This is a genomic window from Niallia sp. NCCP-28 (assembly GCF_023168165.1).
In the GTDB taxonomy this organism is placed as follows: domain Bacteria; phylum Bacillota; class Bacilli; order Bacillales; family Cytobacillaceae; genus Niallia.
Window position 1 is genome coordinate 461,372 of the sequence record NZ_BQYJ01000001.1, and the last position, 115,343, is coordinate 576,714.

Genomic DNA, 115,343 nt, shown 5'->3' on the forward strand with positions numbered 1-115,343 from the left:
ATAAGCTGCCCGGTCATTTTTATATTGCAGATAATAGGCGTGTTCCCAGACATCTAGTGCCAGCAAAGGAATAGTGTCCCATTGCGTAAGAAGCATATGCCTTTCTGATTGAAGAATTTCTAAATGCCTGCTTCTAGGAGACCAAACAAGAATTGCCCATCCTACTCCTTCGACTGCTTTTGCCGCTTCTGTAAAATGTTTTCGAAAGGCTTGAAAACTGCCGAAGTATTTTTTTATTTCTTCTAATAATGCTCCCTTTGGCTCTCCGCCGCCTTTTGGACTCATATTATGCCAGAATATTGTATGCAAATAATGACCAGAACCATGAAAGGCAAGTTCTCTTGACCAGTGTTTTACCAGTTGAAAGTCTCCATCTTTTCTGGCTTTTGCAAGCATATTCTCTGCTTTATTTAAACCATCAACATATGATTGATGATGTTTTTTATGATGAAGCTCCATAATTTCTTTTTCAATATATGGCTCTAATGCATTATAAGCATACGGCAAATTAGGCAATACATGGCCTCCGGCAGGTACAATCGGTTCATTTATATAAATAGTCCCTAGATTTTGGCGGCTAGAAAAATATCCTTCCATTGCTCCATGAAGCTCTTCTGCTTCATGCTGGATTTTAATCAATTCTTCTGTATGGAGCTGCTTGCGCTGAACTCCCTCCATCAATTGAGAGAAATTATCCAGCTTCCGCCAAATGCTTTCATCTTTTCGAACCTCTTCTGATTCTAGCAGCTTCTTTAATTGTTCATTCCAGATCAATACTTCCTTTACATATTCATTATAGCTTGCCATTCTATGTTAACCCCTTTTCGCTTTTAGAATCACTCACTAAAAGATATGATAAAGGAAAAGGGAACATGCTTGTGAAAGTGAAACGATAAAAAACCCCATCATAAAAACACCGAAAATTCATCTATCCATCAACTAAAAAAATCTGTTTTGACAAAGAAAAAGTGACAGGCACCCGATATGAACAAATGTCTTTTTCGGGTGCCTGTCCCCCGGCACACTACGGCACACTAAAGTATCACCATAGCAGAGGTCAGGTTCTAGAATTAATAAAAAAAGCTATCCAATCGCCCAAAAATCAACTGATTGGATAGCTCTTTTTTTATTCCTCCATTTGCTGCTGAAAAGTTTCAAAAAAAAGATCTGCTTCTTCTTGATTAAACAAATCTTCCTCTTTCTCTGCAAGAGGGGGCAGCTCTTTTAAATCTTTTAAACCAAAATGATCTAAAAATTCTTTTGTGGTGCCATATAATATCGCTCGGCCTGCACCTTCTGCTCGGCCTACTTCTTTAATCAATGCTTTTGCTGCTAACGTATGAAGAGGCCTTTCTGTTTTGACCCCTCTGATTTCTTCGATTTCAGCACGAGTAATTGGCTGCTTATAGGCTATAATCGCCAATGTTTCAAGAGCTGCTTGCGAAAGAGTGGAGGCATGTGGAGATTCCACCAGCTTTTTCAAATAGCTGGAATGCTCCTTTTTAGTACCCAGTTGGAAGGTTCCTGCAATCTCTATAATCGTAATGCCTCGTTCCTTGTTTTCATACTCTTTTTTTAACTGGTCAATAATCTCTTCTGCTTCTTTTTGTTCAATGGATAATACATGTGTTATTTGCTTTAAGGTTAACCCCTCATCACCTGCTGCAAATAACAGACTTTCCATAATTCCCTTCCATTTACTTGCTTTCAATGTTTGTTCCTACTTCCTTTCCAATCACAAAAATATTTGCAAAATTTTTTTCTTGTTCTACAAATACTTGCTGGCGTTTTATTAATTCTAAAACCGCTAAAAAAGTTACCACGATATGGGTTTTATCCGGTATCGGAAAAAGATCTTCAAATGATACTCGTCCTGTTTTATGTTTAACAAATTGAAGAATCTCTTTCATTCTATTTTCAATCGGTATTTCTTGCCTGGTTATTTTTGTGGAAAGAGGCGCCTGAAGTTTTTTTCTTTTTAGTAATTTTTGAAAAGCTGAAAGCATATCATATAAAGTTACATCTAGATTTTTTTTCGCTATATCTTCTTCTTTGTCCACATAGCCAGATAAATCACTCGGAGGTTTTGTATAGATAAGCCCTCTTTCTTGCTCTCTTGCTTTCAGATCATCTGCTGCTTCTTTAAATTTCCGATACTCTACTAATCTTTCAATTAATTCTTCTTTAGAATCTTCAACTGGTTCCATCATTAAATCTTCATCAAATAAATCATCCTCATGTTTTGGCAACAACATTTTACTTTTAATGGCAAGAAGGGTTGCCGCCATCACAAGAAATTCACTGGCAATATCCAGTTGAAGCTCTGTCATCGTATGAATGTACTCTAAATATTGCTCTGTTATGTCTGCAACATTTATATCGTATATATCAATCTCTAATTTATTAATTAAATGAAGAAGCAAGTCCAGTGGACCTTCAAAACTATCAATTTTCACATTATATTGCATTTCATTCACCAAATCCTGTGTTAATCGCATTATTTTTTTGCAATGCTAGTAATAGTATAGATGATTTAATACCTTTATCCAACAGAAAAATAATCCAATCACTGCTTTCAAGACAAATCACTGACTATCCTTCTTAATTATTTTGTATAATAAAGAACATATTATAAAAAAGGACAAAACAATGGAGGGGAATTCTTGATGTATCCAAATGAATATATCCTTTTTCTAGTGCATTTTCATGGAGATCGGGATTATTTTGAATGCCATGAAATACTAGAAGATTATTGGAAACAAGTGGATAAAGCGAATAAGCAATCAATATGGGTAGCCTTTATTCTATTGGCCGTTTCTTGTTACCACTTTCGGCGCGGAAATTATGCTGGCGCATTAAAAACGATTCGCAAAAGTTTATATATCTTCCAAATAGAAAATGAAAATATCAGCAAATATGGCCTTAACAAGGACAAACTATTCTTCAGCATAGAGGCATTAGAAAAACAGATTGGCCAACTAAGCGCTTTTCCAGGATTTTCTTTGCCGATAGATGATAAACAGTTAGAAGAAATCTGCAAAAATAAAGCAGCAGAACTTGGATTATTATGGAAAGATCAAACGCCTGTAGATCCAATCTTCATTAATCGGCATCTAACAAGAGACCGTACAACTGTTCTTAAAGAAAGAGCAGAAGCCCTTTTTATGCGCCAGCAAAAAAAATAAAAAACATCTATTTGTTTCTCCTTTAAAAAAGAGACAAACCGATAGATGTTTTTTACACCATAAATCAGAACAAGAGACGCAGAATGAAAATCCCCGTCTCCTCTGAACACTTTATTATAAATTCATATTTTCTTTTTCAACGATATCTTTACATTTGGAATAAAATTCAAGAACCAATTCATTTGCTTGAATATCCTTATTTGGATATAAGCTTCTGATTCCTTGCACCATCGCTTTTCCTACTCCTTGCTGCCTATGTGATGGATTAACAGATATATGCTGAATACTAATCGTATTTTCATCTACAATGTATATTCCAATTAAACCGATTATATCTTCTTCATCTTTCCATAAAAACAGCTGCCAACTGTCCTCTGTTTCATATTGCTTAATCGTCGCTTGAAGAACTTTTAAATTTTTTTCAGCTGGCATAAATGAAAGCAATCCCATGGCAATTTTTTCAAATGTTTTTTTATATCGAATAATCATTTATATCCCTCATTATTATAAAACATATTTACCTATTATTTTCCCCATCTTCCCATACTTCCAAACAATGTTCCCAAAACAATATGCAGATAATATCTTACTTTGACGAAATATGTTATTTCTTTTATCATACATAAAATACGGTGATTCTTCAATGATAAATCTTCTAAACCTTTGGATTTATCCTGTATTCCCAAGAAAAATCATTAAAAAATGGCGATTATAGACAATTTGGCCCTTGCTAATTTGATTGCATTCTTTATATAAGTATGCCGCTTCCATAAATAAGCTACCTTTTCCTCCATTATTTTTTTAATGTAAGCACCTATTTTCAATATATTAAAATAACAATAAAATCAGTTATAGAAAAGGAAACTTTTTTCTCTTCTTTTACGTCTAGTAATTAGGAAACTTTTTTTTGAAACATTAGGAGGACTTAAAACAATGAAACTAAAAAAGCAAATAATTGCTCTGCTAACATTATTGTTATTGCTGCCAATTCCTGCATACGCTGATGTTACAACAGGAGATATGATTATTACCCTTGGCAAAAATCTAACAGAAGAGCAAAAAAAATTAGTATTGACCGAGATGAATGCGCCAGATGATGCACAAATCATCACGATATCAAATGAAGAAGAACATCAATATTTAGGAAACTATATTGCTAAATCTTTAATTGGCACAAAGGCCATTTCTTCTTCAGCTATTACAATTGCCGAAAAAAATGCTGGCATTACAGTAAAAACAAAAAATATTACATGGGTTACTGATGAAATGTATATAAATGCCCTTATTACTGCTGGAGTAAAAGATGCGAACATTTTCATAACAGCTCCAATTCCGGTTTCTGGAACTGCAGCATTAACAGGAATTGTAAAAGCATACGAAGTTTCGACAGATACCAAAATTCCTGAAGAGGTAAAACAAGCTGCCAATGAGGAAATGGTAAAAACAGCAAACTTAGGCGATGATATCGGTACAGAAAATGCGACAGCACTTATGGCAAAAATTAAGGAAAAAGTAGCCGAAACAAAACCAGAAACAGATCAAGAACTAAAAACAATTATTGATGATGCTGCTAAAGATTTAAACTTAACTTTAACTGAACAGCAGACAAACAGTTTAATCGAGTTCTTTAATAAATTAAAAGAATTAAATATTGATTGGAATCAAGTAGGCGACCAGCTGCAAAATGCAAAAGATAAACTCACAAACTATCTTGAAAGCGAAGAAGGCCAAGGCTTTTTAGATAAAGTAAAAGAATTTTTTGTCAGTCTAGTTGATGCCATTAAAAATTTTTTTAGCTGATCAATCCAATGATGCAAAAAAACTAAGTGCGATAATCGCACTTAGTTTTTTAATGTAACCGTCTCTTTTAATGGCAAATCTAATTTAATTAAATCTTCATAGGATTCTCTTTTTACAACAAGCGTAGCTTTTTGATTTTCTACAAAAACCACTGGAGGTCTTGGAATTCTGTTATAGTTATTTGCCATGGAATAACCATATGCTCCTGTACAAAATACCGCTAAAATATCTTCATCATCTGTTTTTGGCAGCGGCAAATCCCAAATAAGCATGTCGCCGGATTCACAGCATTTTCCTGCAATAGACACTACTTCATCCGCTTTTTGCAATGGTTTATTCGCTAAAACAGCCTCATATTTTGCTTGATATAGGGATGGACGGATATTATCGCTCATTCCTCCATCAATCGCCAAATAATTGCGGACATTCGGTACATTTTTGCGGGAACCAATTTTATACAGGGTAGTGCCTGCATCTCCAACTAAAGATCTGCCTGGTTCAATCCAAATTTCCGGCATTTCCAGATTGTATTGCGCTGCTTTATTTTGCACTTCTTTAATAATAACTTCTACATATTCAGAAGGCTGAATCGGCTGATCTTCACTTGTATAGCGAATTCCAAATCCTCCTCCAAGGTTTAGCACTTTTGTTGCAAACTGATGGCGCTTCTTCCAGTCATTCAGGCGCTCGATGATTTTTTGGGCAGCAAGAACAAACCCTGTTGTATCAAATATTTGCGAACCAATATGACAATGAAGTCCTAACACCTCAAGATAAGAAGAATCCATTCCTTTAAGAAGAGCTTCTTCTGCTTGACCATTTTGCAAATCAAACCCAAATTTAGAATCTTCTTGTCCTGTTAAAATATAGTCATGGGTATGTGCCTCAATGCCAGGCGTTACCCTTAACAAAATCTTCATTTTCGTTTGTTTTTTTTCGCAAAGTTCTTGCAATAATCCCAATTCATAAAAATTATCGACTACAATGCAGCCAATATTATATTCAATGGCCATTTCTAGTTCTTCTTTTGACTTATTATTGCCATGAAAATGAATACGCTCCATTGGAAAATTAGCAGCTATTGCTGTATACAATTCTCCTCCTGAAACAACATCTAATGATAATCCTTCTTCATTTGCAAGCTGAACCATCGCGATTGTTGAAAACGCTTTGCTTGCATAAGCAACTTGTGCGGTGACACCCATTCTCTCAAATGTTTCTTTAAAGCCTTTCGCTCTCTCCCGAATCAATGCGACATCATACACATACACTGGGGTTCCAAATTTCTCCACCAATTGCAGTGTATCCACTCCGCCAATTTCCAAATGACCAGCTTCATTAACAGCCGATGTTCCATAATAATGCATCTTTTCCCCTCAATTCTTTCCCAATATAAAATCGTATAAGAAAAACCCCTAAAATCTTACCATTTAAAAGAGGGGACTCCTATCCTGATTATGCCATTAAAAAACACAAAAGACTTGCTCGCTAAAAACGGCGTGCTGTCTTTTGTGTTTTTTTCTTAACAGCCCACTTAATTAAACAAATGTATCATAAATTCCGTTAATTCACAATCCTCTTTTTATTCACTTGGCTGCTTATAGCGATCTTGAGGATGAAGGTGTGTTGGTCTCACTTTGCTTCCAGGAACCGTACGGCGCAATATTATATGCGTAAGCGCTTTTGGATAGAAAGGAATAAGCGGCCATAAGTAAGGAACATTCAGCGTTCTTAAATTAACTAAATATAAAATATAAAGAGTAGATCCAATGATAAAACCAGGTGTGTGGAAAATCGCCACTAGAATCAGCATCAATAGACGCACTAATTTATTTGCTATCCCAAGTTCATAACTAGGCGTGGCAAAATTGCCGATTGCTGCAACAGATACGTACAGAATAACTTCTGGTACAAATAATCCAACATCAATCGCAATTTGCCCAATCATAACGGCAGCGACTAAGCCCATTGCCGTTGATAATGGCGTCGGTGTATGAATGGCTGCTATTCTTAAAAACTCTAATCCTAAATCTGCAATAAACAGCTGCACGACAATTGGAATATTGGTTCTTTCATTTGGACCTATAAATGCAAGATTTTCAGGTAAAAGAGAAGGCTCCATCGTCACTAAAAACCATAAAGGCAAAAAAAACAGGGAAGCAAATACCCCAAAAAAGCGCATCCATCTTATAAATGTACCAACAACAGGAGCCTGTCTATATTCCTCCGCATGCTGGAGATGATGAAAAAAGGTTGCTGGTGTAATAATGACACTTGGCGATGTATCGACATATATAATAACATGCCCTTCCATTATATGTGTTGCGGCCACATCGGCTCTTTCTGTATATCGTACAAGTGGATATGGATTGTAGCTTTGCTTTAAAAGAAATTCCTCAATCGTTTTGTCCGCCATCGTAATGCCGTCCGCTTCAATTGCCTTTAATTCTTTTTTGATAATATCCACTAAATCAGGGTCGGCAACATCTTCTAAATAGCCAATAGCAATATCTGTTTTGGAGCGTTCTCCTACTTTCATTATTTCAAAACGCAAACGTTCATCTCTTATTCTTCTTCTTGTAATGGCTGTATTGACAATAATATTCTCAACAAATCCATCCCTGGCACCTCTTACAACTTTTTCTGTATCCGGCTCTTGTGGCATTCTTCCTGGATAGCTTCTGACATCAATGGCAAGACCTGTATCATAGCCATTTACAACAGCAACCATTAAACCTGACAAAACTTGATCGACCAATTCATCCATTTTGCTGATTGGCTGAACCGATTGATGAACAAATTGGTTTTCGACAACCTCAAAAATATTTTTCCCCTGCAGTTCTCTGTCTGTATCATTGAGAAACAGTAAATGTTCAATCAATTGAACAATCAAAGCACTGTCACATAATCCATTAACATAATAAAAATTAACTTCATGATGCAAAACCTTGATTTTCCTTATTCCTAAATCAAAGCTTTTTCCTAAGCCAACTCTATTTTTCATGTATTGTTCAATTTCTTTTAAATCTTTATAAATCGTCACCATGTTTGCTGTCTCGCTGCTCATTAAAACCACTTCTTTCTAAAATAAATTCCACTGCTTTTTTTGTAATGGGTGCACCTTTTTCATAAGAATCTTTTTTGCCCATTTTTCCAATATCCCCAATGCCTACAATAAGAGGCAAGTGCAATTCATCTAAGTTATAGACTGTATCCCCACTCATACGGCCAATTTCGGTTTCTGGTATTCCGAATTTATCGACCCCATACGGAGTCAATTCGCCAAACTGATCAATGGCCACATCAATTCTTGTCCATTCCTCCCTTCTGGTTCTGCTGGCCACAGCTATCACCCCTAATATTTCTAGCTCTTTATGTGTTGCTATGTATCGAAGCGCTCTTTCTCCTGCTCCTTCTCCTACAAATCCACTATCATCAAACATAACTAAAACAGGATCATTTTTTGCCTTTTTAATCATTTTAATAATTTCTGGGCCGCTGAGTTTACTTGGATTCCCAAATGACATAGAGATGCATCTTCCCCCAATCTCCTTTGCTACTATTTCAACTGCCCGCCTTGCATATTCATCTCCATCTGTAATTAATATAACTTTTCTCCTTTTTTCCATTTTTTATACTTCCTTTCTTTTTTCACCATGTTTTTCCTATGATTATGGAACAAAGTACATCCAATGAAATAAGGAGCCGCAGATTTTTCCTAATACAATTGCCATCATTAATATAAGTAATCGATCATCAATGCCTACCCTTTTAGCAAGCAAAGGAAATACATTTAAGACTTCTGTTAAAGCAGCTGCAATCATGCCAACATAAACGCCTCCAGCCAATCCAAAAAACAGCAGCAGAATTGCTGGCAGAGAAAAAACTGGTTCTCTTAAAAAAGCAAGAGTTCCACAAACAGCACCGCAAACAACAGACCATTCATATGCATAAATTTTATTTCCTGTTTTGGTTAGCTGGGTTAATCGAGGGATAATGCCAAAAACCGTTAAAAAAGCGACATATCCAGCACCAACCGTTGTTCCCCAAGCTAAGCCAATAAAAATAACAAAAAGAATATTAATGATCATCTAACTTTTTCATGCTTTCTTTATTTTCATTCATAATGACATATTGATCGATAGACTGCTGGTAATTGAATACTTCTACTTCTAACGGGCTTGGCTCCTCGTTTAAGCGTTTTTTGAAGACATGGTTAAAAAAGATAATCATGCCGAGGCCCAGTCCAATTGAATAGGGAATCTGAAAAATGAGCGGCTTGTCTACATCCTTGCCCGTGATCATCTTATATAGACGCTGATGAACATATTGCATGCTGACATCCTCATGAAAATTCATAATCGTTAAAGCAGAACCGGTAAATAACAGCAGCCAAACAATAATAAACAACGGAATGGACATTATTTTCCGTTTAAAAATCACTTCTATAATTGTTTGAGCTGGACCAATCAACTGAATTTCAATATTTTCATTCATTTTTCTTATTTTTCTTAACAACTGTATACTATCAATCACAATAATATTTCGATCTTGTTCAGAAATTTTATAAACACATATTTCTTGTAATATGGCAGTTAAAGAAGGATCGGCGACTATTTGAGCAAGATCTTTTAGCAGTACTTTATCATGAAGTTTTTTTTGAATTCGGTTTCTCATTCGTAAATACACAATCTCTGCCAAATGTATCACTTCCTAACATATGAATTCCTTTTAAGGTAGTATTTGCTATAAAAAAAAATTTATGATGATTTATTGCTTGAAATTTTCCCTTCCAAAACTTTTTCCTGCTGCACAAAAAAGAAGCTGACTCAAAACGTCGTTATAATCGACTTTTGAGCCAGCTTCTTCTTGTATTTTAAACTAATCCATCTGTTCTTTCATCTGCTGCAGTATTTTCTTCTCTAGCCTAGACACCTGCACTTGGGAAATGCCAAGCCTTGCTGCCACTTCCGACTGAGTTTGATCTTTGTAATAACGCAAATAAACAATGAGACGCTCTCGTTCATCCAATTCTCGGATCGCTTCCTGAAGGGCGATTTTGTCAAACCACTTCCCTTCATTGCCATCATCTATTTGATCTAAAAGCGTGATTGGATCTCCATCATTTTCATATACTGTTTCATGAATGGAAGATGGAGTTCTTGCAGCTTCTTGTGCTAAGACAATATCTTCTGGAGGTAGTTCTAAGAATTCTGCAAGTTCACCAACTGTTGGCGTTCTTCCATATTGTTTTGATAATTCATCTTTCGCTTTGCGTATTTTATTGCTTAATTCTTTTAAAGATCTGCTGACCTTTACCGTACCATCATCCCGAATAAATCGCTGAATTTCACCGATAATCATCGGCACGGCATATGTAGAAAATTTGACATCATAGCTAAGATCAAATTTATCTACAGACTTAAGCAAACCAATACAGCCAATTTGAAATAAATCATCTGGATCATAGCCCCTATTTAGAAACCTTTGGACAACAGACCAGACAAGGCGCATATTTTTCTGGACAATTGTATCTCGAGCTGCCTGATCTCCATCTTGGCTCTGTTTAATCAGTGCTTTTACTTCATGATCCTTTAAATACGTATCTTTTTTATCTTTTTTTACCTCCACATCCATAGACAATTCTCCTTAATTGCTTAGCATTTTGCTCTTTATTAAATGCTTGCGCAGACGGATCTCTGTTCCATTCTCGGGGCTAGATTGCACTTCTATTTCATCCATAAAATTTTCCATAATGGTAAATCCCATACCTGATCTTTCTAGTTCAGGCTTTGTCGTAAATAACGGCTGTCTTGCTTCCTCCACATCCATTATTCCCTTTCCTTCATCGCGAATGGTTAAATCGATATAAGCATCTTCCAATATAACCGAAATATAGACGATACCATTTGGATCATTTTCATAACCATGGATAATACAATTTGTCACTGCTTCAGATACTACTGTTTTTAATTCTGTCAATTCATCCATCGTTGGATCCAGCTGTGTAATAAACGCAGCAACTGTTACACGGGCAAAAGATTCATTTTGGCTCAATGCGCTGAATTGTAGATGCATTTCATTTCTCATGTTATGCTACCCCCAATCGCTGAAGTGCAAATTCCTCATTCGACTCCAACCGCATGATTTTAAATAACCCCGACATGTCAAAAAGCCTTTGCACACTTGGCGAAATGGCGCATATCACCATTTCTCCTCCCAATTGTTTAATTTGTTTATACCTTCCTAGAATAACGCCTAATCCTGAACTATCCATAAAAGATAGATTTTCAAGATTTAATACTATATGGCGAATATCATAATTTCCAATTGCATCTGTGGCTTTTGTACGCAGTTCTTCTGCATAGTGATGGTCTAATTCACCAGATAATCGAATACATAAAACATTATTTTTCACTTCTAATTCAATATTAAGACTCACTATCCATAGCCTCCTTAATTTGGTTTAGTGAGTCAATTCTATATATTTATGATTATTTCCTTCCCCAAAGACAAAACTAGTGATAATTCGCTAAAAAAAACGATTTAAACAACCATTCGACATAGTCCCTTTTCGCTTATTTTAATAAAGGGATGTTTTCTAAAAGGTTGGTGCTTTTTGGAATACAATGAAAACCTTTTAGAATTCTGAACAGGTTAAACAGCAACAATCTATACAAAAACAGCCTCATAAAAAATCAATTGGTTTTTGTAAACATGCCAACAGAGCGCTTAAATAATTTCCACCAGCCAGCCTCTTTAATTTCTTTTTGGGCTACAAGAGGGCTTTCAATCAACGTTTTTCCATCTTTTGTATATTTTATTGTGCCAATTTCTTGTCCTTTTGCAATTGGCGCTTTTAAGTTTTTCTTCATGTTTATTTCTTTTTTCACTTTATCCACTTGTTCCCCTTTTTTTGTCAACAATGAAAGAGGCTCGCTTGTTACTGCCGTTACTTGCTTTTCAGAACCTTTGCTTACATGGACTTTGCCAATTGCTTCATCCCTTTTATACAGTGGATGTGTTTCATATTGGCTAAATGCATAATCTAGCATTTTTGTTACTTGTGCATTCCGTTCTTTAGATGATGGCGCACCAAAAACGACAGCTATTACACGCATGCCATTTTTTTCAGCAGTTGCCGTTAAACAGTATTTCGCTTCATTTGTAAATCCAGTTTTAAGCCCATCTACCCCTGGATAGAACTTTACAAGACGATTTGTATTAACAAGCCAGAATTTCTTATCAGTGTTTTCACGCAAATATGCTTCGTAAGTACCCGTGAATTTGGTGATATCCTGATATTTCAAAAGCTCTTTTGCCATCAATGCCATATCATTTGCTGTACTGTAATGATCATTCACTGGCAGCCCTGTTACATTTTTAAACTCTGTGTTTTTTAAACCTAATTCTTTTGCTTTATTATTCATCATTTCAACAAAAGCTTCTTCAGATCCTGCCAATCTCTCCGCAACGGCAACAGCAGCATCATTTCCTGAACCAATCGCAATTCCTTTTAGCATTTGCTCAGTTGTCATTTCTTCGCCAGGCTCTAAAAAGATTTGAGAACCACCCATGGACGCCGCATATTCACTTGTGCGGATTTTTTCATCCATTTTTAGTTTTCCCTGATCTAATGCTTCCATTATTAACAGCATCGTCATTACTTTTGTCATACTAGCTGGGGGGAGCTTTTCATTGCTGTTTTTCTCATACAATATTGTACCTGTGTCTCTATCAATTAGAATAGCTGACTTTACATTATTGACTAGCTCTCCCTTTTTTTCAGCTGCAAAAGTAGGAGACACTATCATTAAGGCTAAAACTACTGTTGTGATGACTATTGATATGATGCGTTTCATGTATAAAACCCTCCATTCTATATAGATTCCATTTTTTCCAAAAGAGTTCATTTTATACAATGTTATCCATATTATTTTTCACAATAAAACTTTATCTATATCCATATAATTTGACATTATGAATATAGTCAGCTATGTTAAAAGTTGATTTTTAATTCGTAAATAGAAACATTTTACAGGTAAAGGATAGAGATAAGGAGGCAAAAGATGATTATTATCAAAACACCGGAACAAATCCATAAAATGAAAAAAGCGGGCGAGATTTTAGCGGATTGCCACAAAGAAATAGCAAAATTAATTAAACCTGGGATAACAACAGCAGAAATTGATGCTTTTGCAGAAAATTATATGTTAAAAAGGGGAGCGACTCCTGAACAAAAAGGATATCATGGCTATCCATTTGCAACATGCGCCTCTGTCAATGATGTAATCTGCCACGGATTCCCTACGAAAACGCCATTAAAAAATGGAGATATTGTTACCATTGATATGGTTGTCAATTTAGATGGCTGGCTAGCAGACTCTGCATGGAGCTATGCTGTCGGTACAGTAAGTGATGAAGCTAAAAAATTACTGGAAATAACAGAAAAAGCACTCTATAAAGGAATTGAACAGGCTGTTGTCGGAAATCGGGTCGGCGATATTTCCCATGCTATTCAAACATTTGCTGAACAAGAAGGATTATCTGTTGTTCGTGATTTTGTCGGACACGCGATTGGCAGCAATATGCATGAAGAACCCCAAATCCCTCACTTTGGTCCGCCAAATACAGGAAAACGCTTAAAAGAAGGCATGGTTATTACCATTGAACCAATGCTGAATTTAGGCATGTATCATGCAAAAGTCGATATGGACGGCTGGACGGCCAGAACGGTGGACGAATCTCTTTCTGCACAATACGAACACACTTTAGCCATCACTGCAAATGGCCCAGAAATTTTGACAATGCAAAAATAAGATTGTCAGGCTGATGAAAAACATTCGTTTTCTTCATCACTCTCCCTTTTTTGCAGCAATATAAAACTTACAAAAAACATAAATATCTCCTTAGACCAAGATAAAGGCTAGGCGCCATGATGGCGCCTAGCCTTTATCTTACTTTTTTCATTCCCCAGTAATCACTTCATAAATCAACGCTGGAGATTTCACCTCTGCAGATGAAATTTTGATATGCTCATATAATCGTTTTTTTACATCTTCTACTTTTTCTGTATTACTGTAAATCGTTACAAGGGACTCGCCAGCTTCTATTCTGTCTCCAATTTTTTTACGAAGAACTAAACCGACAGCAAGATCAATTTCTGAATCTTTTGTTGCTCTTCCCGCTCCAAGGATCATGGCTGCTGTTCCAATGCTGTCTGCCGTAATTTCTGATATATAGCCAGATTCTTTGGCAGCAACTTCAATAGCATATTTGGCAGCAGGCAACAATTCTGGATTGTCGACAACAGCTGCGTCTCCCCCTTGTGAACTTAAGAATAGCTTAAATGTTTCCAATGCTTTACCGCTTTTTATTACTTCTTCCAGCATGTTTCGTGCTTCTTCAATCGAATCCGCTTTTTCTGCCAAAAATACCATATGGCTGCCAAGTGTCAGGCATAATTCGGTCAAATCTTTTGGGCCATTTCCTTTTAGCGTATCAATGGCTTCTTTTACTTCCAGCGCATTGCCTATCGCAAATCCAAGAGGCTGACTCATATCGGAAATAACCGCCATTGTTTTTCTGCCAACATTGTTTCCGATAGAAACCATGGCGCTGGCAAGTTCTCTGGAGTCTTCCAATGTTTTCATAAATGCGCCAGCGCCTGTTTTTACATCTAAACAAATCGCATCTGCGCCTGCGGCAATTTTTTTGCTCATAATGCTACTGGCGATTAACGGAATGCTGTTTACAGTTGCGGTAACATCACGAAGTGCATAAAGCTTTTTATCTGCTGGCGTTAAGTTTCCGCTTTGGCCAATAACGGCTACCTTGTTTTTATTAACAAGGCCGATAAACTCTTCCTTATCTATTTCCACATGAAATCCCTTAACAGACTCCAGCTTATCAATGGTCCCACCAGTATGCCCCAATCCTCGGCCTGACATTTTGGCAACTGGTACACCAAGCGATGCGACGAGCGGGCCTAATACTAATGTTGTTGTATCACCAACGCCTCCTGTAGAATGCTTATCGACTTTTACACCTTCAATTTCCGATAAATCAATGATATCGCCAGAGTGAACCATTGCCATCGTTAATTCCGCTCTTTCTTTCTCTGTCATTCCTTGAAAAAAAACAGCCATTGTAAAAGCACTCATTTGATAGTCAGGAATGGATCCATCTGTATAGCCGTTTACGATAAAAGAAATTTCTTGCTCTGTCAGTTCATTACCGTCTCTTTTCTTTTCGATTAAATCGACCATTCGAAAACTCATCCCAGCATCCCCTTTTATAAAGACTACTTCCCTATTTCTTTAATCAGTTCTTTCACATAGGAAAGAAAATCGGCTTTTACTTTTTCCGTTGTCTCAATTACTTCCTCATGATTTAATGGCTGATCAAGAATTCCTGCCGCCATATTGGAAATGCAGGAAATCCCCAACACTTTCATGCCAGAATGTCTAGCTACAATCACTTCTGGAACGGTTGACATGCCGACCGCATCGCCGCCTAAAACTCGAAGCATTTTTACTTCGGCAGGTGTTTCATAAGATGGGCCTGTATTGCCGACATATACTCCTTCTTGAATAGTCAAACCGATTTTGTCTGCTACATTTCGAGCCATCGATCTTAAATTTTTGCAGTATGCTTCTGACATATCTGGGAAACGTGCACCTAATTTATTATCATTTGGACCAATTAGAGGATTCGTCCCCATGTTATTGATATGATCTGATATTAGCATTAAATTTCCAGGGGAGAATGTTTCATTAACACCGCCAGCAGCATTTGTGACGATTAGCGTTTCCACCCCTAACTCCTTCATTACACGCACAGGGAATGTCACCTTTTCAAAAGAATATCCTTCATAATAATGAAAACGTCCTTGCATGGCAACTACTTCTACTCCATCAATTGTGCCAAACACTAATTGCCCAGCATGTCCTTCAACAGTAGAAACAGGGAATTCAGGTATGTCGCTGTACGGTATTTTCACTGCATTTTCTATTTCTTCTGCTAATACTCCTAATCCTGAACCTAAAATCAGCCCTATTTTAGGAAGATTTTCGTATTTTTGTTTTAGAAAATCTGCTGATTGCTTTATTGTTGTATAGTTCATTCTCATCTCTCCTTAATTTATCTCTTGTAAAAAACTTTTCCCGAACTTTGGCATACCAACAGAAAAATTCTCTGCCACAGTCGCTCCGATATCTGCAAATGTCTGTCTTACTGGAAGTTCTTGTCCTTCCTCCATCTTCTTATTATAAACAATTAGCGGTACATATTCTCTTGTATGGTCTGTTCCATGATGAATGGGATCATTTCCATGGTCTGCTGTAATAATCAATAAATCATCTTCTTGCAAAAGATCAAAAACCTCTGGAAGTCTTGCATCAAACTCTTCTAATGCTTTTCCGTATCCTAAAGGATCTCTTCGATGACCAAAAAGGGCATCAAAATCTACTAAATTCAAAAAGCTTAAACCTGTAAAATCCATTTTTAGTGTTTCTACAAGCTTATCCATGCCATCCATATTTGAGACAGTGCGTAAAGATTGGGTTACCCCTTCCCCGTCATATATATCAGAAATTTTGCCAATCGCAATACAGTCAAGTTTATTATCTTTTAACTCATTCATCACCGTGCGGTCAAATGGCTTTAATGCATAATCATGTCTATTTGCTGTACGTTTAAAGTTTCCTGCTTCTCCAACAAAAGGTCTTGCGATAATTCTGCCTACCATATATTTTTCATCAAGAGTTAATTCTCTTGCAAGTTCACATATTTTATATAGTTCTTCTAATGGGACAATTTCTTCATGTGCTGCTATTTGCAATACCGAATCAGCGGATGTATAGACAATAAGTGCACCTGTTTTTATATGTTCTTCCCCTAATTCATCAAGAATTTCTGTACCGCTTGCAGGTTTGTTGCCAATAATTTTTCTGCCCGTTTTTTCTTCAATCGTTTGCAGAAGTTCATCTGGAAATCCATCTGGGAATACTTTAAATGGCGTCTCAATATTCAAACCCATTATTTCCCAGTGGCCTGTCATAGTATCTTTTCCATTTGAAGCTTCTTGCATTTTTGTATAATAAGCAAGTGGCTTTTCTGCTTTTTCGATTCCTTGAATTTTTTCGATATTGCTTAATCCTAATCTGCCCATATTCGGCATATGAAGACCATTCATTTTTTCCCCAATATGCCCTAATGTATGAGAACCTAAATCACCAAATTTTTCTGCATCAGGCGCTTCGCCAATCCCAACTGAATCCATTACAATCAGGAATATTCGTTTATATGTATATGATGACATTCATCTAACCTCCTAGTATATATCTTACCCTTTACCTCGCATTAACGGGCAGTAACCCTACACCTCAAAATCAGGTGAGGGCCAGAGAAATCTGGATGGGTAGAAACTTGCCCATAAAGCCCGATTAGTGCAACTAACAATCAGCTGGATGGGGCTCCCACTGATTAAAGTTTCACTTTATCTTGCCCTGCCATCGCTGCTTTTAACAAAAAAATTATAGCACATTGTCAGAAGTCTGACATCTTTTTATTAAAAAGCTTCTTCTCTTATCAATTACAGCAGCTTTTCTGATGAAATTTGCTGTTCTTATGCATTCTTATTCATAAAGCAATCGAGAAGCTGCCACTTTTTTATTGACGCTTTTCGTTTATTGCCCATCCACTCTCTTTTTCTTTCTATAGTAAAAAAACCTGCCATTAGACAGGTTATGCTCGAGGATGAAACTTTGTATAAACATCCTTTAATCTTGTTTTTGTTAAATGTGTATAGATTTGTGTCGTGGATATATCTGCATGTCCTAACATTTCTTGAACTGCTCGCAAATCTGCACCATTTTCCAGCAAATGAGTCGCAAAGGAATGCCTTAATGTATGTGGGGTAATTTCTTTTTCTATATTTGCATCGCAGGAGAGACGCTTTAATATTTTCCAAAAGCCTTGCCTTGTCAGCCTTTTGCCATGATGGTTTAAAAAGAGACTGTCATCCTGATAGTTTTTATTTACAAATAAAGCACGGCCCTCTTCTAAATATGAAGTTAGAGCGCGTGTTGCCGCCCCTCCAATAGGAATAATCCTCTCCTTATTCCCTTTGCCAATACAGCGAACAAACCCCATTGTTAAGTGCACATCTTCTCGATTTAAATTAATCAATTCACTAACCCTTATTCCCGTCGCATATAAAAGCTCTAGCATCGCTTTATCTCTTTTTCCATAATGATCAGCCATTTGCGGCGCCTCAAGCAAACGTTCTACATCTTCCATAGATAAGACTTTAGGCAATGTCCGTTCTTTTTGCGGTGTTTCAATATGTACAGTCGGATCGTTCTCTAACACCCGATCTCTTAATAAAAATTGATGAAACGCTCTTATGGAGGCGATATGTCTTGCAATGGTTTTTGAAGATTTTCCTTGATCCTTCAAAAAAGCCAAAAAACGGACAATATGCAAACGAGTAATTTCCTGCAGTGTACATTTTTCTGCCTTTTGAATATATTTGCCGTATGCCTTTAAATCTCTTTCATATGATATTAGCGTATTTTTTGCCAGTCCTTTTTCCACCAACAAAAAATGCATAAAATCTTTTATTTGATCTTCCATTGCCATTACTCCCCATTTAAATAAAACAATAATATTCGATCCTTCCAAGATAAATCTTCTTCGTTCCCTACCGAACTATTTACTTTGACTGCCGTGCCTTCTGGTTCATCATAACGATGAAGTTCTTGATATTCTTCATTAAACCACAAAAGTGCATAATAAAAAACAATCGTGCATCCCGTAAATAAAAGAAATACTTTAATGGTTCGAAATACCATCTTTGACCATTGTACCATCTATATTTCCTCCAAACTAACATCTTTATAAAAGCTATGCCAGTTTGGACATGTTTTATACCTATCAAAGAGATTTTTCTTCCTAAAAATGCAAAAAACCTTCTCTAAAAAGAAAAGGTTTATTCATCTGCCGCTTCTTCACTTTTTTCTGTACAGCGATGACATATTCCATGAAATGTTAAACGATGATCTTTTATTTTGAAATTCCAATCACGTTCTACTACTTTTTCTACATCACCTAATAAATCCTCTTGAATTTCATCCACAGCTCCACACTCTATACACACTAAATGATGGTGAAAGTGTGCTGCACCTTCTTGTCGCAAATCGTATCTTGAAACACCATCTCCGAAATTTATTTTATCTACTATTTTAAGTTCAGTCAGTAATTCTAATGTTCGATAAACGGTTGCTAATCCAATTTCTGGAGATTTCTCTTTTACAAGGAGGTATACATCTTCTGCACTTAAGTGGTCTTCTTCATTCTCTAGCAGCACTCTTACTGTTGCTTCCCTTTGGGGAGTCAATTTATAGCTCGATGAGTGCAACAGCTTTTTTATTCTATCAATTCTACTTTCCATTCCGAAAGTCCCTCCCTAGCCACTGTCCTTCCCATTATAACAGAAGTAGGAAAAGAATCCTAATAAAAATAATTATAAACAAGAATTAAAAATTATTTTTACATTGAAATAATTATAATCAATGATTCTTTCTCTTTCTTCCTTTGCATTTACTAAATGAATGCAGGCAGAATAAAAGCTTCTACCGTTTTTATAATAGACTTCATTAATACTGGCGAAACATATGCTTCCACTCCAGCAGAGATTGCTAAAAATAAAAAAGCAATAATTAATAAAAATGTATATCTTGCAAATAACGGCAAAATCGGTTCTCCCATTCTTTTAATAAACTGCTGTCTAATCATTTTAAAAGAGAACGCTACTGATAGTGTAGCAGAAATAATAAAAATTGGAATAACAATTATATTTTGTGGCAAAACCGACACAAATGACAATAAAAATCCATGCCACCCCATTTGATTTACTAAAAAACCAACAGTAAAGCCAACTACCATGCCTTTAATAAATAATAGAATCAATATAACTGGCAATCCAATAATCGATATTCCCAAAAGCCACATTAAACCAATAAATTTGCTGTTGTGAGAAAAACTTTGAATAAATAAATCTTTGCTGTCTGCCACTTTTCCATTTGAAACTTGGCTAAAAAACTGGGACAGATAATAATATAGATCTTCTTTTTGCGTCAATGTTAAACTATTTACGACGACAGCGCCAAAAATAACCCCCATAAGAAACAAAACGATGATAAATAAATAGATTGAGGAATGTTCTCGAAAATGATTAGCTATCATATTCTGATATTTTTTTTTCCTATTTTTCATTGCCCTTCCTCCTACTAAATCAGTTAGTCTATTCTATGCGAAACCCAAAAGCATATGACAGATAATCTAGTATTTTTTCTATTAAATTTATTCCTAAAATACTTTTTTCAGAAATGCTCGCAAAAGCAAAAAAAGCGCTAATCCTTTCATCAAATAAGGATTAGCACTTTACATTCACTTGCTATTTTCACCTACAACACGCTTTTCTATTTTCCCATATTTTCCACCGCCGCCAACAGAAAATAATAGTTTTCCTATTCTTGCAGCGACAATATAATCCGCTACTTTTCCAGGTATAACAGTTTTCAGCTTTTCTTCTGGCACTTCATGAATGATTTGCATCTCTGTGGAAAAATAAGATAACAGCTTTTCTAGCGTTTTTTTGCCAAGACCTGGTATAAATTCAAGAGGGACTTGATGAATATAAGGAGGCCTTGCTGTTTCCGTTTTGCTGTTAGACAATTCCTTTATTCGAGAAAAAACACCTTTAATTCCTTTTTTGCTTCCGCAAACCGGACATATTTCTCCTATTTTGTTTAAAGGATGAAAACATTTTGCACAAACAGTTTCATGGTATTTTCCTAAAACTGGATCAAGCCCGTAATTGGCAACAATACGTCTGCCATCTTGATTTTTCAGCACTTTTTTAAACTCATCAAAAGAAGCTTCTTCCATTTCGATGATTTGGTACTCTCTCGCCATTTTGGCAAGGGAATGAGCATCTGAATTCGTCAAATAGGAATAGCGGTGAAGTTCTTCTATGGAATCGGCCATATAAGTATTTGCACTTAGACCAATTTCTACAGCATCTATTAAATCAGGTTGAAATATTTCAGTTAGAGACCTATTTACACCACTTCCATAAAGGCTTTTAAATGGAGTAAAAATATGTGCTGGTATAAATAAACCACCCATGCCTTTTACCTTTTGCTGAAGCTCTATTCCTGTTACATACACTCTTTGAGAGCTTAAGGTAATATTTTTCAAAAAGCGAGAAAGCCAGCTAGAAAACTCTTTCATCTTTTCAAGCGTAGGAAAAAAAACTAATACATGAACAGGCCCTTGACAATTCTCATCATATATTTCCAATTCAGATCCCAATAGAATCGTTAATCCATCCATATCTAAGCCGCCGCCGAATTTTGGAGCAAGATGCCCTTCCATTATTTTTTCTTCTATTTCAGCTATTACTTCCGGTGAATGGGAATCGATAATGCCTATCATATCTAAGCCTTTTTGAAATTTTGCATATTGAATAATATGCTCAAAAGTTAAACTCTTGGCTCCTGTGATTTTTACCGGCTTTCCACTTTTCGTACGGCCAATATGGATATGCAAATCTGCAAAAAAGTGCTTCATTATTTTGTACGGCCTAAAGCAAGCTGCAAATATTGAATAGCATAAATGGTTTTCGCATCATAAATGCGTTGGTTTTGGATAAATTCTAACGCCTCTTCTAAAGTAACTTCCATTAGATTTACAAATTCATCTTCATCCAATCCTGCCGCATCTTCTAATTTTTCCAGCCCTTTTGCCACATAAATATGAATAATTTCATCTGCAAAACCAGGAGATGTATAAAAAGAGGCAACTAATTCTATGGAATCGCAGCCATAGCCAGTTTCTTCTTCCAGCTCTCTTTTTGCACAAAGTTCTGGATCTTCTCCTTTTTCCAGCTTGCCTGCGGGAATTTCAATAATTTCTTTTTCCAATGGTTTGCGGTACTGCTCCACAAGCACTATTTTCTCTTCATCCGTCACAGCGATAATAGCTACAGCCCCAGGATGTTTGACTAATTCTCTTGTTGAGGTTTTGCCATTTGGCAGTTCTACTTCATCTACTTGAACACTAATTATTCTGCCATCAAAGATTTTTTTTGTACTGATTGTTTTTTCTTGCAAGTTCATTTGGACACACTCCTAGTCAGTTCTATTTGCATTATGTAATTACATATACTGTATTATACTTTTTTTCTTCCCATAAAGACAAAGAAAGGGGCAGCGTGTGAAAATTTATTTGCATAATAAAGGAATCGTTTATTCCGGCAAAGCTTGGCAAATTAAATATCTTCTTAAACAGTATGGCAAGCAATATACATATGTAAAAGAATGGATTGACCTTGAAAACACCAAAAATATAAAAACTAAAAAAAACAAATGATCGCTATTATGCTATTGTATAAAGCGATTTTTTTGTCTTCTTTCCTTATCCTCGGTACAATAAGAAATAAATGATAAAAAAGAGGTGCTTTTTTTGAAAAAAACACAGTTAGGATCTTCTGAACTTTATGTTTCCCAATTAGGATTAGGCTGCATGAGCCTTGGAACAGACGAGCGCACAGCATTTCCCATTTTAGAAGCTGCGATGGAACAAGGAGTGAATTATTTTGATACAGCCGATTTATATGATATGGGGCAAAATGAAAAGCTTCTAGGAACCTTTTTCAAACAAAATCGGGAAGATATTATTATCGCTTCTAAAGTTGGGAATAAATGGAATGACAAAAAGGATGGCTGGACGTGGGATGCAAGCAAAAGCTACATAAAAGAAGCCGTCAAACAAAGCTTAAAACGTTTAAATACGGACTATATTGATCTGTATCAGCTTCACGGAGGAACATTGGAAGATAATATAAAAGAAACCATTGAGGCTTTTGAAGATTTAAAAGAGGAAGGAATTATTCGCTATTACGGCATCTCTTCCATTCGCCCAAATGTGATTAGAGAATATGTCAAATATTCTTCCATCGTTTCTGTTATGATGCAGTACAGTATGTTAGACAGACGCCCTGAAGAAGAGGCACTTCCCTTACTTGCAGAAAATGGGATTAGCGCAGTGACAAGAGGACCTGTTGCTAAAGGTTTGTTAAGTGAAAACTATCAAAAAAAACTCGTTAAAGGCTATTTAGATTACTCTTTAGAAGAACTGCAGACAATTTTGCCAAAATTAAAAGAAATAGTGGCAGATAAGCATACCTTAACAGAAGCAGCACTGCAATATAATTTAGCAAACTCTGCCGTTGCATCCGTGATTGCTGGAGCAAGCAGCATCGAACAGCTAGTGGAAAATGCAAAAGCAGTAAATAGTGAGCCGTTATCATCTGGAGAGATGGAAACCATTAAAAAGATGACAAAAGCCAATCTATATGATCAGCATCGATAGATTCACCTGTTAGACTTTACTATTTCTAATAAAAGAGGGAGAAACCAATTAGCATGTTTCCCCTCTTTTTCCTTTTCATTTATACTCTTTCCAATTTAAGGGGTTTTCATTTAATAGTTCTTCAAATGATTTATTTTTTTCCCTTAGACGTTTTTCTTCTTTTCTTTTTTCTTCTTCCGCTTTTAATTTTTCCTCTTCTTTTGTCTTCAACTCATGTTTGACATCTTTTAATTGTTTTGCTAATTGCTCATTAAGCAAATCACCTAATGTAACAGGTTTATCTTGCTTATCATTTTTTACTTGTTTTCGTTTATTTTTCATTTCATTTCCTCCTCGCGCCTTGCAAAAATAATGGTATTTCTATTTTATCATAGCCTGCAATTAAGCAGCGTCGTTCCTTCGCGTTATTCTCCTTCTATTAAAATCATTTCTTCTAATGCTATTTCAACATTTCCTTTTAAAGCTCTTGTAATCATGCATGAAGCTTCTGCTTTATTGGCAAGACGGCTTGCTAGAGTGCGTTCTTGTTCCGTTGCATGTTTTGGCAACACGATTTTAGGGCGATGGATAATTTTTTTGTAGGTGAATACTCCATTTGTCACATCAACGATGCCTTCTGATTGCAGCGTTAAGCTTATCTTCTCCAGCTTGCTTCTTTCCATCATGGCAGCAAGTGTGATAATAAAACAAGTTGCAGCAGCTCCTAACAGCATTTCATCAGGATTTGTCCCGACTCCAGGTCCATCCATCGCTTGTGGAATAGATATTTCTGTTTGTAAATTCCCGCAAGAAATTGTGCCAACATCATTCCTTAACCCTTTCCAATCTGCCTGCAAATAAAAATGGTGGTTACCCAAAAGAGATCACTTCCTTCCTTAACATGGTAATGATTTTTATTAATCAAAAACTAATAGGTAGAATGTGCTTTGCATAAATAATGAGATTATGACTTATGTTATAGTAGTAACTTTTATCCGCATTAACGGGCAGAGGCCCGTTAATGCTTGAAGTTTCACTTTATTAACGAAAGGAGCATACAGTTCATGAGTCAAAAACGAGAAAAGGGCTATAGTCAAGCAGGTAACCCCAATGCCGATACTATTAAATCAAAAATCGCAGCAGAAGATGTAGAAAAAGTGATTCATCCAACAAAACGCGAAAATTCAAAACAATAGCAAACTTGTTACAGAGAGGAGAGACACTGACATTCCCTCCTCTCTTTCTCCAAAGAAAAATAAACCTATGCATTTATTCTAACATGCAGGCAAAAAGATGGTCACCTTCTCTGCTTTTTTCAATAGCATATATTATCCATAAATAATTGTTTTGAATGACTGGGCCAATTTTCTGTATTCACTAAGTTTTGGTACAACTTGTTTATGAAACCTACTTAGAAAGGGGACAATAATGAAAAAAATTCTCCGCTATCTTTTCTCTTGTGTGCTTTTTTTCACCTCTGTTGGCGTTTATTGCACAAACCGCCTGATGTATATGAAAAAAAAAGAAGAAAACTTTATCTATAATCGAGAATTAGAAGCAGGACGCATCAACCCAGCCAATTATGAGGCAATTCATAAACAAGAGCTGAAAATTCTTTCTCCATATGGCTATTATTTAACTGCCATTATCGTCGAACCTAAAAAAAGCGATCGCTACATCATTATTTCCCATGGTGTAACAGAAAACAAAATAAATTCTATAAAATATATGAATTTATTTCTGGAAAGAGGGTTTAATGTTCTTATTTATGATCATCGCCGTCATGGTCAATCTGGGGGGAAAACAACAAGCTTTGGCTACTATGAAAAAAATGATTTAAAAGCTGTCGTAGATTGGGTTCGCAAAAAAAAAGGAGAGGATATCCTACTTGGAATTCATGGGGAATCAATGGGTGCTGCCACCATGATTTTATATGCAGGCATGCTAGAAGATGGGGCAGACTTTTATATTGCAGATTGTCCGTTTTCCGATTTTTCAGAAGAGATCAGCTACCTCATTTCTTCTGAAATAAAACTGCCGGCAAAAATGATTTTGCCCATTGCAGATCTTTTTTTAAAAATAAGAGAAAAATATTCTATTCGTGATGTATCCCCTATTCGTGTTATTGACAAAATTACTAAGCCCATGCTTTTTATTCATAGTGAAAAAGATGATTTTATTTTGCCAGAGATGACAAAAAAATTATTTGAAAAGAAAAAAGGACCAAAAAAATTATTGATTACTGCAAATGGGATGCATGCTCAGTCCTATAATGAAAACAAAGAAGCTTATGAAAAAGCTGTTGATGAATTTTTTGCTGAATATGTATTTAAAATTATTGGCTAATCCGATTTGGACAGCATATAAAAGCGTGCTGCCCCATCTGTTTTTTAGGGACAGCCCTAATCATTTACTTCCAATTTTGTTGAATAAATTCATCCCTGCCTGATTGTTTTCGATCTTCTTTATAATGTTTTTCATTTTTTTTATGATAATTCTGATGATAATCTTCTGCTTCATAAAATAAACTCGCAGGCTCAATTGCTGTTACAATCGGCTTTTTAAAACGCCCACTGGCAATAATTGTTTGTTTCGATTCTTCTGCCAATTGTTTTTGTTTGTCATTATGATAAAAAATAACAGGGCGATATTGAGAACCCCTATCTTGAAATTGACCATCTGCATCTGTTGGATCAATCTGCGGCCAATATAACTCTAATAACTTTGTATATGGAAAAACATCTGGATCAAAAGTAATCTGCACTACTTCAGCATGCCCAGACTTTCCTGTTTTTACTTGTTCATATGTAGGGTTTTCAAGCGCTCCCCCCATGTATCCTGAAATAATTCCATGTATGCCAGGCAATTCTTCAAATGGTGTGACCATACACCAAAAACATCCACCTGCAAAAGTTGCTTTTTCCATTCGACATCTTCCTTTTTTCTTTCTAATGATAGAAGCATTTATTCTTTTACAGAATAAACTACCTTCCCATCATTGACTATATCAACTTGATTGTATAATAGTATATAATACTTTAGACATCGTTACTATTATTTAATTTCTACTGATGCTATTGCGATGGAAACTGTATATGAACTACAAATATTGATGCAAAGCAGGTAATTCGTTTTGAATAAAAATCTTATTATTAAAATGATCGATAATGCCTTAAAACAATATCATGCAGACAACACCATTCTAAATGAACAAGATTATGAATATTTATATCAAAAGATTAGCAGCAGCATAAAAGAAGGTCCTGATCATGTTCTTTACAATCTTGTTCAAGATGCTGTTTATGGATATATTACAGACTCTCCTTATTTTTAGGGAAATCTGTATTATATCCATCTACTGTTTCATTTTTGTCCATCTATTTAGATCATTTATTTTCCAACTATCATTTGCAGTTAATTGCCTATTTTTTCGAAAGTATTTTCCCCATCAGCTTATCGGCAACACTCGGAAATAGATGATAAAGGGTGCTTCCCCAATTCATCCATATTGGCAAGTTTAATTCCCGTTTTTTTGTCAGCATTAGCTTTGTAATCTTATTTGCTACTTCATTAGATGAAAGCATATATTTTTGGACATTTTGAACATAGCTGCCTGATTTATCGGCAATCGCAAAAAAGTTTGTTTCAATTGGTCCAGGATTCACAGCAGATACCGTAATATTTGTGTTTGCCAGTTCCATTCTTAAACTATTGGTAAAACCTAAAACTGCATGTTTTGTGGCAGAATAAACACTTGATTTTGCAGTTGCAAGTTTGCCCGCAATTGATGCAATATTAATAATATGCCCTTTATTCTGCTCCATCATGGATGACAGCACTTCTTGTGTGCATGCAATAAGTCCTATAACATTTACATCAAACATTCCTTCAATATCTGTCATATTTGCCTCATGCAAATAATCAAATACACCAAATCCCGCATTATTAATCAACACATCAATAAAGCCGACTTCGTTATAAATTTTTGCAAATACCTCTTTAATCTGTTGTTGATCGCTTACATCTAGAGAATAATAAATCGCTTGCCTACCTGTAGTATGCTGAATTTGCACACAGATTTCTTGAAGCTTTTTTTCTGAGCGTGCCAACAGAATAGGTCTTCCTCCTAATTGTGCTACATTATGTGCCAGCTTTTCCCCAATGCCTGACGATGCTCCTGTTATAACAATCGTTTTATTTTGCAAATATTGCATCTATCTATCACCTCGACTAATTATTTTTTTCTGGATAAAATTTACCACTTCAAAGACTCTGCCATCAAAAATAAATTGGCCTAAGATTAGTTTTATCACACAATAGCTTTTTTGAATATTTTTTCCTTAGCATTTCACCCATTTGCAAGTGGTTCCTTTCCATTTATGCCCCCATTCCTTACTACTGTTGCCTTTTTTTCTCTTTATCGCTTGACAGACAAGCATATTTTTTTGCATAATCAAAGCAATTTAATAATAAATATACGATGACTAAGATTAGTAGATGATGGACACGCAAAGAGAATGGAGTTCTTAGGCTGAAAAACTTCATCGTCCCTCTTTCATTGAACCTGCCTTATGAGTTGTTAGGAAAACCTAAACGTATTCCGTCGTTATCCGGACCAAAGCGGTAAACAATCAATGATGATCATCATTGATTGTTTGCTGAAAATAAGGTGGTACCACGAAAAAAACCTTTCGTCCTTTACTTGGATGAAAGGTTTTTTATTCACTATATTTACTTTTAATATTGGAGGACAACAAATGACAAAAATTGTTTTTATTGGTGCAGGCTCCATGAGCGAAGCATTAATCTCAGGAATTATAAGCAGCAAAATGATTGATAATGAAAACATCTTTGTGACAAATAGCTCAAATAAAAAACGGTTAAACTATTTGCACAGCCAATATGGCGTAAACTTTACGTATAAATTAGATGAACTTGTGCAAGATGCAGATGTTGTAATCCTTGCCATGAAACCAAAAGATGTCAAACAAGGGATAGGGAATATTCAAGCATACCTTTCTGAAAAAACATTGCTCATATCTGTACTTGCTGGCGTAAGCATTAAAAGTCTAGAACTTTTAGCAGGCAAAAAATTGCCCGTTGCTCGCGCTATGCCAAACACCTCTGCTGCTGTCGGCAAATCGGCAACTGGCATTGCAGTAAATGAAACGGTCACAGATACACAAATGGAACTAATATTAAATATTTTTCAAACAGTTGGATTAACAGCTGTTGTGGAAGAAACAAAAATTGATGCAGTAACAGGCCTTTCTGGGAGCGGACCTGCATATTTTTACTATATTGTCGAAGCCATGGAAAAAGGCGCCTCAGAAATTGGTTTAGACCCTGATATAGCTAATGATTTTATTGTACAAACACTAAAAGGGGCAGCAGAAATGATTGCAACATCAAAAAAATCACCTTTAGAACTGCGGCAAAACGTTACTAGCCCTGGAGGAACAACAGAAGCAGGAATTAAAGTCCTTGAGTCGTTTGATGTGCAAACTGCCTTTATAAATTGTATGAAAGAGGCTGTGGAGCGATCCAAAACAATGGGAAAGACTATAAGCGAAGAGCTGAAAGTCTCAAATTGATAAGTAAAAAAGAGACTGGGACGTAAGTATTCCATCTAAAGATAAACAAGAATGATTATACGTAAATTACGTATAATCATTCTTGTTTATCGAAATTTTAAAGGGGCGGTTTCAGTAAAGTTTGTTGTTATTACCCGCAGCCTGAATAATTAATTTTTTCTATTTTTTTAAATGGTTTTAGATAACAACCTTTAAAAAGGAAATCAAACAAGTAGGCTTTTTAAGGGGCAATTCCCCCTAACATGCTATTTTTCGCTTCTAACCATGAGGTGCCTTCTATAATGGCCTACTCTCTATTAGCAAGGGACAAAGGGATTGGAAATACTTTAAAATCTTCTGCCAAATAACTTTCCATAAAGATTTCCTTTGCTTCTTCCACTAACTGATTTCCTTGTATGCTATCATATCTTGCACTAATATGCGTTAGAATCAATTGTTCAGCTTTTGCTTTTTTTGCCGTATTGGCAGCTTGGATAGTTGTTGAATGAAAATACTCTTTTGCAAGCACAGACTCTCTTCCCGCAAATGTAGCTTCATGCACAAGAACCGTAGCATTTTCAGCTAATTTTATTGCAGCCTCGCATTCCTTTGTATCTCCTAAGATTGTCACAATTCTCCCTTTTACTGGAGGTCCGACAAAATCACTGCTTTGAAGAATGGTGCCATCCGCTAAAATAACCTCTTCTCCATTTTTAATTTTTTTAAAATTCGGTCCGGGTTTTACTCCTCTTTCTTGAAGTTTTTCTACAAGAAGTTTCCCTGGAAGATCTTTTTCTGTAATGCGGTAGCCATAGCTTGCAATCCCGTGTTCTAGCATTAAAGCTTCCACTTTAAACGTATCATCTTCAAAAATGACTCCTTCTGCCACTTCTTCAATATGCAAGTCATACTTAAGGTATGTTTGGCTAATAGACAAGCTTGTTTCTATATATTCTTTAATTCCCTTGGGTCCATATAAAGTAACTTGCCCTTCACCACCTTGAAAAGATCTGCTCGCAAGCAAACCTGGCAGCCCATATAAATGATCCCCGTGCAAATGGGTAATAAAAATTTTTTCGATTCGTTTCGGTTTAATGCTTGTGTGCAAAATTTGGTGCTGTGTCCCTTCTCCTGCGTCAAAAAGCCAAATGCTTCCTCTTTCTTCTAACAACTTTAATGCAATTGATGTAACATTTCTTAATTTCGCCGGTATTCCTGCACCGGTGCCTAAAAACTGCAGTTCCATTTAAACACTTCTTTCTTCATCATTCTGTATACGATTTTATACTAGTTATTGCATCTATACAAAGTTTAAAATCATCTACTATAAAACATACTATACTTAGTGCAGTTGCAAAAATTCAGCAGTAGTGCAGTAATGCTCAACTGAAATGAAATTTAATGCTTACTATTGTGAATTATTAGAAAAACTAATAGTAACAATCATAAAAAAAGATGGAACTAATTGATTTTTTTTCTAGTATCTTTTCCTGTTATCATGTAATATCAACATTAAAGCATACCAAAAAACATTTTGTTCAGGAAATTAGAATTATCATCTGCTCATCTTTTTAACTGAAAAATTAAATTTATCTAAAATTTCTGTTAAAATTATGGTATTATCAAAACATAATGTTTGCTTAATTAAAAAGAAACAGCTAAAATTTTATATTTGTACAGATACTTTTCAAAAGATAAGCATCATAAATGAAGCATAAATGTTTTCATCTCGTAAAATTACTGGTATTATTTTATAAAGTTTCCGAATGATAAAGTATCATAGCTAAAAATAGTATTCAAAGCCATTTGAATCTTTTATACATATTTAATGAAAAGAGGTCCATGCACGTGAATCATAATCAACAATCAGCACTAATAATGATTTTTGGAGCAACAGGAGATTTAGCCAACCGTAAATTATTCCCATCCCTTTACCGTTTATATAAAAAAGGCAGATTGTCTCAATTTGCAGTCGTCGGTGTTGGCAGAAGAACATTAACAAACGAACAGTTCCAGCAAAATGTTGTAAATTCTGTAGCGGAGGCAATTCCCAATTCATCTGATTTGGAGACATTTGCATCTTACTTCTGCTACCATTCTCATGATGTAACTGATTCTAGTTCTTATCTTACATTAAAGAACATTGCAGATGAGTTGGATGAAAAACATAATTTAGGCGGAAACAGAGTATTTTATTTAGCAATGGCTCCAGAATTTTTCGGCCCAATTGCTATCCACCTAAAAGAAGATGGCTTAACAGATGTAACTGGTTTTAAACGACTAATTATTGAAAAGCCATTTGGTCATGATCTTAAATCTGCTCAAGAATTAAACGATCAAATCCGTACAGCTTTTTCTGAAGACGAAGTGTATCGCATCGACCATTATTTAGGAAAAGCAATGGTGCAAAATATCGAAACAATCCGTTTCTCCAATGCCATTTTTGAAAATCTATGGAATAATCGTTATATCAGCAATATCCAAGTTACATCAAGTGAAATTCTTGGTGTAGAGGAGCGCGGCAGATATTATGAAACAAGCGGCGCTTTAAGAGATATGGTGCAAAACCATATGCTGCAAATGGTGGCATTACTTGCAATGGAACCGCCAATTCGATTGACGCCTGATGAAATACGTTCTGAGAAAGTAAAAGTTTTCCGTGCAATGCGTCCGATTGAACTCGATGAAGTAAATGAATATTTTGTACGGGGCCAATATGGAAAAGGCGTGATCGAGGATATCGATGTTCCAGAATACCGTTCAGAACAAATGGTGAATCCAAATTCTAATACAGAAACATTTGTGGCAGGTAAAGTTATGATTGATAACTTCCGCTGGGCAGGTGTTCCATTTTATATCCGCACAGGGAAAAGATTAGAAACAAAATCAACAAAAATCGTTGTTCAATTTAAAGATATTCCAATGAATCTTTATGATCGTCCAGATCAGGAGATTACACCAAACCTTCTTGTTATTCATATTCAACCAGAAGAAGGAATCACTTTGCATTTAAATGCTAAAAAAGCTGGTCAAAATATGGAAGCAACGCCTATTAAACTTAGCTATGCAAATACAGGTATCGCAAGCATCAATACACCTGAAGCATATGAAAAATTAATTGATGACAGCATTAAAGGGGATGCTACTAACTTTACTCATTGGGATGAAGTAGCACTTTCTTGGAGCTATGTCGATAAAATTTCACAAGCTTGGGAAAAAACACCTGCTGCAAACTATCCTAACTATGCTTCAGGTACAATGGGGCCTAAGGAAGCAGATCAACTATTGGAAAAAGACGGTTTCTTCTGGTGGCCAATTAATCAATTCGAAGTAGATGTTTGCTAAAGCAAAAAGACGTGAGATCTTTATAGGTTTCACGTTTTTTCTTTTCCAAATAACATCCAACTCTTTTGTAAAGACGAAAATTTGCCAACTAATAGTTTTTTAAACAAATATTTAAAAATATTATTTTAAAATACAAATATATTAATTATTATTTTAGGAGCATAAAATGAAAAATATGAAGTTTCTTTTGGTTATCCCCTTTTTTTTGCTTTATAATTTGCTTATTTATTATATAGGCTGGAACAGCTATATTTTTTTGCACGCTGCCTATTCAAGCATTTCAAGTACACTGCTAATTATTGGGCTGCTTATATGCGCCTATTCCTTTCTTTTTAGCCACTTTTTTAAAAAAATTACTATCTTTAAAATTATTTCCGCATACTGGTTTGCCATTCTACAGTATGCCATTCTTATCTTTCCAGCTGCCAATTTGGCATGCTACCTTCTTTTCTTTTATCTGGATGAGTCACGCAGCATCTTGCTTGTAGGAAGCATCACGTTTTTTCTTTTTTTGTGCATCTTTTTTTATGGCACATATAATGCTTATTCCCCAATTGTTAGAGAATATAACCTTATTTTGCCGAAAAAACATGGAAAAAGAGAACAATTGACCATCGCTATTGCTTCTGATATGCATTTTGGGACACTTTCAGGCAATGCCCATTTAGCAAAACTAGTAACAATGATAAATAGCTTAAAGGCAGATCTTATTCTGTTGCCAGGTGATATTATTGATGACGATCCTAATCCATTTTTGCAAAAACAAATGGGAGAGAAAATGAAAGAATTGCAAGCGCCCCTAGGCATCTATGGAGTACTCGGAAACCATGAATATTACGGCAAAAAAATCCCGGAATTTCTTCAAGAAATGGAACGAATTGGCATTGGCATATTAATGGATGAATCTATTATTATTGACGCTAGTTTTGAGCTGATTGGCAGAAAAGATAAAACAGATAAAAACCGATTATCCATCTCTCAATTAACAGCTAATAGCGCAAATCATCTTCCTCTTATTATGATGGATCATCAGCCTGCAGAATTAGCACAAGCAATGGAAAATGGCATTGATTTAATTGTATCAGGCCATACTCACCGAGGACAGATGGCTCCAAATCATTTCATTACGAAAAGGGTTTTCGAACTGGATTGGGGCTATAAACAAAAGGAGCAGCTGCATGCGATTGTTTCCTCCGGCTATGGTTTCTGGGGCCCTCCACTCCGCCTAGGAAGCCGTTCTGAAGTAGTCTATATAAAAATTGATTTTATAAATCAATGAAAACAAAAAAGTCATTTTAAAAGCAATTCTACTGCTTTTAAAATGACTTTTTTTCTGTTGTTGCATACCTATCCCTCAAACCGCAGAAATATAAAGTAATACTCTACACAGCGGGAGATTTCCACGTGTTAATTGAGGACTATAGGATAGGATATAACGCAGAACCCTTGGCAAAATAATAGTAGTCTAGTAGTCTGTGTTCTTTTATATTAGACTTTTACGGGCAAGTTTCTTTTTATCTAAATTTTTCATTTTCTCTTATAATCCCTCAAGGAAGGGAGGCCAATACACATTAATATGCGGTAAAAAAAATCATTCTAGAGAACACTCTCTAGAATGATTTTTTTTGGATTATCGTCTCCAGCCAACTAATCAGACAGTTTCACTAAACTAATATTCAAAAGTGATTACTTCATCCAGTTTGTATGGAATGTGCCTTCTTTGTCAATGCGATTATACGTATGTGCGCCAAAATAGTCGCGTTGTGCTTGAAGAAGGTTTGCTGGCAATGTTTCTGTACGGTAGCTGTCATAATAAGATAATGCAGCAGCAAAACTTGGTACAGGAATACCGTTCATTACAGCACCAGAAATTACTTCACGAAGTGCTGCTTGGTAGTTTTCAGCAATTTCACTGAAATAAGGATCTAATAATAAATTCTTTAACTCAGGGTCACGGTCATAGGCGTCTTTGATTTTTTGCAGGAATTGCGCACGGATAATGCAGCCTCCACGGAAAATCATCGCGATTTCTCCATAGTTTAAATCCCAGTTATATTCATCTGAAGCTTCTCGCATTTGCGCAAATCCTTGTGCATAAGAAACAATTTTGCTTAAATAAAGCGCTTTGCGAACAGATTCGATGTATGCTGCTTTATCGCCAGTAAATGCTTTAATTTCAGGACCTGATAATACTTTGCTTGCTTTTACACGCTCTTCTTTCATTGCAGAAATGAAGCGAGCAAATACTGATTCTGTAATCATTGGAAGCGGTACGCCTAAGTCTAGTGCACTTTGGCTTGTCCATTTCCCAGTACCTTTTTGGCCAGCAGTGTCTAAAATTAAATCCACTAATGGTTTGCCAGTTTCTTCATCTACTTTTGTAAAGATATCTGCAGTAATTTCAATTAAATAGCTGTCTAGCTCGCCTTTATTCCATTCTGAGAATACTTCATGAAGCTCTTGAGCTTCTAATCCAAGAACGTTTTTCATAATAAAATATGCTTCACAAATAAGCTGCATATCACCATATTCTATTCCATTGTGAACCATTTTTACATAATGTCCTGCACCATCTGGACCGATGTATGTTGTACAAGGCTCATCGTTTACTTTTGCAGAAATATCTCTAAAGATTGGCGCAACAAGTTCGTACGCTTCTTTTTGGCCTCCAGGCATAATAGAAGGGCCTTTTAATGCTCCCTCTTCCCCACCAGATACACCTGTACCGATAAAGTGGATGCCAAGTTCGCTTAATTCTTTATTTCTTCTTTGTGTATCAACAAAAAAAGTATTTCCGCCATCTATTACAATATCCCCTTTATCAAGCAAAGGTTTTAATTGTTCAATTGTTGCATCTGTTGCCGGACCAGCTTTAACCATTAGCATAATTTTGCGAGGAACTTCCAAAGATTGAACAAACTCTTCTAAAGTATAAGTTCCCACGATGTTTTTTCCTTCTGTTTCTTGAAGCATTTCTTCTGTTTTTTCTTTTGAACGGTTAAATACAGAAACCGTGTAGCCTCTGCTTTCAATGTTCATTGCAAGGTTTTTTCCCATTACCGCTAAACCAATAACACCAAACTGCTGTTTTGTCATTATTTTTACGCCCTTTCTAAACACTATGTATGGTTTCATATAGTAGAATTCACTTTACTTTAGCAAGATTCTGATATATATGCAACTATTCTAACTGAAGATGTATGCCTTTTCCATAGATTTCGCAAAATTTTTTTCTTCTTTTATTTTTATTTAAAAAAATTTCTTTCTTTGCAGAAAATCTTTATTGAAACTTGTGGACGTCCCAATATTCTCTTCTTCTTTCCAATCACTACGATCTCCAGCATTTTCTATAATGGATGCACCATATTTCTCTTTCAGTGCCGAAATCGTTTTTAACAGCGGTTCTTTTTCCGCTTCTTTTTCATAGGAAAACAAATCTAATTGTTTTGCCACAATATTATTGTCCACTAATTCTGTTGCTGTTACTCCTAATAATCTTACAGCATCGCCACTCCAAGCTTTTAAAAATAGCTGTTTGCTCATCTCAAAAATCTCTGATTGTGTTTTAATCGGATTAATTAATTTCATGCTTTTAGAGTTGTTTTTTCGATTTTCATATCTTATCGTAACAGCAATGGCTAATGTATGCACATGTTTAATTTTCATCCTTGTAGCTACTTTAAATGCCAAAGAGTCAAGAATGGAAAAAAGTTCTTGTTGATTAGCTATATCCTTAGGCAAGGTAGTAGAGTTGCCGATACTTTTAAACTCATTCGCAGCCTCTGGATCAACCATTCGCTTATCTTCCCCATTTGCTCGCTCTTTCAATCGTTTTCCATTTATGCCAAGTACTGCTTTTAATTGAACAGAATCTCCCATTGCCAAGTCTTTAATTGTAGTAATGCCAATCGCTCTTAGTTTCTCCCCTGTTTTTTTTCCTATTCCATGCATTTCTTCCACTTCCATTGGCCAAAGAATAGCCGGAACATCTCTTTTCCGTAAAACAGTAATGCCCATTGGCTTTTTTAAATCGGATGCCATTTTGGCTAAAAATTTATTTGGAGCAATGCCAATGCTGCAGGGCAAATCTAAACGCTCCAGTATCGACTTTTGAATCGTTTCTGCTATGTGGATGGGACTGCCTGAATCATAGCTGTCTGTAATGTCCACGTAGCCTTCATCAATGGAAATAGGTTCTACTAAAGGAGAAAATTCATTTAAAATAGAAAACAGTTCAAGGGAAGCCTTTCGATACCGATCAAAATTCGGCGGCATAACAGTTAGTTTAGGACAAAGTTTTTTTGCTTCCCAAAGGGGCATTGTCGTTTTCACCCCAAATTTTCTGGCCTCATAGCTGCAAGTGACAATAATGCCTTTTCTTTCTTCCACATTGCCTGCAATCGCCAATGGTTTGCCTTTTAACAATGGATTATAAGCGCATTCAACAGAGGCATAAAAACTATTCATATCGACATGCAGGATGACTCTTCCCTTTTTAGGATAATAAGATTTCATTAAGAGTCACCACCTCTCCGTAAATTTCTCCGTCACTTACACGACATTATTCATATACTCTTTAATCTCTTTTATTCCATCTAGAGAATCAATTAAAATAGCTGGTTCCATCATCATAATCAATCTGTTTTCCAAATTAATAACACCAGTGAAATAGCTTGTTTTTTGATATGCAGCAAGTCCAGCTTGTTTAATGTTTTCCTCTGCAACAGCTAATATTTCTTTTGCATCACTGACTAATACAGCATAGGCAAGCTCCTCTGTTTTTAACACGATTAATTTATTTTGATCTTTTTCCTGTATTGGACGATTATATAATACCTGCTCTAAATCAATGATCGGAATAAGTTCATTTCTCACCTTTTTTATGCCAACTATATAATTGGGCAAGGAAGGAACCTCTGTAACCCCGTCTTCTTTTTCAATCGAAATAACGCAATCTATGGAAATGGCATATTCTCCTTGTGCAACTTGAAATACTACTACTTTCTTCTGATCTTCCATCTTTTTTCACCTCTGTACAATGGCACAGCCCTTTTTCTATTTTTAAAATATATTAATATAGTCTTATTATACTAATTTTTTTTGAGAGAAACTAGTTAATAATCTCCTGCTTAGCCATAGCTAAAAAACACTCCTAAAAAATAATTAGGAGCGCTCATAATATATTTATTTGCCTGCTACTTCTTCAATGATCGCAAGAACCATCTCTGCCAATTTATTTAATTCTTCAATCGGCATTTTTTCTTTTGTTGTATGGATATCTTCATACCCTACAGCCAAGTTGACAGTTGGAATGCCAAATCCACAGATTACGTTCGCATCGCTTCCACCGCCGCTTTGTTCTAAACTGCAGCTTCTGCCGATTTTTTCTGCAGCTTTGCGAGCAACTTCTACTACATGATCGCCTGCACCATATTTAAAGCCTGGATACATTACTTCCACTTCTACAACTGCTTCTCCACCCATTTCCTTGGCAGTTGTTTCAAAAGCTTCTTTCATTTTAGCTACTTGAGCTTGCATTTTGTCATCTACTAATGAGCGAGCTTCTGCAAGAATCTCCACATGATCGCAAACAATATTAGTTTGCTGACCACCTTCAAATCTGCCAATATTTGCAGTTGTTTCACTGTCGATTCTTCCTAAAGGCATTTTTGCAATTGCTTTTGCCGCAATTGTAATAGCAGAAACTCCTTTTTCTGGAGCAACACCCGCATGCGCTGTTTTTCCTAGTATCGTTGCTTTTACTTTTGCCTGTGTCGGAGCTGCAACAACAATATTGCCGACTTTTCCGTCACTATCTAAAGCATAGCCGAATTTAGCTGTTACAAGAGCAGGATCTAATGCTTTTGCACCAACTAATCCTGATTCTTCGCCGACTGTAATAACATACTGAATCGTACCATGTGGCAGATTATTTTCCTTTATCACAGTTAATGTTTCCAATATTACCGCAAGTCCAGCTTTATCATCTGCGCCTAAAATAGTTGTTCCATCTGTTACAACATAACCGTCTTTAATGGAAGGTTTTACACCTATACCAGGAACTACTGTATCCATGTGAGATGTAAAATAGATAGGATCTGCATCTTCTACGTTTCCTTTTAATGTACAAATTAAATTTCCTGCGCCATGTCCCGTAATAGCAGTGGTATCATCTTCTATTACATCCAAACCTAATTCTGTAAATTTGCTTTTTAATACTGCAGCTATTTCCTTCTCATACTTTGTTTCTGAATCGATTTTTACTAATTCTAAAAATTGGTTTAATAAACGTTCATTTTTTATCATTATAATTCCTCCAAATAAAGTGAAACTTCAATAGCGGGAGCCTCTCCAGCTTCTACTGATTGTTAGTTGAACCAATCGGGCTTTTACAGGCAAGTTTTTCCTCACCTAGATTTTTCGTTTCTTCTCATCATCTCGAGGTAAGGGTCAAACGCCCGTTAATGCGGGATAAATGCTCTAAACTACATACTAGTATACCTTTCGCAAGTCCTAACAGCAAATGTTAAAGGTTCGATTAGCTAAAGAAAAATCCATTCAAATGATTCTATTTAAGCCGTTTTTCATTATATAATAATGAAATAGTAGGTTATTAGTTGTGACATACTTTATTTCTTAGTAAAATATAGTTACTAGAAGAAAGGGCAATGGAGGATTTTATGCGTAAAAACAAGCTGCAAAAAATAGTCATTTATTTAATGGTCTTTATTATGCTGGCGTCTACTTTATTAATTGGCATCGGCATGCTATTTTAAAAAAAGAATAATAGGTAAAAAAAGAGAAGCGTCTAAAAACGCTCCTTTAAGAGTATAGACAAAATCAAAAACGCACAACACTTTCAGGCTGAGAGAAGCGTCTAAAAACGCTTCTTTTTCATCTGCTATTCACTGGATATTGCCCCATATTCTTTGGCGAGCTTTTCTGTACTTTTGGTTGACCTTGTAACAAGCACTTTTGTTCCCACTGGAATAAAGTCATATAAAGATTCAATAGCTTCATTTTGCATTCTTATGCAGCCTAATGATACATATCGGCCAATAGATGCGGGATTATTTGTCCCATGAATGCCGTATGTTCTTCCATCCGTTTCTTTAGCATCAAAACCAATCCATCTTGTTCCTAATGGATTTTTTGGATCTCCACCTTGAATATTTTTTTTCCGATAATAAGGATTAATTGCTTTTACTGTCACGGTAAACAGGCCCTCTGGCGTAAGGTCTCCACTTTTCCCTGTTGCTACACTGACAACCGTTTGCACTCTATTTTCATCTATAAAGGTTAATTCATTGCTGGTCTTGTTGATGATAATAAATGGATGGCCAGGAGCCGGATTTTCTCCCAGTGGCCAAATCGGAGAAAGCACAATCAATATACAAGACAATAATTTCAGCATCATAACACCACTTTTTAGCTGTTATTATGTGTAGCTTGAGTTGATTTTATGCACCATCTTCTTTTTATGCGGATATTAGCTAAAAAAATCCTAATCTTTTATCGCATTTGCGCTTAAAAAGATTAGGATTTTTTTTATAGCATTTTCTCCAAAAATTCTTTTGCTCTTGCACTCTGAGGGTTCGTAAAAAATTGTGCAGGAACAGCATCTTCCACAACAATTCCTTGATCTAAAAATAATACTCTATCTGCCGCTTCCCTTGCAAAGCCCATTTCATGTGTCACAATCAGCATGGTAATGCCTGTATGCGCCAATGATTTCATTACTTCAAGCACTTCTTTAACCATTTCTGGATCGAGCGCTGAAGTCGGCTCATCAAATAAAATCACTTCTGGATTCATTGCTAATGCTCTTGCAATAGCAACCCGCTGCTTTTGGCCGCCAGATAAACGATTTGGATATTCATTGGCTTTATTTGCTAACCCTACTTTTTCCAAAAGTTCCATGCCTGCTTTATCTGCAGCTTCTTTTGTCATGCCTTTTACTTTTATTGGTGCATACGTAATATTTTGCAGAACCGTTTTATGTGGAAATAGATGAAAATGCTGAAAGACCATGCCTACATTTTCTCTTATTTTTTTTATGTTTGCTTTTTTATCCGTTATTTCTATATCTTTAATGAAAATTTGCCCTTCTGTTGGCACTTCCAATAAATTCAAGCAACGAAGAAATGTCGATTTTCCTGAACCGGATGGCCCAATAATCGTCACTACTTCCCCCTTTTTTATTTCCGTTGATATTCCTTTTAATACTTGCAGAGAACCAAAGGATTTATTTAAATTTTCTACCTTAATCACTTTTTCTCATTCTCCCTTCTAGAACTTTTGCGAGCATTGTTAAGATCATCACTAATACATAATAAATAAGTCCTGCTAGAATCAATGGCTCAAGATAGGAGTATTTCTCTCCACCCATTATATAAGCTCGTCTCATAATATCTGTTACACCAATTACAGTTACAATCGCAGACTCTTTTGTTAAGGATACTGCTTCATTTATCAATGCTGGAAAAATATTTTTTAGGGCTTGGGGTAAAATTAAATCTAGCATTGCTTGTCTGCTTGGCACTCCTAATGCCATCGCAGCTTCTTTTTGCCCTTTGTCGACTGCTAAAATTCCTGCACGAATAATTTCTGAAATATAGGCTGCCGAGTTTAATGCAAAAGAAATAACTGCGGCGGCAGAAGGTTCAATATCATAACCTATTATTTGGGGAATTCCATAATAAATAAGCATTAATTGAAGCACAAGCGGCGTGCCTCTGAATATAGATGTATAAATATTTGCTATCCAGGTCAGAAAAGGGATATTGCTTATTTTAAATATTGATAAAATAACTCCTAAAACAAATCCTAGTATTCCTGCTATAAATACAATCTTTAATGTAACAACTATCCCCTGCAATAAAAAGGGGAGAGAAGGAATAAACTGCTGAAAATCCAACTCCATTCTTTAACAATCCTTTCAAATTTAGATATACACTGCTTCAAAAAAGAAGAAAACGTTAAAGGGGCTATACCTTAAACGTCTCTTCATTTTTTATTTAGTTGCCGAACCATTTTACAATTAATTTATCTAGCTCGCCGTTTTCCTTCATTTTCTTCAGTTCTGCGTTAAACTTGTCTGTTAACTCACTATCTTTAGGAAATGCCATGGCAGATCCAGCATCTTCATTTACTTCCGCTGCTTCAAAAGAAGCTAACTTATTATCTTTTGATAGATAGCCTTTTGCTACCACATCTTCAATAATTGCTCCATCAAATCTGCCTGCTTTAATCTCTTGAATTAATTCAGGAATTTTATCGCGTTTTTCTACTTTTACATCAACCTTTTTTGCAATTTCATCTGCCGCTTCTGCTTGAATAGATCCTAATTGCACACCTATTGTTTTTCCTTTTAAATCTTCCACGCTTTTAATATTGCTGTCTTTTGAGGTTATAACCAGATCTTTTGCTGTGTAATAAATATCACTAAAATCTACGTTTTTCTTTCTATCTGGAGTTGGTGACATTCCAGATAAAACCAAGTCCACTTTCCCTGATTTAAGTGCTTGAATAAGACCGCTGAATTCAAAATCTTGCACTTTAATTTCATAGCCTAATTTTTCGCCAAGGGCATTTGCTAAATCAATATCAAATCCAATAATATCTTCGCTTTTTGCTGAGTCAATGTATTCAAATGGTTTATAGTCAGCTGATGTCCCCATTATAAGCACTTTGTCATCAGATTTAGAAGAAGAACCCTCTTCTTTGCTTGTCCCAGTTCCACATGCTGCAAGCACTACTATGGATAACAGCAACATTGCTATTAATTTTTTCATAATATAATATCCTCCTATAATTTCTTAGGTGTTGTATTTCTTTATTAATTATGTGCTTTTTATTATCTTTTCATAAATTCTTCTATTCATATTCATACAACAATATGAATTTTAACACATACTAATAATTATTCAATACTATTTATACAAATTCAGTAGAAAAAATAATATTTTTTATAAATGAAATTATCAGATTTATAAAAAATATTATTCCTAAAAAAAAGATTCCTATATAATAATAGGAATCCAGCTTGTCACAAAATTTCATTCCATTCTATTTATCTGCACAGATTTTCCATACCATACTTTAAAAATCACCTTTTAATTCATTTCCTGGGAAACTTGTTTGATATACCGTAAAGTCTGGAATATGCAGCCCTATATGCATCATTTCATCTCCTCCACAAGCCATATCTTCCCATTTATAAACAGCTTCCTCATCCAACCCTTTTAATCGAAAAAAACGAAGTGGGGGATTTGCTTGAGCGGAGCACACGGAAATATGCAATGTCTGCCTCTAGCTTGTCTTTGAATACAAATATCCAGACTGACTCACTGCATTCGAAAGGGCTCAAAAAAAGATAGAATTCATCAAATTGAATTAAATTCCATATTTCTTTGTATACTGAAACCTATTTTTGCCCCCTTTTTTTCTTCATTTGATTCTGGGTTTGGAGACAGCGGACGATCTGCAAATCCAATCGGATTGGAAAAGATTATAGAATGATTTTTTTCCTAAATAAAGGTAAGCTAAATAGACCGATTTTACTATTTGCATCACATAGCTTGCATCTTTTGCTTGTAAATAACATGGACGATTTGATTGATCAAAATAAATTCCTGTTTTAGCCTCCACCATTGTTTTAATAGCAACTATCATTCAAAGTTTTTTAGCAATCACAAAATATCTGCCGTTCGCAAATGAACGGCAGAAGCAACAGATTATGAAGAAGAGATGTGTTTTTAAACCCTATTATCCTTTTACTGCACCAGATGATAATCCGCTGACAAAGTATTTTTGCAAAAATAGATAAAGGATAATAATTGGAAGTGCTGATAACAGAGAGCCAGCTGCTACCCAGCCAATATTATTTGTATATTGGGAAAAGAAAGACGATAAGGAAACCGTCATCGTTTTCATTTCAGGACTTTGCAGGAAAAACACCGAAAACTGATAATCATTCCACACATTGACTCCTGCTAAAATCGTAGCTGTCGCTGTAATTGGTTTTAATAGTGGCATAATGATGCGGAAAAACAATCCAAATCTGCTCATTCCGTCCATCATAGCCGCTTCATCCAATTCCACAGGGATGGAGCTGATAAATCCAGTAAATAAAAATATTGTCATTGGTAAATTAAAGGTTACATGCAAAAGAATAATCGACCAATAAGAATTCATGCCGCCGATATCTACAATAAATTTATACAAAGGCACTAATATAGTAAGGGGTGGAACAATTAGGGCCGAGATGAACAGCAAATACATAAATTTATTGAGACGAGTTTTATATCTAGCTAATGGATAAGAAGCAAATGCTCCGATAACAATAACTAAAATGATGGAAAAAGCGGTAATAATAATATTATTAAAAAACGCTTGCCCTAAGTTTGCCTGCTCCCAAGCATTTGTAAAATTATCTAGATAAGAAAACGACGGCAGAGACCATTTTGAACTAGGATCATCCATTGCTTTAAAACTAGTTGTGATTAACAAATAAAACGGAAAGATATGTGTAATCCCAATGACAGCCATTATAATCAGTAGCCATTTGTTATTTTTTTTCATTATGCAATCTCCTTCTTTCTTAAATAAATAAGCGCTGTTATGCTTATTAAAGAGATTAATACAAAAGTAAGGTTTCCTAATGCAGAAGCATATCCAGCATCTTGACTAGCAAAATAAATTTTATACATCATTGTGGATAAAGATTGAGAGGCGTATCCTGGACCGCCATTTGTTAATGCGACAATAACATCAAATAATTTTAGCCCTCCAATTAAATTAAGAACCACATTGATTGTAATAGAAGGCATTAGCATCGGCAGTGTAATATAACGGAATTTTTTAGCAGCAGATGCTCCGTCTAATTCTGCTGCTTCATAAAAGTCAGCAGGGATAGATTGCAGACCAGCTAAATAGATGACCATCGCAATTCCAATAAACTGAAATGTGTTTACAAATGTAATAATCCACACATTTAATTCTGGGTTTGCTAATAGATTAAGTGGCTTATCTTGAAATAATAGAATAATATCATTTAATGCGCCTCCATCAAATTGAAAGAAAAAGTACCAAATATATCCCATAATTAATGGACTGATAATTGCCGGCAAATACACAATCGTTCTAACAATTCCTCTTGCTTTAATGCTTTGGTTAAGAAGGATTGCATAAAAAAGACCAATTAAGTTTTGAAATAGCGTACTTCCAACCCCGTAAATCAATGTATTTTTAATAACCGTTCCGATATTGGGATCTGACAGCATTCTTTTGTAGTTCTCAATGCCAACCCAACTAAAAGCTTGCGAATATCCATCCCAGTTGGTAAAGGAGATTTTGATTCCATTAAAAAATGGATAAAAGATAAAAACACAAAATAATAGCAGTGCTGGGACATACATTAGATTAAGCCATATTGGGGAACTCATGCTTTTGCGTTTTTTTATTGTGGATTTCTTGCTAGTGGTCAATTGTATGTTTTTTTCATTTGTGACAATCTTTTCCTCCATTTTATTCACGCCCTTTTTTTGATAGGAAAGCCATCCGCATTTGCAGACGGCTTTTTATCGCTTCCTATTATTTTTGTTGACTTTTTAATCTTTCTACCTCTTTTTTCATGTTTTTAGAGAACTGCTTTGGTGTTACAGATCCAGCAAGCAATTCTTGCCCTTGTGTACAAAGAACATCCCACATGCCGTTTGGAATATAAACTCGATCAAAGTAAGGGAACACACGATTAGTTTCGTACTGCTCGTAATATTTCGTCAATTCTCCTAAATCTGCATCAATATCTTTAATTCCTGCTGGCAATCCGGATGCTTCCGCCATTAACTTTAAGTTTTCTGGTTTCGCAAAGTACGCAACATATTCTTTTGTTTCCTCTAAATGTTTTGAATCTTTCCATATACCCATGGTGAATCTTTCACCACCAGAAAATGCTGGTTCATCCCCTTCCACAATACTTGGCACTGGCATATAGCCAATATTGATATCCGGATTCATTTCTTTTGATTGCAAGACTGATTGAGGGCCGTTCATAATAAAAGCAATTTTTCCTTCTGCAAATAATTTTGGCATATCACTATATTTTGCTGTAAGAACATCTTCATTCATATAGCCTTTATCAAACATTTCTTTGAATTTTTCTGGAAGATATGTCCAGTTATCCCAATCGAACTTGTCATTTAATAAATCATCAGCATAATTTTTGTCTGCGCTAACTAGCAATGGTGTCGCAAAATAATCAAAAAATTGTCCAATCGATGAAGAATCTATTCCTGAGAAGTAGAATGGAAGTACTTTTCCTTTGCTTTCCTTTTTAATTTTTTCAGCAGCAGCCATTAATTCATCAAATGTTTTCGGAGGTTCGACTCCATATTTTTCGAGAATATCTGCATTATATGTAATACCGTCTTTTGCTTCATTTAGCGGCAATGCATACACTTTTCCATCTTCATCTGTGAGCACAGGCTTCATGGTATCGGTTAGTTTGGATGCCCATTCTTCATCCTTTAAGTCAGCCAAGTATTTGCCGTATCTATTTTGCGCCCAGCCATGTGTATCAAAAGCATCCGGCAAATCATTTGCTGCCATTTTAACTTTCATATTATTTTCATATCCTTGTCCGCCAAATGTAATTTCTACATCTACATCCGGATTTTCTTTTTCAAAGTTTTCTGTTATTTTCGTAATAGCATCTTTTGCTTCTTGATCACTAGTAGAGCTATAATAGCTTATCTTAATTTTGTCCCCTGAATTCCCGCCCGTTGATTCGCTGCCACTAGAACAGCCAAAAAGCGCAGTTGCTGATAAAACGGTGAAAATGGCTAAAGAAATACGTTTTTTCATCTAAAATCCCCCTATTCGTTTATCAAGCCTTCAAAATCTAGAAAAGTAGAGAAGCAATAATTTTCTTTGCATCTTCTTGCAAAATTTTTTTCTCACATCCCTAATTTTGTGAATTTTGTTTTCTATACTTCTATTCTACTATTTTTGTTAGCGTTTCCATATGCTATAATTCTACTGTGAAAGCGCTTATTTATAATATGCATGCCAAAATGGTACACTTTTTAAAGGAATTTCTTATAAACTTATACTTATATATTTTAAATTTTTGCGAAATAGAGGAAAAAAAATGAAATTTACTTATTCTTTACGATTTAAATTAACGATTCTTTACTTCTTTATTATTGTCGTGCCTGTTTTGATCATTGCGATTGCCATGCCTCGTTATTATCAATATTTGCTGGCAAAAGAAACAAAAAAATTGACAGCACATACCTTAACTTCCTTGAGCAATAATGTTCAATCCTATTTAGATGAATTATCAAGAGTTACTATTACACCATACTTAAATGAAGATATTCTGTCTGCCATCTCTAATGTTTCCACTAATAATTACGAAACGGCAGATCCTTCCACACAATTAGCTGTTAATCGCGCATTATATAATACATTGCCAAAATATTTAGATTTTACAAGAGAAGAAGTGCAGAGCATTTTACTGGTCACAACAAATGGTGCTCCGTTTCTACAAACCCGCTTTAAAGATAACGTCGCTTCAAATTATGACTTTACTAGTCAAGACTGGTATAAACGCGCACAAGAAAACGATGGAAAAGTCGTCTTTATTCCACCGCATTTTCAACAATATATAGAAGGAAAAAATCAAAAAAAAGTAATTTCTGCTGCACGATTAATTCGAGATCCAATTTCTCAAAAGCCCCTTGCAGTTTTAATGGCAGACGCTGATAATTCAGCATTCGAGAAAATTTTTCGCGGCATAGACTTTAACCATGAAAGTTCTATTATGACCGTTATGAATAATCAAGGCGAATTATTTTTTTCCAGCAAAAATTTAACTGACCCCATAAAAAAAGATATATTTTCCAATAAAAAAGAAGTCCAAGTAAATGGGCATTCTTACACCATCGTTTCACAATTAATACAACCAGAAAATTGGAAAATCGTTGTTTTATTATCCAAAGAGGAATTGGCGGCAAAAACCCTGCTGCCATTTATTATTGGTTCTATATTTGCATGCATCGGATTGATTGTCACCTTTTTGCTTTTCTATTTTTTATCGAATTGGATTATTCGTCCATTTAAAGATATGGTACAGATAATGGAGAAAGTAGAGAAAGGAAACTTTGATGTACATTTAGCCAGTCAAGGAACAGATGAAATTGCTCAACTGAAAAAAGCTTTTAATTCAATGATTTTCCAAATTAATGATTTAATCAATCGTGAATATCGAGCTGTTTTAAATGAGCGCAATGCAGAATTTAAAGCACTTCAATCACAGATTCATCCCCACTTTTTATATAATACACTTAATGGATTTATTGGTTTAAATAGAATAGGAGATAAAAAAACACTAGAACAGGCTATTTTATCATTAAGCTCTATGCTCAGATATAATCTCCATCATACAAATAAAGCGACGATTGCTGATGAATTTTCCTTTCTAAAGCAATATTGCCTTCTGCAGAAACTGCGCTTTCAAGATCGTATGGAAGTGGATATTTATTATGAGGAGGATACTGCCAATTTAATGATTCCCAAACTACTTTTGCAGCCTTTTGTAGAAAACAGCATTATTCACGGCATCGAACCAAGCGAACACTTTTGTAAAATAACGATTTCTGCTCAACTAATAGAAAAAGAAACAAACCAATACTTAAAAATTATTATTTCTGATAATGGTCTAGGATTTGATGTAAATAAAATGAAAGAGAAACAAAGCATTGGCTTGTCTAACAGCCAAGAACGGCTAAAACTTTTTCAGCCAGAATCTCTGCTATTACTGAATAGCGAAATTGGCGTAGGCACTACGATTACCCTGGAAATCTTACAAGGAGAGTGACAAAAATGAAAGTGCTGGTTATCGATGATGAGTTTTTAGTAAGAGCAGGTTTAAAGAGTATGCTTGAAGAGCTAGATATTCCTGCTTTGCAGATATTAGAAGCCGCTAATGGACAAGAAGCATTGCACTTATTAAACAAAGAGCAGCCTGATTTAGTATTTATCGATATTCAAATGCCAAAACTTAATGGACTAGAAATCATTGAAATGACAAAAGAATCTTTGCCTCAAACAGGATGGATCATTCTAACAGGCTATGCAGAATTTTCTTATGCACATGCAGCTTTAAAGCTTGGAATCGAAGATTATTTGCTAAAGCCAGTCAGCATCGAAGATTTAGAGCGGGCTATTGATAAAAGACAATTAGAAAATGCCAAATACTATGTAGAACAAAATCTCCAATTTGAAAATGAATTAATCCGTGTCATCAATGGCCTATCCTCCTTTCAAGAAGTTACAACTAATTCAGCCGTACAAGAAAGTCATTTTTTATGTTCTGTTTTTTTTCTAGACAGTTATCTGGAAGAAAAACAAATAACCAAAACATTACAGCAGTTTTCTCATTCTCTTAAGCTATTAAGTTATGATTTTATCGAAAAAAACGCAAATATATCGATTTTCACCTTATCTACCGGAGAGCTGATAACCGTTGGAGCTTGGAATGGAAACGAAAAACAAGGAAAAAAAAGCATCGAAGCATATTTTGCTCATATACAGGGTCTGCTAAAAACATACAGAAGCGATTCTTTTTCTATAACATGCATTCAAAGTACACAATGCCAGCCAATCGATGAAATTAATATGCCTGTTGCCAACATTTTGCACCTGTCTCCCTTACGAATAATAATGGGTATTAATCAATATTGGAAAGCAGATGAGTATGTCGACAACCAGACAGACTGCTACGATCTATGTAAAAACATTTTAACTCTTAGAGATTATTTTAAAGAAAAGAATTACTTGCTGTATATGAAAACAGTGGGAGATCTAGAAAATTATCTTTTTTCTTTAACTCTCGATGCAACCATAAAAAATAATATTTCCTTATTTATTAATAGTTCGATGGACTGCAGACTTTCTGCTGCAGAATCTCTAGACAGATGGATACATAAATTAAAAGAGTGTGGGGAAAAAATGCTTATTTCTGCTAACCAAGAAAAGAGCCAGCCTGATCTTATTAAACTAGCGATTAGCTATATTGATGAAAATTATATGCATAATATTGGAATCGGGCAAATTGCAGAACTTCTTCAAGTAACACCAAACTACTTAAGCACACTTTTTCATAAAAAAACAGGCAGCACCTTTACTAAATATATAACCAATACACGAATACTAAAAGCAAAGGAACTATTGCTTGATCCCTCCAAAAAGGTGCAAGAAGTTGCAGAAACAGTCGGCTATTTCAGCACAAGGCATTTTACAAAGCTGTTTACGGAAATAGTCGGCTGCTACCCCTCAGAATACCGCAATCAGCAAAAAAACAATGTGTAAAATAGATGCAAATAAAAAAGGAACATTTGAGAAAAAATACCTCAAATGTCCTTTTTCACCCCTCTTAGCAGTATTTATCAAATGCCTGCTGAAGCTTTTCGACTACTTGCTGCGGATCATGGCCTTCAATTTCATGTCTTTCAATCATGGTTTGTATTTGTCCGTCTTTTAATAGAGCAAATGATGGAGAAGACGGTGCATATCCAGTAAAATAAGAGCGGGCCTTTTCTGTTGCTGCCTTATCTTGGCCTGCAAAAACAGTGACAAGCTGATTCGGCAATTGACTATGCTGCAAAGAAAATTTTGCTGCTGGGCGAGCAATTCCTCCTGCACAGCCACAAACTGAATTTATCATAACAAGCGCAGTGCCTTTTTGAGAAAGCTTTTCTTCCACTGCTTCTGGTGTTGTCAACTCTTCATAACCCGCTGCTACTATTTCTTCTCGCGCTTGGCGCACTACATCATTCATAAATAAATTAAAATCAATATTCATTGTCTATCTCCTTTTAATTGTTTATTTTTCTATCGTAAACATATATCCCAATATGTTTAAACTTTTTGTCTTTCTTCATTATTATCAATATAAAAGAAATTTTCAACAAATATGTTTTAATAGCTGGCAGCAGCCGTAATTAACTACTATACAACATGATTTATCTTCTTAAGAAACGTCAGGCTATAGACTAATTAATTTCTCTTTGCCCTTTCTTCTAATAAGCAGACTTTTGCGGACAGTAGACTCTCAACTAGATTTTTCGTTTCTTCTCCTAATCTTTGAGTCAAGAATCTTACTCCCATGAAAATAAACGGTTGTCACTCCCGAAATTTGGCAATACTAAATAAGACCCAGCTCATTCGTGTTTTTTTGAAAGAGAGTGCCTATTCCGATTTATGAATTGTCCGTTAGCTTAGGATATTTTTGAGATTATTACTTGATAGCCGAGTTTCTCTAACCTTTTTACGGAATAATGAACAATTGACTGTTGTTTCTGTTTATCAAAATGATCTTCACCGAGATCAACATAATATTCCTTACGGGTCAAGAGGTAATAAGTAATTCTCAACATCGCATGTGCAACGGCCATTCCAGCTCTCTTTCTTCCTTTTCTCGCACTAATTCTTCTATAAAGTGCACCGAGATAGGTTTTTGATCTTGCAACCGAATGAGCGGCCTCTATTAATGCTGACCTTAAGTATTTATTCCCTTTTTTAGTCTTAGATGATTTCTTTTTACCCGCACTTTCATTGTGACCCGGTACAACTCCCGCCCATGAACATAAATGAGCTGCAGTTGGAAATTGTTCCCCCACGTTATTTCCGATTTCAGCTAAAATTTGTTGGGCAGTAGGAATGGCAATACCCGGAATAGAATCCAATCTTTCTATATCCTCCTTGGATGCTTCTAATCTAGAATCGATCTCCTCATCAATCCTTTCAATATGTTCTGTCAAATAGTCTATATGGCTTAAAATCGACTTTAACATCATACGTTGATGGGAAGTTATTCTTCCTTGAAGAGAAAGTTCTAGTTCCTGTCTTTTAGCTTTTAACTTTCCTCTAGCTGAATTAGCTAATAGCTCTACGTTGTCTTGGCCATCAGCGATTGATTGAAGCATTTCCCGGCTTGATACGCCTAAAATATCGGAAACAACGGACCCTAATTTAATATTTGCACCTTCCAGTACTTTTTGAATCCGATTATGTTGTCGTGCTCGTTCCTCCACCATACTTCTGCGATATCTAACAAGTTCTCTTAATTCTCGTTGATCTCTATTTGGAATATAGCTACCTCTTAGTAATCCATGTCGAAGTAATTCACAGATCCACTCGGCATCTTTTACGTCTGTCTTTCTTCCAGGAACGGCTTTAATATGTTGAGCGTTGACAACTAAATAACCAATTTCTTCAAATTCTAATAAATTAACAATTGGCTTCCAGTATACGCCAGTACTTTCCATCGCCACTTGTGTGCATCCATGTTCCTTAACCCAGTCTACTAGTTCTAATAAAAATACAGTCATGGTAGAAAAGGTTTTGATCTCCTTTCCCTCTGGGGTAACTACACATGCGGTTATACTATTCTTATGAACATCTAAACCACATGCACGTTCAACAACTACTTGCATAGAAAAGCATCCTTTCTACGGCCACTCATTATGGAGGCTGGTACAACAACCAGAATAGGGTTAATCTCCCATGCGTGCTTCTCAAAGAGAGCGACAATTGTTGGTGCACCTTGATCGTTGGTGTCAGACTGCCCGATGGACTCGAAGTACCACAGTAAATCGACCTTCCTCTCCAGCCGTAGTATCAGTATGGCCAACCAAAACCTATTTTCATCCTTGTTGGTGAAGCTTGCTTCATGGATGGCTGCCCGTTAATGCTGGAGAAACAATGATCTATTCCCCTGATCTACCTAATCATTAATAGATAGTAGTAGAATCCTCATTTGTATTCTCCAATATGTCCTTCACTCTTTGCAAAAATCTTCCGCAAACCAATCCATCTAATACTCGATGATCAAGAGATAAGCAAAGATTAACCATATCGCTGATTGCAATCATGCCATTTTTGATTATAGGGCGTTTTACAATCGATTCGACTTGTAGAATAGCGCTTTGAGGATGGTTAATAATTCCCATCGATTGAATCGATCCAAAGGAACCTGTATTATTTACCGTAAAGGTGCCTCCTTGCATATCCTCGACCGTTAATTTGCCTGTACGTGCTTTTTTGGCAAGTTCTGTTATTTCTCTGGCAATTCCTTTAATCGATTTTTCATCAGCATGGCGAATTACTGGAACAAATAAAGAATCTTCTGCTGCAACTGCGATGGAAATATTAATATCTTTTTTGCGGACAATTTTGTCCCCCGCCCACGTAGAATTAAGTTCTGGAAATTCTTTTAATCCTCGCGCTACTGCTTTTACAAAAAAAGCAAAAAATGTTAAATTAAATCCTTCTGCCGTTTTAAATGAATCTTTTATCTTATTGCGGTAGTTGACTAAACTTGTCACGTCCACTTCTATCATTGTCCATGCATGTGGAATTTCGTGTTTGCTTTTTTGCATATTGGCAGCAATTGCTTTACGAACAGGCGTTATTGGAATTTCTATATCGCCATTACTTGTTGGGATTTGTTTGGGCTCTTGCTTATTTGATGCAGCTGCTGGTGCTTGCATATCAGCACGTTTTTCATTAGCAATCGTTTCCGCTTGCGGTTCGGTTTGGAAAACAGCAGGTGTTCCTTCTTTGATTGCCCGCAGTACATCTTTTCTTGTAATCCGGCCTCCTGCACCAGTCCCATTGATTATATTTAAATCAAGTCCTGCTTCTTGTGATAACTTTAAAACAGCAGGAGAATATCTTTGTTTATTTTCTCCCACACTTTTGGCTGGTTCTTTTTTCTTCTCTTCTTTTGCCTGCTCTAAACGGGCATCATTTCCTTTTCCATCTTCTACTTCCATCGTGCAGATTACTTCTCCTACTTGCACTGTTTCATCTTCCTTAACAAGCAGTTCAGAAATAACTCCTGCAAAAGAAGATGGTATTTCTGCACTAACTTTATCTGTTAAAACTTCTGCCAACGGTTCATATTTTTTGACTGTATCCCCTACTGCTACCAGCCATTTTTGTAGGGTGCCTTCGGTTACACTTTCCCCTAATTTTGGCATTGTTATTTTTTCCCTAGTCATTCTAATCCCTCCTTCTTTTTAGAATTCTGCCAGCTTTCTCATTGCCTTTTCTACTTTATCCGGATTCACTAAAAAATACTTTTCCATTGTCGGCGCATATGGCATTGCCGGTATTTCATCTCCAGCAAGGCGCATAATCGGGGCGTCAAGATCGAATAAACAATGTTCTGCGATAATCGCAGATACTTCACTAATAATGCTTCCTTCTTTATTGTCTTCCGTAATAAGCAGCACTTTCCCTGTTTTAGAAGCTGCTTCGATAATGGCTTCTTGATCAAGGGGATATACTGTTCTTAAATCCAGAACATGTGCAGAAATTCCGTCTGCCGCTAATTTTTCTGCTGCTTGCAGCGCAAAATGCACACATAAACCATATGTAATAACAGTAATATCTTCTCCTTCTCGTTTCACGTCTGCTTTTCCGATTGGCAGTACATAGTCACTTTCTGGAACTTCCCCTTTAATTAAACGATAAGCACGCTTATGTTCAAAAAACAATACTGGATCTGGATCGCGTATCGCTGCTTTTAATAAGCCTTTTACATCATATGGAGTTGATGGCATCACGATTTTTAGCCCTGGTGTATTGGCAAACATCGCTTCAACCGACTGGGAATGATACAGCGCTCCATGAACTCCGCCGCCATATGGGGCACGAATAACAATTGGGCATGTCCAGTCATTATTGCTGCGATAGCGGATTTTCGCTGCCTCTGAAACAATTTGGTTAACTGCTGGCATAATAAAATCAGCAAATTGCATCTCCGCAATAGGTTTTAGCCCATACATGGCAGCTCCAATGCCAACTCCAGCAATAGCAGACTCTGCAAGCGGGGCATCAATCACTCGCATCTCGCCAAATTGTTCATATAATCCTTGCGTCGCTTTAAATACTCCTCCTTTTACACCAACATCTTCCCCAACTATAAATACTTTTTCATCTCTTTCCATTTCTTCACGGATAGCCATGGTAACAGCATCAATATAAGATATTACCGCCATTTAATTTCCTCCTTCATTCCCATATACATATTTAAGGGCATCTTCTGGATTAGCATATGGTGCATTTTCTGCATACTCTGTTGCTTCATCAATAATATCTGCAATTTTTTCGTTCATCTCTTTATCTTTTTCTTCTGTTAAAACACCGACACTAACTAAATATTCTTTAAAAGTGATGACTGGATCTTTTGCTTTTGCTTCTGTTACTTCTTCTCGAGTACGATATGGTCTATCATCATCATCAGAGGAATGGGGCGTCAGGCGATAGGATACCGTTTCAATTAATGTAGGACCTTCTCCTTTTCTTGCACGATCCACCGCTTCCTTTGTTACTCGATATACTTCAATCGGATCGTTTCCATCGACCGTATATCCTGGCATTCCATAACCAATAGCACGATCTGATACATTTACGCACGCTAACTGTTTTTCAATCGGAACAGATATGGCATATTTATTATTTTCACACATAAAAATAACCGGCAATTTATGTACACCTGCAAAGTTTGCTCCTTCATGAAAATCCCCTTGGTTAGAAGAGCCTTCTCCAAAGCTGACATATGTGACAAAATCTTTTTTCTCTATTTTTCCAGCAAGGGCAATCCCTACTGCATGAGGTACTTGTGTAGTAACAGGAGAAGATCCAGTTACTATTCGATTTTTTTTCTGCCCAAAATGTCCTGGCATCTGTCTCCCTCCAGAATTTGGGTCTTCGGCTTTGGCAAAACCAGACAACATAATATCTTTTGTTGTCATGCCAAATGCCAGCACAACTCCTAAATCTCGATAATATGGAAGGATATAATCTTTTTCATTATCAAAAGCAAATGCTGCTCCTACTTGTGCTGCTTCTTGTCCTTGACAGGAAATAACAAAAGGAATCTTACCTGCTCTATTTAGTAACCACATTCTTTCATCTATTCTTCGTGCAAGCAGCATTTTTTCATACATTGAAAGCACTTGTTCATCTGTTAATCCTGCTTCTTTATGGCGATTTGCGACCATTTTAAAACCTCCTAAATTATTGTTATTCGACGGCTTACGCTTGCTATTGTTTTTACTTCTGCATAACGATTCACTACAATCCATGTAGTTAAATTCTTTTTTTGCTGAAAAGTTTTTCCTCCTAAACTTTGCTTTCGTTTACCCGTGAATGGCATTTCCATCGACTGCCAATGCCGCTTCGCCAATTGCTTCTGATAAAGTAGGATGGGCATGAATGGCTGTACCTATTTCCCATGGCGTTGCATCTAGCACACTTGCAAGTGCGGCCTCGCCAATCATATCAGTAGCATGGGGACCAATAATATGTACACCTAATATGTCATCTGAATTTTTATCTGCAATAATCTTCACAAATCCTTCATGTTCCCCATAAACTAATGCTTTGCCGATTGCTTGAAAAGAAAACTTTCCTTTTTTTATTGTATAGCCTTGTTGTACTGCTTCCTTTTCTGTTAAGCCAATGCTTGCGACTTCTGTGCTTGTATAGATGCATTTTGGCACCTTATTATAATCAAATTCCTTTGGGTTTAGGCCTGCTATATGCTCTATTGCAATAATCCCTTCATGTGAAGCCACATGAGCAAGCTGTAATCCTCCGATGCAATCGCCAATCGCATAAATATGATTTTCTTTGGTTTGGTAAAAAGAATTGGTTGCAATAACCTGGTTATCTGTAACAATATCTGTATTTTCCAATCCAAGTCCTTCAATATTGGCAGCACGTCCAACAGAAACTAATAACTTTTCTCCTTCAAATGAAAGCTGTTGCTCCTTTTGAAGCGCTTTTATCGTAACTGTTCCATCTATATTTAATGTTTCTGGCAGCACATTTGCACTAGTGAAAATTTTTACGCCCTTTTTCTCCAGCACTTTTTGCAGTTCTCTGGAAATCTCTTGATCTTCTGTTGGAATTAGTCTATCTGCATATTCAAGCAGGGTGACCTCCACTTCAAAATCAGCAAGCATAGATGCCCATTCTACCCCTATTACCCCTCCACCGACAATAATAATAGACTTTGGCAATTGTTCCAGCTGGAGCGCCTCTTCGGAACTAATCACCTTATTGCCGTCTATTGGAAGTCCTGGCAAACTTTTTGGACGAGAACCTGTTGCAATAATTACATTTTTAGGGACAAGCATTTCATTTTCTTGGCCACTGTTCATTTCAACTGAAATCGTTCCTGGAATTGGAGAAAAGATGGATGGCCCTAATATTCTGCCTATTCCTTCATAAACATCTATTTTTCCTTTTTTCATTAAATAGTTCACACCATTATATAACTGTTCAATAATATTATTTTTGCGTGTTTGCACTTTGCCAAAGTCAATGCCAATATCTTTTGTCATAATGCCGAAATCATTAGCATGTTTAGCTGTACGATAGACCTCTGCACTTCTAAGCAACGCTTTGCTCGGTATACATCCCTGATGCAGACAAGTTCCACCTAATTTTCTTTTTTCCACAATAGCTGTTTTCAGACCTAATTGAGAGGCGCGGATAGCTGCAACATATCCGCCTGTTCCACCACCTAAAATCACTACATCATATTCATTTGCCATCAAATTCACCCTTCTTTTTCTCATTTCGCCTAAAAGCTAGTTATCCGATTTTCCCTATTTAAAAATCTATTTTTTTCACATAAACCCATACTTTTCTAATTTATAATACAGATTTCGTACGGATAACCCTAATGCTTTAGCTGTTAGCGTTTTATTGCCATCCTGTTTTTTTAATGTATTTTCAATGATTACTTTTTCATATTTTTCTACCAACAAAGATAGAGGAGCTTCTTCATTTATTTCAGGTATGTATTCTTCATTTATTGCATTTCCACGCTGAAGTTTAAAATGTTTTTTTTTCAGCTTTCTGTCCTCTTTTTCAAGAGAAATCATTGCCAATTGGATAACTGCCTTCAACTCTTTTATATTGGCATAAAATTCATGTTGTAAAAGCAGTTCATAAACAGCTTGATCAACTTCCTCTACATGACGATTGCATGTTTGATTAAGTTCGTTCGCAAAATATGCTATTAATAGCGGAATATCTTTTGCACGTTCCTTCAGCGATGGCAAATGAATACAAAATTTGTTTAATTCATAATATAAAGCTTCTAGAAGCTTTCCTTCTACCATTTGTTTTTCCAAATTTTCTGATGACCCTGCCATAATTCTAATACGATTATTTTTATTCTTGAAATTTTTTTCCGTTAAAAAGACAAGAAGCTTTTTTTGCAGCGATAAAGGCAGCTTGCCAATTTCATCAAAATATAAAGTGCCTTGGAAAGATGTTTTGCCCTCTTTACTATTATCACCATCATTTTTAAAGTATAAAAATTCTTCTGCTAGTTTTTCAGTCATTTTTATACAGGAAACAGCCTTAAATGTATTACCTTTTTGGCTGCTCTCATGATGAATAGCAGATGCAAACATTTTTTTCCCTGTTCCTGATTGCCCTCTAATAAGAACAGCTGTCTCTACAGTGCTTGCTAGCATTGCCTGCTGATAAGGAAGCTGCATAGCATCTGATTGGCAAATTATATCTGCAAAAGTAGAGGTTGCTTCTCTTTCTTGATGAAAATAGTGCATGCAAAGCAATTCCTTGGCAGATGCAATCAACTTTTTGTATGTAGGAACTAAATGTATATTGCCTTCTATCAAATCTGCTGTTTTCTCTCCAAATAAGGATAGGGAACTATTCACTTTTTCTTTTGCATCATTAGAAAAAAGAATTTCTGCAATATTTTGCAAGTCTAGATGCAAAACCACTTCCAGCCCAACTGATCTTTTGCTGTTGGCATCCATAGATTTTGGCAGCAATAAACAAAGGGCACCAATTATTTTGCCATGATGATCAATAGGAATACTTGAAGCAACTAGCTGACATTCATCCTGAAACATTAATTTTTCCATTTCTATTTTTCCTGTTTCTAGCACTGTCATTAAAGAACTATTAGGCCATATTTCTCTTAAATTTTTATGATTCGCCAAATCAAGCTTCTGCATTGCTGCATCATTAGAAAAAATAACATGGGCTGATTGGTCTATTATTAATAAGCCATCCTGTATTTCATTAAATATCTGTTTAAGATAGAAGGAATGCTGCATGCTGCAAAAGCCTCTTTTCACATAATTTTCTTACTTGACCGTGCAAATTATTTCATAGTTATACTATAATCCTCTTTTTATTATTATGCAATTTTTTTCTAGTTATCCTAATTTTCTGTTTTATTTTGCTCTTATTCAAAAAGCAATTTACTTTTTAACTATAAACAATAAAAAAAGCAGGCAATTGACTCTACCTGCTTTTTTATCATTCAACTTTTGTTATGGGGCAAAATTGAGCATACTTTTGGCAAGAGATGGATCATCCGTAATAAGGGCTGAAATGCCGCTGTCTGCAAATAACTTCATTTTTTTCGGATCATTTACCGTATATGCTCTAACCTTAATGCCAAAACTTTCTGAGTCTCTAATAAACTCTTTGTTTATTAGACGCTGGTTAGGATGAATCCCATTGGCTTTTATTGCTTTTGCGTACATCCAGGGCCGATAAATGCCATCGGAGAATAAAAGAGCGGTTTCGATTGCTGGATCTATTTGATTGCATAGCACCATACTGTAATGATTAAAAGAAGAAAAAATTATCTGATTTTCAAGTCCATATTGCCGAATAAGTTCCACTGTTTTTTCTTCCATCCCTTTATAAGGAAGTTTATTATTTTTAAATTCAATATTGCAGATGATATTTGTTTGCTGCAACCATTCAAAAAATTCATGAAGTGAAGGAATTTGCATCTTTTGCCCATTTCCATTATATTTAGAGGCAGCGTCCAATGTCCTTATATCTTTGTACAGATAATCTTTTACATAACCGGATCCATTGGTCGTTCTATCTACTTTTTCGTCATGAATAATAACTAATTCTCCATCTTTTGTCATTTGGATATCTAATTCGATACCATCAGCACAAACCTTTTCTGCTTGCTGAAAGGAGATCATCGTATTTTCTGGGAATTTTGCTGAATATCCACGATGGGCAAAAACGAGTGACATTCTGACACATCCTAACATTTTTTTATAGGGGGGAAATTATTTGAAACCTTTACAACTATCACCTGACACAGCGCTGAAGCTTGCTAAAAAACTTCAGGTTCCTGTAGAACAGCTTATGCACATGCCCCAACATATATTGGTGCAAAAACTAATGGAATTAGAAAAAGAAAAACAATAATGGATAATCTACTATAACTTGCTAAATATATTTAAAGTTTATGGTATCATAATACCATTTTATTTATTCTGTTTTGTATTTTATAGACTGACTGGGCTTGTTCCGCAACAAGTCCAGTCTTTTTTTATTGGCTGTTTTCGTATAGCTGGCTGCTTTGAATGCACTTCTCCTTCCGTTAAGCAAACACAGGTCTCCTCGGATCTCGTCTTTTTCGCATCTCTTTCCGGAAGTCTGCTTGTATTCAGGATGCTGTGACCTGATTTCCTCATTTTGCTGTAAAAACAACAAACTTTGAGAAAACAGCCATTTTATTAAAGCTCTTTTACAGATTACCCTACTAACAAAAATAAAAACAGACATCAGGTTAGTTCCTGATGTCTGTTTACATGTTCTTCTAATTATTAAGCTTTAACAACGTTAGCTGCTTGAGGGCCACGTTGACCTTCTTCTATATCAAAAGTAACTTCTTGACCTTCGTCTAATGTTTTGAAACCTTCAGTTTGGATAGCGCTGAAATGTACGAATACATCTTGTCCTTCAGAAGATTCGATGAATCCGAAACCTTTTTCTGCGTTAAACCATTTTACTTTACCTGTAGCCATGTTTGTTTTCCTCCTATGTGCAACTCGCACAATTAAATAATTCACTATCCCTGCTCTTTTTGTATAAAAGATGTATCTTCTAACTTCGAACAAAAATAATTCTTCTTTATAGTAACAGGTTCTGCTTAAGAAAGCAAATATTTACAGCATAATAATTAAATTACTACTAATTTTCTTCTACTTGATTTTACTTTTATTCGTAAAATTGGAGTAAAAACCATTCTTACAACTCTAGTTTGATACGCATCCATTTTTAAAATGAACAAATAAAAAACGTGCGCTCCTGCCTATTTTCACTACTAAATATTGGTATTATACACTATTTCCACGTTTTCTAACTCTTTCAAGAAGCCTTGTGTTCCAGCCTTAATTTATCTGCCACAATCGCGATAAATTCGGAATTTGTCGGTTTTGCTTTGGACATGCTGACTGTGTAGCCGAAAAGAGAAGAAATAGAATCGATATTGCCTCTAGACCATGCTACTTCAATTGCATGGCGGATTGCCCGCTCTACTCTGCTTGCAGTTGTATTATATTTTTTTGCAATATCTGGATACAGTACTTTTGTTATAGATCCTAATAATTCAATATCATTGTACACCATAGAAATTGCTTCCCGTAAATATAAGTATCCTTTGATATGTGCCGGCACTCCAATTTCATGGATAATGCTTGTAATGCTCGCATCCAAATTGCGCGGCTTTGAATCTTGCTGCTGACTTTTATAGCTTGTGGGGCTTTTTCTAATAAATCCATTTGATTTTCCGCTTACTTGACGGATATGGCTTGCTAAATGATCCATATCAAATGGCTTTAGAATAAAGTAGGATGCTCCTAAGTCTACTGCTTTTTTTGTTACATCTTCCTGACCAAATGCTGTTAGCATAATAACATTTGGCATAGCAGATTTCCTCTCTCTCATTCGCTCTAGTACTGCCAATCCATCTAAGTGAGGCATAATAATATCTAATATCATAACGTCTGGTTCGATTTCCTCAATGAGCTCTAAGCATTCCTGTCCATTATGCGCAACTCCCACTACTTCCATATCATCTTGGCTTCCTATATACTCTTCTAATAAACCAACTAATTCTCTATTATCATCAACAATACATACTTTTATCTTCTTCACTAATAATTTCCTCCTCGAATCCAGCATCTCTTCTATACATTTATTCTAAATGACTAGTTCGACAAAGTAACTAAAAATCCTTTGATTTTATTAAAAAATGTTAAAAAAGGATGAAAATCTTAATTTTTCTCCTGTTTTCTTTAAATTTCGACCATATTCGATATTCTTTATTTTTTTCCTTAAAACATTGTCGAAACATCACGATATAATTTTTTTATTATACTCGATAACAAATGCATAGTACTCTTTTTCACTGTCTCTTTTTTTTGCAAACATATTTATCAGACAGTTTTTTTCATATTTAACCAATCTGGGAAAAAATTTATGACGAAATGATGAATATTTTCTTGTTGTAAAACTGATTCTTACGTTATTATTATAGTTGGACTTTCATTATGTTTTTTACTTCTATTAATTAGTGCAACAGAAAGGATTTTTTTATGGAAAATGTTACAAAAGAAGTACAGTCTACTCGTAAAGTGCTTTGGCAGCTTACAAGACCACATACGTTAACGGCCTCGTTTGTTCCTGTTTTGATTGGAACTGTACTCGCAATGCAATCTGTCAATTTAAATATAAGTTTATTTATAGCAATGCTGCTTGCATGCTTGTTTATTCAAATTGCAACTAATTTGTTTAATGAATATTACGATTTTATTAGAGGTTTAGATACGGAGGACTCCGTAGGAATTGGCGGTGCTATTGTTCGCCATGGAATGAAACCAAAAACAGTTCTGCAACTAGCTTTATTTTTATATGGCATTTCTTTAGTGCTTGGCATTTATATTTGCGCAAGCTCCAGCTGGTGGATTGCTCTTATAGGGTTATTTGGAATGGCAATTGGTTACCTTTATACAGGCGGCCCACTTCCTATAGCTTATACGCCTTTTGGAGAAATTTTCTCTGGAATTTGCATGGGCTCTCTCTTTATTTTAATTTCTTTTTATATCCAAACAAATAATATTACTGTCGAAAGCATTCTTATTTCCATACCAATTGCTTTTTTAGTTGGGGGAATTAATTTAGCGAATAATATTCGAGATATTGAAGAAGATACATTGGGAGGCCGCAAAACAATCGCTATTTTAATTGGTTTTGATAAAGCAGTTGCTTTGCTTGGAGCGCTTTTTACTTTATCCTACCTATGGATTATTGTCCTTATCTTGTTTGGAAGTTTAAGTCCATGGCTCCTTATCATTCTATTGAGCATAAAAAAACCAATACAAGCAATCAAAGGATTTAAAGGGGATAAAAGCCAAACACCAGTTGCGATGAAGTCAACAGCATTAACCAATACTATTTTTGGTTTTTTATTATGCATCGGCTTATTGCTGCAATATATTTCTTCATAAAAAAAGCGCTCAAGTCAGCGCTTTTTTTATGAAGCTTTTTGTTTTGAATTCTCATAAATATTAATTCCTGCTTCATCTAACATCCATTCTATATGAACTCCATAGCCACTAGTTGGATCATTAACAAATACATGAGTAACTGCTCCAATTACTTTTCCATCTTGAATGATTGGACTTCCGCTCATTCCTTGGACAATTCCTCCTGTTTTTCTTAACAATTCTTTATCTGTCACTTTGATGACTAACCCTTTTGTAGCTGGAAATTTTTGCGGTACAGAACTGACTACCTCTATGTCAAATAGTTTCACTTTATCATTATCAACAACAGTTAATATTTGTGCTGGCCCCTCTTTTACTTGATCAGATAAAGTAATAGGCATTGGTTTATCCATAATTCCATTCGTTAACTGTTTGTTTAACTCTCCAAAAATTCCAAAGGCACTATTTGTCGTAATATTTCCAATTACTTCTCTATCTGAAGAAAAACGGGCTAATTTTTCGCCAGGATTGCCGCTTGATCCCTTTTCAATGCTTGTAACAGTTGATCGTACAATTTCTCCATCATCCACTACAATAGGTTTTTTTGTATCCATATCTGAAATAACATGCCCTAATGCGCCATATTTTTTTGAAGCTGGATGATAAAAAGTCATTGTTCCTATTCCTGCTGCTGAGTCTCTTATATATATACCTAATTTATAAGAATTATCTCCTTTTTCTTTTAATGGAATAAGTTTTGTTTTAATTTCATCGTTTTCTCTCCGAATGGTTATATCAAGTCCATCTCCTGAAGTTCCTGCATTTTGTACAAAAGGTGCTACATCTGACATTTTTTCAATTTTTTTGCCATTTATTTCTGTAATTAAATCGCCTACTTTAATTCCCGCTTTTTCTCCTGGGGATGCCTTGCCTTCTTCTGTATTCACTTGATGATGCCCTACTACTAATACGCCAACAGTATTTAATTTTACTCCAATAGATTGTCCGCCAGGAATAACTTTAAAATCTTTTATTACATTCACATCTACTTTTTTCACTGGAAAACCTGCCAGTTCTAGCACTACGCCATTTTTCCCATATTCTTTGCCATGTAAAGATAATTTTTTTTCATCCTGGCTAAGAGCAACCACTGCATTATCATCCGATAATTTTGCAGTGACAGGAATGGCAGCATCCACTGTTATTTCTTGGTTCTCAAATACCGTTATATTTTTAGGTATATGAATGTATTCTTGAAAGGGTTGATTAAAAGCTAAAGAAATTAATGAAACAAGGAGAATTCCACCAATTATTTTTCTAAGGAAGTCACTTTTCAAACTATTCACTCTCCTCGCTTCTTGTTCACCACTTTTTTGGCTACACCTATAATTTTGCCTGCAAATAGAGCATTTATAACTGTAAAATCTTTATAAAGCCCTCTCTATTTATGCACAACTAGTAAATTTCGACAAAAAGGTGTTAGTAAACCGCTGTTCATTAAGTTTTCATTTTATTATTCTACATTAATAATTTCCAAATAAATGAGGCTAAAATATGAACAGCACATATATAAAGGAAAAGTGGGGATATATACATATAGTCTTTATCTTCTTTTTTGATTATGAAAGCATTTCTACTTTATCATAACTTTTTTAAATGGATATTTTTTACATTTTTAAGGAAGGGCCGACAAACAGCACAATAAACAAATTATCTACAATAAACAAAAACCTCCTGAATATCAGAGGTTTTTGCTTATCTATCTATTCTTAGCTTTTTGTGCTAATTTTAACAGTTCTTTTGCATGTTTTTTTGTTAATTCCGTAATTTCTGTTCCAGAAATCATCCGTGCTATCTCTTTTATTTTGTCTTGTTTTGCAAGCGGGTTAACGGTAGTTGAGGTTCTGCCATCTTGAATATTTTTTGCAATAAATAAATGCGTGTCAGCCATTGCAGCAACTTGCGGCAGGTGGGAGATGCATAAAACTTGAGAATCATTGGAAACATGAGCAATTTTTTCGGCGATGGCTTGAGCCACTCTTCCGCTTACACCCGTATCAACTTCGTCAAAGATAATGGATGTAATGCCTTGATGTTTAGAAAAAATGCTTTTTAATGCAAGCATCATCCTGGACAATTCTCCACCAGATACTATTTTTGATAAAGGTTTTAATGGCTCTCCAGGATTAGTGGAGATATAAAACTCCACTTCATCTATTCCAATTTTTGTAACACGTTCTTCATTTTGCTTAATTTTCACTTCAAATATCGTTTTTTCCATATATAATTCTTTTAATTCTTTATGAATGTCATCAGTTAATCGCTCTGCTGCCATTTTTCGCAGCACCGTTAATTCATTTGCTTCTACTAATAAATCCGAATGGAGGCTCATCAGTTCTTTTTCCAGCTTGTCTATATGTGTTTCTTTATTCTGCAATGTTTCTAATTCTTCTGCAATTTTTGCTGCATACTGTACTATTTCTTCGACTGTTTTTCCATATTTTCTTTTCAGTCCGTTTATTTCGTTTAATCGTGACTCAATCTCATTTAAACGTTCTGGATCATATTCAAGAAAATCTAAGCTATTGCGCAATTTGCTTGCCACATCTTCTAAAATATAATAACTGTTTGATACAGATTCAGCCATCGTTTTATATTCTGTATCAAGTGTCGCAGCATCTTCTAAATGCCCCATTGCTTCGCCAAGCCAATCTAATCCCTTCTGTTCTCCTCTTAGGCTATTGTAGCTTGTCTGGATACTATCAAAGATGCGTTCATAATTCATCAGTCTTTTTCTTTCTTCCATCAACTCTTCATCTTCTTGGATGCGTAAATTTGCATTCGTTATTTCCTCATGCTGAAATTGCAGCAAATCAAGCCTTTGTGCCATTTGTTGTTCATTTTCAGTAAGTTTGCTTAGTTTTTTCTTTGTTTGAACATACGCCTCGTAAACTTCTTCATATTCTTTTATTACTTTGCTTATTTCATTAATAGCAAATGTATCCAATAAATTCAGATGTCTGGTTTCATCCATTAATTCTTGGTGCTCATGTTGTCCATGAATATCAATTAAACTTGAGCCAATTTCCCTCAATGTGGAAATGGTAATAAGTTTTCCATTGATTCGACAAACACTTTTGCCGGAAAGAGCAATATCACGTCTTAGAATAATAGTTCCTTCTTCAATATCCACTCCAAATTCTTGCATTTTTTTAAAGCATGGGTGCCCCTCATCTATATAAAATAATCCTTCAATTTCAGCTTTTTCTTCTCCATGCCTTACAAATTCTGAGGAACCTCGGCCTCCTACAAGCAGATTAATCGCATCAATAATAATGGATTTGCCTGCACCTGTTTCACCAGTTAAAACTGTTAACCCCTTTTGAAAAGAAATTGATAAACTATCAATAATGGCAAAGTTTTTTATAGATAATTCACTTAACAACTATTGTCACCTCTTTTTAAAGCATATCAAGAAAACGATCTGTTATCGTTTGTCCATCTTCTGTCGTTCTGCAAATAATCAAGCATGTATCATCCCCGCAAATCGTCCCCAAAATCTCTTCCCAATCGAGGTTATCAATTAATGCGCCAATTGCTTGTGCATTTCCCGGCAATGATTTCAAAACCAATAGATTTCCTGCAGAGTCAATTTTCACAAAAGAATCGACCATTATTCTTTTTAACTTTTGCAGAGGATTAAAGCGCTGATCTGCAGGAAGACTATATTTATATCTGCCGTCTGTTAAGGGCACTTTCACTAAATGAAGTTCCTTAATATCTCTAGAGACCGTCGCCTGCGTTACATTAAATCCAGCTCTTTTTAATTCATCGACCAGTTCATCCTGTGTTTCTATATCATTATTCGTAATAATTTCCCTTATTTTAATATGTCTTTGACCCTTATTCATATTTATCACCCTTTAATGATGAATGTACTAAATTTTAGGTTTCTCTCTATATAATCCTTATTAATGATCTCGCCTATTGACAAATATCCTGTACATTCTATTTTTAATTTTTGTCAAAACTCTTGTTTATTCTACAATTTGCATCAGTTTCTCCTCATTATACTATACAATTATTTATTTTTTTACAATCTAAAGAGGAATAAGTTTCACTTATTCCTCTTTGCCATTTGAAAAATTACTCTTCTTTTTTTGTTTTTAATTCATTATGTGCAAACATGACTGTTTCATTAATAAGGCTTGTAAAATCTGACTCCTCTTCAATAGGCTGATTATCCCAATGCAAATGGAGCAAAAATTCAATATTGCCATCCCCACCTGTAATTGGAGAAAAGGATATGCCCTTTATTTTGTAGCCTTCTTGCACAGAAAAGCTGATAATTTTCTCCAGTACAGAAACATGTACTTTTTTATCTCTTACAATCCCTTTTTTTCCGACTTGCTCTCTTCCTGCTTCAAATTGAGGTTTTACTAATGCAATAACATCGCTTTTTTCTACCAGCAATGTTTTTAAAACAGGCAAGATTAATTTTAGAGAGATAAATGATACGTCAATGGAAGCAAAATCAGGCATGCCTTCCTTTAAATCAGCTGGAGTAACATAACGGAAATTAGTTCTTTCCATAACGACTACCCGCTCATCTTGCCTTAGCTTCCAAGCAAGCTGATTGTATCCTACATCTAAGGCATATGACATCTTTGCTCCATTTTGCAAAGCACAGTCCGTAAATCCTCCTGTTGAGGAACCGATATCGAGAAGCACTTTATTTTCGATATTCACATCAAATACTTCAAGCGCTTTTTCCAGCTTTAAACCACCGCGGCTCACATACTTTAATGTTTTTCCCTTAACAGTCAGTTTGGATTCTTTATTTATTTTTTCACCTGGCTTATCAAGTCGCATTTCTTCACAATAAACAGTTCCTGCCATTATCGCTCTTTTTGCCTTTTCTCTTGTCTCAAATAAGCCTTGTTCTACTAATAAAATGTCTACTCTTTCTTTCTTCATCTAATCCTAAGCCCTTTTTTGTTTTTTTCTAGCAATTGAAGATATTCTTTTTACTGCTTCTTCTGCAGTGAAATGAATTTCATTTAATAAAGATTGAACATCCCCGTGTTCAATAAATTCATCAGGGATTCCCATTCGATCAATGCTGCTTGCATCATATCCATGATCGTGGGCAAACTCTAATACAAAACTTCCAAATCCTCCTTGAAGAACAGCTTCTTCAATGGTTAAAATCGGTATTTGCATATTTAATAAATCCAGCATCATCGATTCATCAAGAGGTTTAATAAATCTTGCATTGATTACCTTTACTGAAATCCCTTGTTTTCCTAGTATTTCCCTTGCTTCTAATGCCATTTCAATTGTTGTTCCGAATGTTAATATTGCTGCATCCGATCCTTCTTTTAATACTTCCCATGAACCAATCGGAATCGTTTTAAGCTCCTCATCCATTTTGACTCCTAAACCATTGCCTCTTGGAAAACGCATAGCAATAGGACCATCATTATATTGAATTGCTGTATGGACCATATGCTGTCCTTCATTCTCATCTTTCGGCATCATCAGCACTAAATTAGGCATATGCCGCAAAAAAGCAATATCATAAACGCCTTGATGTGTTTCTCCGTCTGCTCCGACTAATCCTGCACGGTCAATGCCAATAAAGACATTACATTTTTGGCGGCATACATCATGAAGCATTTGATCATAAGCTCTTTGTAAAAAAGTGGAATAAATCGCTAAAAATGGCTTCATCTTTTGTGTAGCAAGTCCAGCAGCTAATGTTACCGCATGCTGTTCTGCAATGCCAACATCTAACATGCGATCAGGAAATTCCTTTGCGAACGCTTCTAATTTAGAGCCCACAGGCATAGCAGGAGTAATGGCCACTATTCTTTCATCTTTTCGTGCAAGCTTAAGCACCGTATCACTTACTAATTTACTCCATGCAGGTGGAGTATTGACCGGTTTAATGATATCCCCTGTCTCAATCTTATACGGTCCTGTTCCATGCCATGTACCAATTGTATCCTTTTCTGCCGGAGAGAAACCTTTTCCTTTTTTTGTCAAAACATGCAAAAGTACAGGTCCTTCTGTCTTCTTAGCATAATTTAATTGCTCCAGTAAATCTTCATAGTTATGCCCATCTACAGGTCCTAGATACGTAAATCCTAGTTCTTCAAAAAACACGCCTGAAACCAGCAGATATTTTAAACTATCTTTGATTTTTTCTGCTGTAGCGGCTAATTTCCCTCCCACTGCAGGGATTTTTTTCATCAACATTTCTAATTCATCTTTTGCCCATTGGTATTTGCCTGCCGTTCTTAATCTGCCCAGCACTTGATGAAGAGCTCCTACATTTGGCGCGATAGACATCTCGTTGTCATTTAAAATAACAATCATATTTTTCTTTTCGTCCCCAATATGATTAAGAGCCTCAAGAGCCATACCGCCTGTTAATGCTCCATCTCCAATAATGGGAATAATATAAGAATCTTCTTTTTTTAGATCGCGAGCAACCGCCATTCCCATTGCAGCAGATAAGGAAGTAGAACTATGGCCTGTTTCCCACACATCATGTTCGCTTTCATTCATTTTCGGAAATCCAGACAATCCTTTATATTGTCTTAAAGAACCAAACTCGCTGGCTCTGCCAGTTAAGATTTTATGCACATAAGATTGATGGCCCACATCCCAGATCATTTTATCTTTTGGACTATTAAAACATTTGTGCAAAGCAATTGTCAGTTCTACTACCCCTAAATTCGGCCCAATGTGGCCCCCAGTTGCAGCTAATTGGTTGATTAAAAAATGACGAATTTCTTCACTAAGCTTCTCTAGTTCATTTATCGATAGATCTTTTAGAAAAGATGGATTTTTAATCGACATTAAATCCATACATAACAACTCACTTTCATATCAAGTATACCGCCCATAAAATTTTAACTTTTATATAGCATACATTCTTTTTTATTTTTTCATACTAACTATTAAATCCGTATTTAAAAAAGCTTTTATGAATTGATAAACAATATTCATAATAAACATTAAATATGTATTATACCATTGTATGCTGGAAAACAGTAAGCCATTTCCCCCAGGAATCAAAAAAACCATCCATATTGTAAAATGTTTTTATGATTGCCCCTCTTTACAACGCTTTCATTTCTTCAAGTTTTTTCTTGCAAACTAAAAAACTTGAAGACAATTTATCCTTTGTTTTTAATAGATAAAAAAACCGCTAACACTCAGGTGTAACGGCTATTTGATTCCTTTATCTATTTTAGCATAAAGTCTCTATATTATAAATTTTACCACTTTTATCTATAGTATAAACCACCCGTTCCTTTTTAACTTACCCGATTAGCCACCAAATCGGTTATTGATTCTAGGATACCCGTATCAAGCGATAATTCAGAAAGAATTGCTTTTGCTTTATTAATATGGGTATCAAGCTCCTTTTTCGCTCCATCCATTGTCAAAAGAGCAGGATATGTACTCTTCTGATTGTACGCATCACTTCCAACTGGCTTACCAATTAATGCCTCATCGCCCTCAAGATCTAATATATCATCCCTTATTTGGAAAGCTAGACCTAAATGCTGGGCAAAGTTTGTCAACTGCTGCAGCTGCTGCTTATTCCCTTTGCTTAAAACTGCTCCTAAAAGGACGCTTGCCGCAAGCAATTTTCCTGTTTTATGGATATGGATATACTCAAGTTCTTTTTGGGAAAGTTTTTTCTCCTCCCCTTCCATATCAGCAACCTGCCCTCCAACCATTCCTTCGGGACCTGCTGCTTGAGAAAGAATTTCTATTGCTTTTACTATTGTTTCTCCACTAAACTCTTTTGTCATTTGTGTCAGCAATTGAAAACTATATGTCAAAAGACCATCTCCCGCCAGAATAGCAATGGCTTCCCCATATACTTTATGATTTGTCGGGATTCCTCTTCTTAGATCATCATCATCCATGCTTGGCAAATCATCATGAATAAGGGAATACGTATGAATCATTTCTATAGCCACAGCCGAAAGCAGTCCTTTTTTTGGATCTTCTCCAAATGCATGCATAGTCGCAAACAGTAATAAAGGACGAATCCGTTTGCCTCCAGCACTGATGGAATATGCCATTGCATCTTTAATAACAGACGGTGCAGAAAGCTGATCAATACTTTGTTTCATGTGTTCTTCTAATAGTTTTTTATACGTTTTAGCAAAATCATTAAGAGATGAATACCGCACTGGATTATTCCTCCTCTGATATGGAAAAAACCTCTTTTTGACCGTTGTCTAAAACAATCTCTGCAAGCTGTTCTTCCACATTTTTTAATTTATCATGGCAAAATTTAGAAAGTTCCATTCCTTTTTTATATGTATTGATTGCTTCTTCTAATGGAACATCTCCCTCTTCTAATTTTTCGACAATTCTCTCTAACTCATTCATTGCTTCTTCAAAAGATAGATTTTTCTGTTCAGCCAACATGGATCACTCCTTAATTTTAATCACCTTTGCTTCTATGGAACCATCTGAAAGCTTCACTTCCAGCGAGTCATTTTCTTTCAGCTGCTTAATGCTGCTTAATAGTTTGCCATTTTCAAGATATGCTAAATTGTATCCTCGTTCCATTATTTTTAGTGGACTTAGCGCATCCATTGTTTGAATAATGGATTGAAAACGATGGATTTTTTGATTATAAATAAGCATCATATTTCTTTTTAAATTTTTTTCTAAAACATTTAAATCACTATCTGCTTTTTTCACCAGCTCTGATGGATGATTTCTTTCTAATTGTTTTGTAAAGAGCATCCATTTTTCTGTTTGCTTCTCTTGAAATTTTTTCATATTGCGATAGAGCAGCTCTTTTTGTCTATCCAATTGTTCCATTTTTTGTTCATGGAGAACTTTCGGATAGCGAAAAGCATAAGATCTTTGAATTTGCTGGAACCTCGTCTTTTGAACCTCTACTTTTTCTTTTGTGGCACGTATTAATCTTGCTTTTCTTGACAAAATTCTTTCTATAACATCTTCTATATTCGGAGCCGAAAGTTCGGCTGCACCTGTTGGCGTAGGTGCTCGTAAATCGGCAACAAAATCAGCAATGGTAAAGTCTGTTTCATGACCAACAGCAGAAATAATTGGCACTTGTGAAGAAAATATCGCCCGTGCTACTTCTTCCTCATTAAATGCCCATAATTCTTCTATTGATCCGCCTCCTCTGCCAACAATTAGAACATCTATTGGCGGTTCTTTCTGTAAGTTTGCTTGATTAATGGCCTGAACGATTGAGGGGGCTGCTGCATCACCTTGTACGAGGGCAGGAAATATGATGATTTTAGCTATTGGATATCTTCTTTTTATCGTTGTTAATATATCTCTAATAGCTGCACCTGTTGGAGAAGTAATCACTCCAATGGTTTTCGGGTATTTAGGGATGGGTAGCTTGAATTTTGGTGAAAACAAACCTTCTTCTTCTAACTTTTTTTTCAATTGCTCGTATGCTAAATAAAGTTCTCCAATGCCATCTGGCTTCATTTCATGAACATACATTTGATACTGGCCACTCGGTTCATAAACCGTTACACTTGCTTTAATTAATACCTTCATCCCATTTTCTGGTTTGAATTTCATGTTTTGATTGCTTTTTGCAAACATGACAGCGAGGATTCTTGCCTTGTCATCCTTTAATGTGAAATACATATGACCGCTAGTGTGCTGTTTAAAGTTAGAAATTTCACCTTTGACATAAACTGCATGCAAATGAGGATCAGCATCAAATTTTCTTTTTATGTATTTGGTTAACGCCTGTACAGATAAATATCTTGTTTCCATTTATTGTGCTCCTTATCTAAAAGGATCCGGAAGGAATAAACTACTCTTAAGTTACTCCTCCCATAGCATTTTTGTTTACTGATTTTTTTATTTTTTTGATAAAGTGAAACTTCAATTAGTGGATTTTTCTCCATCCCCACTGATTGTTCATTGCGGCAAGATAAGATATAGGTCACATAGACATTGCCACAGGACATGTGAGGGTTACTGTCTGTTAATGCGTGATAAAACGCCATTTATGAATTTGCTTGACTGATCATCGCCATAAAGTTTAGCAATTTCTACTGCTTCATCCATTACTACATTTGCCGGCACTTCGCCACCAGCATACAGCAGTTCATAAATAGACAATCTCAATAAATTTCGATCTACATTAGCAAGTCGTTCCATCGTCCAATTTTCTAAATGTTTTTTGATGATTTCATCAATTTCCTGCTGGTTCTCTAATACACCATCGACAAGACTTGTTAGATAAGCATCCTGTTTTTCTCCATCTAGTGCATGTACAATCGCTTCTTCTTTATCTGTTTGACTAAGGTCAATTTGAAATAATGCTTGCAGTGCTTTTTCTCTAGCAGTTCTTCTTTTCATGTTTCATCTTTAGCTCCTTTAACATCTTAACCATTTGTATTCCATCAAATCATATTACCAAAAAGCTGTTGTTTATAAACTAATTTTATATAAGATAGCGACCAGATTTAACGATAGGCATTTAATATCCACTATATTCTTAGCGTCAATTACATTGCAGCTGCTGCTTAAGTCCATTTTGCTTATATAATGTTTCCTATATGAAACTAAACAACTTTGTGCTACACAGCTTTTTCAATAGTATAAAACAATCTCACTTTCTAAAAAGATAATAGCACAAATAACTAGAAACTTCTATGTGCTCTTTCATCGTTTTTTTCGCGCCTTTATAGTCAGAAAAATTGCATATTAAAAAGGTGCTGCTAAAGAATACTGTGGATTTTCGTTTCCTTTGACCTTTTGGAAAGGAATTAAATTGCAAATCATTTTATTGATATCATGGAGGAAAATCATCTGACAAAAAAAGACTGCCAAGGATTTTAAATCAGTCTCCGTTTTAATAAAGATACTGTCTCTTCACCAAAATGGAGACTATCCACTAGCAGTCTTTTTTATGATTATCTACTATATTTCTTGATCATATTCCGCTTCTTGCGTTTTTTGTGCTTCAAACTGAATGCCAACAACATGAATATTGACTTCTTCTGCCACTAGTGCAGTCATATTGATTAGGGTTTGACGAATATTATCTTGGATTTTCTGTGCAACTTGTGGAATAGACACCCCAAAAATCATCACACAAAATACATCTACTTTAATGCCTTCTTCTGTCAGCTCCACCTTAACGCCTTTGCTGTGGATTTTTTTCCCTAGCTTCTCCACAACACCTGAAGCAAAATTGCCTCTCATTTGTGCAACACCTTCTACTTCTGATGCAGCAATTCCAGCAATTACTTCAATAACTTCGGGAGCAATCTCTACTTTGCCTAAACCATTTTGTTCTTGATTCATTTCTAAAATTGTATTGTCTGACATGATTATTTCCTCCTTTTAATCTTCTGATTTCATCAAATCATACATTTCTAAAAATTTTGTGTTGAAATCTCCATCCACAAATTTTTTATGATTAAGGAGTTGCAAATGAAACGGTATGGTTGTATGCACACCTTCAATAACAAATTCGCTGAGGGCCCTTTTCATGCGAGCAATCGCTTCTTCTCTTGTTTTGCCATACGTAATAACTTTAGCGATCATGCTATCATAGTATGGAGGAATAGAATAGCCTGGGTACGCTGCAGAATCTATTCGCACTCCTAAACCGCCTGGAGGCAGATACATATGTATCGTTCCAGGAGATGGCATGAAATTTTTTGCAGGATTTTCTGCATTGATGCGACACTCAATAGCCCATCCAGTAAAAGTTACATCTTTTTGTTTAATTTCAAGAGGTTTTCCTGATGCAACAAAGATTTGTTCTTTGATTAAATCAACCCCAGTAACCATTTCTGTAACAGGATGCTCTACTTGAATTCGTGTGTTCATTTCCATAAAATAAAATTGTTCGGCGCGGTAATCATAGATGAATTCGACCGTTCCAGCGCCTGAATATTCAACCGCTTCTGCTGCTTTAACCGCAGCTTCTCCCATTTTGCTGCGCATTTCTTCCGTTATAACAGGCGACGGCGTTTCTTCTAATAGTTTTTGCAGTCTTCTCTGAATAGAGCAGTCTCTCTCTCCTAAATGGATAACATGCCCATAATTATCTGCAAGCACTTGAACTTCTACATGGCGAAAATCTTCAATATACTTTTCTAAATAAACGCCAGCATTTCCAAAAGCAGTTAAAGCTTCCTGCTGTGTAATGCTGATCCCCTTAATAAGCTCTTCTTCTGATTTGGCGACACGAATTCCTTTTCCTCCGCCTCCAGCAGTCGCTTTAATAATGACAGGATAGCCGATTTCAGCTGCTAAAGCAATTCCATCATCCAAATCTTGGATAATCCCTTGTGAGCCTGGAACAATCGGCACACCTGCTTTTCGCATTGTTTCTCTTGCTATATCCTTTGTTCCCATTTTATTGATTGCTTCAGGACTTGGTCCAACAAAGGTAATATTGCAATCTCGGCATAATTCAGCAAAGTCAGCATTTTCTGCTAAAAATCCATAGCCTGGATGAATTGCATCGCTTCCTGTTAATGTAGCTGCACTTATTATGTTCGTAAAATTTAAATAACTGTCTTTTGATGCTGTTGGTCCAATGCAATATGCTTCATCTGCTAATTGGACATGCAGCGAATCTTTATCTGCTTGCGAATAAACAGCAACTGTTTCAATATTAAGTTCTCGACATGCTCTAATAATGCGGACAGCAATTTCCCCTCTGTTTGCTATTAACAGTTTTTTTATCATTGGTTAAATCCTCTCTTTATTAAGCCTTTACTAAAAATAATGGTTCACCATATTCTACAAGTTCTCCATCTTTTACAAGAATTTCTACGATTTCTCCATCTACTTCTGCAGTTATTTCATTAAATAACTTCATTGCTTCGACAATGCACACTACAGAATCCTTTGTTACTTTATCTCCTACTTTTACATACACATCTTTATCAGGCGATGAAGATGCATAGAATGTGCCTACCATAGGAGAAGTAATTTTATGTAAATTTTCATTCACCTCTGGTTTCTCTTCTTTTGCAGCTGTTTCTAAAGGTGCAATTGCTGTCTCTAGCATTTGCGGTTTTGCTGGAGGAACAGTCTGTACAGCAGAAACCATCACTTGTTCGCCGTAATTTTTTTTGATTTTTAATTTTGTTCCATCTTGCTCGTAAGAAAAGTCATTTACATTTGATTCGTTTATTAATTGAATTAGTTCTTTTATTTCTTCTATTTTAAACATGTAAAACACCCCTTAAATAATTCATTTATGACTAGCTACTAATATCATACGATAAGACCTTATAATAGTTCAACATTCTTCTTTAATCAAGTGCTAATCGGTTCGTTTTATGCTGCTTTAAAAAATAGATTTATTTTTGCTCTTTCCATTCTATCATACCATTTTCAAGCTAAAATAACTAATAGAAGTCATCTAGCGCCCCTTCTTTGTAGCATTGCCATTTATTAAAAACGCTAATATAGAAAAAGGGAAAAGATTATGCATCTTTTCCCTTTCTAATGCGGTATACATTTTTTTATCATGCATTAACAGTCTTTTGCCCCCCAGAAAAATCTAGGTGGAAAAGAACAAGCTCATAGCTTAACTAGCAATCAGCAGGGGATGAAGACCCCCTCCTTTATTTGCTTGGATCAAATTTAACCGCAACATATGCGCCTGGTTCATTCATATTTTTGCGCACTAGCTGAATGATATCATTTGCAGCCTCTGCAGAAAGTTTATCCGCTTTAACGGTAACATTCACCACTCCATCAACAGAACGAACAAGCACATCATCGTAATTATCTGCTTTTATTAAAGTTTCTAGCATTTTTTCCTGATCTGCTACTTCTCTTAATTGATCAATTTTCTCTGCTGCTTCACTTTTTTGTTCTGCAGTAGCCTCAGTTGATCCCATTACATCTGTTAATTCTTCTTCTTTAGCACTTCTTTGATCCTCAAGTTCTAAACGCATTTCATCAAATTCTTCAGCTGATTCCACTGTAGAAACAGTATCACCTTCCGTTTTTGCTTCACCTGCAGCATTTTCTTTCGTTTTCGTTGCCGCTGTATTATTTTTTGCTTCTTCTTTTGTTTTGCTTTCTTCTCCTGCTGCAAATTCATTTGTTTGCTCAGGGGATGTAATATAATAAACCGACAAGACTACCACTAAACTTAACATTGTTAATAACCAAACCGTTTGTTTTTTTAATAACATAAGCTAAATCCTCCTTAAGGTTGTTTTGGCATGACAGAAACACGATGACTCGGGACATCTAGCGCCCTTGTTACAGCCTCAATAATCATGCTTTTAACTTTTATATTTTCAGCTCCTTTTGCAACAATGAGAACACCCCTTATTTCAGGTTTTTTCGTCTCTACTACAACAGGAACTTGTTTATCGCCATTTTGGATTATCACTAGCTGTGATTCTGTAGAAGCATCTTCCACTTGCCTTTTTCCTCCTTGAGGATCTGTTTCTTCTGTTGTTTGATTTTGCGTTGTTGTATTTTTTTCATATACTTTTTTCTCTGTTGCATCCACATTCACATACACTGTTGCATTTTTCACACCTGATATGTTATTGATGGCTGCTTTAATCTCTTCTTTATATTTTTCTTCATAATCTATTATTCCGCTAGATCCCTGTGATTTTTGTCCAAATGTTTCTTCTGCTACAGGCGAACTTGCTACAGTAGCGGCTTCTTTTGTTGAATCATTATGAAAAAACATATTGCTTAAAAGCATAATCGCTGCTCCAAACAGCGCGACAATAATTAAATACTGGACTTTTCCTTGTTTGTTTCCTGGGCCGCCATTGTTAATAAATATCTTCTTTAACGAACTAATTGGTCCCTTTTCTTTATCCATTTGCTTCACTCTCCCCTCCTTCTGTCACAATGTCGATATTTTCATCTTTCACATCCCACTTATTGGCAAGAAATGATGTTATGCTGTCTGTATCCACTTGTAATTGTTCAGATTTAAGAGAGTCTGGATTTTGGGTATTAATATCTACTGTTTTAACTGCTTCCACAGCATTTTCATTTTGCTCTCCATTCCCTGGCTTTAAGGAAATAACCAATTTCTCCAAATTTTCCGGAAAACTTTTTTCACTGCTTTTGTCCACTGTTATACTAAGTGCTTCTATTTCAACTCCGTATTGATTTACCAACTCCTTATTTGCATCCTCTTTCATTTGGACAGCCATTTTGTTTAATGTATATTCATCTAATGATGCTTGTATTTCTTTTTTCTGCAATTCCATTGAATTTTTTATATTTTTTTCATCGGAATTCTTAAAAGTTGCCAATGCAACAACATCTTCAAAATCATGCTGAACAAGTTTAAAGACTGGTGTTAAAATAACGGTAATAAGCAATAATCCAGTAACCATCTTTGCATATTTTTGAAAGGAGGAATTTGGTAATAACATATCCACAACTGTTGCTAGAAGTACAAATAAAATAATATTTGTCACCCATTCGATAATAAAGCTCAATTGACTTCCCCGCCTTTCTACTTAACCATCATTGTTAAATTTCCGGCTGCAATAATGACGGTAATTGTGAGGAAAAACATTAACGATACAACCGCAAGTGCGGCAAAAACATATAATATGCTTTTAGAAATGATATCGAGGCATGTGATAACCGGCCCCCCTCCTAATGGCTGCAAAACGGCTGCGGCAAACTTGTATATAAATGAAATCATTAAAATTTTTAATGCTGGGAATGCTACAATAAAAAGCAAAATAGCAACTCCTGCAATCCCAACTGAATTTTTGAGAAGCAAACTTGCATTAATAACCGTATCCGCTGCGTCTGTAAACATTCTTCCTATAACAGGAATAAAATTTCCTGTTATAAATTTTGCTGTTTTAATCGTTATTCCATCGGTTACAGCCGAAGAAGCCCCTTGAACAGAAATAACACCGAGAAAGATCGTCAAGAATAAGCCCAATATGCCAATGCTGACATTGCGCAAAAGATTAGCCAGTTGCGTTACTTTGTATTGCTCGGACAAGGCACTGACTATATGGAGCAATGTTGCTAAAAACAGCAGCGGCAAAACAATATATTCAATCAGCATGCCACTTGTATTCATCAAAAAAAGAATAACTGGATGAAAAAATGCAGCAGAGATAACCCCGCCCGATGCTGCCATCAATGCCAATAAAAGGGGTACAAGTGCTAAGATAAAACCAGTCATTGTAGAAATTGCTTCGTTTGCGAATGTTATCGCTACATGAAAGCTATTTAAAGCAAGAATAATAAGCACCATAAATACAATCCCATATGCAACTTTGCTGATAGAACTTTTTTCAAAAGAATTTTGAAGCATTTGCAAAAGCATGCTAAAAATAGTTAATAGTATAAGTGAACCAAGCAACTTTCCGTTCACAATAATTTCATGAAAGGCAAATTTCATCATGCCAGAAAAAATCCCTTGCAAATCAATTGAATTTCCATTTTTTATAAAATCGTATAAACTTCCTTTTTGGCTTTCCGGTAAAAAGCCTCCATACTCTTGGGTGATATGCTCCCAAAAGCCTTTTAACTCCTCTAAATTCAACTTATCTATCTGGGAATCAACCATTTGCTGCGTATTGCTTGCACTTGTTTCTTCCTGTTCTTCTTCTTGAGGCGAGGCTTGGACAGTTGGAATAAATAAAAAAAAGAGAATGATCATAAATAGCAAAATGACGTTTAGTTTTGTTTTCATTTCTTCACCTCTAGCATTAGAACAATCTATAAACACTGATTTAGTTGGGTATCATATTAATGATCGTTTCTACTAAAACTGTTAAAATAGGAACCGCCATGGACAAAATGATGATTTTTCCAGCTAATTCTATTTTGGAAGCAATAGAAGCCTGTCCAGCATCCTTTGTAATTTGAACAGCAAATTCAGCAATATAAGCAATTCCGATTATTTTTAATATCGTTGCTACATATACCGTATTTACTTTTGCATTTAAGGCAATTTTCTCAACCATATGAATAATCGCCGCGATTTGGTCTACTAGAAAAAGAAAAATCGTGCATCCGACAAACACAACAAGCAAAAAAGCGATGTTTGGCTTTTGTTCTTTTATAATTAGGACAAGAAATGTAGAAATGAGGGCAATCCCTACAATTTGAAGAATTTCAATGACAATATCCTCCTTTAGCCTTGAAATAAAAATACCGACTTAATTTTCTGAAATAAATCTTCTACTATGTTAGCAACCATAAACAAAATATAGATAAATCCAAAAAGGGTTACCCATTGTGCATATTCTTTTTTTCCTACTTGATCTAAAATGGTATGCAAAAAAGCAACCACAATTCCAACACCCGCTATTTTAAAAATGATATCTACCTCTAAACCCATCCTATTCTCCTCCTACAACTAACTACATCAATAAAATAACGATTAATAAGCCAGAAAGAACCCCTAAGCTTTTTACCATTTTTTCGTATTTCATCTGATTATTTCTTGCTTCTGCTTCTTCTCTTTCTAGATGGGAAAGAGTCAGTAATATTTGCTTTTGCTGAGAAATCCGATCATGCCTGCCCAAGGTTTCGCCAAATTGTTTCATAATTTCTAATTCTGGCTGTTTCATCGCCGTACTTGTCCAGATTTCTTCTAAACTTTTTGACCAAGCATCTCTTACTGTTGTTTCTTCCTGCGCCAGCTTATTAGAGAACACAGAAAAAAAAATAGAAAGAGGAGGACTAAGCTGTTCTGCCAATCTTCTAGCTGCTTCATGCAATGGTGTATGAGCATACATAATTTCAGCTTCTAAAGACTGCAGTGCTGTTTTTAGCTGCCGCAATTGTTTAGGCCGTTCACTTAACACTTTAGAAAATTCCATGCCGACCCAGCTTGTAGAAGCAAGAATAATAATCGCTCCAACAATTTTTATCATGAAGTTGTCACCTTCATTTCCCTAGACACTAATTTTCCATCTTTATTTTTGATTGCTCCAACTGTTCCTGGACCATTTTTTCTATTTAATTCAATAAAACGATCAAATATGCCCATCTCTATAATCGGCTTTAATACTGGTCTATTTTTTATTTCTTCCAATGTTGTTCCATGTGTTGTCATAATTAACTGAACACCTGCATTTACCGCTTCAAGAATTGCTTCTCCGTCCTCTTTCCTCCCTACTTCATCCACTATCAGTACATCTGGACTCATAGAACGGATCATCATCATCATTCCTTCCGCTTTTGGACAAGCATCAAGCACATCTACTCGAGGCCCAAATGTCATTTGCGGCACGCCATGGATAGAGCCGGCAATTTCCGACCTTTCATCTACAATGCCCACTTTGCTAGAAATTTTTTTATATTTCTTATCTTCATTTGATATATACCTGGCAATATCCCGCAATAAGGTTGTTTTTCCCGTTTGTGGAGGGCCGATTATCATGGTATGAAACCATCTATTTTGTTTATGCAAAAACGGAATAAAAGATTCTGCAATCCCAATTTTTTCTTTTGCTATCCGAATATTAAAACTTGCTACCTCGCTGATTGCCTTTACCTTGCTGCTTTCCAAAACTACTTTTCCTGCTAAACCAACTCTATGTCCCCCGATAATAGTGATATAACCTCTTTTTAATTCTTCTTCCATTGTATAAACAGAATATTGACTGATCTTATTTAATAGATGATCAGCATCTTCCCTTGTAATAATGAAAGGAAAAAAAAGCGGTTTTCCATTTATACATACTTCCAATGGACGATTAATTCTAATTCTTATTTCTTCGATTCCTTCTCTTTCGTTTGGAGGGATTGTGAGAACTTGATTTGCAATGCTTTTAGGCAAAAATGAATAGATGGAATTCACAAAAAGTTCCTCCTTTTTAGGTTGTCCCACAGTTTTTATAGATGAGCAGGCTGTTGCCTACCTGTCCTCTACTTTCATTTTCTTAATAATATGTATGCATGATTAGTGGAATTATTCCTTTTCGCTATCTCCCTTTTTATTTTTAATAGAGAAGCTTTTTCTATTTTAAATTTCTCCTCCATCCAAAAGGCTGTTTTCACCAAGTTTGTTGTTTTCAACAGAAAAAATAAAAGAAATAAATTTCGGCAGCGACTTACTTTAAAAGCCGCAATCTATACAAAAATACCATCTAAAATCAAAGGAAAACCTACTATCATTTGGAATGATTAATTATAGACCCATCCTCAAACAATAACTTGTAATGCATTTATTTTTTCAGAAGATAATGGAGGCATTCTAAAAATGAAAAAGTTAACTATATATTTATCGTTTCTAATCTTGTTGTTTATCCAAACAAGCCCAGGCACAGCTGCTCCAAAAGATGGACCAAAAAATATTATTTTATTAATTGGAGATGGGATGGGGTTGGGACAAATGGAGATTGCCAGATTATTTGAATATGGCAAAAAAGGGCATCTCTATATAGAGACTTTGCCATATACTGCTCTTGCCCATACTTATTCGGCCAATAATCGAGTAACGGATTCAGCTGCCGGAGGAACTGCTCTTGCCATTGGAGAAAAAACAAAAAACGAAATGATTGGCGTCACTGCTAATGGAAAAGAGAAAAAAAGCATACTTGATCTGTTTAAAAATCATCTTTATAAAACAGGAATCGTTACAACAAATTCTGTTACTGATGCAACACCAGCAAGTTTTACTGCAAGTGTAAAAAATCGTTGGGAGGATCAACACGCAATCGCAAAACAGCAATTGCAAACTAAAGTAGATGTGATTATGGGTGGGGGATTAAGCTATTTTGGAGCCAATGAAAAAGGCGATACCAACTTGATTAACCAATACAAAAAAGCTGGCTATCAATTCGTTGCAACAAAACAGGAACTCCAACATGCAAAAAGCGATAAAATTTTAGGGCTCTTCGGACCAAAACATTTAAATTTCAAGTTAGACCGAAATAAACTGCATAGTCAAGAACCTACATTAACCGAAATGACTGCCAAAACAATTGAAACACTTTCTAAAAATTCCAAAGGTTTTTTTGCCATGATTGAAGGCGCAAGAATTGACCACGCCTCCCACGCAAGTGATCTAACAAGCATTTGGAAAGAGACAATTGAATTTGATAATACGGTAAAATATTGCGTAGAGTGGGCCAAAAAACATCCTGATACATTAATAGTTGTTGCAGCAGATCATGAAACAATGGGGATTTCCTCCTCTGAACCAATGGACATTAAAGCACTAAAACAAATTTCAGTTACCCCCCACTATATGGCAAGCCAATTACAAAAAAACAAAAGCGGAATCGGCTATACCAATCAAAGCATCAGAAAAGTTTTTAAACAATATGCACATATGACATTAACAAACAGAGATATTGCTTTATTTCAATCAGACATAAAAAATGATCGAAATCAGGTTTATCCAGATCAGCAAATTGCTTGGGAAATCGGCAATAGAATTGCTAAACACTACCATGCCGGTTCATTGGATCGAAGCACCGAAAAATTAAGCACTACGGGGGGGCATACCAGCAATATGATTGCTGTATTTGCATATGGAAAAGGCGCAAATCAGTTTCATGGAGTAATGGATAATACCGATATCCCCAAAATATTAGCAGAATTAATGGGATTTGCTTTTTAGATCTTCTTTAAAAAAGGTCGTTTTCATCTAGTTGATTGCTATTTAACCTGCTCAGTAAGTATAAAAAGCTTTTCATTTATTTAACAAGCAATATCTTTTAGAAAAAAGCAAAAAATAAGGCTAGCATCCAAGTTTGCAGCAAGTTATAAAGCTGCAAACTTTTTATTGTTATTGTTGTATTAAATAATCGAGAATACAGCAATATTAGCTTTTACATGCCTTTTAACCTCTATCGAAATTTCTTTTTAAAACTAGTCCAAACCTTTTTTATTCTCTTTCATATCATACTACTATATTCAATATAAGGGAGGTGGCTTTGCCAATGTTTATTTTCCCAACCTCTGTAACAACTATTAGTAATGCCTTTCAAAAAAGCGGTCCTAATAAACACTTTGGTACAGATTTTGCTGCAAAGGGAAATCATAAAATAATTGCGAGCGCTAGTGGAACTGTATCAAAATCGTATTACTCAAACAGCTATGGGGAATGTATCATGATACTCCATACAATAAATGGAATAACATATGAAACTGTTTATGCACACTTGCAAAAGGGATCTCGCAAAGTGCTCGCTGGCCAAAAAGTGCAGCAAGGACAGCTTATCGGCATAATGGGCAATACCGGAAATTCAACTGGCCAGCATTTACATTATGAATTGCATCTAGGCAGATGGAATAATACAAAATCAAATGCTGTTGATCCAATGAACTATCTGAATGCAGCAAGCCAAAATATTCAATATACAAACTATATAGTTAAAAAGGGCGATACTTTAACACAAATAAGCAAACAATATCAAACAACCATTGATGCCATTGTGCATGCTAATAATTTAAACGACAAGAATTACATTTACGTAGGACAATCACTAAAAATTCCTTTTAAGTAGATTAATTAGTACAAAAATCAACAATCCACTTTAATATAGCCAAATTTTAAATATCATTCCTTCTTTTATTTCCAGCATAATAATCCATTTTCAAATTATAAAAGCAAAAAAAAAAGCAACCTTTAAGGTTGCTTTTTTCAGCCGCATTTGCCGCTTAGGTGTATGGAGTTTCAAAACCTGCTCCACCAGGTGGGTGTTCGCAAAAGATTTCTTCATATGTCCTTATGAATAAATCATAAAGCCTGCTGTTCCGTCTTTAATATAGAACTCCCTAATTATCGATAAAGGTTGAAACTTCATACGATAACGTACAACGCAGCTTTTATATTTATATAATACAAGAAAAAGTCATAAAACGCAAATGGTAATAATCGTCACTTGCTCTTATATATTTTTTGAACTATGCCTTATGCACGAGAAACATAGCTAGCTTCAGCTGTATTAATAATCAGTTTATCCCCTTGGTTAATAAAGAAAGGTACTTGAACAATTAATCCTGTTTCCAACGTAGCAGGTTTTGTGCCACCAGAAGCAGTATCGCCTTTAATTCCAGGCTCTGTTTCCGCAACTTCTAATATAACCGTGTTCGGAAGCTCCACACCAAGTGTTTCTGATTGGTACATCATGATTTGCACTTCCATGTTTTCTTGAAGGAATTTCAATTCATATTCAATTGCACTTGCTGGCAGTTCAATTTGATCATATGATTCAGTATCCATAAATACATGCTGATCGCCGCTCGCATATAAATACTGCATTTTGCGGTTATCAATTTGAGCTTTTGCTACTTTTTCTCCTGCTCTAAATGTTTTTTCTTGGATAGCCCCTGTTCGTAAATTTCTTAATTTAGAACGAACAAATGCCGCTCCTTTTCCAGGTTTAACATGTTGGAAATCAATAACTCTCCAAATCCCGTTGTCTACTTCAATCGTTAAACCTGTTCTAAAATCGTTTACAGAAATCATGTAAATAATCCTCCTAATCTTATTTCAAAATAATAAATTCTTTTGTTGAATGGGTTAAAGCTTCATTATGAACATCCGTTATCAATGTATCATCTTCAATACGAACTCCACCAAGACCTGGAACATAGATACCCGGCTCTACTGTAACAACCATGCCTTTTGCTAAAACAATTTCTGATTTAGCGGAAAGCCCTGGTCCTTCATGCACTTCTAAACCGATACCATGGCCTGTTGAATGTCCAAAATTATCACCATATCCATGTTCTGTTATGTAATCCCTAGTTAGCGCATCTGCTTGAATTCCTGTTAAGCCTGGTTTTATTCCATTCATGCCTTTTAATTGTGCCTGCAAGACTATTTGATATATTTCTTTTAATTTTTCGTCCGGATTGCCTACAGCTATTGTTCTTGTAATATCCGAAACATATCCATTATAGTAAGCGCCATAATCCAATGTTACGAAATCACCATCTTCAATAACTTTATTTGTTGCAACACCATGAGGCAAGGCAGATCTTTTCCCTGATGCCACGATTGTATCAAAGGATGATGAAGTTGCACCTGCTTTTCGCATAAAAAACTCTAATTCATTCGAAACTTCCAACTCGGTTTTCCCAACTTTAATAAAATCAAGAATATGAGTAAAAGCCGCATCCGCAATCTTGGCCGCTTCCTTTAATATCTTAATCTCTTGGGGACTCTTAATCAAGCGTAACTTTTCAATTAGACCAGAAACAGGCACTAATTCGCCTTTTATCGCACTCTCGTAAATTTTATAATCAGTAAAAGTCATATAATCTTGTTCGAAAGCAAGTCTTTTTATCCCCATCTTTTCCGCTTGAACAGCCACCTCTTTATAGATAGGGCCTATGTGCTGAACAATTTCAAATCCTTTACATTGCTCTGCCGCTTGTTCCATGTACCGGAAATCGGTAATAAATTTTGCTTCTTCCCCGCTGATTAGCACAACCCCGCTTGTTCCAGTAAAGTTGCTTATGTAACGGCGGTTGTAGTTGCTTGTTACCACCATTCCATCTGCATTTTCTTTTATTAGTGCTTCTCTTAATTTTTGTAGTTTTTCCATTTTTCGCCTCTCCTTGCCCGTTTTTATTCTTTTGGCACTATGTATTTCTTATGCAAAATCTATTCCATTTAAAACCGATTCATCGACAGTATTTTATCATAGTTTTGTTATCCTTCACTACTCGAAATATTTGAACTAGCCTTTTTTTCTTTCATTTTTTTTGTTTGAATTTCACTTTCTTCATATGAAATCGTATAGCCGACAAACACACCGTAAAGTACATATAGACAAGCAGATGTAATTAATGTATCTCTATTTAGCTTTAAAAAAGGATCCATGCTTGGAAATATTGGATTGAGCACAATAAAAACAAGAGCAAATAAAGCAAGGCCAAACCCAATGCTTATGTATATTTTTTTAAATTTCCTTAAAGCAAGATAATAAGCAAAAGCTGCTCCAGTAGAAAGCGCCCCAAGCACTATTATACTAATGGACGTTCCAAGCCACCCTCTTTTCCACTCCCCAAGCGCCCATGGTTCTAAAAGAATATTAACCGGAATTTCTGTAAAATTTAGATAGTATGCAAAATAGCCAATCGATGACCAAACGATTCCTCCTATCATCCCCGTCCAAATAACAAGTGCAATAAATGACATTGGCTTTTCATGCTGTTGTTTTTTCTTCTTACTTTGCTGTTTATCATTTGACATAATAGATACCTCCAACATTTTTTGAAAAAATTTTCCTCTCTTAACATAAACTAATGTTGTATATAGTATCACCGTTATCTTGCTGTTCATTCCTTCTGAATCAGATTCATACAATGAAAGTAAATAAGGTGTTAGGCTAGTTGTTTTGCGATATTTTTAGTAATATAGAAGTAGGTATATACAGCAATTCGATTTTCTTCTTTACTAACAGAAAAAACATTTATATTTTGCTGTTTCACCAAATTTAACCTGAGGCTGGTGTAACTTTCATGGGAAATGAGCAAAAACCTATTTATGGAGGGCAGGCAGTAGTAGAAGGTGTAATGTTTGGAGGAAAACATCATTACATCACTGCTATTAGACGCAAAGATCAAACAATTGAATATTTTCATCTTCCGCGGAAACACAATCAAAAATTTGCGAAACTAAAAAAAATCCCTTTTGTGCGAGGAATTGTTTCCATTATTGAAGCAAGCGGAAACGGCACAAAACATTTAAATTACTCAACTGACCGCTATGATGTGGATCCTGCAGAAGATTATAAATTAACAGAACAAGAGCCTTCTAAATTAACCATGATACTTGGTGTTGCAGCAATTGGCATCCTTTCCTTTTTATTTGGAAAATTCATCTTCACATTGGTTCCAACTTTTTTAGCTGCATTGTTCCAGCCAATAATCAGCGGCCATTTCGGACAGATCTTGTTAGAAAGTTTGTTTAAGCTAATTCTCTTGCTGAGCTATATATACTTTGTTTCTTTAACTCCATTAATTAAGAGGGTATTCCAATATCATGGAGCAGAACATAAAGTAATAAACTGCTTTGAAAATGGATTAGATTTAACCGTAAAAAACGTTCAATCACAATCTCGTCTCCATTACCGATGCGGCAGCAGTTTTATACTATTCACTGTATTTGTTGGATTATTTCTTTATTTATTTTTTCCGACCGACTCCCTTGTAGAGCGTGTATTAAGCAGAATAGCGCTAATACCAGTTGTTTTAGGAATCTCTTTTGAAGTTCTGCAATTAACTAATAAAGTCAAAAATGTTCCAGTTTTAAAATATTTAGGCTTGCCTGGTTTATGGCTGCAGCTTCTGACAACAAAAGAGCCCAAAGACGATCAAGTAGAAGTAGCAATTTTTTCATTTAAAGAGCTTCTGCGAAGAGAACAAGAAACAGCAAAACAAAATGCATCATCGATTTAGCTGAGGCATTTGCCAATAAAACAATCTTTTAGACCCATTTCTCAAACTTTTTTAAAAAAATGCATTCATTTATTGCTAAATTATTTAAATTTGAATAAACTTTTGTAATTACTCGTTTAAAATTTTTAAAAAATGCTTATCATGCTTTTAGGGAGGTGGCTTTTTTGAAGAATCGTATTTCAATAGCAGTCATCAGTTTCGTGATCTTGTTTGCTTCAATCGGTTTGATTTCCAGACTGATTACAGACCCAATCGGCTTTGTAAAAAATATTGCGGTTTTATTAGTTGTTGGTGTGCTTATTTGGTTTATTGCCCAAAGACTATATAAAAGCAGTCCTCAAAAAAGAGAACAGAAAGCTTTTATTAAAGCAGCAAAAAAATCTAAAAAGAGGCTGCATTATAAGGAAAAATCCCCAAATAAACCAGCTAGTCTAAAAACTAATTCTTCCTTAAAAGCAAAAAAATTTAAGCGCAGTACTACTTCAGCGCATCTTACTGTGATTGAGGGAAAAAAAGGAAAAAAAAAGAATCGAGCTTCTTTATAGAAGCTTGATTCTTTTTTTTTCAACCGGCTGCCTTAGAGAAATTTTAATAAGGATAGGGGCATCATCTATCAACAGAGGAGTTTAATAAGTCCATGTTTTAAAAAATTTTTGAGCATAAGCTCTGCCTAATTGGTATAACTCCTCTTGCCTTTCTTTTGTTAAAGAGAATTCTGTTGCTGCGATTCCTTCTGTTGGAATAAAAATAATATTTTTGGCATGTTTTCTGGAAATATACCGAGAGTCATGGGCATCTTTCATTGTTTCAAACATGGCGCCAAATAACTGTATTGCATTATGAATGACATGTTTGGGATGTTCTGCAATATGATGACTTAACGATATCCCTAAAACTGGTCTTGTTTTTAAAATATTTTCCTGGTCAAACAGCCACATAGGAAAATTGCTTAAAACCCCTCCATCCACAATAATGCTTTTATTAGTAGCTGGACCCAGTTTCACCGGTTCAAAAAAATAAGGTAAACTGCAGCTCATTCGAATTGCTTTTGCCACAGAAAAATGCTGTGGGTTAATTCCATATTTAGGGAGATCATCTGGCAGAACTAAAAGCACTCCATTTGTAATGTCAGAGGCAATGACTCTTAAGGTTTGTGGGGGCAAATCGGCAAATGTACGTATTCCTTTTGCCGCTAATTTTTCCTCGAGCCATTTCTCCAATGCATTGCCTTTATATAAACCCAATTTCCAATAAATGAATAACCATTTGGCTAATGGAAAAGGCACCAAAAGTTTTCGTGCATCCATAAATAGAGATAGGTCCAGTTCCTCAAGCAACTCCTTGATCTCTCTGCTTGAATAATTTGCAGCAACAAAAGCAGCAACAATCGAGCCTGCACTTGTGCCAGCCAGCCTTGTAAACTTCAGCCCCTTTTCCTCCACTACTTCATATGCACCAATTAATGCTAGACCTTTGATTCCACCGCCTGAAAAAACCCCGTCTATGTACATAAAGTCACTCTCCTTATAATTCGTGCATTGATACACTTTAAGCGAGTGAGACAAAAAATAGTACTTGGATTTTTAATTTGTTGGTTTCTAGACGTTTTACCCATACATAGTCCAATCCTTGCACATAAGCTATTGTTGTATAAATAGAAAAAATGAGGAGGATATACAATTGAATCAACCACTTTATTTTCATGAAGATATGAGAAGACCTTTTGGCAGACCTGGATTTGGCGGTCCTGGTTTTGGGAGACCCGGATTTGGTTTTGGCAGACCTGGGTTCGGTTTTGGCGGCCCTGGTTTAGGGTTAGGGTTAGGATTTTTAGGCGGGCTTGCAACAGGAGCATTATTATCGCCAGCATATGGCTACGGGGGATATCCTCCTTATTATGGATATGGAGCACCATATGGATACTATTGATTTATATAGATAGGAAAAGCAAATAATCTCTAAAATATAAAAAGGCAGCATACAATTTGCTGCCTTTTTATATACTGCCAGAAAATTCATGTAAAATAAGCCACTTCTGCATATGGAAAAAACTCTGCAATATAGCCACGAATCGTTCCTTCGAGATCCTTCGCTTCATCATCTTTATATACATACTTGCCTATTCCATATCGTCCCCATTTATATTTGCGCTTTTCTTCGTCCATTTCTAATTTTGTTTTTGGATATCTTTTTGCAATTACTTTTTTTGCTGGTTTTGTGAACCGATGCTGAATCATTTCAAATGTCAAATCCTCAATTACAGTATCTTTTAGACTTTCTGATAAATGCTGAAATAATTCATAATATCCTGCTTTCCAGTCTTCGTGCAAATAGATGGGGGCAATAATAAATCCTAGTGGATAGCCTGCATTGGCTACTTTTCTTGCAGCTTCCAATCGTTCATCAAAACTAGAAGTGCCAGGCTCAAAATTTTTAATGACATATCTTGAATTGACACTGAAACGAAATCTTGTTTTTCCATTATGTTTTGCATCTAATAAATGATCCACATGATGATATTTTGTTACAAAGCGAAGTCTTCCTGTTTCTGATTTTCCAAAATGCTCAATAGTTTTTTTCAGAGAATGGGTTAAATGATCAATGCCAACAATATCAGAAGTACAAGCTGCTTCAAAACGAGTAATTTGCTCTCCCCGCTCTTTCATGTATTCATCTGCTTGGGCAAATATTTCTTCGATGTTTACATATGTTCTAATATATGGTTTGCTTCCAAGTGTAGTTTGCAAATAACAGTAATGACAATGACCCATGCACCCTGTTGCAAGTGGAATAGCATATTCTGCAGAGGGTTTAGAGGTATCAAATTTTAATGTTTTGCGAACTCCAACAACTAAAGTAGATTTAGCATTACGATATTGCTGAAACTCATTATCCCCAGGTATCCCTCTTACTTGATTATGGGAGGTTGTTTCTCTAATCTCCAGTCCCATCTTTTCAAACTTTTCTTTTAGTTCTCTCCCCAAAGGATAGTCTAATGCTCTAGGCTCAATATATACTAATTGCGGGATAAACGGTTTCATAAAGAAAAGGTGCTCCTTTCTCAAGCTCTTTTCATTTGCATCATTAAAATAGACTCATACTAACTATTAATGTGGGCTAAAAAACAAAAAAAAGGACAGGGAATTATCCCCATCCTCTTGCATTAACCATTCTTTTACAGGCCACATTTTAATTCTGTACTGCAATTGGTGCAAGTATTGCATCCACCAATTTCCTCTACAATTCCTTTTCGGCATACTGGGCAAGTATCGCCAATTTCTGAACCTATTATCATATTGGTAGATCTTAATTCATTCATTGTATCTACTAATAAAGCATATGGTTTTGCCGCTTCTTTATTCTTTTTTTCATCATCAAATGTATTTTCTTCTGCTTTTAATGTTAATACTTGGCTGTCGCGGGAACCATCTACATAAACCGTTCCGCCTTTTGCAACGCCTTTATATAATCTTTCATATACTTTTTGCACTTGTTCCACACTGTATCCTTTAGGTGCATTAACTGTTTTACTGATAGAACTATCGATCCATCTTTGAATAATGCATTGAACATCTGCATGCGCTTTTGGCGATCATTTTCCATGCTTGCATCTTAAACATTAAGATAAACCATTGGTTTGAAGACATTTTTCCTGAATAAGCGGTTCAAATATTCTTCCGAAAAAAAAGCTTATACTATTTATCATAATAAAAAAAGAGTGCTCTTAAACAGCACTCTTTAAAAACAAAAACCGCTACCTTTATTTATCTGCGAAAATTCCATTCATCATTTTCGTATCTTTCTTTTGCTAGCTTATCGACATATTTCACTTGTTCTTCTGTTAATTCATATGGCTCTAGCAGAATATCCAATCCCTCTTCAAAACCCTGTTTAAAAGCGGCTTTTGCCATATCTAATGTAATTTCCTTTGAAGTTAAGCTATTTATCGCAACTGCTTTTTCTTTAAATGCCTTTTGCATTCTTTCTTTTACACGTTCATTCGGATATTTAAACAACTGAAATAATTTATCTTCATCTAAATCTAAAAGAATAGAACCATGCTGCAAAATTACCCCTTTTTGCCTTGTTTGTGCACTTCCTGCTACCTTTCTTCCTTCCACCACTAATTCATACCAGCTCGGAGCATCAAAACAAACAGCAGAACGAGGGTTTTTTAAGCTATTTTTTTGCTCTTCCGTTTTTGGTACGGAAAAATAAGCATCTAATCCTAGCAGATGAAATCCTTTTAAAATTCCCTCTGAAATAACTCTATATGCTTCTGTAACCGTTTTAGGCATATCTGGATAATCTTCTGAAACAATAACACTGTAGGTCAATTCATGTTCATGAAGAACCCCTCTTCCGCCTGTTGGTCTTCTAACAAACCCGAGATTAAGCTCTTTTACGGCATCCATGTTTATTTCTTTTTCTACTTTTTGAAAATAGCCAATAGAAAGCGTTGCTGGGTCCCAACCATAAAACCTTATGACAGGGGGGAATTCACCAGTAGAGTGCCATTCTAATAATGCTTCGTCTAAAGCCATATTAAAAGCAGGCGAACGTTTGCCAGTATCAATAAATCTCCAAGTTTCTTGTGCCATTTAAACCCCTTCTTTACAATAATCTTATGTACTTAAAACCAAGTTATAAGTCTACCAAAAAGTAGATGGGATGAAAAGCAATCAGTCTTTCCTTCCATAAATTTCAATTCCATCGCCTATAATGTTAAATATTAGCTCCTTTTTCCCTATATCTACTTTTAAAAGTTTCTTTATTCGAAAAGTATTCTCTTTACTAGTATCACGTTTCACTTATATAATAGAAGGAGTGTATGTAATGGAAAGGGGAATGAGCATTGGAAGCGATTTACACTCTTCTAATAGCAATTGCAGCATTTATCATCTATTCTGTGATAATGTGGCTGTATCAACGTAGAATAGTAAAAACAGTAACAGAGGAAGAATTCCGCCAAGGATACAGAAAGGCACAACTAATAGATGTAAGAGAGCCAAATGAATTTGAAGCAGGCCATGTTTTAGGTGCTAGAAATATTCCTTTATCTCAAATGAAAATGCGCCGAGGAGAAATTCGTCCAGACAAACCAGTATATCTATACTGCCAAAATGGCATGCGAAGCGGAAGAGCGGCTCAAATGCTTCATCGCAAAGGCTATAAAGAGCTTACACAACTGCAAGGCGGATTTAAGAAATGGTCTGGAAAAGTAAAAATTAAAAATTAATATTGATTTACTATATAAAAAGAGGGGCCCATAGACTATTCCCCTCTTTTTTGCGTGCAAAAATTTTCTTACAGTAAAAAACATTATATCTTCTTATAAAAAATGCGTTCTTTTTGGAAAACAAAAAACTCGAGGGTTTTCCAAATTCCGCTTATGCTGTTATAAAGGCATCCTCGAGTTTTTTATCTCTCCTGAATGGGCAATAAGTCTCCCGCCTCAAGATTAAAAGAATTCTAGGCGGGGAACAGCAACAGCTGCCCATAAAAGCCCGATTGGTTCAACCAACAACCAGCAGGGGATGAAGCCCCCACTGCTGGTTGATTTCACTTTATATAACGCAATACTGGTTTTCTTGCTGCAAGCGCCTCATCTAATCTGCCAATTACTGTAGTATGAGGTGCTTCTTGCACAGTTTCTGGTGTTTCCTCTGCTTCTTTTGCAATTTGAATCATCGCATCAATAAATTGATCTAATGTTTCTTTTGATTCCGTTTCAGTCGGTTCAATCATGATGCATTCTTCTACATTAAGGGGGAAGTAGATAGTTGGCGGATGATAGCCGAAGTCTAAAAGTCTTTTGGCTATATCCAAAGTGCGGACACCCAGCTTCTTCTGGCGTTTTCCGCTTAATACAAATTCATGCTTGCAGTGACGGTCAAATGGCAAATCATAAAATTCCGCTAATCTTCTCATCATATAATTAGCATTTAATACGGCATTTTCCGTTACTGCTTTTAAACCATCTGGCCCCATGGAGCGGATATACGTATAAGCCCGAACATTAATGCCAAAGTTTCCGTAAAACGGCTTAACCCGACCAATCGATTGTGGACGGTCATAATCAAAACTATATTCATCGCCGATTTTTACGATAACAGGTTTCGGCAAAAATGGAATCAAATCTGCTTTTACTCCTACTGGGCCTGATCCTGGACCTCCGCCGCCATGGGGACCTGTAAAAGTCTTATGCAGGTTTAAGTGAACAACATCAAATCCCATATCTCCTGGTCTAGCTTTTGATAATACGGCATTCAAATTAGCTCCATCATAATATAATTTTCCGCCGGCACTATGAACAATTTCAGCCATTTCCAAAATATTTTCCTCAAATAAACCTAACGTATTGGGATTTGTCAACATCAGTGCAGCTGTATCTTCTCCAACCACTCTTCTTAAGTCTTCTAAGTCTACTAAACCCTGCTCATTTGATTTTACTGTGATTGTTTCTAAGCCTGCAACCGTTGCTGATGCTGGGTTTGTGCCGTGAGCAGAGTCAGGAACAATAACTTTGGTGCGATTTGTATCACCTTTTGCTTCATGGTATGCACGAATCATCATAAGTCCCGTCCATTCCCCATGAGCTCCTGCAGCTGGCTGTAGTGTCACTTCATCCATCCCTGTTATTTCTGTTAAATGCTCTTGCAAATCGTACATCAGCTCTAATGCACCCTGAACAGAATTTTCCTCTTGCAGTGGATGAATATTGGCAAAACCTGCGAATCTTGCGACATGTTCATTAATCTTTGGATTATATTTCATCGTACAAGAACCTAATGGATAAAAACCAGAATCCAAACCATGGTTTCTTTTTGATAAAGCTGTATAATGACGCATAATATCCAATTCAGAAACCTCTGGCAACTCTGGATTTTCTTCCCTTACATAATCAGTAGGCAAAAGATCTTCTAATGCGATTTCCGGCACATCCATTTCAGGGAGACTATATCCAATACGCCCAGGTGTACTGCTTTCAAATATAAGTGCTACTTCTTGATTATGCATGGTAATCCTCCATTTCTTTTACAAATTCATCGATTTCCTCTTTCGTTCTTAATTCTGTTACAGCTACAAGCATATGATTATCAAGATTGTCATAATCTCTGCCTAAATCATATCCGCCTATGATTCCTTTTTGCAGAAGTTCTCGATTAATTGTAGAAACTGGTGCCTTGCAATTGACAACAAATTCATTAAAAGAATGTCCATCAAAAGCAATTTTAAAGCCAGCTTCTTTAAATTTGCTTTTTGCATATGCAGCCTTTTGCAAATTGCTGACTGCCATTTCTTTTACCCCATGTTTTCCAAGAGCTGTCATCGCAACAGAAGCAGCTAGTGCATTTAGCGCCTGATTAGAGCAAATATTAGAAGTGGCTTTATCTCTACGGATATGCTGCTCCCTTGCTTGCAAAGTCAAAACAAAACCTCTTTTTCCTTGATCGTCCACTGTTTGCCCAACTAAACGTCCTGGCACTTTACGCATCAATTTAGATGTTACAGCAAAATAACCGCAATGTGGTCCTCCAAAGCCTTGGGGAATGCCAAAACTTTGAGCATCTCCCACAACAATATCCGCATTAAATTTTCCTGGTGGCGTTAAAATTCCTAATGCTAATGGATTGCTAGAAACAACAAACATTCCTTTATCTGCATGAATAATTTCTTCTAGCTCTTTTAATGGTTCAATTCTGCCAAAAAAATTAGGATATTGAATCATTACCGCCGCAACCTCTTTGTCCATCATTGCTTTTAGCGCATCAATATCTGTTATACCGTTATTATGGGGAATTTCCACTACCTCAATATATTGACCTTTAGCATATGTTTTCACAACTTCCTTTGCTTCTGGATGAACGGTGCTCGATACAAGTATTTTTTTTCTTTTTGTCGCACCTGCACTTAACATCCCTGCTTCAGCCAAAGCTGTTGGGCCATCATACATAGAAGAGTTTGCTACATCCATGCCAGTAAGCTCGCAAATCATCGTTTGAAATTCAAAAATCGCTTGCAATTCACCTTGTGAAATTTCTGGCTGGTAAGGGGTATACGCTGTATAAAACTCGGAACGTGAAATAACATGATCCACAATGACAGGAGAGTAATGGTCATATACACCTGCACCTAAAAAAGAAACATTTGATTTGGCATCCGCATTTTTTTTCGCTAATCTGCTTAATTCTTTTAATAATGCAGATTCATCTTTAGCTGGTTTAATATTGTATTCTCCTTGAAAACGAACACTTTCTGGAATATCTGTAAAAAGTTCATCAACAGAATTTACCCCAATCGTCCCTAACATTGCTTTTTTATCTTCAGTCGTCATTGGCAAATAGCGATGTTTCATCCTATCAAACTCCTCCTACTATTTAATTTGTTCTTTTATAAAATGGAGTGGCTGCTACTTTTGCTTTTACATATTTTCCTCTAATTTCAATTTCCACTTCTTGATCTAGCTTTGCATATTCTATATTTAATAGAACTAGCCCAATGTTTTTCTTTAGCGTTGGAGATTGCGTTCCTGTTGTTACTTCACCAATCACTTCTCCATTTGCATATACTTTATAGCCATGTCTTGGAATTCCTCTGTCTATCATCTCTACACCAACAAGCTTTCTAGCAATGCCATTTTCTTTTTGCGCTGCTAATGCAGATTTCCCGATAAAATCTGCCTCTTTATTTAATTTAACAGCAAAGCCGATACCTGCTTCTAATGGAGAAATACTTGCAGATAATTCTTGCCCATAAAGTGCAAGTGTTGCTTCAAAACGAAGGGTGTCTCTTGCTCCTAATCCACAAGGAAGAACTCCATCTTCTTTCCCAGCTGCAAGAATCTCCTGCCATAGCTCTCCTGCATCTTTGCTGTCACAATAGATTTCAAACCCATCTTCTCCTGTATATCCTGTACGAGACAACAGCACTTGTTTGCCAGCTAGGTTCTGTTTTTGCTGGAATTGAAAATAACCGATGGAACTTAAATTGATATTTGGGTTTATTTTTTGAATAACTTTTCCAGATAATGGTCCCTGAAGAGCTAATTGTGCAAAATTTTCCGACAAATCAACTAATTCAACTTCCCCTTCAGCATGTTCTTTGAGCCAATTAAAATCTTTTTCGATATTAGAGGCATTAACCACTAGCAAATAATGATCATCCGCTAATTTATATGTAAGCAAATCATCGACAGTTCCACCATTTTCATAACACATGGCAGCATATTGTGCTCCGCCATTTTTAATTTTGGAGACATCATTCGTTAACATTTTTTGTAAAAAGGACAAACTTTCTTTTCCTTTTACTTCTATTTCCCCCATATGAGAAACATCAAATAAACCAGCTTTTGTTCTTACCGCCTCATGTTCTTCCTTTATACTTGAAAATTGCACAGGCAAATCCCATCCGCCAAAATCAATTGTTTTTCCGCCATATTGTTTATAAAAAGGAAATAATGGTGTCCGCTTTAACTCCGTCATATTAATTGCTCCTTTTCTCTTATTTTTTCTATAAAACTTTTTAGTGAGAATTCGTTCTTTCAGAAAAAAGTTCACAAAAAAGGACAGAACCCTCCCTTATAAAAAGTTAGGGTCTCTGTCCTTGCACCTGAAAGTTTACCGAAAATCTCGGCTGTCCCCTTTGGTGGCCGACTCTCTAAAAAAGAGAATGCAGCACTCTCCAGAGCTGCGTCAAAATAGAGTTCTTTTGCCTGAGAGATTCACAAAGTAAATTGTTTGCTCCTTCGGCGCCACATACGTAGTCTCTCCCCTATTTCTCATCCGCATTTATAAAATTATTTTTAATGGGTCATACTATTACTATCTATTTTTCACATACTAGCTTTATGATTCTAATAAATAGTATTTAGATTATTATTCCCACCACTTAAACACGATCATTTAATAACAAAAACCAGGTAAACGTTCATATTTCAACAGTCAAATAAATATAATGCGACAAATTTTAAAACATTTAACACCTTAATCCTAACATCATGATAAAAAACAGGCAACTACTTTTTTTCGTTTTGCAAGATAATTTAAAATAGATGATTTATACAATGTATTCCGACTATTTTCATATAGTGTCTGTGTTTAGAAAATAAGTTTCTTTTCTATATCGCAAATCTGACAGAAAGGAAGAACAAGATGACAATTTCAATTAACTTTGACCCTTCATGGAATGAAGAAATTATGAAAAGAATGGCAGATGATGGTCCATGGGCAAATTGGGAGTTATATAAACTTGCTCTAGAAGTGGAACAGCATACCATTATTCCTGAGTTCGAAGGATTGCAAGCTCCCAAACATTTATCGGATTTAACTCCACTTCCCCATCAGTTAGAAGTAGCAAAAAAGGTAATTGAAGACATGAACGGCAAAGCAATACTGGCAGATGAAGTAGGTCTTGGAAAAACGATTGAAGCAGGGTTGATTCTAAAAGAATATATGATTCGCGGACTTGTCAAAAAAGTGCTTATATTAGTGCCTGCTTCCCTTGTCACACAATGGGCAATGGAATTAAATACAAAATTTTTCATTCCCGCTGCCATTCAAAGAAAAAGCTATGTATGGGAACAAGCTGATATCGTTGTATCTTCAATTGATACAGCAAAAAGAGATCCTCATAAAGATATTATTTATAATCAAGACTATGATTTAGTTATTATTGATGAAGCACATAAACTAAAAAATAATAAAACCAAAAACTATGAATTTGTGCAAAACTTAAAAAAGAAGTTCTGCCTTTTGCTGACTGCAACACCCATCCAAAATCGCATAAGCGAAATATTCAACCTAGTTTCTTTGCTAAAGCCAGGGCATTTAGGAAACGAAGCGACATTTTACGAAAAATATAAAAAAGATGCCCGCTCTATTAACGATGACGAGCATTTAAAAGAACTAGTCAATAAAGTGATGATTCGCAACAGAAGACAAGACACTGGCATTGAATGGACAAAACGTATTGTCGAAGCAGTTACAATTGAATTCTCCAAAGAGGAACAAGAACTTTATGACAGTATTCTTCGCTTAAAAGAGCTGGATATCAGCGAAGAAGGCAGAAGCCCATTTTCGCTGATTACCCTGCAAAGAGAAGCATGCAGCTCACGGGAAGCCGTCTATTATACTCTGCAGAATATGCTGAAGAAAGCAGAACAGCCCACTGATGCATTACTGCAAAACATTCAATTTTTAATGAAAAAGGTTGAAGCTGTTCAAAGTAATTCAAAAGCAAACAAAGCTCTAGAATTAATCAAAAAAATAGATGATAAAGTCATTATCTTTACAGAATATCGAGCCACACAACTATATCTGCAATGGTTTCTTAAACAGCACGGGATCACATCGGTTCCTTTTCGCGGCGGATTTAAAAGAGGAAAAAAAGATTGGATGAGAGATTTATTTCAAAATCATGCTCAAGTGCTTATTGCAACAGAAGCAGGCGGAGAAGGCATCAATCTACAGTTTTGCAATCATATCATCAACTTTGATTTGCCCTGGAATCCAATGCGGCTAGAACAAAGAATTGGCAGAATCCACCGTTTGGGACAAGAAAAAAATGTGATGATTTATAATTTTGCTATAAAAGAAACGATGGAAGATCATATTTTAAAATTATTATATGAAAAAATTCATTTATTTGAAAAAGTGGTCGGCGATCTTGATGATATTTTAACAAAATTAGATTTTGGCAAAATGGACGACCATATGATGGACATATTCTCCCATTCTCGGACAGAAGGAGAAATGAAAATTAAAATGGATAATTTGACAAGCATGATTGAATTTGCTCAGAGTTTAAAGGAAGGTGAAGGTAATGAAGCAAGCGGAAATACATCAATTTCTTGAACGTTTTTTTTTAGCAAATGACTGCGAGCTGCTGGAAAATAAACAAGGATATTTGGTAGTGCAATTAACAATTGACCTTGACAAAGAACTAATGAATCGGCCATTTTATTGGCATTACCTTGAAAAAACAGGAGGGATACCAAATCCAGCCAAGTTAACGCTGATTACCAACCCAGCCATTGCTCCAAAAGATATAAAAGGGGAACTAATCCACTTTGGATCCCCTAGATTGCATCAATTATTTACATGCGCCAAAAAATTATCTGGTTATATCCGTTTATATGAAAATAGAAAAGGGAAAGCTCAAGAGCATACCGCACTAAAACCATGGATTAATATCAATATGAAAATATCTTATCAATGTGATCGAAAACGAGATATTTTTCGTTCTATTGGTTTGCAGCTAATCAACGGACAAATTGTGGATGATTTTCAATCAAAATTAGAAAAATTGCCTTTAGCAGCAAAAATTCCCGATTTTGCTTTTACTTTATCTCCCCTTATTATGCCCAAAAGCGGCATAACAAGAATTGAAAATACAGTAAAACAAGATCTGCTAAAAGAAGATTATACATGGGCAGAAGAGGCAAAACAAAGATGGGCAAAAGATTTGCATCTATTAGAACATTTCTATGAAGATATGGAGGACTACTCAGAAAGCCTAGAAACAGAAAGATTAGCCCTTCAAGAACAATACGAGCCGAAAATAAATATATCCATTGTAAACGGCGGACTCTTTTATTTAGCTTCGGAAGCCATGTAAAAAAAGGCTTATTAGTATAGCGCTCTTTAAAAAGCGTTTATCTAATAGGCCTTTTTCATTAATCTTTTCTTCGTCTCGATTTTTTGACGCTATAGCTGATCGCATATGGCAAAATGCCAAACCATCTGAGCATAAAAGGTTCTTTCTGATCTTTTTTTTCTTTTTTTAGTTGCTTTCGCTGATCTTTCGGCTGATCCATATATTGTACAAATGTTTGCGTTAAATATCTTACATAATCATTTGTATTCATCACAATACTCCCCCGACTTTTTACTTACAGCATAACCAGCAATGAAACAAAATATTCCAAAGTGTGAACAAAGTTCATTTTGCTGACTTTTCAGGCTGATGGAAAGTGTTTGTCGGCAGCCTGAAGATATTCTTCCATCACTTTGTTTTCTCTACCCACTTTGTCATTTTATGCTGTTCTGCATTAAAATAGCTGATGGCGTTTATTTGATAATTTGGCTCTGCCGTCAGCACATAGTCAATCTTTTCCTCTGCTTCTGAATATTTTTGAATTGTATATTGAACAGCCCCATGATTATATATATATTTCCCTATTTTCCCTTCTATTTCTTGATCAGCTAATTTCCCTTCAATATCTTTTACGGTATTCATTAAATAATAACCATTTCTGTATTGTGCTTTCGTTTCTTCCAATATCTTTTTTTTAGTGATATAAAACTCTGTCATTCCTGCAAAAAAAACCATAAATAAAAGAAACACACAAAATGTAACAGGATAAATAAACCCACTTTCACGACGAATCATCTACATCCCCCTCAAGATTTAAATAAGACCGTATTTCAACTTCTTTCTGCTGCATATATTGATCTTTTACGATAATTTTCACTCCATTAGCAATAGAAAAGAAACCAATCATTTCTATCCTTTGCAAAACTACTTCATGCCCAGATACATTAACTCTTCTGCGAATTTTATTAGAATAGCATTCATACTGAATATTTTCTCCATTAACATAAAGGAGAAGCTTATTTTGCTCGATATTTATGCTCTCTGACATCCTTGCTTCTTTTTTTAATTGTTGAGCAAAAATTTCCCACTCAATATTTTGCAATTGCTTCTCTGCCGGCTGTATATTAAGGATAATTTGAAGAAAAAAAGGCAAAAAGGAGACAATTACTAAAAAAACAAATAAAGAAAACAACATATCTAATAAAATAAATCCCTTTTTATTTGTAATAGATTTCACAAAAAAATTGCTTTCTTTGAAAATTATTTTCATGATAAATGCATATCTCCTTTTCTGTGTTCCATTTGACCTGATAGAGAATGCCCTCTTTTTCTATATGAAAATTCTCCTTTCCCTTATCCTCTACAAGTACTCCTTCTAGATATTCATATAATACTTGAATGGCCAATTTTTCTTCATCCAATTGCTTCAGCTGTTTAAGCAAATGAGTATATGCCGGAATAAAAAAGAGGCACAGCATAAACAAAACAGTTAAAGCCAAAAACATTTCAGGAAGAGAAAAGCCTTTACCATTTCGTAACATAAAATCTACCTTGGCCAATCTGAATCGTCAGCGTATATTTTTTTTCTCCTATTAAAAACGGGTATGTGGCAAATTTGCTCATATTTCCATTAGGCAATATGGAAAAATTAAAGGAAATGCGATCATCGTTAATGACTACCGCTTCGTCATATTTGCGGTAAATAATCTCCCCTGTCGCAATGTCTCCTTTAATCGCATACTCTTTTTGTGATGGAGTAAATTGAACATATATTCTCATTTGATGGGAAAGTGCATAACTTTGGGCATAAAATAAATCAGCTTGCAGCTGGGTAAAAAAAGTATTTCCTTTTGCCATCTCCATTTGCGGTTTAAATAAAAGAAAAGATAAAGAGAGTAAAATCATAAAAATAGACAATGCCACCATCATTTCTAGTAACGTAAATCCTTTTTCATTCATCATGGTGTACTTTGAACTGTTACTGTGCCATTTGTGCTAATTGATATAGCATCTCCATTGGGACAAGTTGTTTGCCCCTCCTGCAAGTACCCTTCCTCTGCCAGATCTGCCGGTGTTTCTGGATATTTTTTTTTATCCATATAATAGGACTGAACTTCTGCTTGAACCATCTTTATAAATGCGTTACAGCCGGTTGTGTTGATTTTGGAATTATGTTTTGTTACATTTGGAATCGTAATTAAAAGCAAAATGGAAATAACCAATAGTACAATCATCATTTCAATCAATGTAAATCCCTTTTCATTTTTCATTTTTTTCTCCTTTCAAAATCCATCTAGCAGCTGAAACATCGGCAATAACACCGCCAAATAAATAGAAATAATCAATAACCCAACAAATCCATAAAGGCAAGGCTGCACCACTTTTATTGTTTTATTTATCTTTTTTTCTAATGTATTTATACAAAAAGTGCTAAAAAAAGCGAGTTCTTGATCCAACTTGCCATTCTCTTGTCCATGCTTCAAAATTCTCATTAATTCTTTTTCTAAAAATGCAAGAGCCTCAAAAGCGATTTCCAACCTTTCTCCCGTTTTTAACTGTTCAATGACAAATGCACCAACCTCCTTATATAAGGGCTGCTGTTTATTTTGCTGAAAAAATTGCAGGCTTTCATAAATCGAAAAACCGCCTGAAAGCAAATAACTTAATTGTTGAGTTATCGTATGGGTGTAATATAAGGAAAAATAACTTCCGATAAAGGGGATTTTTGTATAGAGTCTGCTTTTTGTCATGCTGTCCATCTTTTTTATTTTCAAATGATAATAAAACAATAAGGCGATACACAAAAGCAGCAAAATAATACACAAAATTGGAAAAATCTTTCCTGCTCCAATAATAAACAGCATAAAAAGATTACGTTTTAAATCCATCGATAAAAAAAGCGCAGTGAATTTCGGCAATAAAATCTGCTGTACAAATACGAATAATACAGCGGTAAATGCCATTAGAAAAAGTGGATAATAGAGGATTTTTTTTAATTTGGCTACCGTTTGCTGTCTGCTTGTCATCATGCTCCCTGCATCTTGAAACGCTGTAGCGAAACCGCCGTGCTTTTCTGCAAAAAAGACATAGCTTATCAACTGCACATTAAATTGGAGCTTAATTAAATTTTCATAAAATGATTCCCCTCCTTGCAGTGACCCAATGCATGCACGAATTTCTTCCTGTTTATAAAATGGCAGATAATATAAAGTCGATTGCACAGCTTCCGCTAAACTATAGCCTCTCTCCAGCAATTCACCAATATTCATTAAAAACATTGCCTGCTCATCCAATGACCATTTATTCTTTCTCATAGTCAAATACCCAACGTTCATATTCTTCTTCTTTAATAAATCCTAGTGCAATGCCTTTATTAATATTTTGCGCCAAGGTTTTATAGATTTTTTCCTTTCCTTGCGGTTCTCCTTTTAAAATGCCCATAATTGTTTTTCCTGTAATAATTTCAAATACACTGGCTCTTTTTAAACGCTCGCTTACGCTAAAACAGTAGGGGGAACATTCTCCAACACAAAAAGGACAGACTAACTCTACTAGCCGCTGTGCCGTTACGGCAATTAATGTTTGTTCAATTTCCTGCTTTTGAATGCCAAATTCCAATAAACGGCCAATCGCTCCTTTGGCATCTCTTGTATGCATCGTCGTAATGACCAAATGTCCCGTTAATGATGCTCTAATTGCAGTTTCTGCCGTTTCCCCGTCCCTTATTTCACCAACCATGATAATATCAGGGTCATGCCTGAGGATTGCTTTTAAACCTGTTGAATACGTGATTCCCGCTTTTTCATTAACTTGAATCTGCAGCACATTTTCTTGAGGCTTTTCGATAGGATCTTCCAAACTGATGACATTCCTGTGATAAAGATGAGCATTTTCATTTAATAAAGAATATAATGTGGTCGTTTTGCCCGATCCAGTCGGTAACGTTACGCAAAAACAATTAATCCATCTAGTTTTAATTACCTTCTTATGCCTACTCTTCTTTAACAAACGAATTAATATAATCCACCGGTTCATCCATAAACGGCAGATCATCTTTATCGCCAAATGTCGCAAGGTAAGCATAGATACATTCTGCAACAAACATTTCATGACCATCGTATTTTTCATTTAGCCGAATTAGTTCATGCCATTTTTCCATGTATCTCACGCTCCTGCTTTTATATTTTTCAATTGCTTATTAATTCCTTTACGATAGAACCAAATTAGCTCACTACTTAACTCGTTTTCTTTTATATCCCAAAACAACTCGTTAGATCGATAAATGGTCATACTGCCATCTACGTACTTCATGAGTGTTATGACTCCTGTATTCTGTTCATCCACAAAATGAAGGTAAAATTTAGTTCCATCCCAGCTGGCCAGTTCATTAAACTTTTCAACAAAAACAGTTATATCCTTTTTTCTTCTGATAATCATAGATGCTCTCTCCTTTTTTATTAGACTGCATTGCCAATTTGTTTTAACACATTAAGAATTAATGGGGATATTTGAATCAGCACATAACCTAATCCGGCATTTTGTATTGTGGACCAAGCTTTATCGGAATTACCTAGCATGAAGAAGAAGCAGCCGCCCACGATGATTACACTTGCTACCGGAAAAGATAAAGCTACTAACACATCAACTAATGGATCTAATGCATGTGCTAAAGTTTCTAACGTTTTTTCTCCCATCCATTGTGTTGCTCCTACTGGAATTGCATCTGTTGGACTTGCTGCAAATACTGGTTTAGCCATGATAAGTGGAATAGCAATGGAAGTACCTACTCTTCTTACTACTTTTCCTACATTTGATTTTTTCTTAGATACTTTCTTTTCTTTATAACTTCCAGACATGAAATCATTAAATGCTATTGTTTGCATATGAGTCATCTCCCTTATTTAATTTCATCGATTGTATAAACAACACATGGCAGGTCCTTACACAATTCTTTCAATTGCTTTCTTCTCAATTCAGTTGTGGTTAACCATATTAATGTAGGAAAATATCCAAAATGTTTTTTTAAGTGACCAGCTTTATACAATGCAGCATAGTTATTTATTTTGGTCTTATTCTCTTTCATCTTTTGTAAGGAGTCGACCTCTAAGAAGTGGTATTTCCCATTTGATTTAAACCAGGTATCCGTAACAATAGAAGTAATTCCATCGCTTATTTTGACTTCATTTGTCCATTCAACTGGACGTTTAGCAAAGATATAAAAGTAATTTCTAAGGATAGTGTGATTAACAAATGGATTCTTTCTTCTCACCTTGTTAGAGTTCACATATGCCCTGCCATCAGCGTTTAAATAATAGATGGACGAATACTCTTCCCTAAAGGATTCTAAGTAAGGAGACAACTCTTTTAGGATTCTATTGGCATTGCGTACTTTACCTAAATTGTGGATGGATTGCAGCTGATCACGATTAAGAAAGTCCAGTTTTTTCAATGATAATAGGATTGCTTCTTGGCGCTTGTTTAGGGTCTTCAAGAATCTGACCTCCTTTATCTATGATGTGAGGATCAATAATGGAATGAATGATTTCGGAAGTAATTAGTGGAGTTTGGACTATGACTTTTTTATCTGCTGTTTGGTAAATAGCGCGGCCTTTAATTTCGGGTAATTGCTCTGCTCCTTCACCATCTAACACAACTCTTGATGCTGTGGAAGATTGAACACGGAAGCATAGCTTTGCATCACTGTTTTGTTTACATTGTCTAGGGATAACATCACCAGTAGGATATTGAGTGGCCAGGATTAAACGAAAACCTAAACCGGCACCAAGTCTAGAAATCTGACTCATATATCTTTGGCACTCTCTTTTTAATTCTTTTTCTTCTCTGTCCACAGCTTCTTCTGGATTTAATTCTCCAACTTCATCGATAATAATAAAATGCCTTTCCTTTATGCCAGCTTCTTGGACATTCTTTTTCCCCAGCTTTCTAACCCTTTGCTGCATCTTTCTCATTTCGTTATAAGCATTCTCTAGTACTTCCTTGGCTTCTTCTGGCTCATATGCAATAGAAACAGTTTGCTTAATATTTTCATAGTCACATAGTTCCACACCGCCTTTTAAGTCCACAAGGTGAAGTTTTACATGGTTTGGCTGCTGTTTAATTAGAGAAGTAATAATTCCATTAATTAAATTTGATTTTCCATACCGTGTGGCGCCGCCTAATGCAAAGTGTGGTATTCTTTCAAAGTCGTGAAAAATAGCTTTATTTTTTTCTCTTGTGATTCCTATTGGAACAGACCAGCCTTTCCCTTCAAACATTTCGACTAATGTTGGCATTGGCTCATCATACACACGGATGATTAACATTCCATCATAGGATAGCTCTATTTCCTTCCTTTCCGTGAGTTTTCTCTTATAGAGACTTCTAATACTCTGAACGATATTCCGGTCTAATTTAAGCTGTTTTATGTCTCCTATTTGGAGTTTAACTGTACGTGTATTTATTCCAGCTTCAATTATTTTCTTTTTAGAAAGATAATCCTCAAAACCCCTTCCCAGTGGAATGCGATAACGATATTCTGTCCCCCACTCATAGTTTCTTTTCTTCACTAATTGAGTGGTCAAGGTTTGTTTTCCATCCTTCACATTTAAACCGGACAGTGCAAAGATTTTGTTCAATTTTTTTGAGTCATTCCCAACTCCATTTTTCGAGAGATGAGCTTGTAGAGCCAGCCCTCCCATCAGCATCGATGTGACAGTTTCAAAAATCAATTGTATTCCTCCTTTCCTACGCCACCTCTTTATAGATACATAGTATCTATCCCATCCATCTAGCATTTAAAAAAGATAGCTTAAGTTACTGATATAAAGAGATCTGGCATATGCTCGATCAAGCTACTAGGGTGGTAATTCATTTGGTATAGTAAATGGTATTAGATTAAGCAAAAATTTATGCCTATTCGCCACAAATATTTGTGGAAGGAATCAATAAAAATTTAGAGAAACTTTATTATGAGGTGTTCGTATGTTAAAAAGTCGTATAGGGGAACTATTGAGAATTAGTAAATATAGAAGGGAATATATATTAAAGGAAATAGGCGTAAGTCCAAATACATTAACTAATTGGGTAACTGGAAAAACTTATCCTACAATGGATAAAGCATATATTTTAGCCAAATTATTAGAATGTAAATTGGAAGATCTATACGAGTACAAAGAAGAGACTAACTAGGGGGAAACAAACGTATGGAAGTTATTATGAGTTTAGCAACATTAGGATTTTTATTCACTTTGGTTTTTGGGATAGTTTTAAAAATAAGAAAGAAGCCTGCAAAGAAGGTATTTTTAACCTCTTTATTATGTCTGGTAGTTATGTTTGTATCATTCTCCTTTGTGGAAGAAACAGAGACTAAACCAATTAAGGAAAATCCTACACCTAAGGTAGAAGAGAAAAAAGAAACAAAGGATGAGGTAAAAGAAACGGAAGAAAAAATTTCATGGGAAGATAAAGTAAAAGAAGTAGCTGCAACCGATGGTACTGAAACAGAAAAACATGATGCAATTGTTTCATATGCTCGTGATTATAAAGCAACAGAAAAAGAAATCACGGAATTCGGGGATTATATTATTCAAGAATATAAAGACCGCAATTACTTAAAGGATATTACCAATCATGAATATATGCTTACAAACATCTTCAAAGCATCTGTGATTGATTACCATTATGATGATAACGAAAGTGTCCCTCTGCAAGACTTTGCATTTGATTTCTTACAGAATACAAAATATAACTATCGTGGTGCGGAAACTGCAGTCAGTGATTCTACACTTGCTAATGAAGAACAAATGAATAAAGCACTTGCTGAAATGGGGAAATAACTCCCATAACAAAAGCCCTTCTCAAGCGAGTTGGGCTTCTTTTTTATATAATTTGCACTTTAAGTATGTTCATAAAAGGAATTTTCAAAAGATCCATACCATTCTCTACATGGATTAACTTGGTATTACCATCCATTTTGGTAACAATCCCTTTAACTGGCTCTTCTTTTTTCCAGACAGTTAATAACACTTCGTTTTTTTCTGTATGTGCTTCTGTTAAGCTATTTGCTATTTCCTCTAATTCAAATTCATCTCTCTGTGGTCTTTGAGGCTTCTTTGTTTTTACCATTTCCAATTATCCTCCTATGCGTACCTTTTGTTTTCTCTAACATAGGAAGCAGCTAAAATCGAATCGATTCTAAAAACACGCGGCTGCTTCTTGGTTAAACAGAAAGCTTTAATATAGGTTTCATTTATATGCTTAATTAAAATAGTCCTTTTCGAGAATGTATGATCATTCTTCTCATAGATAATTTCCATTGCTCTGTTCTCCAGCATTGCCTTTTCTAGTTGTCGATTCATTCTAACTACCTCCCTTTTTTTATAATTATACACGAACATCCGTTCCTAAACAAGATAAAACAGAAACATTCGTTCTTATTTTATCTTTATCAAACGATTTGGGAAGATTATTGATTTGCTATCACATGAGAGAAATTTAATTTTGATCTAATGGGAAAGTTTCTAAGAAGGTATCAATGAGGTCTTTTAGCTCGGAAGAAGTTTTTACTTTGTCGTATTGCTCTTTTAATTGCAGAAGGTAATCGTATTCTGTCATTCTATCCCTCCTTTCTTACTAGGAAGGATTCTGTTTGTTAGTTCGATATTCCTGTTAGTTCATAAAATAGACATGGATGATGGAATTAGAAATGGTTTGCACTTGCTTTGCGAAATCTTATACAAGGTGATATATTAATTTAAAGAATTTACTTATAAAGTCCCGAAGATGAATTATAGGAGAGTTTATTTCATAGTCTTAAAGTTGTGTATAATTGTCATTTTCTGTCGAACGATACTATTTGTTGTTTGGGACACTTTACTTGATAATAGATATAATAGTTTGTAATAAAATACTGGAAATTTTTCCAGAAATCTTTTTCCTGTTCAACAAAACGCTTTATTATTGTTGAATGATTAAGAAAGTTAGGTGTGCTCATTGGAAAAAATACATGTGCCTAGAATAAACGATGATTTTGAAGACTTTATGACACTATTCTACATATGGGATAAAGTAAAAAACAGTAATCGAGATATAGAGCTTGATTTTGGAAGATGCAACTTCTTAAGACAAAACGCTGTTGCCTTCTTAGGAGGTATGGCTAGATATTTAACTTTTAATGATAGAAATGTTACGTTTAACTTTGAAACTGTTCCAACATGGGTCTATACTAATTTAAGGCAAAATGGATTTGTTGCAACTTTCACGGAAGATGATGGACCTTGGAATGGTAATTCAATTCCCTATATAGAAACACATAATGATGAAAATATAAATACATATTTAGAAAATAATTGGTTAGGTCGAGGTTGGGTTAACATAAGCGATAATTTAAAACATGCTATCGTTGGAAAAGTATATGAAATTTTTGCTAACGTATATGAACATAGTGATTCGCCTGTTGGTGCTTTTAGTTGTGGTCAAAGATTTCAAAACTTGAATGAACTCAAATTAACTGTTGTGGACTTTGGGGTGGGGATTCCGACAAAGGTAAAAAACTATTTTAATGATTTAAGTCTCGAGACATTATGGACACTGGAATGGGCATTTACTGAAGGTAATTCAACAAGGACAACACAAAAGTATAAAGGGGGATTAGGCTTAGGTATATTGAAAGACTTTATTGTAGCAAATGATGGAAAACTAGAAGTATATTCACATAACGGCTACTGCTTGATAGATAAAAATGGTAGTATATTTGAAGAACATGATGAATATTTTGATGGTACCATTGTAAATATTACTTTAAAGTGTAACGAAAATTATTATTATTGGTTAGAAGGAGATAATGATGATGATGACGATGACTTCTTTAATATATAAGGAGGAACAAACTATGAACATAAACGTCTTTGATATCATAGGTAGAAGTGCTTTATCGATGAGTAAAGGAAACGATCTTTATGAGGTGATTATTCAACATATAAAAAAAGGGCAAGAAATAACTCTTGATTTTGAAAATGTTGAAATGTATGCTTCATTATTCTTTAATACTTCAATTGGTAGATTATTAAAAGATTTCAAACCCAATGAGCTAAGTAACAAAGTGAAATTTGTAAATTTAACACCCGTTGGAAAAGATTTATTGAGAAGATCCATTAGAAATTCTGCAGAGTATTTTAGTAATGTATCTGTTAGAAATGCAATTGATAAAGTTGTTCCTGAAATTGAAGGTAAGGATAGATGAATATAGGTGCTTTGGGAGTAGTAGATATCACAGACGACACACCATTAGAAGATGATGTTTTCTTCGTAGACAGTAATGTATGGTTCTGGTTAACTTATGAAAGAGCGAGTTTGGGTAATTCTAAACCATTACCATACCAGGTGAAGGATTATCCAGAATACATTGATGCAGCTTTTCTATCTGAATCTAAAATGTATAGATCTGGGCTTTCTCTTTCGGAATTATCACATCAGATAGAGAAAGTAGAATATGATATATTTTGTGCTACTCACAGCCTTAATATGCCTAATAAAAAAAGCTTTAGACGTAATTATCCTATTGAGAGAGCGAATGTAGTTGAACAAATAGAACTTGCATGGCTGCAAGTAAAACAAATGGGAATACCATTAGAATCAGAAATAATTAATGAGCAAGTTACAGACCTTGCTTTAAATAGGTTTCAAAATCAACTGATAGATGGTTATGATATCTTCTTAATGGAATTTATAAAAAGCTCAGGAATTGTAAATGTCATTTCTGATGATGGAGATTTAGCATCGGTTCCAGGAATTAAACTATTTACAGCAAATAGAACTGTAATTGAAGAAGCAATATTGCAAGGTAAATTAATAGAGAGATAAAAGAAGCATTCCAAATTCGGAAGCTTTTTTTATTTACACAAGATTCTCAGTTAAATATATAAAAATGCCCCACTCCAAAGAGTAGGGCATTTGTTGTGCGCGGATATCTAATATTAGTTTACCCAGAATTAAAACATCATATTCCAAGTATACTTGCCAACCTTACCGTCCACATCAAGGCCTTTGCGTTTTTGATAAGCTTTTACTGCCTTTTCTGTTGCTGGCCCATAATCACCATCAACTTTTACATTAACGGCACGCTGAATACGTTCAACATCCTTTCCTATTGAACCTTTTTTAATTAACTTCCCTGGATATGGTACGATTGCTGCACTAGATGTTTTTGTAGTTGATGTTTTGGCAGCAGTAGTTGTGGTAGCAGTTAAAGAAATAGCATCCCCTTTTGTATTAAAAGTATCTGTGCCATAGCCTTTATAGTTGTACTGTAAATGTGGTTTATCAACAAAACCTGACCAATCTCCACCCCATTCAAAACCAAGTGCTTTAGCTTTAGCAATAGCTTTTTTGGCTGCTGCAGAACCATAGCCATTCCACAATGCTTCTTTTCCATCCACCATAACAAAGTCTAATGCTTGGCCAACAATATGGTAAGACTTCATCGTTTGAGAAGCACCTTTTGCAACGTTTTGACGCTGTGTTTCAACAGTACGAATTGTTTCATAGATCAATACGTCAATTTCATTTTCGATTAAATATTTGTACCATTCGATTGCTTTCTTCTTCGTGTTATCTCCAAGCTGTGCAAGGTTTTTTAAATTTCTTTCATGATAAGTTGGTGTAAATGACATTCAAAACATCTCCTTTTTTTTAGTATTTTTCGTTTAATAAAATATCTAGTTCTTCCTGATTTTCTTTGCTAAAAAACCAAATGATTTTCGCTAACATGCCTGCACCTCCAATAAAAAAGAGCACCTGTTTAGGCACCCTACTTGGTTAATTTCTTTGCTTGCAGCACTTCTTTTTGTTTTAATCCTTTTTTGCTTAAATAGTTGTTCTTCCAGCCTGCATATAAAAAATAAACACCAGAGCCAACGGCAATGATGTCATTCGCTAAATCCTCTGGAATTGTTTGATAACCCAACATATTTAATACTGAATTGGCTACAGCCACAATTAGCAATGCAAAACGTGTGATGCTTGCTTTATCCATACTTATCACTCCTATACATTTTTAGAAATCAGATCAAAGATAGTGTAAAGAACTCCGCCGCCACTAACAAAAGCAATTAATACTTTCCACAGCATATTGTTGTTGTTTTTCTTAATCCCTAAAGTGTGATTGATCAATTGGCCCATCAATTCTTTTTGCTCTTTTCTTTGCTGATCAATTTCCTCCCTTTGCTTATTGATTAATTCCCTTTGTTTTTGCCCTTCCTCTAGCAAAGTTCCCTTGGTTTCCATTTGGATTGTTTGGACAGAAGTTAATTCTTTTTTCACTTCTCCATAGTTTTGTTCCAACGCTAAAATTCTTTTCTCATGATCTTGCACAATTGTCTCCATATTTTCTCTCGATACCTCCTGTTTTTGCGGCATCTTCATTTCCCCCTTATATTTCTCTCTATTTACATATAAGTTTTTCTTGATGTATATAAAAAGAGCCCTAAAAGGACTCTTGATTCGATATTTATTTACTGCACAGTTGTATCCTACGAAGCAGTACCATTATCTCGTTTCTTATCTAACATATAGAAAACATCTTCTTCTCTACAATCGTTTAAAGGTTTTCCTAACGGAAATTCTTCTGATTGAGACATCAATAATTCGTATTCTTCATCTTCAAATATAGTGCTTTGATCTTCAGAAGTTTCACCTTCATCATTCAAATACCTTGTTATTACTGTGACTCTTTTATTGTCGTAGTCAATCATTTTAACTTTCAGTTCTTCTTTTGTGAAATGAACCAAAACTGGTTTATTTAAAGTTACTTGTACATCAACAGTACGCATTTAATTCACCCCTTAATTTTTTTCCATCTTAAATGTTCTCCAAATGAATGATTAAATCTTCTTCTCCATAACATAACTGTCCGTTGTTATCTCTAAAGAATTGATAGTTACCAATGTTAAATGGAGGATTTATTCTTTCTATTTCACTAGGTTTAAAATCTGTGTTATTAACCGTAATCCACATTAATCATTACCCTTTTTATTAATTATGTTAATTTTTGTACACCTCTACTAATGTAATCATGAAAACTTAAACCAGTTGCTCCACTAGGTAGCTCTGCTACGATTGTTCCATCAGGGTTAAATTTAACAAACGCTAGAACACCACCCGAACCCCTAGCAGGTTTACTTACAGCAAATAATGGTGCATAGTCTGCTCGTATAGTCCCTATTGTAGAACCATTCGTTATACCTGTTACATCTAGTGATACAAATACCTTATCTAGCGTTCCAATCATTTCTCTAATATACGTACAAGGGAAATTTTTGCCCACTCCCGATGACAACGTCACATCTCTTAACACTGGCTCATATAAATCCGTTGTCATTAATACTTTTTTCCATGCTGTCCACTCATAAACCCCATTGTTGTATGCGTAACTTCTTTCAAATGTCCAATCAACTGTTGGTCTTTTGTATGTTTGCGTTACAACACTGTTGCTGGAATTAGCGCCTTTTACTATCAGAATCCCGAAAGATCCGACAACAGGTGGAGGAACATTCATGGTTGTAGCGTCACATAAGTATTCACCGTTAATTCGAATGTTATCAATGTTTTTACCGTAAGCCGTTTTAAACGTGTAATCTAAATCCTCCACTCTTAATACACGCTTCCACTCCGTCCAAGTGTAAACATTATTTTCGTTTTTACGACTACGAGTGTAAATATATCCAGTACCAGGTGCGAAGTAAGTTTGAAGAATCGTACCGTTATCAGCATTAGAATAATCCACTTTTAAAATTCCAAAACTTGTTGCAGGAACGTTAATTGTAGAACTATCACAAGCATAGCTTCCCTCTTCTAGTAGCTTGTTCGCATCTAATTTATACGCTGAGCCTATAACTGTATTTGTATAATTAGTTTTAACTAGTTGTTCTCTACTATATAAACTTTGGCGAAACTTTGACGAAATAGAAAAAACAGTTGGCATACCAGTCAAATTTCTTGATTGACCTTCAACGCCAACTGTTTTTGAATTGGATTTTACCGTCCATGCTGCGACTTTTACATTTAATGAATCATCAATAAATCTTAAAGCTACGACATCATCATGTGTATATATGGTATTCGCATATCTATATTCGCCTAACTCATTCAATAAATTTTGTACAGCACCAAAGGCTTGTTTACTCCCCCCATTTATCTGTAATAACCCAAAGTTATGCTCAACGTTTGTAGCATCTATCCCGTCATTGTATAGATCATAAAGAGACGTGTACGGAATACCATCCATTAAATTAAGCAGCAACATTCTACATAAAAACTGTGCCTGCATGGTTTCAGTAACTTGCCATGCTTTAAGTTGTTCAGGCTCAGGTGTAGGATTTGTTCTTATAGCATTTGTCCAACCAACTTCCGTAATAACGATAGGCTTATACGTATCAGTGTACTTATTTATCAATGTTCTTACACGCTTGTGAGATGTTTCTATAATGGTTTCCGGACGGTTATTGAGACGATAGGGATGTATGGACACTGCATCCATATAATCAAGTGCACCTAACTTAAATAATTCTTCCAACCAGTAAATCCATTTATAAAAGTTGTCAAAATCACCGTTATAGCCAAAGTTTGCTGATAAACCGGGAGCAACGACCAAA

At 35.5% G+C, this 115,343-nt stretch carries 127 protein-coding genes, 1 other RNA gene, 2 pseudogenes, 1 riboswitch and 1 other annotated feature (2 of these 132 running past the window's edge); of the genes and pseudogenes, 29 read left to right on the forward strand and 101 right to left on the reverse strand.

Annotated features, from left to right (window positions below; all coding sequences use genetic code 11):
* The 3 genes from NCCP28_RS02260 to NCCP28_RS02270 form a co-directional block, all read right to left on the reverse strand.
* A protein-coding gene (locus NCCP28_RS02260) for a superoxide dismutase (protein WP_248559781.1) crosses the window boundary here: on the reverse strand, positions 1-807 show its 5' portion. 87 nt of this gene lie to the left of the window's left edge; the window shows 807 of its 894 coding nt (coding positions 1-807); its start codon is at positions 805-807; its stop codon lies off the left edge, out of view.
* 319 nt (positions 808-1,126) lie between these two features.
* Positions 1,127-1,711, reverse strand: coding sequence for an SMC-Scp complex subunit ScpB (gene scpB, locus NCCP28_RS02265; protein WP_248559782.1), 585 nt, complete (start codon positions 1,709-1,711; stop codon positions 1,127-1,129).
* On the reverse strand, positions 1,698-2,468 hold the full coding sequence (locus NCCP28_RS02270; protein ID WP_248559783.1) for a segregation/condensation protein A: 771 nt from the start codon (positions 2,466-2,468) through the stop codon (positions 1,698-1,700). The genes scpB and NCCP28_RS02270 overlap by 14 nt, the downstream gene beginning before the upstream one ends.
* Positions 2,469-2,666: 198 nt before the next feature.
* Between NCCP28_RS02270 and NCCP28_RS02275 the strand changes: the two genes are divergently transcribed.
* Positions 2,667-3,185 carry a DUF309 domain-containing protein gene (locus NCCP28_RS02275; protein WP_248560269.1) on the forward strand — a complete coding sequence of 173 codons (519 nt, stop codon included), beginning with the start codon at positions 2,667-2,669 and terminating at the stop codon, positions 3,183-3,185.
* A gap of 114 nt (positions 3,186-3,299) precedes the next feature.
* On the opposite strand, the gene NCCP28_RS02280 is transcribed toward NCCP28_RS02275, so the two are convergent.
* On the reverse strand, positions 3,300-3,674 hold the full coding sequence (locus tag NCCP28_RS02280; RefSeq protein ID WP_248559784.1) for a GNAT family N-acetyltransferase: 375 nt from the start codon (positions 3,672-3,674) through the stop codon (positions 3,300-3,302).
* 444 nt (positions 3,675-4,118) lie between these two features.
* Here NCCP28_RS02280 and NCCP28_RS02285 point away from each other — a divergent pair, with 444 nt between their 5' ends.
* Positions 4,119-4,985, forward strand: a complete 867-nt coding sequence (locus tag NCCP28_RS02285) for a DUF1002 domain-containing protein (protein ID WP_248559785.1) — start codon at positions 4,119-4,121, stop codon at positions 4,983-4,985.
* A 41-nt stretch (positions 4,986-5,026) separates the two neighbouring features.
* Here the strand turns inward: NCCP28_RS02285 and lysA are convergent, their stop codons facing one another.
* From lysA to NCCP28_RS02330, 9 genes are all read right to left on the reverse strand, one after another.
* Positions 5,027-6,352, reverse strand: coding sequence for a diaminopimelate decarboxylase (gene lysA / locus NCCP28_RS02290; protein WP_248559786.1), 1,326 nt, complete (start codon positions 6,350-6,352; stop codon positions 5,027-5,029).
* A gap of 215 nt (positions 6,353-6,567) precedes the next feature.
* On the reverse strand, positions 6,568-8,052 hold the full coding sequence (locus NCCP28_RS02295) for a spore germination protein (RefSeq protein WP_248559787.1): 1,485 nt from the start codon (positions 8,050-8,052) through the stop codon (positions 6,568-6,570).
* Entirely contained in the window at positions 8,015-8,614 is a 600-nt protein-coding gene (gene spoVAEA / locus NCCP28_RS02300; RefSeq protein WP_248559788.1) for a stage V sporulation protein SpoVABEA, read from the reverse strand. Before spoVAEA ends, NCCP28_RS02295 begins: the two co-directional genes overlap by 38 nt.
* 42 nt (positions 8,615-8,656) lie before the next feature.
* Positions 8,657-9,076 (reverse strand): stage V sporulation protein AB, encoded by a 420-nt coding sequence (locus NCCP28_RS02305; protein WP_248559789.1) that lies wholly within the window; start codon positions 9,074-9,076, stop codon positions 8,657-8,659.
* A complete protein-coding gene (locus NCCP28_RS02310; RefSeq protein WP_282579514.1) occupies positions 9,066-9,686 on the reverse strand; it encodes a stage V sporulation protein AA in 621 nt (206 codons plus the stop codon). Before NCCP28_RS02310 ends, NCCP28_RS02305 begins: the two co-directional genes overlap by 11 nt.
* A gap of 180 nt (positions 9,687-9,866) precedes the next feature.
* Positions 9,867-10,622 (reverse strand): RNA polymerase sporulation sigma factor SigF, encoded by a 756-nt coding sequence (gene sigF / locus NCCP28_RS02315; protein ID WP_101179008.1) that lies wholly within the window; start codon positions 10,620-10,622, stop codon positions 9,867-9,869.
* Between the two features lie 12 nt (positions 10,623-10,634).
* A complete protein-coding gene (gene spoIIAB / locus NCCP28_RS02320) occupies positions 10,635-11,075 on the reverse strand; it encodes an anti-sigma F factor (protein WP_248559790.1) in 441 nt (146 codons plus the stop codon).
* 1 nt (position 11,076) lies between these two features.
* Positions 11,077-11,427: an anti-sigma F factor antagonist gene (spoIIAA, locus tag NCCP28_RS02325; protein WP_248559791.1), complete on the reverse strand. Its 351-nt coding sequence runs from the start codon at positions 11,425-11,427 to the stop codon at positions 11,077-11,079.
* A gap of 256 nt (positions 11,428-11,683) precedes the next feature.
* Positions 11,684-12,847 carry a D-alanyl-D-alanine carboxypeptidase family protein gene (locus NCCP28_RS02330; RefSeq protein ID WP_248559792.1) on the reverse strand — a complete coding sequence of 388 codons (1,164 nt, stop codon included), beginning with the start codon at positions 12,845-12,847 and terminating at the stop codon, positions 11,684-11,686.
* Positions 12,848-13,054: 207 nt separating this feature from the next.
* On the opposite strand from NCCP28_RS02330, the gene map reads away from it, so the two are divergent.
* Entirely contained in the window at positions 13,055-13,804 is a 750-nt protein-coding gene (gene map / locus NCCP28_RS02335; RefSeq protein WP_248559793.1) for a type I methionyl aminopeptidase, read from the forward strand.
* Between the two features lie 147 nt (positions 13,805-13,951).
* Here the strand turns inward: map and NCCP28_RS02340 are convergent, their stop codons facing one another.
* The 9 genes from NCCP28_RS02340 to NCCP28_RS02380 all read right to left on the reverse strand — a co-directional run bounded on the left by NCCP28_RS02340 (position 13,952) and on the right by NCCP28_RS02380 (position 22,171).
* Positions 13,952-15,265: a pyrimidine-nucleoside phosphorylase gene (locus NCCP28_RS02340; protein WP_248559794.1), complete on the reverse strand. Its 1,314-nt coding sequence runs from the start codon at positions 15,263-15,265 to the stop codon at positions 13,952-13,954.
* Between the two features lie 23 nt (positions 15,266-15,288).
* Positions 15,289-16,110 (reverse strand): purine-nucleoside phosphorylase, encoded by an 822-nt coding sequence (locus NCCP28_RS02345; protein ID WP_248559795.1) that lies wholly within the window; start codon positions 16,108-16,110, stop codon positions 15,289-15,291.
* 12 nt (positions 16,111-16,122) lie between these two features.
* Positions 16,123-17,307, reverse strand: a complete 1,185-nt coding sequence (gene deoB, locus NCCP28_RS02350; RefSeq protein WP_248559796.1) for a phosphopentomutase — start codon at positions 17,305-17,307, stop codon at positions 16,123-16,125.
* Positions 17,308-17,732: 425 nt separating this feature from the next.
* Entirely contained in the window at positions 17,733-18,623 is an 891-nt protein-coding gene (gene xerD / locus NCCP28_RS02355; RefSeq protein WP_248559797.1) for a site-specific tyrosine recombinase XerD, read from the reverse strand.
* A 5-nt stretch (positions 18,624-18,628) separates the two neighbouring features.
* A complete protein-coding gene (locus NCCP28_RS02360; RefSeq protein WP_248559798.1) occupies positions 18,629-18,859 on the reverse strand; it encodes a YqzK family protein in 231 nt (76 codons plus the stop codon).
* A gap of 119 nt (positions 18,860-18,978) precedes the next feature.
* Positions 18,979-19,440 (reverse strand): ferric iron uptake transcriptional regulator, encoded by a 462-nt coding sequence (gene fur, locus NCCP28_RS02365; RefSeq protein ID WP_248559799.1) that lies wholly within the window; start codon positions 19,438-19,440, stop codon positions 18,979-18,981.
* Positions 19,441-19,592: 152 nt separating this feature from the next.
* Positions 19,593-20,264, reverse strand: a complete 672-nt coding sequence (gene spoIIM / locus NCCP28_RS02370) for a stage II sporulation protein M (protein WP_248559800.1) — start codon at positions 20,262-20,264, stop codon at positions 19,593-19,595.
* Positions 20,265-20,438: 174 nt separating this feature from the next.
* Entirely contained in the window at positions 20,439-21,623 is a 1,185-nt protein-coding gene (locus NCCP28_RS02375) for an endonuclease Q family protein (RefSeq protein ID WP_248559801.1), read from the reverse strand.
* Positions 21,623-22,171 (reverse strand): NUDIX hydrolase, encoded by a 549-nt coding sequence (locus NCCP28_RS02380; RefSeq protein ID WP_248559802.1) that lies wholly within the window; start codon positions 22,169-22,171, stop codon positions 21,623-21,625. Before NCCP28_RS02380 ends, NCCP28_RS02375 begins: the two co-directional genes overlap by 1 nt.
* 103 nt (positions 22,172-22,274) lie before the next feature.
* On the opposite strand from NCCP28_RS02380, the gene mciZ reads away from it, so the two are divergent.
* Positions 22,275-22,424, forward strand: a complete 150-nt coding sequence (gene mciZ, locus NCCP28_RS02385; protein ID WP_248560271.1) for a Z-ring formation inhibitor MciZ — start codon at positions 22,275-22,277, stop codon at positions 22,422-22,424.
* Between the two features lie 93 nt (positions 22,425-22,517).
* Positions 22,518-23,426 carry an aldo/keto reductase gene (locus NCCP28_RS02390; RefSeq protein ID WP_248559803.1) on the forward strand — a complete coding sequence of 303 codons (909 nt, stop codon included), beginning with the start codon at positions 22,518-22,520 and terminating at the stop codon, positions 23,424-23,426.
* A gap of 75 nt (positions 23,427-23,501) precedes the next feature.
* Here NCCP28_RS02390 and NCCP28_RS02395 read toward each other — a convergent pair whose 3' ends face one another.
* Both NCCP28_RS02395 and NCCP28_RS02400 read right to left on the reverse strand, forming a co-directional pair.
* Positions 23,502-23,747: a YqkE family protein gene (locus NCCP28_RS02395; protein WP_248559804.1), complete on the reverse strand. Its 246-nt coding sequence runs from the start codon at positions 23,745-23,747 to the stop codon at positions 23,502-23,504.
* An 83-nt stretch (positions 23,748-23,830) separates the two neighbouring features.
* A complete protein-coding gene (locus NCCP28_RS02400; protein ID WP_248559805.1) occupies positions 23,831-24,283 on the reverse strand; it encodes an OsmC family protein in 453 nt (150 codons plus the stop codon).
* 186 nt (positions 24,284-24,469) lie between these two features.
* On the opposite strand from NCCP28_RS02400, the gene NCCP28_RS23555 reads away from it, so the two are divergent.
* Both NCCP28_RS23555 and NCCP28_RS02405 read left to right on the forward strand, forming a co-directional pair.
* Positions 24,470-24,601, forward strand: a complete 132-nt coding sequence (locus NCCP28_RS23555) for a hypothetical protein (protein WP_282579516.1) — start codon at positions 24,470-24,472, stop codon at positions 24,599-24,601.
* Between the two features lie 232 nt (positions 24,602-24,833).
* Positions 24,834-25,751: an alpha/beta hydrolase gene (locus tag NCCP28_RS02405; protein WP_248559806.1), complete on the forward strand. Its 918-nt coding sequence runs from the start codon at positions 24,834-24,836 to the stop codon at positions 25,749-25,751.
* 64 nt (positions 25,752-25,815) lie between these two features.
* On the opposite strand, the gene msrA is transcribed toward NCCP28_RS02405, so the two are convergent.
* A complete protein-coding gene (msrA, locus tag NCCP28_RS02410) occupies positions 25,816-26,331 on the reverse strand; it encodes a peptide-methionine (S)-S-oxide reductase MsrA (RefSeq protein WP_248559807.1) in 516 nt (171 codons plus the stop codon).
* Between the two features lie 207 nt (positions 26,332-26,538).
* Here msrA and NCCP28_RS02415 point away from each other — a divergent pair, with 207 nt between their 5' ends.
* Complete coding sequence (locus NCCP28_RS02415) at positions 26,539-26,739, forward strand: YqzH family protein (protein WP_248559808.1); 201 nt, start codon at positions 26,539-26,541, stop codon at positions 26,737-26,739.
* 88 nt (positions 26,740-26,827) lie between these two features.
* Here NCCP28_RS02415 and NCCP28_RS02420 read toward each other — a convergent pair whose 3' ends face one another.
* Positions 26,828-27,619: an SDR family NAD(P)-dependent oxidoreductase gene (locus tag NCCP28_RS02420; RefSeq protein ID WP_248559809.1), complete on the reverse strand. Its 792-nt coding sequence runs from the start codon at positions 27,617-27,619 to the stop codon at positions 26,828-26,830.
* 257 nt (positions 27,620-27,876) lie between these two features.
* Positions 27,877-28,107: a binding site (T-box leader), on the forward strand.
* A gap of 55 nt (positions 28,108-28,162) precedes the next feature.
* On the opposite strand from NCCP28_RS02420, the gene proC reads away from it, so the two are divergent.
* Positions 28,163-28,999, forward strand: coding sequence for a pyrroline-5-carboxylate reductase (gene proC / locus NCCP28_RS02425; RefSeq protein WP_248559810.1), 837 nt, complete (start codon positions 28,163-28,165; stop codon positions 28,997-28,999).
* 286 nt (positions 29,000-29,285) lie between these two features.
* On the opposite strand, the gene rnz is transcribed toward proC, so the two are convergent.
* Complete coding sequence (rnz, locus tag NCCP28_RS02430) at positions 29,286-30,224, reverse strand: ribonuclease Z (protein ID WP_248559811.1); 939 nt, start codon at positions 30,222-30,224, stop codon at positions 29,286-29,288.
* 596 nt (positions 30,225-30,820) lie between these two features.
* On the opposite strand from rnz, the gene zwf reads away from it, so the two are divergent.
* Together zwf and NCCP28_RS02440 are read left to right on the forward strand one after the other, a co-directional pair.
* Complete coding sequence (gene zwf, locus NCCP28_RS02435) at positions 30,821-32,323, forward strand: glucose-6-phosphate dehydrogenase (RefSeq protein WP_248559812.1); 1,503 nt, start codon at positions 30,821-30,823, stop codon at positions 32,321-32,323.
* A 166-nt stretch (positions 32,324-32,489) separates the two neighbouring features.
* On the forward strand, positions 32,490-33,602 hold the full coding sequence (locus NCCP28_RS02440; RefSeq protein ID WP_248559813.1) for a metallophosphoesterase: 1,113 nt from the start codon (positions 32,490-32,492) through the stop codon (positions 33,600-33,602).
* Positions 33,603-34,009: 407 nt separating this feature from the next.
* Here the strand turns inward: NCCP28_RS02440 and gndA are convergent, their stop codons facing one another.
* The 4 genes from gndA to NCCP28_RS02460 all read right to left on the reverse strand — a co-directional run bounded on the left by gndA (position 34,010) and on the right by NCCP28_RS02460 (position 38,629).
* Positions 34,010-35,419 (reverse strand): NADP-dependent phosphogluconate dehydrogenase, encoded by a 1,410-nt coding sequence (gndA, locus tag NCCP28_RS02445; protein ID WP_248559814.1) that lies wholly within the window; start codon positions 35,417-35,419, stop codon positions 34,010-34,012.
* A 153-nt stretch (positions 35,420-35,572) separates the two neighbouring features.
* Entirely contained in the window at positions 35,573-36,838 is a 1,266-nt protein-coding gene (locus tag NCCP28_RS02450; protein ID WP_248559815.1) for a DNA polymerase IV, read from the reverse strand.
* 36 nt (positions 36,839-36,874) lie between these two features.
* The gene (locus NCCP28_RS02455) at positions 36,875-37,342 is read right to left on the reverse strand and encodes a chemotaxis protein CheW (RefSeq protein WP_248559816.1); all 468 of its coding nucleotides are present in this window, start codon (positions 37,340-37,342) and stop codon (positions 36,875-36,877) included.
* A 165-nt stretch (positions 37,343-37,507) separates the two neighbouring features.
* Positions 37,508-38,629 carry a M20/M25/M40 family metallo-hydrolase gene (locus tag NCCP28_RS02460; RefSeq protein WP_248559817.1) on the reverse strand — a complete coding sequence of 374 codons (1,122 nt, stop codon included), beginning with the start codon at positions 38,627-38,629 and terminating at the stop codon, positions 37,508-37,510.
* A 374-nt stretch (positions 38,630-39,003) separates the two neighbouring features.
* Here NCCP28_RS02460 and prli42 point away from each other — a divergent pair, with 374 nt between their 5' ends.
* Positions 39,004-39,099, forward strand: coding sequence for a stressosome-associated protein Prli42 (gene prli42, locus NCCP28_RS02465; RefSeq protein WP_157827731.1), 96 nt, complete (start codon positions 39,004-39,006; stop codon positions 39,097-39,099).
* A gap of 125 nt (positions 39,100-39,224) precedes the next feature.
* Here the strand turns inward: prli42 and NCCP28_RS02470 are convergent, their stop codons facing one another.
* The 8 genes from NCCP28_RS02470 to NCCP28_RS02505 form a co-directional block, all read right to left on the reverse strand.
* The gene (locus NCCP28_RS02470) at positions 39,225-39,737 is read right to left on the reverse strand and encodes a L,D-transpeptidase (protein ID WP_248559818.1); all 513 of its coding nucleotides are present in this window, start codon (positions 39,735-39,737) and stop codon (positions 39,225-39,227) included.
* 134 nt (positions 39,738-39,871) lie between these two features.
* The gene (locus NCCP28_RS02475; protein WP_248559819.1) at positions 39,872-40,594 is read right to left on the reverse strand and encodes an amino acid ABC transporter ATP-binding protein; all 723 of its coding nucleotides are present in this window, start codon (positions 40,592-40,594) and stop codon (positions 39,872-39,874) included.
* Positions 40,587-41,246 (reverse strand): amino acid ABC transporter permease, encoded by a 660-nt coding sequence (locus tag NCCP28_RS02480; RefSeq protein ID WP_248559820.1) that lies wholly within the window; start codon positions 41,244-41,246, stop codon positions 40,587-40,589. The genes NCCP28_RS02475 and NCCP28_RS02480 overlap by 8 nt, the downstream gene beginning before the upstream one ends.
* Positions 41,247-41,340: 94 nt before the next feature.
* On the reverse strand, positions 41,341-42,117 hold the full coding sequence (locus NCCP28_RS02485) for a transporter substrate-binding domain-containing protein (protein ID WP_248559821.1): 777 nt from the start codon (positions 42,115-42,117) through the stop codon (positions 41,341-41,343).
* A gap of 307 nt (positions 42,118-42,424) precedes the next feature.
* Complete coding sequence (locus tag NCCP28_RS02490; RefSeq protein WP_248559822.1) at positions 42,425-42,625, reverse strand: GH36 C-terminal domain-containing protein; 201 nt, start codon at positions 42,623-42,625, stop codon at positions 42,425-42,427.
* 465 nt (positions 42,626-43,090) lie between these two features.
* Positions 43,091-43,906 carry a carbohydrate ABC transporter permease gene (locus NCCP28_RS02495; protein WP_248559823.1) on the reverse strand — a complete coding sequence of 272 codons (816 nt, stop codon included), beginning with the start codon at positions 43,904-43,906 and terminating at the stop codon, positions 43,091-43,093.
* Complete coding sequence (locus tag NCCP28_RS02500) at positions 43,906-44,850, reverse strand: carbohydrate ABC transporter permease (RefSeq protein ID WP_375709358.1); 945 nt, start codon at positions 44,848-44,850, stop codon at positions 43,906-43,908. Before NCCP28_RS02500 ends, NCCP28_RS02495 begins: the two co-directional genes overlap by 1 nt.
* A gap of 67 nt (positions 44,851-44,917) precedes the next feature.
* Positions 44,918-46,189, reverse strand: a complete 1,272-nt coding sequence (locus NCCP28_RS02505; protein ID WP_248559824.1) for an ABC transporter substrate-binding protein — start codon at positions 46,187-46,189, stop codon at positions 44,918-44,920.
* A gap of 286 nt (positions 46,190-46,475) precedes the next feature.
* Here NCCP28_RS02505 and NCCP28_RS02510 point away from each other — a divergent pair, with 286 nt between their 5' ends.
* Both NCCP28_RS02510 and NCCP28_RS02515 read left to right on the forward strand, forming a co-directional pair.
* Positions 46,476-48,206, forward strand: coding sequence for a cache domain-containing sensor histidine kinase (locus tag NCCP28_RS02510; RefSeq protein WP_248559825.1), 1,731 nt, complete (start codon positions 46,476-46,478; stop codon positions 48,204-48,206).
* A gap of 5 nt (positions 48,207-48,211) precedes the next feature.
* On the forward strand, positions 48,212-49,699 hold the full coding sequence (locus NCCP28_RS02515; protein WP_248559826.1) for a response regulator transcription factor: 1,488 nt from the start codon (positions 48,212-48,214) through the stop codon (positions 49,697-49,699).
* 64 nt (positions 49,700-49,763) lie between these two features.
* Here NCCP28_RS02515 and NCCP28_RS02520 read toward each other — a convergent pair whose 3' ends face one another.
* The 9 genes from NCCP28_RS02520 to NCCP28_RS02560 form a co-directional block, all read right to left on the reverse strand.
* A complete protein-coding gene (locus NCCP28_RS02520; RefSeq protein ID WP_248559827.1) occupies positions 49,764-50,192 on the reverse strand; it encodes a BrxA/BrxB family bacilliredoxin in 429 nt (142 codons plus the stop codon).
* A 415-nt stretch (positions 50,193-50,607) separates the two neighbouring features.
* Entirely contained in the window at positions 50,608-51,825 is a 1,218-nt protein-coding gene (locus NCCP28_RS02525) for an IS110 family RNA-guided transposase (protein ID WP_248559828.1), read from the reverse strand.
* 297 nt (positions 51,826-52,122) lie between these two features.
* Entirely contained in the window at positions 52,123-53,394 is a 1,272-nt protein-coding gene (locus tag NCCP28_RS02530; protein ID WP_248559829.1) for a dihydrolipoamide acetyltransferase family protein, read from the reverse strand.
* An 18-nt stretch (positions 53,395-53,412) separates the two neighbouring features.
* Entirely contained in the window at positions 53,413-54,396 is a 984-nt protein-coding gene (locus NCCP28_RS02535) for an alpha-ketoacid dehydrogenase subunit beta (protein ID WP_248559830.1), read from the reverse strand.
* Positions 54,397-55,401 carry a thiamine pyrophosphate-dependent dehydrogenase E1 component subunit alpha gene (locus NCCP28_RS02540; protein ID WP_248559831.1) on the reverse strand — a complete coding sequence of 335 codons (1,005 nt, stop codon included), beginning with the start codon at positions 55,399-55,401 and terminating at the stop codon, positions 54,397-54,399.
* Between the two features lie 11 nt (positions 55,402-55,412).
* Complete coding sequence (locus NCCP28_RS02545; protein ID WP_248560305.1) at positions 55,413-55,556, reverse strand: hypothetical protein; 144 nt, start codon at positions 55,554-55,556, stop codon at positions 55,413-55,415.
* Positions 55,540-56,961, reverse strand: coding sequence for a dihydrolipoyl dehydrogenase (lpdA, locus tag NCCP28_RS02550; RefSeq protein WP_248559832.1), 1,422 nt, complete (start codon positions 56,959-56,961; stop codon positions 55,540-55,542). Before lpdA ends, NCCP28_RS02545 begins: the two co-directional genes overlap by 17 nt.
* A gap of 75 nt (positions 56,962-57,036) precedes the next feature.
* Positions 57,037-58,506: a sigma 54-interacting transcriptional regulator gene (locus NCCP28_RS02555; RefSeq protein ID WP_248559833.1), complete on the reverse strand. Its 1,470-nt coding sequence runs from the start codon at positions 58,504-58,506 to the stop codon at positions 57,037-57,039.
* Between the two features lie 219 nt (positions 58,507-58,725).
* Positions 58,726-59,454 carry a glycerophosphodiester phosphodiesterase gene (locus NCCP28_RS02560; protein WP_248559834.1) on the reverse strand — a complete coding sequence of 243 codons (729 nt, stop codon included), beginning with the start codon at positions 59,452-59,454 and terminating at the stop codon, positions 58,726-58,728.
* Positions 59,455-59,494: 40 nt separating this feature from the next.
* Between NCCP28_RS02560 and NCCP28_RS02565 the strand changes: the two genes are divergently transcribed.
* Positions 59,495-59,632, forward strand: coding sequence for a YycC family protein (locus NCCP28_RS02565; protein ID WP_248559835.1), 138 nt, complete (start codon positions 59,495-59,497; stop codon positions 59,630-59,632).
* Between the two features lie 401 nt (positions 59,633-60,033).
* Here NCCP28_RS02565 and NCCP28_RS02570 read toward each other — a convergent pair whose 3' ends face one another.
* Together NCCP28_RS02570 and spo0A are read right to left on the reverse strand one after the other, a co-directional pair.
* Complete coding sequence (locus NCCP28_RS02570; protein ID WP_248559836.1) at positions 60,034-60,234, reverse strand: cold-shock protein; 201 nt, start codon at positions 60,232-60,234, stop codon at positions 60,034-60,036.
* Positions 60,235-60,577: 343 nt separating this feature from the next.
* On the reverse strand, positions 60,578-61,366 hold the full coding sequence (gene spo0A / locus NCCP28_RS02575; RefSeq protein WP_248559837.1) for a sporulation transcription factor Spo0A: 789 nt from the start codon (positions 61,364-61,366) through the stop codon (positions 60,578-60,580).
* A gap of 440 nt (positions 61,367-61,806) precedes the next feature.
* Between spo0A and NCCP28_RS02580 the strand changes: the two genes are divergently transcribed.
* Positions 61,807-62,718 carry a 1,4-dihydroxy-2-naphthoate polyprenyltransferase gene (locus NCCP28_RS02580; RefSeq protein WP_248559838.1) on the forward strand — a complete coding sequence of 304 codons (912 nt, stop codon included), beginning with the start codon at positions 61,807-61,809 and terminating at the stop codon, positions 62,716-62,718.
* A gap of 26 nt (positions 62,719-62,744) precedes the next feature.
* Here the strand turns inward: NCCP28_RS02580 and spoIVB are convergent, their stop codons facing one another.
* The 20 genes from spoIVB to spoIIIAA all read right to left on the reverse strand — a co-directional run bounded on the left by spoIVB (position 62,745) and on the right by spoIIIAA (position 81,535).
* Positions 62,745-64,034, reverse strand: a complete 1,290-nt coding sequence (gene spoIVB / locus NCCP28_RS02585; RefSeq protein WP_248559839.1) for a SpoIVB peptidase — start codon at positions 64,032-64,034, stop codon at positions 62,745-62,747.
* Positions 64,035-64,456: 422 nt separating this feature from the next.
* The gene (recN, locus tag NCCP28_RS02590; protein WP_248559840.1) at positions 64,457-66,142 is read right to left on the reverse strand and encodes a DNA repair protein RecN; all 1,686 of its coding nucleotides are present in this window, start codon (positions 66,140-66,142) and stop codon (positions 64,457-64,459) included.
* A gap of 16 nt (positions 66,143-66,158) precedes the next feature.
* On the reverse strand, positions 66,159-66,608 hold the full coding sequence (gene ahrC, locus NCCP28_RS02595; RefSeq protein WP_248559841.1) for a transcriptional regulator AhrC/ArgR: 450 nt from the start codon (positions 66,606-66,608) through the stop codon (positions 66,159-66,161).
* A 235-nt stretch (positions 66,609-66,843) separates the two neighbouring features.
* Entirely contained in the window at positions 66,844-67,674 is an 831-nt protein-coding gene (locus NCCP28_RS02600) for a TlyA family RNA methyltransferase (protein WP_248559842.1), read from the reverse strand.
* Positions 67,675-67,680: 6 nt separating this feature from the next.
* Complete coding sequence (gene dxs / locus NCCP28_RS02605) at positions 67,681-69,573, reverse strand: 1-deoxy-D-xylulose-5-phosphate synthase (RefSeq protein WP_248559843.1); 1,893 nt, start codon at positions 69,571-69,573, stop codon at positions 67,681-67,683.
* Positions 69,574-70,025: 452 nt separating this feature from the next.
* The gene (locus NCCP28_RS02610) at positions 70,026-70,916 is read right to left on the reverse strand and encodes a polyprenyl synthetase family protein (protein WP_375709359.1); all 891 of its coding nucleotides are present in this window, start codon (positions 70,914-70,916) and stop codon (positions 70,026-70,028) included.
* A gap of 4 nt (positions 70,917-70,920) precedes the next feature.
* Positions 70,921-71,157: an exodeoxyribonuclease VII small subunit gene (xseB, locus tag NCCP28_RS02615; protein WP_248559844.1), complete on the reverse strand. Its 237-nt coding sequence runs from the start codon at positions 71,155-71,157 to the stop codon at positions 70,921-70,923.
* 3 nt (positions 71,158-71,160) lie between these two features.
* A complete protein-coding gene (gene xseA / locus NCCP28_RS02620) occupies positions 71,161-72,504 on the reverse strand; it encodes an exodeoxyribonuclease VII large subunit (protein ID WP_248559845.1) in 1,344 nt (447 codons plus the stop codon).
* A 204-nt stretch (positions 72,505-72,708) separates the two neighbouring features.
* Positions 72,709-73,095: a transcription antitermination factor NusB gene (gene nusB, locus NCCP28_RS02625; protein WP_248559846.1), complete on the reverse strand. Its 387-nt coding sequence runs from the start codon at positions 73,093-73,095 to the stop codon at positions 72,709-72,711.
* A 564-nt stretch (positions 73,096-73,659) separates the two neighbouring features.
* Positions 73,660-74,070, reverse strand: a complete 411-nt coding sequence (locus tag NCCP28_RS02630) for an Asp23/Gls24 family envelope stress response protein (protein ID WP_101174959.1) — start codon at positions 74,068-74,070, stop codon at positions 73,660-73,662.
* Positions 74,071-74,085: 15 nt separating this feature from the next.
* Positions 74,086-75,444 carry an acetyl-CoA carboxylase biotin carboxylase subunit gene (gene accC, locus NCCP28_RS02635; RefSeq protein ID WP_248559847.1) on the reverse strand — a complete coding sequence of 453 codons (1,359 nt, stop codon included), beginning with the start codon at positions 75,442-75,444 and terminating at the stop codon, positions 74,086-74,088.
* Positions 75,445-75,463: 19 nt separating this feature from the next.
* Positions 75,464-75,934 (reverse strand): acetyl-CoA carboxylase biotin carboxyl carrier protein, encoded by a 471-nt coding sequence (accB, locus tag NCCP28_RS02640; RefSeq protein ID WP_248559848.1) that lies wholly within the window; start codon positions 75,932-75,934, stop codon positions 75,464-75,466.
* Between the two features lie 397 nt (positions 75,935-76,331).
* Positions 76,332-76,910 (reverse strand): SpoIIIAH-like family protein, encoded by a 579-nt coding sequence (locus NCCP28_RS02645; RefSeq protein WP_248559849.1) that lies wholly within the window; start codon positions 76,908-76,910, stop codon positions 76,332-76,334.
* Positions 76,911-76,924: 14 nt separating this feature from the next.
* A complete protein-coding gene (gene spoIIIAG, locus NCCP28_RS02650; protein WP_248560274.1) occupies positions 76,925-77,563 on the reverse strand; it encodes a stage III sporulation protein AG in 639 nt (212 codons plus the stop codon).
* A complete protein-coding gene (gene spoIIIAF / locus NCCP28_RS02655; RefSeq protein ID WP_248559850.1) occupies positions 77,556-78,194 on the reverse strand; it encodes a stage III sporulation protein AF in 639 nt (212 codons plus the stop codon). Before spoIIIAF ends, spoIIIAG begins: the two co-directional genes overlap by 8 nt.
* Positions 78,195-78,211: 17 nt before the next feature.
* Positions 78,212-79,417, reverse strand: coding sequence for a stage III sporulation protein AE (spoIIIAE, locus tag NCCP28_RS02660; protein ID WP_248559851.1), 1,206 nt, complete (start codon positions 79,415-79,417; stop codon positions 78,212-78,214).
* Positions 79,418-79,457: 40 nt separating this feature from the next.
* Positions 79,458-79,853 (reverse strand): stage III sporulation protein AD, encoded by a 396-nt coding sequence (gene spoIIIAD / locus NCCP28_RS02665; RefSeq protein ID WP_248560275.1) that lies wholly within the window; start codon positions 79,851-79,853, stop codon positions 79,458-79,460.
* Positions 79,854-79,861: 8 nt separating this feature from the next.
* On the reverse strand, positions 79,862-80,068 hold the full coding sequence (gene spoIIIAC, locus NCCP28_RS02670) for a stage III sporulation protein AC (protein ID WP_101174966.1): 207 nt from the start codon (positions 80,066-80,068) through the stop codon (positions 79,862-79,864).
* Between the two features lie 22 nt (positions 80,069-80,090).
* On the reverse strand, positions 80,091-80,606 hold the full coding sequence (spoIIIAB, locus tag NCCP28_RS02675; protein ID WP_248559852.1) for a stage III sporulation protein SpoIIIAB: 516 nt from the start codon (positions 80,604-80,606) through the stop codon (positions 80,091-80,093).
* On the reverse strand, positions 80,603-81,535 hold the full coding sequence (gene spoIIIAA, locus NCCP28_RS02680; RefSeq protein ID WP_248559853.1) for a stage III sporulation protein AA: 933 nt from the start codon (positions 81,533-81,535) through the stop codon (positions 80,603-80,605). The genes spoIIIAB and spoIIIAA overlap by 4 nt, the downstream gene beginning before the upstream one ends.
* Before the next feature lie 402 nt (positions 81,536-81,937).
* On the opposite strand from spoIIIAA, the gene NCCP28_RS02685 reads away from it, so the two are divergent.
* Both NCCP28_RS02685 and NCCP28_RS23560 read left to right on the forward strand, forming a co-directional pair.
* The gene (locus tag NCCP28_RS02685) at positions 81,938-83,302 is read left to right on the forward strand and encodes an alkaline phosphatase (protein ID WP_248559854.1); all 1,365 of its coding nucleotides are present in this window, start codon (positions 81,938-81,940) and stop codon (positions 83,300-83,302) included.
* 322 nt (positions 83,303-83,624) lie between these two features.
* Entirely contained in the window at positions 83,625-84,191 is a 567-nt protein-coding gene (locus NCCP28_RS23560; RefSeq protein ID WP_282579517.1) for a peptidoglycan DD-metalloendopeptidase family protein, read from the forward strand.
* 134 nt (positions 84,192-84,325) lie between these two features.
* Here NCCP28_RS23560 and ssrS read toward each other — a convergent pair.
* The 4 genes from ssrS to NCCP28_RS02715 form a co-directional block, all read right to left on the reverse strand.
* Positions 84,326-84,516, reverse strand: a non-coding RNA gene (gene ssrS / locus NCCP28_RS02700) — 6S RNA.
* An 82-nt stretch (positions 84,517-84,598) separates the two neighbouring features.
* Positions 84,599-85,156: an elongation factor P gene (gene efp / locus NCCP28_RS02705; protein WP_248559855.1), complete on the reverse strand. Its 558-nt coding sequence runs from the start codon at positions 85,154-85,156 to the stop codon at positions 84,599-84,601.
* 19 nt (positions 85,157-85,175) lie between these two features.
* Positions 85,176-86,240 carry a M24 family metallopeptidase gene (locus NCCP28_RS02710; RefSeq protein ID WP_248559856.1) on the reverse strand — a complete coding sequence of 355 codons (1,065 nt, stop codon included), beginning with the start codon at positions 86,238-86,240 and terminating at the stop codon, positions 85,176-85,178.
* A gap of 107 nt (positions 86,241-86,347) precedes the next feature.
* On the reverse strand, positions 86,348-86,890 hold the full coding sequence (locus tag NCCP28_RS02715) for a YqhR family membrane protein (protein WP_248559857.1): 543 nt from the start codon (positions 86,888-86,890) through the stop codon (positions 86,348-86,350).
* A 269-nt stretch (positions 86,891-87,159) separates the two neighbouring features.
* Between NCCP28_RS02715 and NCCP28_RS02720 the strand changes: the two genes are divergently transcribed.
* Both NCCP28_RS02720 and NCCP28_RS02725 read left to right on the forward strand, forming a co-directional pair.
* On the forward strand, positions 87,160-88,098 hold the full coding sequence (locus NCCP28_RS02720; protein WP_248559858.1) for a DUF1385 domain-containing protein: 939 nt from the start codon (positions 87,160-87,162) through the stop codon (positions 88,096-88,098).
* A 155-nt stretch (positions 88,099-88,253) separates the two neighbouring features.
* Positions 88,254-88,643, forward strand: a complete 390-nt coding sequence (locus tag NCCP28_RS02725) for an SA1362 family protein (protein ID WP_248559859.1) — start codon at positions 88,254-88,256, stop codon at positions 88,641-88,643.
* An 81-nt stretch (positions 88,644-88,724) separates the two neighbouring features.
* Here NCCP28_RS02725 and NCCP28_RS02730 read toward each other — a convergent pair whose 3' ends face one another.
* Positions 88,725-89,609, reverse strand: a complete 885-nt coding sequence (locus tag NCCP28_RS02730; RefSeq protein WP_248559860.1) for a patatin-like phospholipase family protein — start codon at positions 89,607-89,609, stop codon at positions 88,725-88,727.
* A gap of 199 nt (positions 89,610-89,808) precedes the next feature.
* Between NCCP28_RS02730 and NCCP28_RS02735 the strand changes: the two genes are divergently transcribed.
* Positions 89,809-90,027, forward strand: a complete 219-nt coding sequence (locus NCCP28_RS02735; RefSeq protein WP_248560277.1) for a spore coat protein — start codon at positions 89,809-89,811, stop codon at positions 90,025-90,027.
* Positions 90,028-90,113: 86 nt separating this feature from the next.
* On the opposite strand, the gene splB is transcribed toward NCCP28_RS02735, so the two are convergent.
* The 3 genes and pseudogenes from splB to NCCP28_RS02750 form a co-directional block, all read right to left on the reverse strand.
* The gene (gene splB, locus NCCP28_RS02740) at positions 90,114-91,139 is read right to left on the reverse strand and encodes a spore photoproduct lyase (protein ID WP_248559861.1); all 1,026 of its coding nucleotides are present in this window, start codon (positions 91,137-91,139) and stop codon (positions 90,114-90,116) included.
* A 134-nt stretch (positions 91,140-91,273) separates the two neighbouring features.
* A pseudogene (locus NCCP28_RS02745) lies at positions 91,274-91,690 on the reverse strand (hypothetical protein); the annotation flags it as partial.
* A 172-nt stretch (positions 91,691-91,862) separates the two neighbouring features.
* Positions 91,863-92,699, reverse strand: a complete 837-nt coding sequence (locus tag NCCP28_RS02750; RefSeq protein WP_248559862.1) for a lipoate--protein ligase family protein — start codon at positions 92,697-92,699, stop codon at positions 91,863-91,865.
* 314 nt (positions 92,700-93,013) lie between these two features.
* Here NCCP28_RS02750 and NCCP28_RS02755 point away from each other — a divergent pair, with 314 nt between their 5' ends.
* Positions 93,014-93,337 carry a rhodanese-like domain-containing protein gene (locus NCCP28_RS02755; RefSeq protein ID WP_375709367.1) on the forward strand — a complete coding sequence of 108 codons (324 nt, stop codon included), beginning with the start codon at positions 93,014-93,016 and terminating at the stop codon, positions 93,335-93,337.
* A 323-nt stretch (positions 93,338-93,660) separates the two neighbouring features.
* Here NCCP28_RS02755 and gcvPB read toward each other — a convergent pair whose 3' ends face one another.
* From gcvPB to gcvT, 3 genes are read right to left on the reverse strand one after another with little or no spacing between them, the layout of a single operon-like run.
* Entirely contained in the window at positions 93,661-95,118 is a 1,458-nt protein-coding gene (gcvPB, locus tag NCCP28_RS02760) for an aminomethyl-transferring glycine dehydrogenase subunit GcvPB (RefSeq protein ID WP_248559864.1), read from the reverse strand.
* Positions 95,111-96,457, reverse strand: coding sequence for an aminomethyl-transferring glycine dehydrogenase subunit GcvPA (gcvPA, locus tag NCCP28_RS02765; protein WP_248559865.1), 1,347 nt, complete (start codon positions 96,455-96,457; stop codon positions 95,111-95,113). The genes gcvPB and gcvPA overlap by 8 nt, the downstream gene beginning before the upstream one ends.
* A gap of 22 nt (positions 96,458-96,479) precedes the next feature.
* Complete coding sequence (gene gcvT / locus NCCP28_RS02770; RefSeq protein WP_248559866.1) at positions 96,480-97,583, reverse strand: glycine cleavage system aminomethyltransferase GcvT; 1,104 nt, start codon at positions 97,581-97,583, stop codon at positions 96,480-96,482.
* Positions 97,584-97,791: 208 nt separating this feature from the next.
* A riboswitch (glycine riboswitch) is annotated at positions 97,792-97,883 on the reverse strand.
* A gap of 369 nt (positions 97,884-98,252) precedes the next feature.
* Between gcvT and NCCP28_RS02775 the strand changes: the two genes are divergently transcribed.
* Together NCCP28_RS02775 and NCCP28_RS02780 are read left to right on the forward strand one after the other, a co-directional pair.
* Positions 98,253-99,953 (forward strand): DEAD/DEAH box helicase, encoded by a 1,701-nt coding sequence (locus NCCP28_RS02775; RefSeq protein ID WP_248559867.1) that lies wholly within the window; start codon positions 98,253-98,255, stop codon positions 99,951-99,953.
* On the forward strand, positions 99,922-100,716 hold the full coding sequence (locus tag NCCP28_RS02780) for a YqhG family protein (protein ID WP_248559868.1): 795 nt from the start codon (positions 99,922-99,924) through the stop codon (positions 100,714-100,716). Before NCCP28_RS02775 ends, NCCP28_RS02780 begins: the two co-directional genes overlap by 32 nt.
* A gap of 58 nt (positions 100,717-100,774) precedes the next feature.
* On the opposite strand, the gene NCCP28_RS02785 is transcribed toward NCCP28_RS02780, so the two are convergent.
* From NCCP28_RS02785 to NCCP28_RS02845, 13 genes and pseudogenes are all read right to left on the reverse strand, one after another.
* Positions 100,775-100,966, reverse strand: a complete 192-nt coding sequence (locus NCCP28_RS02785; protein ID WP_248559869.1) for a YqzE family protein — start codon at positions 100,964-100,966, stop codon at positions 100,775-100,777.
* Positions 100,967-101,103: 137 nt separating this feature from the next.
* The gene (gene comGG / locus NCCP28_RS02790) at positions 101,104-101,490 is read right to left on the reverse strand and encodes a competence type IV pilus minor pilin ComGG (RefSeq protein WP_248559870.1); all 387 of its coding nucleotides are present in this window, start codon (positions 101,488-101,490) and stop codon (positions 101,104-101,106) included.
* The gene (gene comGF / locus NCCP28_RS02795) at positions 101,477-101,965 is read right to left on the reverse strand and encodes a competence type IV pilus minor pilin ComGF (protein WP_248559871.1); all 489 of its coding nucleotides are present in this window, start codon (positions 101,963-101,965) and stop codon (positions 101,477-101,479) included. The genes comGG and comGF overlap by 14 nt, the downstream gene beginning before the upstream one ends.
* Positions 101,913-102,236: a type II secretion system protein gene (locus NCCP28_RS02800; protein WP_248559872.1), complete on the reverse strand. Its 324-nt coding sequence runs from the start codon at positions 102,234-102,236 to the stop codon at positions 101,913-101,915. Before NCCP28_RS02800 ends, comGF begins: the two co-directional genes overlap by 53 nt.
* Positions 102,220-102,657 carry a competence type IV pilus minor pilin ComGD gene (gene comGD / locus NCCP28_RS02805; RefSeq protein ID WP_248559873.1) on the reverse strand — a complete coding sequence of 146 codons (438 nt, stop codon included), beginning with the start codon at positions 102,655-102,657 and terminating at the stop codon, positions 102,220-102,222. The genes NCCP28_RS02800 and comGD overlap by 17 nt, the downstream gene beginning before the upstream one ends.
* Positions 102,654-102,965 (reverse strand): competence type IV pilus major pilin ComGC, encoded by a 312-nt coding sequence (comGC, locus tag NCCP28_RS02810; protein WP_248559874.1) that lies wholly within the window; start codon positions 102,963-102,965, stop codon positions 102,654-102,656. The genes comGD and comGC overlap by 4 nt, the downstream gene beginning before the upstream one ends.
* 12 nt (positions 102,966-102,977) lie before the next feature.
* The gene (comGB, locus tag NCCP28_RS02815; RefSeq protein ID WP_248559875.1) at positions 102,978-104,030 is read right to left on the reverse strand and encodes a competence type IV pilus assembly protein ComGB; all 1,053 of its coding nucleotides are present in this window, start codon (positions 104,028-104,030) and stop codon (positions 102,978-102,980) included.
* Positions 103,996-104,736 (reverse strand): annotated as a pseudogene (locus tag NCCP28_RS02820) (ATPase, T2SS/T4P/T4SS family); the annotation flags it as partial. The pseudogene NCCP28_RS02820 and the gene comGB, both read right to left, overlap by 35 nt.
* Positions 104,687-104,854 carry a hypothetical protein gene (locus NCCP28_RS23965; RefSeq protein WP_248559876.1) on the reverse strand — a complete coding sequence of 56 codons (168 nt, stop codon included), beginning with the start codon at positions 104,852-104,854 and terminating at the stop codon, positions 104,687-104,689. The gene NCCP28_RS23965 and the pseudogene NCCP28_RS02820, both read right to left, overlap by 50 nt.
* Positions 104,855-104,859: 5 nt before the next feature.
* Positions 104,860-105,132 carry a hypothetical protein gene (locus NCCP28_RS02830; protein ID WP_248559877.1) on the reverse strand — a complete coding sequence of 91 codons (273 nt, stop codon included), beginning with the start codon at positions 105,130-105,132 and terminating at the stop codon, positions 104,860-104,862.
* Between the two features lie 20 nt (positions 105,133-105,152).
* Positions 105,153-105,578, reverse strand: coding sequence for a hypothetical protein (locus NCCP28_RS02835; RefSeq protein ID WP_248559878.1), 426 nt, complete (start codon positions 105,576-105,578; stop codon positions 105,153-105,155).
* 14 nt (positions 105,579-105,592) lie between these two features.
* Positions 105,593-106,186: a replication-relaxation family protein gene (locus NCCP28_RS02840; RefSeq protein WP_248559879.1), complete on the reverse strand. Its 594-nt coding sequence runs from the start codon at positions 106,184-106,186 to the stop codon at positions 105,593-105,595.
* Entirely contained in the window at positions 106,122-107,423 is a 1,302-nt protein-coding gene (locus NCCP28_RS02845; protein ID WP_248559880.1) for an FtsK/SpoIIIE domain-containing protein, read from the reverse strand. Before NCCP28_RS02845 ends, NCCP28_RS02840 begins: the two co-directional genes overlap by 65 nt.
* A gap of 253 nt (positions 107,424-107,676) precedes the next feature.
* Here NCCP28_RS02845 and NCCP28_RS02850 point away from each other — a divergent pair, with 253 nt between their 5' ends.
* Positions 107,677-107,883 (forward strand): helix-turn-helix transcriptional regulator, encoded by a 207-nt coding sequence (locus NCCP28_RS02850; RefSeq protein WP_248559881.1) that lies wholly within the window; start codon positions 107,677-107,679, stop codon positions 107,881-107,883.
* A 14-nt stretch (positions 107,884-107,897) separates the two neighbouring features.
* Positions 107,898-108,530, forward strand: coding sequence for a hypothetical protein (locus tag NCCP28_RS02855; protein ID WP_248559882.1), 633 nt, complete (start codon positions 107,898-107,900; stop codon positions 108,528-108,530).
* A gap of 43 nt (positions 108,531-108,573) precedes the next feature.
* Here the strand turns inward: NCCP28_RS02855 and NCCP28_RS02860 are convergent, their stop codons facing one another.
* Both NCCP28_RS02860 and NCCP28_RS02865 read right to left on the reverse strand, forming a co-directional pair.
* The gene (locus tag NCCP28_RS02860) at positions 108,574-108,819 is read right to left on the reverse strand and encodes a YolD-like family protein (protein ID WP_248559883.1); all 246 of its coding nucleotides are present in this window, start codon (positions 108,817-108,819) and stop codon (positions 108,574-108,576) included.
* Between the two features lie 14 nt (positions 108,820-108,833).
* Positions 108,834-109,052, reverse strand: coding sequence for a WYL domain-containing protein (locus tag NCCP28_RS02865; RefSeq protein ID WP_248559884.1), 219 nt, complete (start codon positions 109,050-109,052; stop codon positions 108,834-108,836).
* Between the two features lie 634 nt (positions 109,053-109,686).
* Between NCCP28_RS02865 and NCCP28_RS02870 the strand changes: the two genes are divergently transcribed.
* From NCCP28_RS02870 to NCCP28_RS02880, 3 genes are read left to right on the forward strand one after another with little or no spacing between them, the layout of a single operon-like run.
* A complete protein-coding gene (locus NCCP28_RS02870; protein WP_248559885.1) occupies positions 109,687-110,571 on the forward strand; it encodes an ATP-binding protein in 885 nt (294 codons plus the stop codon).
* Between the two features lie 13 nt (positions 110,572-110,584).
* Complete coding sequence (locus tag NCCP28_RS02875) at positions 110,585-110,935, forward strand: STAS-like domain-containing protein (protein ID WP_248559886.1); 351 nt, start codon at positions 110,585-110,587, stop codon at positions 110,933-110,935.
* A complete protein-coding gene (locus NCCP28_RS02880) occupies positions 110,932-111,555 on the forward strand; it encodes a hypothetical protein (protein WP_248559887.1) in 624 nt (207 codons plus the stop codon). Before NCCP28_RS02875 ends, NCCP28_RS02880 begins: the two co-directional genes overlap by 4 nt.
* A gap of 128 nt (positions 111,556-111,683) precedes the next feature.
* On the opposite strand, the gene NCCP28_RS02885 is transcribed toward NCCP28_RS02880, so the two are convergent.
* The 5 genes from NCCP28_RS02885 to NCCP28_RS02905 form a co-directional block, all read right to left on the reverse strand.
* Positions 111,684-112,364, reverse strand: a complete 681-nt coding sequence (locus NCCP28_RS02885; protein ID WP_248559888.1) for a M15 family metallopeptidase — start codon at positions 112,362-112,364, stop codon at positions 111,684-111,686.
* A 137-nt stretch (positions 112,365-112,501) separates the two neighbouring features.
* Complete coding sequence (locus NCCP28_RS02890; RefSeq protein ID WP_282579518.1) at positions 112,502-112,726, reverse strand: phage holin; 225 nt, start codon at positions 112,724-112,726, stop codon at positions 112,502-112,504.
* An 11-nt stretch (positions 112,727-112,737) separates the two neighbouring features.
* On the reverse strand, positions 112,738-113,109 hold the full coding sequence (locus tag NCCP28_RS02895) for a hypothetical protein (RefSeq protein ID WP_248559890.1): 372 nt from the start codon (positions 113,107-113,109) through the stop codon (positions 112,738-112,740).
* A 113-nt stretch (positions 113,110-113,222) separates the two neighbouring features.
* On the reverse strand, positions 113,223-113,522 hold the full coding sequence (locus NCCP28_RS02900; RefSeq protein ID WP_248559891.1) for a hypothetical protein: 300 nt from the start codon (positions 113,520-113,522) through the stop codon (positions 113,223-113,225).
* Positions 113,523-113,728: 206 nt separating this feature from the next.
* On the reverse strand, positions 113,729-115,343 hold the 3' portion of the coding sequence (locus NCCP28_RS02905) for a BppU family phage baseplate upper protein (RefSeq protein ID WP_248559892.1). Its footprint extends 1,070 nt past the window's final position; only the last 1,615 of its 2,685 coding nucleotides appear in the window; its start codon lies off the right edge, out of view — the gene reads right to left on this strand; its stop codon occupies positions 113,729-113,731.

Coding starts and splice junctions, on each gene's coding strand:
- NCCP28_RS02270 (WP_248559783.1), bottom strand. CDS start 2,468: ATGCAATATAATGTGAAAATTGATAGTTTTGAAGGTCCACTGGACTTG.
- NCCP28_RS02275 (WP_248560269.1), top strand. CDS start 2,667: ATGTATCCAAATGAATATATCCTTTTTCTAGTGCATTTTCATGGAGAT.
- NCCP28_RS02280 (WP_248559784.1), bottom strand. CDS start 3,674: ATGATTATTCGATATAAAAAAACATTTGAAAAAATTGCCATGGGATTG.
- NCCP28_RS02285 (WP_248559785.1), top strand. CDS start 4,119: ATGAAACTAAAAAAGCAAATAATTGCTCTGCTAACATTATTGTTATTG.
- lysA (WP_248559786.1), bottom strand. CDS start 6,352: ATGCATTATTATGGAACATCGGCTGTTAATGAAGCTGGTCATTTGGAA.
- NCCP28_RS02295 (WP_248559787.1), bottom strand. CDS start 8,052: ATGAGCAGCGAGACAGCAAACATGGTGACGATTTATAAAGATTTAAAA.
- spoVAEA (WP_248559788.1), bottom strand. CDS start 8,614: ATGGAAAAAAGGAGAAAAGTTATATTAATTACAGATGGAGATGAATAT.
- NCCP28_RS02305 (WP_248559789.1), bottom strand. CDS start 9,076: ATGATCATTAATATTCTTTTTGTTATTTTTATTGGCTTAGCTTGGGGA.
- sigF (WP_101179008.1), bottom strand. CDS start 10,622: ATGGATGTGGAGGTAAAAAAAGATAAAAAAGATACGTATTTAAAGGAT.
- spoIIAB (WP_248559790.1), bottom strand. CDS start 11,075: ATGAGAAATGAAATGCATCTACAATTCAGCGCATTGAGCCAAAATGAA.
- NCCP28_RS02330 (WP_248559792.1), bottom strand. CDS start 12,847: ATGAAACGCATCATATCAATAGTCATCACAACAGTAGTTTTAGCCTTA.
- map (WP_248559793.1), top strand. CDS start 13,055: ATGATTATTATCAAAACACCGGAACAAATCCATAAAATGAAAAAAGCG.
- NCCP28_RS02340 (WP_248559794.1), bottom strand. CDS start 15,265: ATGAGTTTTCGAATGGTCGATTTAATCGAAAAGAAAAGAGACGGTAAT.
- NCCP28_RS02345 (WP_248559795.1), bottom strand. CDS start 16,110: ATGAACTATACAACAATAAAGCAATCAGCAGATTTTCTAAAACAAAAA.
- deoB (WP_248559796.1), bottom strand. CDS start 17,307: ATGTCATCATATACATATAAACGAATATTCCTGATTGTAATGGATTCA.
- xerD (WP_248559797.1), bottom strand. CDS start 18,623: ATGGAAGATCAAATAAAAGATTTTATGCATTTTTTGTTGGTGGAAAAA.
- NCCP28_RS02360 (WP_248559798.1), bottom strand. CDS start 18,859: ATGGTACAATGGTCAAAGATGGTATTTCGAACCATTAAAGTATTTCTT.
- fur (WP_248559799.1), bottom strand. CDS start 19,440: ATGGAAAGTAGAATTGATAGAATAAAAAAGCTGTTGCACTCATCGAGC.
- spoIIM (WP_248559800.1), bottom strand. CDS start 20,264: ATGAAAAATAGGAAAAAAAAATATCAGAATATGATAGCTAATCATTTT.
- NCCP28_RS02375 (WP_248559801.1), bottom strand. CDS start 21,623: ATGAAGCACTTTTTTGCAGATTTGCATATCCATATTGGCCGTACGAAA.
- NCCP28_RS02380 (WP_248559802.1), bottom strand. CDS start 22,171: ATGAACTTGCAAGAAAAAACAATCAGTACAAAAAAAATCTTTGATGGC.
- NCCP28_RS02395 (WP_248559804.1), bottom strand. CDS start 23,747: ATGAAAAATAAACGAAAACAAGTAAAAAATGATAAGCAAGATAAACCT.
- NCCP28_RS23555 (WP_282579516.1), top strand. CDS start 24,470: ATGAGTCAAAAACGAGAAAAGGGCTATAGTCAAGCAGGTAACCCCAAT.
- NCCP28_RS02405 (WP_248559806.1), top strand. CDS start 24,834: ATGAAAAAAATTCTCCGCTATCTTTTCTCTTGTGTGCTTTTTTTCACC.
- msrA (WP_248559807.1), bottom strand. CDS start 26,331: ATGGAAAAAGCAACTTTTGCAGGTGGATGTTTTTGGTGTATGGTCACA.
- NCCP28_RS02420 (WP_248559809.1), bottom strand. CDS start 27,619: ATGCAATATTTGCAAAATAAAACGATTGTTATAACAGGAGCATCGTCA.
- proC (WP_248559810.1), top strand. CDS start 28,163: ATGACAAAAATTGTTTTTATTGGTGCAGGCTCCATGAGCGAAGCATTA.
- rnz (WP_248559811.1), bottom strand. CDS start 30,224: ATGGAACTGCAGTTTTTAGGCACCGGTGCAGGAATACCGGCGAAATTA.
- zwf (WP_248559812.1), top strand. CDS start 30,821: ATGCACGTGAATCATAATCAACAATCAGCACTAATAATGATTTTTGGA.
- NCCP28_RS02440 (WP_248559813.1), top strand. CDS start 32,490: ATGAAAAATATGAAGTTTCTTTTGGTTATCCCCTTTTTTTTGCTTTAT.
- gndA (WP_248559814.1), bottom strand. CDS start 35,419: ATGACAAAACAGCAGTTTGGTGTTATTGGTTTAGCGGTAATGGGAAAA.
- NCCP28_RS02450 (WP_248559815.1), bottom strand. CDS start 36,838: ATGAAATCTTATTATCCTAAAAAGGGAAGAGTCATCCTGCATGTCGAT.
- NCCP28_RS02455 (WP_248559816.1), bottom strand. CDS start 37,342: ATGGAAGATCAGAAGAAAGTAGTAGTATTTCAAGTTGCACAAGGAGAA.
- NCCP28_RS02460 (WP_248559817.1), bottom strand. CDS start 38,629: ATGATAAAAAATGAACGTTTATTAAACCAATTTTTAGAATTAGTAAAA.
- prli42 (WP_157827731.1), top strand. CDS start 39,004: ATGCGTAAAAACAAGCTGCAAAAAATAGTCATTTATTTAATGGTCTTT.
- NCCP28_RS02470 (WP_248559818.1), bottom strand. CDS start 39,737: ATGCTGAAATTATTGTCTTGTATATTGATTGTGCTTTCTCCGATTTGG.
- NCCP28_RS02480 (WP_248559820.1), bottom strand. CDS start 41,246: ATGGAGTTGGATTTTCAGCAGTTTATTCCTTCTCTCCCCTTTTTATTG.
- NCCP28_RS02485 (WP_248559821.1), bottom strand. CDS start 42,117: ATGAAAAAATTAATAGCAATGTTGCTGTTATCCATAGTAGTGCTTGCA.
- NCCP28_RS02495 (WP_248559823.1), bottom strand. CDS start 43,906: ATGAAAAAAAATAACAAATGGCTACTGATTATAATGGCTGTCATTGGG.
- NCCP28_RS02500 (WP_375709358.1), bottom strand. CDS start 44,850: ATGGAGGAAAAGATTGTCACAAATGAAAAAAACATACAATTGACCACT.
- NCCP28_RS02505 (WP_248559824.1), bottom strand. CDS start 46,189: ATGAAAAAACGTATTTCTTTAGCCATTTTCACCGTTTTATCAGCAACT.
- NCCP28_RS02510 (WP_248559825.1), top strand. CDS start 46,476: ATGAAATTTACTTATTCTTTACGATTTAAATTAACGATTCTTTACTTC.
- NCCP28_RS02515 (WP_248559826.1), top strand. CDS start 48,212: ATGAAAGTGCTGGTTATCGATGATGAGTTTTTAGTAAGAGCAGGTTTA.
- NCCP28_RS02520 (WP_248559827.1), bottom strand. CDS start 50,192: ATGAATATTGATTTTAATTTATTTATGAATGATGTAGTGCGCCAAGCG.
- NCCP28_RS02525 (WP_248559828.1), bottom strand. CDS start 51,825: ATGCAAGTAGTTGTTGAACGTGCATGTGGTTTAGATGTTCATAAGAAT.
- NCCP28_RS02530 (WP_248559829.1), bottom strand. CDS start 53,394: ATGACTAGGGAAAAAATAACAATGCCAAAATTAGGGGAAAGTGTAACC.
- NCCP28_RS02535 (WP_248559830.1), bottom strand. CDS start 54,396: ATGGCGGTAATATCTTATATTGATGCTGTTACCATGGCTATCCGTGAA.
- NCCP28_RS02540 (WP_248559831.1), bottom strand. CDS start 55,401: ATGGTCGCAAATCGCCATAAAGAAGCAGGATTAACAGATGAACAAGTG.
- NCCP28_RS02545 (WP_248560305.1), bottom strand. CDS start 55,556: ATGCCATTCACGGGTAAACGAAAGCAAAGTTTAGGAGGAAAAACTTTT.
- lpdA (WP_248559832.1), bottom strand. CDS start 56,961: ATGGCAAATGAATATGATGTAGTGATTTTAGGTGGTGGAACAGGCGGA.
- NCCP28_RS02555 (WP_248559833.1), bottom strand. CDS start 58,506: ATGCAGCATTCCTTCTATCTTAAACAGATATTTAATGAAATACAGGAT.
- NCCP28_RS02560 (WP_248559834.1), bottom strand. CDS start 59,454: ATGTCACTCGTTTTTGCCCATCGTGGATATTCAGCAAAATTCCCAGAA.
- NCCP28_RS02570 (WP_248559836.1), bottom strand. CDS start 60,234: ATGGCTACAGGTAAAGTAAAATGGTTTAACGCAGAAAAAGGTTTCGGA.
- NCCP28_RS02580 (WP_248559838.1), top strand. CDS start 61,807: ATGGAAAATGTTACAAAAGAAGTACAGTCTACTCGTAAAGTGCTTTGG.
- ahrC (WP_248559841.1), bottom strand. CDS start 66,608: ATGAATAAGGGTCAAAGACATATTAAAATAAGGGAAATTATTACGAAT.
- NCCP28_RS02600 (WP_248559842.1), bottom strand. CDS start 67,674: ATGAAGAAAGAAAGAGTAGACATTTTATTAGTAGAACAAGGCTTATTT.
- dxs (WP_248559843.1), bottom strand. CDS start 69,573: ATGGATTTAATGTCGATTAAAAATCCATCTTTTCTAAAAGATCTATCG.
- xseB (WP_248559844.1), bottom strand. CDS start 71,157: ATGTTGGCTGAACAGAAAAATCTATCTTTTGAAGAAGCAATGAATGAG.
- xseA (WP_248559845.1), bottom strand. CDS start 72,504: ATGGAAACAAGATATTTATCTGTACAGGCGTTAACCAAATACATAAAA.
- nusB (WP_248559846.1), bottom strand. CDS start 73,095: ATGAAAAGAAGAACTGCTAGAGAAAAAGCACTGCAAGCATTATTTCAA.
- NCCP28_RS02630 (WP_101174959.1), bottom strand. CDS start 74,070: ATGTCAGACAATACAATTTTAGAAATGAATCAAGAACAAAATGGTTTA.
- accC (WP_248559847.1), bottom strand. CDS start 75,444: ATGATAAAAAAACTGTTAATAGCAAACAGAGGGGAAATTGCTGTCCGC.
- accB (WP_248559848.1), bottom strand. CDS start 75,934: ATGTTTAAAATAGAAGAAATAAAAGAACTAATTCAATTAATAAACGAA.
- NCCP28_RS02645 (WP_248559849.1), bottom strand. CDS start 76,910: ATGTTATTAAAAAAACAAACGGTTTGGTTATTAACAATGTTAAGTTTA.
- spoIIIAG (WP_248560274.1), bottom strand. CDS start 77,563: ATGGATAAAGAAAAGGGACCAATTAGTTCGTTAAAGAAGATATTTATT.
- spoIIIAE (WP_248559851.1), bottom strand. CDS start 79,417: ATGAAAACAAAACTAAACGTCATTTTGCTATTTATGATCATTCTCTTT.
- spoIIIAC (WP_101174966.1), bottom strand. CDS start 80,068: ATGGGTTTAGAGGTAGATATCATTTTTAAAATAGCGGGTGTTGGAATT.
- spoIIIAB (WP_248559852.1), bottom strand. CDS start 80,606: ATGATAAAAATTGTTGGAGCGATTATTATTCTTGCTTCTACAAGCTGG.
- NCCP28_RS02685 (WP_248559854.1), top strand. CDS start 81,938: ATGAAAAAGTTAACTATATATTTATCGTTTCTAATCTTGTTGTTTATC.
- NCCP28_RS23560 (WP_282579517.1), top strand. CDS start 83,625: ATGTTTATTTTCCCAACCTCTGTAACAACTATTAGTAATGCCTTTCAA.
- efp (WP_248559855.1), bottom strand. CDS start 85,156: ATGATTTCTGTAAACGATTTTAGAACAGGTTTAACGATTGAAGTAGAC.
- NCCP28_RS02710 (WP_248559856.1), bottom strand. CDS start 86,240: ATGGAAAAACTACAAAAATTAAGAGAAGCACTAATAAAAGAAAATGCA.
- NCCP28_RS02715 (WP_248559857.1), bottom strand. CDS start 86,890: ATGTCAAATGATAAACAGCAAAGTAAGAAGAAAAAACAACAGCATGAA.
- NCCP28_RS02720 (WP_248559858.1), top strand. CDS start 87,160: ATGGGAAATGAGCAAAAACCTATTTATGGAGGGCAGGCAGTAGTAGAA.
- NCCP28_RS02730 (WP_248559860.1), bottom strand. CDS start 89,609: ATGTACATAGACGGGGTTTTTTCAGGCGGTGGAATCAAAGGTCTAGCA.
- NCCP28_RS02735 (WP_248560277.1), top strand. CDS start 89,809: ATGAGAAGACCTTTTGGCAGACCTGGATTTGGCGGTCCTGGTTTTGGG.
- splB (WP_248559861.1), bottom strand. CDS start 91,139: ATGAAACCGTTTATCCCGCAATTAGTATATATTGAGCCTAGAGCATTA.
- NCCP28_RS02750 (WP_248559862.1), bottom strand. CDS start 92,699: ATGGCACAAGAAACTTGGAGATTTATTGATACTGGCAAACGTTCGCCT.
- NCCP28_RS02755 (WP_375709367.1), top strand. CDS start 93,014: ATGTGGCTGTATCAACGTAGAATAGTAAAAACAGTAACAGAGGAAGAA.
- gcvPB (WP_248559864.1), bottom strand. CDS start 95,118: ATGCATAATCAAGAAGTAGCACTTATATTTGAAAGCAGTACACCTGGG.
- gcvPA (WP_248559865.1), bottom strand. CDS start 96,457: ATGAAACATCGCTATTTGCCAATGACGACTGAAGATAAAAAAGCAATG.
- gcvT (WP_248559866.1), bottom strand. CDS start 97,583: ATGACGGAGTTAAAGCGGACACCATTATTTCCTTTTTATAAACAATAT.
- NCCP28_RS02775 (WP_248559867.1), top strand. CDS start 98,253: ATGACAATTTCAATTAACTTTGACCCTTCATGGAATGAAGAAATTATG.
- NCCP28_RS02780 (WP_248559868.1), top strand. CDS start 99,922: ATGAAGCAAGCGGAAATACATCAATTTCTTGAACGTTTTTTTTTAGCA.
- NCCP28_RS02785 (WP_248559869.1), bottom strand. CDS start 100,966: ATGAATACAAATGATTATGTAAGATATTTAACGCAAACATTTGTACAA.
- comGG (WP_248559870.1), bottom strand. CDS start 101,490: ATGATTCGTCGTGAAAGTGGGTTTATTTATCCTGTTACATTTTGTGTG.
- comGF (WP_248559871.1), bottom strand. CDS start 101,965: ATGAAAATAATTTTCAAAGAAAGCAATTTTTTTGTGAAATCTATTACA.
- NCCP28_RS02800 (WP_248559872.1), bottom strand. CDS start 102,236: ATGTTACGAAATGGTAAAGGCTTTTCTCTTCCTGAAATGTTTTTGGCT.
- comGD (WP_248559873.1), bottom strand. CDS start 102,657: ATGATGAATGAAAAAGGATTTACGTTACTAGAAATGATGGTGGCATTG.
- comGC (WP_248559874.1), bottom strand. CDS start 102,965: ATGAAAAATGAAAAGGGATTTACATTGATTGAAATGATGATTGTACTA.
- comGB (WP_248559875.1), bottom strand. CDS start 104,030: ATGAACGTTGGGTATTTGACTATGAGAAAGAATAAATGGTCATTGGAT.
- NCCP28_RS23965 (WP_248559876.1), bottom strand. CDS start 104,854: ATGGAAAAATGGCATGAACTAATTCGGCTAAATGAAAAATACGATGGT.
- NCCP28_RS02830 (WP_248559877.1), bottom strand. CDS start 105,132: ATGATTATCAGAAGAAAAAAGGATATAACTGTTTTTGTTGAAAAGTTT.
- NCCP28_RS02835 (WP_248559878.1), bottom strand. CDS start 105,578: ATGCAAACAATAGCATTTAATGATTTCATGTCTGGAAGTTATAAAGAA.
- NCCP28_RS02850 (WP_248559881.1), top strand. CDS start 107,677: ATGTTAAAAAGTCGTATAGGGGAACTATTGAGAATTAGTAAATATAGA.
- NCCP28_RS02855 (WP_248559882.1), top strand. CDS start 107,898: ATGGAAGTTATTATGAGTTTAGCAACATTAGGATTTTTATTCACTTTG.
- NCCP28_RS02860 (WP_248559883.1), bottom strand. CDS start 108,819: ATGGTAAAAACAAAGAAGCCTCAAAGACCACAGAGAGATGAATTTGAA.
- NCCP28_RS02865 (WP_248559884.1), bottom strand. CDS start 109,052: ATGAATCGACAACTAGAAAAGGCAATGCTGGAGAACAGAGCAATGGAA.
- NCCP28_RS02875 (WP_248559886.1), top strand. CDS start 110,585: ATGAACATAAACGTCTTTGATATCATAGGTAGAAGTGCTTTATCGATG.
- NCCP28_RS02880 (WP_248559887.1), top strand. CDS start 110,932: ATGAATATAGGTGCTTTGGGAGTAGTAGATATCACAGACGACACACCA.
- NCCP28_RS02885 (WP_248559888.1), bottom strand. CDS start 112,364: ATGTCATTTACACCAACTTATCATGAAAGAAATTTAAAAAACCTTGCA.
- NCCP28_RS02890 (WP_282579518.1), bottom strand. CDS start 112,726: ATGGATAAAGCAAGCATCACACGTTTTGCATTGCTAATTGTGGCTGTA.
- NCCP28_RS02895 (WP_248559890.1), bottom strand. CDS start 113,109: ATGCCGCAAAAACAGGAGGTATCGAGAGAAAATATGGAGACAATTGTG.
- NCCP28_RS02900 (WP_248559891.1), bottom strand. CDS start 113,522: ATGCGTACTGTTGATGTACAAGTAACTTTAAATAAACCAGTTTTGGTT.